At 69.6% G+C, this 99411-nt stretch carries 55 protein-coding genes and 9 pseudogenes; 22 read left to right on the forward strand and 42 right to left on the reverse strand.

Annotated features, from left to right (window positions below; all coding sequences use genetic code 11):
- Window positions 1-913 (reverse strand): annotated as a pseudogene (locus BMW88_RS43755) (IS3 family transposase); the annotation flags it as partial.
- Window positions 914-1162: 249 nt separating this feature from the next.
- Between BMW88_RS43755 and BMW88_RS37215 the strand changes: the two are divergent.
- Entirely contained in the window at window positions 1163-1561 is a 399-nt protein-coding gene (locus tag BMW88_RS37215; RefSeq protein ID WP_218148367.1) for a PPC domain-containing DNA-binding protein, read from the forward strand.
- Between the two features lie 784 nt (window positions 1562-2345).
- Here the strand turns inward: BMW88_RS37215 and BMW88_RS37220 are convergent.
- The 3 genes and pseudogenes from BMW88_RS37220 to BMW88_RS37230 all read right to left on the reverse strand — a co-directional run bounded on the left by BMW88_RS37220 (window position 2346) and on the right by BMW88_RS37230 (window position 3795).
- The gene (locus tag BMW88_RS37220; protein WP_143116434.1) at window positions 2346-2531 is read right to left on the reverse strand and encodes a hypothetical protein; all 186 of its coding nucleotides are present in this window, start codon (window positions 2529-2531) and stop codon (window positions 2346-2348) included.
- Between the two features lie 205 nt (window positions 2532-2736).
- Window positions 2737-3148: pseudogene (locus BMW88_RS43760) on the reverse strand (MFS transporter); the annotation flags it as partial.
- A gap of 44 nt (window positions 3149-3192) precedes the next feature.
- Window positions 3193-3795, reverse strand: coding sequence for an RNA polymerase sigma factor (locus BMW88_RS37230; protein ID WP_177221601.1), 603 nt, complete (start codon window positions 3793-3795; stop codon window positions 3193-3195).
- Between the two features lie 830 nt (window positions 3796-4625).
- Here BMW88_RS37230 and BMW88_RS37235 point away from each other — a divergent pair.
- Window positions 4626-6077, forward strand: coding sequence for a mannitol dehydrogenase family protein (locus BMW88_RS37235; RefSeq protein ID WP_089960827.1), 1452 nt, complete (start codon window positions 4626-4628; stop codon window positions 6075-6077).
- Window positions 6078-6372: 295 nt separating this feature from the next.
- Here the strand turns inward: BMW88_RS37235 and BMW88_RS43765 are convergent.
- The 4 genes and pseudogenes from BMW88_RS43765 to BMW88_RS43770 all read right to left on the reverse strand — a co-directional run.
- Window positions 6373-6587 (reverse strand): annotated as a pseudogene (locus BMW88_RS43765) (helix-turn-helix domain-containing protein); the annotation flags it as partial.
- A 312-nt stretch (window positions 6588-6899) separates the two neighbouring features.
- Window positions 6900-7601, reverse strand: a complete 702-nt coding sequence (locus tag BMW88_RS37245; protein WP_245778324.1) for a Scr1 family TA system antitoxin-like transcriptional regulator — start codon at window positions 7599-7601, stop codon at window positions 6900-6902.
- Window positions 7598-7906, reverse strand: a complete 309-nt coding sequence (locus tag BMW88_RS41405; RefSeq protein WP_143116435.1) for a hypothetical protein — start codon at window positions 7904-7906, stop codon at window positions 7598-7600. The genes BMW88_RS37245 and BMW88_RS41405 overlap by 4 nt, the downstream gene beginning before the upstream one ends.
- Window positions 7903-8615, reverse strand: a pseudogene (locus BMW88_RS43770) (SAM-dependent methyltransferase). The gene BMW88_RS41405 and the pseudogene BMW88_RS43770 overlap by 4 nt, the downstream one beginning before the upstream one ends.
- On the opposite strand from BMW88_RS43770, the pseudogene BMW88_RS37255 reads away from it, so the two are divergent.
- A pseudogene (locus BMW88_RS37255) lies at window positions 8592-8778 on the forward strand (lysine 2,3-aminomutase); the annotation flags it as partial. The pseudogenes BMW88_RS43770 and BMW88_RS37255 sit on opposite strands and share 24 nt — an antisense overlap.
- Window positions 8779-9077: 299 nt before the next feature.
- A pseudogene (locus tag BMW88_RS44560) lies at window positions 9078-9251 on the forward strand (transposase); the annotation flags it as partial.
- A gap of 84 nt (window positions 9252-9335) precedes the next feature.
- Here BMW88_RS44560 and BMW88_RS37265 read toward each other — a convergent pair.
- On the reverse strand, window positions 9336-9779 hold the full coding sequence (locus BMW88_RS37265; RefSeq protein WP_089960829.1) for a DUF4383 domain-containing protein: 444 nt from the start codon (window positions 9777-9779) through the stop codon (window positions 9336-9338).
- A 1390-nt stretch (window positions 9780-11169) separates the two neighbouring features.
- On the opposite strand from BMW88_RS37265, the gene BMW88_RS37270 reads away from it, so the two are divergent.
- The 8 genes and pseudogenes from BMW88_RS37270 (at window position 11170) to BMW88_RS37305 (ending at window position 21271) form a co-directional block, all read left to right on the forward strand.
- Window positions 11170-11445, forward strand: a complete 276-nt coding sequence (locus BMW88_RS37270) for a hypothetical protein (RefSeq protein ID WP_143116436.1) — start codon at window positions 11170-11172, stop codon at window positions 11443-11445.
- A gap of 312 nt (window positions 11446-11757) precedes the next feature.
- The gene (locus tag BMW88_RS37275; protein WP_089960698.1) at window positions 11758-13002 is read left to right on the forward strand and encodes a glycosyltransferase family 87 protein; all 1245 of its coding nucleotides are present in this window, start codon (window positions 11758-11760) and stop codon (window positions 13000-13002) included.
- A 341-nt stretch (window positions 13003-13343) separates the two neighbouring features.
- A protein-coding gene (locus tag BMW88_RS37280) for an IS5 family transposase (RefSeq protein WP_089960833.1) occupies window positions 13344-14173 on the forward strand; the annotation gives its coding sequence in 2 pieces (ribosomal slippage) (window positions 13344-13716 and window positions 13716-14173; 831 coding nt in all).
- A 56-nt stretch (window positions 14174-14229) separates the two neighbouring features.
- Window positions 14230-15426, forward strand: a pseudogene (locus BMW88_RS37285) (IS701 family transposase).
- Between the two features lie 247 nt (window positions 15427-15673).
- Complete coding sequence (locus BMW88_RS37290; protein ID WP_089960702.1) at window positions 15674-16810, forward strand: sigma-70 family RNA polymerase sigma factor; 1137 nt, start codon at window positions 15674-15676, stop codon at window positions 16808-16810.
- A gap of 543 nt (window positions 16811-17353) precedes the next feature.
- Window positions 17354-17941 carry a helix-turn-helix domain-containing protein gene (locus tag BMW88_RS37295; protein WP_218148369.1) on the forward strand — a complete coding sequence of 196 codons (588 nt, stop codon included), beginning with the start codon at window positions 17354-17356 and terminating at the stop codon, window positions 17939-17941.
- Window positions 17938-18339: a VOC family protein gene (locus BMW88_RS37300; RefSeq protein ID WP_218148370.1), complete on the forward strand. Its 402-nt coding sequence runs from the start codon at window positions 17938-17940 to the stop codon at window positions 18337-18339. The genes BMW88_RS37295 and BMW88_RS37300 overlap by 4 nt, the downstream gene beginning before the upstream one ends.
- A gap of 1399 nt (window positions 18340-19738) precedes the next feature.
- Complete coding sequence (locus BMW88_RS37305) at window positions 19739-21271, forward strand: ISL3 family transposase (protein ID WP_089960705.1); 1533 nt, start codon at window positions 19739-19741, stop codon at window positions 21269-21271.
- 69 nt (window positions 21272-21340) lie between these two features.
- Here the strand turns inward: BMW88_RS37305 and BMW88_RS37310 are convergent.
- Window positions 21341-22477: pseudogene (locus BMW88_RS37310) on the reverse strand (IS256 family transposase); the annotation flags it as partial.
- 123 nt (window positions 22478-22600) lie between these two features.
- Window positions 22601-23332 (reverse strand): class I SAM-dependent methyltransferase, encoded by a 732-nt coding sequence (locus tag BMW88_RS37315; RefSeq protein WP_089960709.1) that lies wholly within the window; start codon window positions 23330-23332, stop codon window positions 22601-22603.
- A 146-nt stretch (window positions 23333-23478) separates the two neighbouring features.
- On the opposite strand from BMW88_RS37315, the gene BMW88_RS37320 reads away from it, so the two are divergent.
- Complete coding sequence (locus BMW88_RS37320) at window positions 23479-24402, forward strand: endonuclease/exonuclease/phosphatase family protein (RefSeq protein WP_089960713.1); 924 nt, start codon at window positions 23479-23481, stop codon at window positions 24400-24402.
- 28 nt (window positions 24403-24430) lie between these two features.
- On the opposite strand, the gene ccrA is transcribed toward BMW88_RS37320, so the two are convergent.
- The 24 genes and pseudogenes from ccrA to BMW88_RS37440 all read right to left on the reverse strand — a co-directional run bounded on the left by ccrA (window position 24431) and on the right by BMW88_RS37440 (window position 81955).
- Window positions 24431-25786, reverse strand: a complete 1356-nt coding sequence (gene ccrA, locus BMW88_RS37325) for a crotonyl-CoA carboxylase/reductase (protein ID WP_089960716.1) — start codon at window positions 25784-25786, stop codon at window positions 24431-24433.
- Window positions 25787-25862: 76 nt separating this feature from the next.
- Window positions 25863-26741: a GNAT family N-acetyltransferase gene (locus tag BMW88_RS37330; protein WP_089960719.1), complete on the reverse strand. Its 879-nt coding sequence runs from the start codon at window positions 26739-26741 to the stop codon at window positions 25863-25865.
- Window positions 26738-28672 carry a condensation domain-containing protein gene (locus BMW88_RS37335; RefSeq protein ID WP_177221604.1) on the reverse strand — a complete coding sequence of 645 codons (1935 nt, stop codon included), beginning with the start codon at window positions 28670-28672 and terminating at the stop codon, window positions 26738-26740. The genes BMW88_RS37330 and BMW88_RS37335 overlap by 4 nt, the downstream gene beginning before the upstream one ends.
- Window positions 28673-28740: 68 nt before the next feature.
- The gene (locus tag BMW88_RS37340) at window positions 28741-29724 is read right to left on the reverse strand and encodes an aspartyl/asparaginyl beta-hydroxylase domain-containing protein (protein WP_177221605.1); all 984 of its coding nucleotides are present in this window, start codon (window positions 29722-29724) and stop codon (window positions 28741-28743) included.
- Window positions 29724-30137: a DUF5990 family protein gene (locus tag BMW88_RS37345; RefSeq protein WP_143116438.1), complete on the reverse strand. Its 414-nt coding sequence runs from the start codon at window positions 30135-30137 to the stop codon at window positions 29724-29726. Before BMW88_RS37345 ends, BMW88_RS37340 begins: the two co-directional genes overlap by 1 nt.
- On the reverse strand, window positions 30130-30729 hold the full coding sequence (locus BMW88_RS37350) for an ankyrin repeat domain-containing protein (RefSeq protein WP_089960731.1): 600 nt from the start codon (window positions 30727-30729) through the stop codon (window positions 30130-30132). The genes BMW88_RS37345 and BMW88_RS37350 overlap by 8 nt, the downstream gene beginning before the upstream one ends.
- The gene (locus BMW88_RS37355) at window positions 30719-32572 is read right to left on the reverse strand and encodes an ABC transporter ATP-binding protein (RefSeq protein WP_089960736.1); all 1854 of its coding nucleotides are present in this window, start codon (window positions 32570-32572) and stop codon (window positions 30719-30721) included. Before BMW88_RS37355 ends, BMW88_RS37350 begins: the two co-directional genes overlap by 11 nt.
- The gene (locus BMW88_RS37360; protein ID WP_089960738.1) at window positions 32569-33486 is read right to left on the reverse strand and encodes an aspartyl/asparaginyl beta-hydroxylase domain-containing protein; all 918 of its coding nucleotides are present in this window, start codon (window positions 33484-33486) and stop codon (window positions 32569-32571) included. Before BMW88_RS37360 ends, BMW88_RS37355 begins: the two co-directional genes overlap by 4 nt.
- Before the next feature lie 4 nt (window positions 33487-33490).
- A complete protein-coding gene (gene rfaE2, locus BMW88_RS37365; protein ID WP_089960741.1) occupies window positions 33491-34984 on the reverse strand; it encodes a D-glycero-beta-D-manno-heptose 1-phosphate adenylyltransferase in 1494 nt (497 codons plus the stop codon).
- Window positions 34981-36615, reverse strand: coding sequence for a carbamoyltransferase C-terminal domain-containing protein (locus BMW88_RS37370; RefSeq protein WP_089960743.1), 1635 nt, complete (start codon window positions 36613-36615; stop codon window positions 34981-34983). Before BMW88_RS37370 ends, rfaE2 begins: the two co-directional genes overlap by 4 nt.
- Complete coding sequence (locus BMW88_RS37375; RefSeq protein WP_143116439.1) at window positions 36612-37757, reverse strand: glycosyltransferase family 9 protein; 1146 nt, start codon at window positions 37755-37757, stop codon at window positions 36612-36614. Before BMW88_RS37375 ends, BMW88_RS37370 begins: the two co-directional genes overlap by 4 nt.
- A 408-nt stretch (window positions 37758-38165) precedes the next feature.
- Window positions 38166-38360 (reverse strand): annotated as a pseudogene (locus BMW88_RS43780) (MbtH family protein); the annotation flags it as partial.
- Between the two features lie 104 nt (window positions 38361-38464).
- The gene (locus tag BMW88_RS37385) at window positions 38465-39397 is read right to left on the reverse strand and encodes a TauD/TfdA family dioxygenase (RefSeq protein ID WP_245778325.1); all 933 of its coding nucleotides are present in this window, start codon (window positions 39395-39397) and stop codon (window positions 38465-38467) included.
- A gap of 107 nt (window positions 39398-39504) precedes the next feature.
- Window positions 39505-42123 (reverse strand): AMP-binding protein, encoded by a 2619-nt coding sequence (locus tag BMW88_RS37390; protein WP_089960754.1) that lies wholly within the window; start codon window positions 42121-42123, stop codon window positions 39505-39507.
- The gene (locus tag BMW88_RS37395; protein ID WP_089960757.1) at window positions 42120-49961 is read right to left on the reverse strand and encodes an amino acid adenylation domain-containing protein; all 7842 of its coding nucleotides are present in this window, start codon (window positions 49959-49961) and stop codon (window positions 42120-42122) included. The genes BMW88_RS37390 and BMW88_RS37395 overlap by 4 nt, the downstream gene beginning before the upstream one ends.
- The gene (gene asnB, locus BMW88_RS37400) at window positions 49954-51864 is read right to left on the reverse strand and encodes an asparagine synthase (glutamine-hydrolyzing) (RefSeq protein ID WP_089960841.1); all 1911 of its coding nucleotides are present in this window, start codon (window positions 51862-51864) and stop codon (window positions 49954-49956) included. Before asnB ends, BMW88_RS37395 begins: the two co-directional genes overlap by 8 nt.
- A gap of 5 nt (window positions 51865-51869) precedes the next feature.
- On the reverse strand, window positions 51870-53591 hold the full coding sequence (locus BMW88_RS37405; RefSeq protein WP_089960760.1) for an aspartyl/asparaginyl beta-hydroxylase domain-containing protein: 1722 nt from the start codon (window positions 53589-53591) through the stop codon (window positions 51870-51872).
- Complete coding sequence (locus BMW88_RS37410) at window positions 53588-54577, reverse strand: NAD-dependent epimerase/dehydratase family protein (RefSeq protein WP_089960762.1); 990 nt, start codon at window positions 54575-54577, stop codon at window positions 53588-53590. The genes BMW88_RS37405 and BMW88_RS37410 overlap by 4 nt, the downstream gene beginning before the upstream one ends.
- Window positions 54574-56373 (reverse strand): condensation domain-containing protein, encoded by a 1800-nt coding sequence (locus BMW88_RS37415; RefSeq protein ID WP_177221606.1) that lies wholly within the window; start codon window positions 56371-56373, stop codon window positions 54574-54576. Before BMW88_RS37415 ends, BMW88_RS37410 begins: the two co-directional genes overlap by 4 nt.
- Window positions 56370-64481 (reverse strand): non-ribosomal peptide synthetase, encoded by an 8112-nt coding sequence (locus BMW88_RS37420; protein WP_089960768.1) that lies wholly within the window; start codon window positions 64479-64481, stop codon window positions 56370-56372. The genes BMW88_RS37415 and BMW88_RS37420 overlap by 4 nt, the downstream gene beginning before the upstream one ends.
- A complete protein-coding gene (locus BMW88_RS37425) occupies window positions 64478-67888 on the reverse strand; it encodes a non-ribosomal peptide synthetase (RefSeq protein WP_089960772.1) in 3411 nt (1136 codons plus the stop codon). The genes BMW88_RS37420 and BMW88_RS37425 overlap by 4 nt, the downstream gene beginning before the upstream one ends.
- Entirely contained in the window at window positions 67885-72459 is a 4575-nt protein-coding gene (locus tag BMW88_RS37430) for a type I polyketide synthase (RefSeq protein WP_089960775.1), read from the reverse strand. Before BMW88_RS37430 ends, BMW88_RS37425 begins: the two co-directional genes overlap by 4 nt.
- Entirely contained in the window at window positions 72456-75638 is a 3183-nt protein-coding gene (locus BMW88_RS37435; RefSeq protein WP_089960778.1) for a non-ribosomal peptide synthetase, read from the reverse strand. Before BMW88_RS37435 ends, BMW88_RS37430 begins: the two co-directional genes overlap by 4 nt.
- On the reverse strand, window positions 75635-81955 hold the full coding sequence (locus BMW88_RS37440) for a non-ribosomal peptide synthetase (RefSeq protein WP_089960782.1): 6321 nt from the start codon (window positions 81953-81955) through the stop codon (window positions 75635-75637). Before BMW88_RS37440 ends, BMW88_RS37435 begins: the two co-directional genes overlap by 4 nt.
- Before the next feature lie 595 nt (window positions 81956-82550).
- Between BMW88_RS37440 and BMW88_RS37445 the strand changes: the two genes are divergently transcribed.
- Both BMW88_RS37445 and BMW88_RS42495 read left to right on the forward strand, forming a co-directional pair.
- Window positions 82551-83681 (forward strand): DegT/DnrJ/EryC1/StrS aminotransferase family protein, encoded by a 1131-nt coding sequence (locus BMW88_RS37445; protein WP_089960785.1) that lies wholly within the window; start codon window positions 82551-82553, stop codon window positions 83679-83681.
- Entirely contained in the window at window positions 83678-85180 is a 1503-nt protein-coding gene (locus tag BMW88_RS42495; RefSeq protein ID WP_177221607.1) for a VOC family protein, read from the forward strand. Before BMW88_RS37445 ends, BMW88_RS42495 begins: the two co-directional genes overlap by 4 nt.
- 30 nt (window positions 85181-85210) lie before the next feature.
- On the opposite strand, the gene BMW88_RS37455 is transcribed toward BMW88_RS42495, so the two are convergent.
- Window positions 85211-86659, reverse strand: coding sequence for a glycosyltransferase family 4 protein (locus BMW88_RS37455; RefSeq protein WP_089960792.1), 1449 nt, complete (start codon window positions 86657-86659; stop codon window positions 85211-85213).
- 555 nt (window positions 86660-87214) lie between these two features.
- Here BMW88_RS37455 and BMW88_RS37460 point away from each other — a divergent pair.
- From BMW88_RS37460 to BMW88_RS42500, 4 genes are all read left to right on the forward strand, one after another.
- Window positions 87215-88225 carry a glycosyltransferase gene (locus tag BMW88_RS37460; protein WP_089960796.1) on the forward strand — a complete coding sequence of 337 codons (1011 nt, stop codon included), beginning with the start codon at window positions 87215-87217 and terminating at the stop codon, window positions 88223-88225.
- A 180-nt stretch (window positions 88226-88405) separates the two neighbouring features.
- A complete protein-coding gene (locus BMW88_RS37465; RefSeq protein ID WP_089960800.1) occupies window positions 88406-89350 on the forward strand; it encodes an FkbM family methyltransferase in 945 nt (314 codons plus the stop codon).
- Between the two features lie 129 nt (window positions 89351-89479).
- Window positions 89480-91870 carry a penicillin acylase family protein gene (locus BMW88_RS37470; RefSeq protein ID WP_245778326.1) on the forward strand — a complete coding sequence of 797 codons (2391 nt, stop codon included), beginning with the start codon at window positions 89480-89482 and terminating at the stop codon, window positions 91868-91870.
- 60 nt (window positions 91871-91930) lie between these two features.
- The gene (locus BMW88_RS42500) at window positions 91931-92080 is read left to right on the forward strand and encodes a hypothetical protein (protein WP_177221608.1); all 150 of its coding nucleotides are present in this window, start codon (window positions 91931-91933) and stop codon (window positions 92078-92080) included.
- Window positions 92081-92113: 33 nt separating this feature from the next.
- On the opposite strand, the gene BMW88_RS37475 is transcribed toward BMW88_RS42500, so the two are convergent.
- The 5 genes from BMW88_RS37475 to BMW88_RS37495 all read right to left on the reverse strand — a co-directional run bounded on the left by BMW88_RS37475 (window position 92114) and on the right by BMW88_RS37495 (window position 96019).
- A complete protein-coding gene (locus tag BMW88_RS37475) occupies window positions 92114-93070 on the reverse strand; it encodes a LysR family transcriptional regulator (RefSeq protein ID WP_089960807.1) in 957 nt (318 codons plus the stop codon).
- Between the two features lie 356 nt (window positions 93071-93426).
- Window positions 93427-93624, reverse strand: a complete 198-nt coding sequence (locus BMW88_RS37480) for a hypothetical protein (RefSeq protein WP_089960809.1) — start codon at window positions 93622-93624, stop codon at window positions 93427-93429.
- Between the two features lie 18 nt (window positions 93625-93642).
- The gene (locus BMW88_RS37485; protein ID WP_089960811.1) at window positions 93643-94098 is read right to left on the reverse strand and encodes a hypothetical protein; all 456 of its coding nucleotides are present in this window, start codon (window positions 94096-94098) and stop codon (window positions 93643-93645) included.
- A 900-nt stretch (window positions 94099-94998) separates the two neighbouring features.
- Window positions 94999-95277, reverse strand: a complete 279-nt coding sequence (locus BMW88_RS37490) for an AraC family transcriptional regulator (RefSeq protein ID WP_143116440.1) — start codon at window positions 95275-95277, stop codon at window positions 94999-95001.
- Between the two features lie 73 nt (window positions 95278-95350).
- Complete coding sequence (locus BMW88_RS37495; RefSeq protein WP_089960814.1) at window positions 95351-96019, reverse strand: nitroreductase family protein; 669 nt, start codon at window positions 96017-96019, stop codon at window positions 95351-95353.
- A 71-nt stretch (window positions 96020-96090) separates the two neighbouring features.
- On the opposite strand from BMW88_RS37495, the gene BMW88_RS37500 reads away from it, so the two are divergent.
- Window positions 96091-97002, forward strand: a complete 912-nt coding sequence (locus BMW88_RS37500; RefSeq protein WP_089960817.1) for a LysR family transcriptional regulator — start codon at window positions 96091-96093, stop codon at window positions 97000-97002.
- A gap of 3 nt (window positions 97003-97005) precedes the next feature.
- Here the strand turns inward: BMW88_RS37500 and BMW88_RS43785 are convergent, their stop codons facing one another.
- Window positions 97006-97995, reverse strand: coding sequence for a hypothetical protein (locus BMW88_RS43785; protein ID WP_089960821.1), 990 nt, complete (start codon window positions 97993-97995; stop codon window positions 97006-97008).
- 242 nt (window positions 97996-98237) lie between these two features.
- On the opposite strand from BMW88_RS43785, the gene BMW88_RS37510 reads away from it, so the two are divergent.
- A complete protein-coding gene (locus tag BMW88_RS37510) occupies window positions 98238-99053 on the forward strand; it encodes an IS5 family transposase (RefSeq protein ID WP_089960824.1) in 816 nt (271 codons plus the stop codon).
- Window positions 99054-99072: 19 nt separating this feature from the next.
- Window positions 99073-99411: alpha/beta hydrolase fold domain-containing protein (locus BMW88_RS37515; protein ID WP_342715334.1), on the forward strand; the 339-nt coding region annotated here is incomplete at its 3' end.

The raw sequence follows: 99411 nt of genomic DNA on the forward strand, positions 1-99411 counted from the left end.
CGAGCGAGCGCGCGGACGAATTTCCTGGAACGAAATTGCGATCCGCGGTCGGTGTGGACCACGCAGCCGGCGACCTCGTCACGTCTCGCGACGGCGTTGGTGAGCGCGGTGACGGCGAGGCGGGACTTCATCCGGGAGTCGATGGAGTAACCCACGATCCGGTTGGAGCAGGCGTCCTTGATCGCGCAGAGATACAGCTTTCCTTCTGTGGTGCGGTGTTCGGTGATGTCGGCCAGCCACAGCCGGTTCGGCGCGGTGGCGGTGAAGTCACGCCGGACCAGGTCGTCGTGCACCGGCGGACCGGTCTTCTTGCCGTTGCGGCCGCGTTTCTTGCCGAACGCGCTCCACCAGCCCATGGCCGAGCAGATCCGCCACGCGGTCCGATCCGCCATCGCCAGGCCTGCGTCGCGGGCTTCGTCGGCCGGGAACCGGTAGCCGAACTCCGGATCATCGCGATGCGCATCGAACAACGCGTTCGCCCGATGAGCCCGCTCGAGCTCGGTGCCGGTGACCGGCCGGGCACGCCACCGGTAGTACGGCTGTCGAGCGATGCCCAAGACCCGGCACGTCACCGCGACCGGGACACCGTCCGCGGCCAGCTCCGTCACGAGCGGGTAGAGCCTTTTCCCGGCAGGTTCGCCTGCGACAAGTACGCGGTCGCGCGGCGCAGGACCTCGTTCTCCTGCTCCAGCAGCTTGATCCGCTTACGCGCCTCACGCAGCTCAGCCGACTCGACCCGGCTCGCACCCGGCTTGGCACCTTCCTCGATCTCGGCCTGGCGCAGCCACTTGAACAACGTCATCGGGTGCACCCCGAAGTCCTTCGCGATCTGCTCGACCGTCACACCGGGCTCACGGTCACGAGCGACCCGCACGACATCGTCGCGGAACTCCTGAGGGTAAGGCTTGGGCACAGCGACATCCTCCCAGCTCACCATCACGGCAAGCCAACTCAGATGTCACCTAACGGTGCAGCAGACCCTTTCGCGCACTGCAGGCGGCTTCTTCTCGTCCTTCATTCCTCGCCGCCTGACCAGAAAGCACGCGCACCCCAAGTGCGTTTGTCTCGCGCTGCAGCGGGCACGCTTCGTTCAACGTACACGAGGATGGAGGGCGTCATGGTCGCTGCCAAGTTACTGGAGTCCGGCCCACCGCGGTTGTTCGTGGTGGCGGTCGACCCCGAGGAGGAAGTGGGCGAAGCGCTTGTGGCGTTCGCCGAGGAGCACGGGATCACTGCCGCTGCGGTGACTGCGTTCGGCGGCTTTCGCAGTGCGATGCTCGGGTTCTTCGACCTGGACGAGGAACAGTACGTTCGCAACCCGGTGGACGAGCAGACCGAAGTCCTGTCCCTCATCGGCGACATCGGCCGGGACAGCGACGGTACGCTCGCCCTGCACGCCCACGTGGTGCTGGGCCTGCGCGACGGCACGACCCGCGGCGGTCACCTGCTCGGCGCCGCCGTCCGCCCCACGCTCGAGGTCATGGTGACGGAGTCGCACACCGAACTGCGCAGGCGGTACCGGCCTGACCTCGGCCTCACACTCCTCGACCTCGACGGGTAGTTTGCGCTGGTTGAACCGCAGTTGCACTCGCCGCACTGATCCGTCCGAGAGGCGTTCGTCCGGAACAGCGTCGAGAAGCGACACGCTTGAGGTCGAGGTGCACCTCCCGGTCGTGGCTTCGCTCAGCATTCGCGCCAGTGACTGGCACGTTCCACAGGCGGCGACGGATCGGTCGTTCCACCGCCGAACGGTCTCGATGCCAGTCGGCTCGCGGGGATGCACCGAAAACCGGGGTGACGCCGGCGATTGCGAGCGATGTTCTTCCGGAGATGTATTCGCTGGATGTGCACTGACAGGAGATTTCCGACAACCCCGCAGCGCCCGAGGCCTGTCCGCCCTCCGTCGCCTTGGTCGCCGGCGAGCCGATCAAGGCGGCGGTGTTGCTGCACAGCTGAAGTCCTTCGTCGATCGTCTTCGGCTGCCAGCGCCAACAACTGGGTGGACTACTTGGCACTGTCGGTCCGCCGAGGTTGGATGTGAACCGTGCGTTCACCGGTGTGCGGTTCACAGCCGTGCCAGCAACGGTAGTTGTCGAGCACGAGAATCTCCCCAAGTCGAGGCGGAACCTGGGCAACGCCGCCTGGGCGCGCTCCACCTCCGTGTCCAGGCGGGCGAGCATGGTGGTGATGTGCTCGCTGGCGGGTCGCGGTGCAGCGGGATAGCGCCGTCCGTGCGGCGGTGATGCGCCGGCCGGTGCGGGTGTACTCGATGTGCCTGCCGGCTCTGGGCGTCGCGGGGAGGCCGCGTGTGCCTGCCCAGCGGCCGTAGAGGGTCGACATCGGCGTCAGCGAAGAAGGTCCGCATCGGGTGCCAGCAAGTCGGTGAAGCCGTGTGCGTCCAGCACGAAGGACTCACCGCCAGACGGTGCCTGCTCGGCGAGCAGCACGAGGACGTGGTCCTCGTGGGGGCGCCGGCGCCGCACCGGGCTTCCCGCGATGTCGACGACGACGTCGAAGCTGTCGGCGTGCAAGGGCTCCACCGCGCCGTCGACCGAGCGGCGGGTGCGGTGGGGTAGAGCTCCCGCAGCGTGGTGCCGGACAGCATCGCGGCAGCGACGGTGAGCGAGCCGGGACGGACAGGTAGGCCTGTGAGGATCACGGCGCCGGTCTCGGTGAGGGCGCACTGGGCCTGCGGGTCGTTGGCGTGGAACCGATCGGGCACGACGGCGAAGTCGTTCATCGCTGCACCTGGAAATCACGGGACGAGGGAACCAACGCCGCTACCGCGGGCGCGGCGAAGCACACCACCGTGCACACAGCCAGAACCGTGGTCGCACCGAACTCCTGGATTGCCGGTGCGATCAGCGCGAGCCGACGGGTGCGAGGCCGTAGGACAACAGGAGGTCCAAGAGGACACCCTCGCGAGCTTGTCCGGCGCGACCTCGCGCTGGGTCGCCGTGAACCATTGCACGTTGAACAGCTCGATGCCCGCGCCGGCGAGCGCGTAGGCGGCGACGACGAAGACGGGGTGCACCGGCAGGAGCAGGCTGAGCGGGGCGAACCCGTAGAGGGCGAGTCCGGCCAGAGCGGCCCACCCCTGAGCACGTGCGCGCCAGCGCGCGATCAGCAGGGCGCCGAGGAGTGCACCACGTCAAGCCCCGCCACCAACCACGATGAAGTGGGGCAGCACGGTCAGGCAGACCGCGGTGGCGGCGGCCACGGCGACCGGTGTGGCCGCCGTGGCGGTGGCCGTGTGGCGGTGGCCGTGTGGCGGGTGATTTGCGCGACGGTCCCGAACAGGGTGACGGCGGCCCCGGCGGCGAGGTGGCGCAGCAGGCGACGGGCCCGGGTCAGGTGCGACTGCACCGAGCGGCAGGTCAGACCCAACTGGGCGGCGATGTCCTCGGTGCCCAGCCCGGCAGCCACCGACCGGCACACCGCGCGGGTGTCCTCGGGCAAATCGTCCAGCGCCTTGACCAGGTGGCAGGCCAGATCCCGGTCGGTCACCACGTCGGCGGGGTCGGGTCCGTCCGGCGCCGCGGTGCGGGGGTGAGCCAAGGCTCGCCGTTCCCGATCGGCGCCGCGAAACCGGTCCAGCAGCTTGCGGTGCGCGGCCACCGTCAACCACGCTCGCACCGCCGCCACCGGCTCCGCCTCCGGATCGGCCCGGCGGACCAGCAGCGCCAGCAGCGCCTCCTGCGCGCAGTCCTCGGCATCCGCCCGCGACAACCCCTCCCGCCGCAACCGCCGGACCACCTGTTCCACCACCGCAGCCAGATCAGCGGACTCCGTCACAACGACCTCCCTGCTGGTCAACCGGTGGTGCCCGGTTCGCCGCGATCGCACCGCCATCGCGTGAACGACGTCGCCGAGATGCTCACCGCCGTGACGTCAACACGGCACAATTGACACGATCGTGGGTAATTCGGCGAAGAAGGTTTGGCGCACGGCATGGCAACGCGAATTGCGCTCACGAATTGCCTGTGAGCCGCTGCATGTCGAATGGCAACTTGTTTCGGGATGACTCGATCGGCGATGTCCAGCACTGTCGTGTTGTCACACGCCGGAGTGGTGATCGAGGAGTGGTGCCCGACGATCTGTGGCGGTGAGTCGAACCGCTGGTGCCCACTCGTGCCGCAGCGGTACCGCAGTCCGGGCCCGTTGCCGATGGACGACCGAGCCGCGCGGGCGGGATTGTGTTCATACTCAAGACCGGCCCCACCTGACGGGAGCCGCCCCGTCGGTGTCCGGGTGCTCCGGGGTGACGTGGTGGCGGCGGTTGCGGCACCGGGCTGAGGCCGGCCGCGTGGCCCGCACTGCACGAAGCGCTACTGGATCCGCTGAGGGCGTTAAAGTGCTGGAGTTCAACACGACGGTCGTCAACGCCTCGCATGCGCGGGCGCGAACCGGGTACGTCGGCGCCAGGACCGGTACGGCCGAGGGTCGGAACTTCGTCGCCACCGCGGGCGGTCGGTCTTGGCTCCTAGCCTGTGCCGTGACGCGACCCGTCCGGAGCGCGCCGTGGGTCTCTTTCGAGTGAATCGGCCCGTTAATCGCTTACTTGGGGTGATGTGGTGGGCATCCGAGCGCGAGCGGTTCCCCTCCCCACATTCTTCGAGGACATGATGTCGAATCCCTCGGGCAGTTCCGATTCCCCCGTGCCGTTGAACGACGAGACTGTGGCCGACATCGCGGATGGGTGTGCCGCCGTACCCACCTATGACCGATCCGCGTTGGTCGCGGGGGTGGTCCACATCGGAGCTGGTTCGTTCCACCGGGCCCACCAGGCGGTCTACTTCGACGAGTTGGCGCGACGTGGTGCCACTGGTTGGGGGGTGGTCGCGGTGGGGGTGCACCGTCCGGAGATCACCGACGTGCTGGACGAGCAGGACAATCTGTTCACCGTGGTCCAGCGCGACGCCGAAGGCAGCACCGCGCGGGTGATCGGTTCGGTGGTGGAGTGCCTGTTACAAGCCGAGCAGCCCCAGGCGGTGGCTGACCGCCTGGCCGACCCTCGCATCCGCCTGGTGACCTTGACCATCACCGCCGACGGCTACGCCGTGGACGACGCGCAAGGACGGTCGGGTTCGGTGTTCGACCTGCTGGTCGACGCACTGGACCAGCGGCGGCGCTCGGGAATCGCCCCGTTCACCGTGTTGTCGTGCGACAACCTGCCCGACAACGGAGGAGCTGCACGGCGGGCCACCATGACCTCGGCTCGCAGACGCGGGCCGGAAGTGGCCGAGTGGATCGAGCAGCGGGTGACGTTCCCCGACAGCATGGTCGACCGGATCACGCCCTCGACCACACCGCAGGACCGTGTCGAGCTCGCCCACGAATTCGACGTCGCGGACCGCTGGCCGGTGATCACCGAACCGTTCACCCAGTGGGTGGTACAGGACGCGTTCTGCAACGACAGGCCACCGCTGGACCAGGTTGGCGTGCGATACGTGCAGGACGTGACGCCGTACAAGCTGATCAAGAGCAGACTGCTCAACGGAACGCACTGCGCCTTGGGCTACCTGGGCTCCCTGGCAGGCTACGACCGCCTCGACGAGGTGATGGCAGACCCGGCGTTGGCCGCCTTCGCCGAGCGCCTGATGCGCGAGGAGGTCGCACCGCTGCTGCCCACCGACGTGCCCGGCATGGAGTCGGAGCCGTACATCACCCACCTGCTCGACCGGTTCGCCAACCCGGCCATCAGCGACCGGTTGTCCCGGTTGGGGCGCCGCGGGTCGACGAAGGTGCCCGACTGCGTGCTGCCCTCGCTTCGGGAGGCGCGCGCCGCAGGTCGCCCACGGCGACTGCTCACCCTCGCCGTCGCGGCCTGGTTGCGGTACCTGCGCGGCACCGACCTCGGCGGCAGGCCGATCGAGGTCCACGACGCCCGTGCGGAGGAACTGCGCGCATTAGCCGAACGCGGTGGCTCCGACCCGCACCTGCTGCTGTCGCTGACCGACATCTTCGGCGATCTCGCCGAGGACGAGCAGATCGTGGCGCAGACTGGACAGTTCGTCGCCGCACTGGACCACAATGGCGTCCAGGACACCGTGCGTTCGCTGCTGGAAGCCCGTTGACCACCGACCGGGAGGACGCCTGGACACCCGTGCGCCACCGAACCCCGATCACATCACCTCTGCCGGTCTGGAGCTCGCGCACCTGCTCACACGCCGGAGCCAGTTCCAGACCTTCGAGTTCGTTGACGGGCAGGCAAGAGCTACCTGTCCGTTGACGTCATCACGGCCTCCACGGTGGGAGTCGTCGCCTCGCGGATGCAGAAGCCGCGCGGCACGGTCACGACCGTGCCGCGCAACCACCACCACGTCCAACCCGCCGGGCTGGTATCGCGAGCCGCTGTCGTGGGCGATCAGGCTTTGGTTTGGTGCGGATGGCGCCGCCGCGCCGGCGCAGCACCACGCCTGACTCGGACAGGACCCTGTGCACGAACCCGCACGAGCGGCCGGTGGCCTCGGCCAGTACCCGGACGCTGGCGCCCTTTCGTATCTTCTCTTCAAATAGGCGGCGACTTGGACGCCTATAGCGCCACTGATACGTGCACCCCTCTTCAGGATTTGGGTAGTGAGCATTGTTACCAAACCCTTGCGGTTGGTGATGAGGAATTACTTTGAGCGATTCGTCATCAAAGCGGGAGCCTGCCAGCCTTCACTTCTATTTGGCATGTTGGATCAAACGGTCACGACGCGTCCAGATTAGTTGTGACCCGAGCGGGCGAGGGCCCCGTGTCAGCACGCCGCGCCTGGGTAGGACGATAGTTAGCCGAGCTTGCGGTGGTCTCTCACGATCTGGTCCAGCAGGTCCTTCAGCATTTTCTCCGCGCACCGCGGCCGTTCGAACATCGCTAGGATTCACTTACATTCTGCGGGTCGATGATGGTGGCATTACCGGTCAGGACGCTCAACGTGACGACCCGTTCGTCGTATACGTGGAACCGCTGGGGCGACCGTGACCATGTTCACCGACCACGGCACTACGCCGAGAAGCACGCTCGGTCTTCGTGACAGCTCGACCAGATGGTCGATCTGCCCGCACATCAGTTCTGCAGGCCCTATCCGCCAGCGCAATACGGCCTCGGTGAGCACGAACACGAAGCGCTTGCCGAGGTCGTCCATGTGGCTGCGGCGAACCTGCAGCGCGTTGATCACAGCTTCCTGCCCCCGTGCCGGCGTGTTTCCATGGACCGCGAGCCGGTAGGCCTCGGTCTGCAGCAAGGTGGGTACGCGTGTGTGTTGGAAGAATCGACTGGTCATCGCGCGGCTCTCGATGAGGGCGACGGCCTCCTGGTGCCGATGGGCGCCCCGGTCCAGGATCACCCGCCTGATCTCTACCTCGTCGTGCAACTGGCGGGTGAGTTCCACCAGTTCCTGACGTATCTCGCGTGTACCTGACAGCTCGGAGACCAGGCGCTCCACGTCGTGCACGGAAGGCAGGAGCAGGCCGGTCTCGATCTTCGACAGTTTCGACTGGCTCATTCCGGTCGCACGCGCGGCGGCGACGCCGGTCATCTTGACCTCTGTTCGCAGCCTGCGCAGCTCACGTGAGAGTCGCTCCCTCGCCAGCCGCGATCGTTCAAGTGCCGTCATGCACAACGAACCTCTCGGCCAACCGCGCTGCCCCGGCTGCTGACGCCCGTAGACGACCGGTGGTCCGGTGCCACGTCGGCGGCCGAGAGCGCAAGGCGAGTTCGATGGTGCACAACGCGATGTGAGCGATTGGAAATCGTCGGCAGCGCGACGATGCCAGTATTCTCCGCACACTTCGTCAGGCCAGTGCCGGTCGTGCCGCGTCCGGCCTCGACGATGTGGCGGTTCTTGCCGATGGTCGTTGTGTGCATGAAGGTGACGATCCTTTCGATCGCCGGTTCGATGAGGTGCTTGCTGTTGCTCACGCCTGCTCCGCTATGCCGGGAAGACCTTCGGCCAACACGGCGTGACCGAACGAGTACTCGGGCCTGATCAGCGTCAAGCCGTTCGGTCGCCAGCAGCCGATTGGCACCACACCGTCCGGGTGCGGTTGGCACGGCCCGAGCAGGTCGGCGAAACGCCGAGCTGTGCGGTGCACGAAGGTGATCCGGGCTTCGGCGAGACAGTCCTCGACTGCGGCGGCCAACTCGGGCCCCAGCGCGGCGCCGTCGGCGTGCGAGGCGGCCAGCATCGAATCAGGTGCCAGCCGCTCGTGATACGCCGCCAACGCGGCGGCCAAGTCCTCGGTGCCGGGCAGGCAATGCAACACCGACCCGGCCACCACACCCACCGGACGCGTCAGGTCCAACAGCCGACTGGTCGCGGCGTGTTCGAGTACTTTCTCGACGTCCCGCAGGTCGGCCTCGATCACTCCAGTGCACGATCGTCCTCTTTGATGATCAGACTGAGACCGGCGACGACGACGGGATCGCAGTCGACGTAGACGACGCGGGCCCGGGGCTGCTCAGCCCGGGCGAGTTCGTGCACGGGGCGAACGCCGCCGAGCCGGCGCCCAGATCGAGGACCTGCTCGATCCCGGCCGTGAGCATGTGCGGCACCGCGCGCCGCACAAAAGCGGTAGAAGGCATCCGGAAGCCGATCACCTTTGCCTACGTCGGCAAGCGGTGGGTGCACCAGCTCGCCGAATACTACCGTGAGCTGCGCATTTCCTACTCGACCAAGAATTACCGCACCGGGATCGAGCTCGAAGACCCGGAGGCGTTGGACCGTCGCTACCCCTACTACGATCTCGACGCTCGGTGAGACCGACCAGAAGTGGTGGACCGACCAGACCTGACGGCCGCGATGGGGCCGTTCTTGGAGTAACTTCCGAAGGCGGCCCCATCGGCACGTTTGCCTGTTCAGACCGATCGCGACTCGCTGGGTCTCGACGAGAAAGGGCCCAGGGAGTCCATTATGAACAGTCGCCAGAGTCCATAATGGATGCGTCTCGTCAGTCATTGGTCTTGTACGCGGTGACGCTCGTTCCTACCGTCAAACAGGCGCCTGTCCCCCTGCGACGGCGATCCCTCCTGGGCGGAGCTAACCAAGATCCCGACGTCCGGCACATCCGCCTCGCGTTTGTCGCTGCTGTCGGTGGTCCACTTGCTGCGCAACAGTTTCCGTTACGCGGGCCGGCAACATTGGGCCGCGATCACCAAGGCGCTCAAGCCGGTCTACACCGCGCCGACCGAGGCCACCGCCCGCGAGCGGTTCGCCGAGTTCACCGAGGTCTGGGGCGGCCGCTATCGAGCGATCGTGCGCTTGTGGGATACGACGGCGGCAGGTTCGCGATGCCCGGTGAAGGGTGTTCGTGAACCTGCCGCCACGAAGTGTCAGTACGTGGTGCTGCGGTCAGGTGCGTGCGGGCAGGGTGCGCTTACCCAGAACCACGCCCAGTGCGATCATGCCAATGGCCAGAAACAGGTGCAGCCAGTTGTCGGCGGTGTTGAGTGGCACGAAGTTGGCTGCGCTGTCGTGGTCGATGACCAGGCCGTAAAGCCACAACACGAGGTAGATGACCCCGCCGCCGACCAGGTACAGATAGGCATTACGGGCGGTGCGCGCCAGGGCGATGCCTGCGACGCCGAAGGCCAGGTGCACGATGTTATGCAGGATCGACACCTGGAACAGGCCCAGCAGCAGGGCCTCGGAGTGGTGGCCTGCGAACCCCAGCGTGTCGTAGTTCGTCGTCAGGCCAGGGATGAACCCCGCTACACCGACCAGCAGGAACACCACCCCGACGACCAGTGCGGCCATCTGCACCGGTGTGCGCGCAGTGTGTTCGACCCGGGACATCGCGTCCTCCAAAACGATTGAATTCGGAACTCCTGCAATCCGCGCAGGGATAACCCGAACCGTCGATCGGCAAACCGACTGCAATAACGAATTCGACACGGTTGGAAGAAGGTTCAGGATCGCCTGGGAAACGAGCCTTCTCAGATGATACGGCGTTACGCTTCGTACCAAATATGTTCTGCTGTAACACCACCTGTTACCGCAGATGACCAATCAGGGCCTCCGGGTCGCCGCCATTCCCGGCAAGGCTGAGTGGCTGCCAGTGGTGTGGCTGGCATCAACCGCGTCGCCACTGGTGCCGGTCGAACCGGGTCACCGGAGTCGCCCGAGCTGACGTGGGTGATGCACTCGGCCAGCACGCACACCCCATAGGCCGAGTTGCCACCGGTGGACCCGGATTTGCCAAGTCACCGGAGTCCCCCACCGCGCGGTGGTGTGGCTGGTGGCGTTGCCACCGTCGCCGGAGTCTCCACCGGAACCACCGGTCGCCGAACCGCTGACGGTGTTGGTGGTCGAACCGACGAGCCCGCCCAGGCTCAACGGACCTCGGTCGGCGATGTCGGCACTCGCGACCGACTGCCCAGCAGTACGAGCCCGCCGGAGATCACCGGCCATCAGGCCGCCTTGGATGTACCTCTACACCATGCCTTCTTCTCTCTAAACCTTGTCGCGCAGTGGTCAGCTCACAACGAAAGAAGGTCAGCTCGGGTGATGTCGGCAGAACACGTAACACCATGGTCGTCGCCACCCGCTGTGCCCGGACCACCCGACCATCGTCGGACGATCGGGGACGCTGGTAGCGGGCAGTCGGCCTGCCCGGCGAGCCAGCGGCACTGCCGGAGACGCCGTTGGTGCTCCCTTGACCTGGCAGCCGGAGTACCGGGGAACCGGGTTGTCGGAAGCGGGAAGCCGTCGCAGTTGACGGTCTCGGTGGTGGCGGAGGCGGTGCCGAGACTGAGCAGGATGCCCAGCGCCAAGGGCTCTCCTCGGCGTCACCGGCGCGCGCGACCACCGCACTTCCAACCGTTATCCGGCACCGATTCGGCGGTAACGGGAAACCGCGCGGGACAGGAAAACCGTGATCAGCACGAGGGAGCACAGAACTGTGTAAAGCGCGGCGTGCTGGGCCGGCCAACCGTCCGGCTGGCCACTAAGTCGCCCGGATGCTCGTTCATCTACTCCGTACGGGTGAATCCTGCGTGTGAGGTGGAGTAGTTCTGCGTACTGGAGCCGACTGGGACGTCTGCAAGGCAAGGGCTCGAAGACAGTCAACGGCTGCCGGACAGGGAGCCCTTCGCAACCGAACACCCGTCCAACGAGAACAGCCTTCAGGGCCGCAGCGCTATCCCTGGCAGGAGGATGCGGCACCCGAAGGCGGAATGGAACTGCTATGAAGCGTACCCGTATCACCGCGGCAGTGGGGGCTGTGGCCGCCACCGCTGTGCCCGCGGTCATGCTCCTGGCCCTCACCTCGACCGGCTCCGCTGAGACGGTCAACTGCCCCAACCTCCCCGTCGCCGACTGCAAGGTCACGGTGGACCCGACCGGCATCGGCGCCACGGGCGAGGTCCAGCCCCCGGTGATCCCGGTCGAAGGCGAGTTCGAGGGTGGGGCCGGCCTGAAGGGCGTCGGCGCCGAGGCGACCGTTGTGCCCAAGGTTCCGTAAGCCGCCGCTGCCGACGGCGGGCTCGGCTGACACGCAGTTGGGCCGAGAGGTACCACGTGCTCTGCCCCGCACCAGCGACAGCCGGTGCGGGGTAGAGCACGCCCCACGGCCAACCGCGCGGTCGGACGCGTCTCGGCGTCGTTGTGCAGGTCTCGGCGGCACGCGTCTCGCGGGTCCCGCTCTGAGGTGCCGCCCTCGCCGGCCTCTGCCTTCGATGAAGCCCGAGCGCCTGCAGGTGGTCGCACTGCCGGGTCTCTGCCTCCTTGCATCATGCCGGTGGGCGCGGTGCGTACCTGCTCATAGGAGCTTTCGATGCGTACATCGGTGACGATCACCGCGGTGTGGTCGGTGGGGCGGGCGGCCGTGCTGTTCGCCATGCTGTCCAACCCGGCTTTCCCTCGGCAGTTGGTCGCTGCCGATGTCCGCCTCTATTCCGCCTGGTGGACCCGGTTTTTGAGCCATGGCGTGTTTCCAGCGCAGGACGTCGCGTGGCAGTACCCACCGGGAGCCGCTCTTCCCATGGCGGTGCCGGGGTTGGTCACCGGGAACTTCTTCTCCTATCTCTACGCCTTCGCGCTCTTGGTGCTGATCGCCGACCTGGCGGTCCACGTGCTGCTGTTGCGGCGCTGCGCCACCACGCGCGGGGTCGCGGGGGGTGCCTGGTACTGGGCATTGGTGCCGCCCCTACTGGGGACGGTCTGGTTCACCAGGATCGACGTGATGGCCACGGCCTTGGCGGTGGCCGCGGTCCTGATCAACAGGCGCCCCCTCGTCTCCGGCCTGCTGCTCGGTGCGGGAGCTGTGCTCAAGGTGTGGCCGCTGCTCGCGCTGGGTGGGTTGCGGCGCGGCCGCCCCGTGTTCTTCGCGGCGTTGGCTGCCACCGCAGTGCTGGTACAGACGCAGCTCTGGTCGACGGTGGCGATGCCGGGGGCACTGGGCTTCTTGGCGCACCAACGCGACCGCGGACTGGAGGTGGAAGCCGTGGCAGCGACGCCACTGGTGCTGTACCGCCTGTCCGGTTCCGGTCCCGAACTGGTCCTGCGCTACGGGTCCTGGGAACTGGTCGGGCCTTTCGTCGGCATCGCTCTGACGACCTGTCGGCTGACGGCCCTCACCGCGGGAGTGTTCCTGGTGATCTGGTGGCGGCGCAGCGACTGGCACCCAGCCGTGCCCTACGACGCGGCGCTGACAATCGTGCTGGTCGCGATGGTCACCAGCCCGGTGCTCAGCCCCCAGTACCTCATCTGGGCGACAGGCCTGGCCGCAGCCTGCCTCACCCGTTCCGACACCACCCAGCGACCAGCAGCGCTGCTCATCGCCATCTGTTGCCTATTGACCCAACTGCACTTCCCCGTGCTGTGGCACGGCATCCACAACCGGGACACACTGGCCGCAGTGGTCTTGGCGCTGCGCAACGCCCTCCTTCTGGGCGCCGCCGCCTGGTCCATCACGAGCCTGTGGACCTCAACCCGCCGGCACGCCGTCCAAACCGGGCAGCCACCCGTCGCTCAGCCCGTTCCTGCGGCCGCGTCGGACGCGAGTCGATCACCATCGTGAATGCCCGGCGACGGCTTCCGTCGCCTTCGGGACGGTCGCCGCAGCCACGGTTCGCATCGAGCGGCGGTCGCACAGCGCACCGTATGGCAACTGAGAGCGAGGCCTTGACGATAGCCGACGCGGACTCCGTGCGGAGTGCGGTAGTCGCATGTAGACGGTGATGGTTGCAGTAGCCGACATAAGCGAACACGTCGCGTCGGGCGTCCCAGACGGTGGTGCCGATCTCAGTTTTGAGGGCGTCGTGATTGACGCCCAACTCCCAGGCCGCGCCTGTTACTAGAGGTTAAGAGGCCCTAACAGAATGATCAACGTGCTGGCGTGCGACGTGTCGGATGTGGATCATGTTTGGCCGTGAGGAGGGGGCAGTCGCCGCCGTGGATCGTCTCGGAGATCTATGGGAGCGGATCGAGCCGTTGCTGCCGGTGGTGCCGCGCAGGCCGCGTAACCCTGGTCGCAAGCGGGTGCCGGATCGGCAGGTGCTGTGCGGGATTCTGTTCGTGCTGCACACGGGGATCCAGTGGGAGTTCCTGCCGCAGGAGTTGGGCTTCGGTTCCGGGATGACCTGCTGGCGGCGGTTGCGTGATTGGAACGAGGCGGGCGTGTGGTCGCGGCTGCACGAGGTTCTGCTCGCGGAGTTGCACGCGGCCGGCAGGCTCGACTGGGACCGGGCCGTGATCGACACCTCGCACGTCCGTGCTGCTCGACGCGGCCCAAAAGCGGGCCGAGCCCGGTCGACCGCGCCCGGCCGGGCTCCAAGCACCACGTCCTGACCGACGGCGGCGGCATCCCGCTCGCGGTCCTACTCACCGGTGGCAACCGCAATGACGTCACCGGTCTGGAACCACTACTGGATGCGGTGCCCGACGTGCGCGGCAGACGGGGCCGGCCACGTCGGCGCCCGGTGACGGTCTACGCCGACCGCGGCTACGACCACAACAAGTACCGCAGACGCCTGCGCGCCAGGGGAATCAAGCCCCAGATCGCTCGCCGTGGAGAGTCCCACGGCTCCGGCCTGGGAACAGTCCGCTGGGTCGTGGAGCGCACGATCGCCTGGTACCACGGCATGAAACGCCTGCGCATCCGCTGGGAACGCCGCGACGACATCCACGAAGCTTTCCTCGGCCTCGCCACCTGCACCATCTGCTACCGCCACGTCCAACGATTTTGTTAGGACCTCTAATACTCCAGCCGCACTTCGTGATCGATCTCGTGTAGCTTACCGATCTTGTGCTGACTGAAGAGGATCTTGCTGCCTGGACGGCGGGATTGGACGACCTGTTCGGACGGGTGGCGGGGCGGTTTCACCGGGTAGAGCCACGACGTCGTGCCCGTGCCTACGTGCGGGGCTTGTTAGCACCATTGGCGGGCAAGAACGGGTGGACCCTGGCCGAAGCTGCTGGGGATGCCACCCCGGATGGCATGCAGCGTCTGCTCAACGCGGCGAGCTGGGATGCCGACGGGGTCCGTGACGACGTACGTGACTACGCCGTCGAGCACCTGGGCGAGCGCGACGGCGTGCTGGTCGTGGACGAGACTGGTTTCCTGAAGAAGGGCACTGGATCGGCCGGAGTGCAGCGGCAGTACTCCGGTACCGCCGGTCGGACCGAAAACTGTCAGCTCGGCGTCTTTCTTGCTTACGCCACAAGCAAAGGACGCACGCTCATCGACCGCGAGTTGTACCTGCCGAAGTCCTGGACCGAGAACCGCGACCGCTGTCGTGACGCCGGGGTCCCCGAGGAGGTGGAGTTCGCGACCAAAACCGTGCAAGCACGGCAGATGCTCGCCCGCGCCCTGGACGCCGGGGTCCCCGCGGCGTGGGTGACCGCCGACGAGGCCTACGGCAAGGACTGCAAATTCCGTACCTGGCTGGAGCAACAGCGCATCGGCTACGTCGTCGCCGTGGCTTGCAACCAGACCATCCCCGCGGCCGGCGGCACGTCCCGCGCCGACGCCCTGGCCACGCACGCACCCGATGATGCCTGGAAACGCCGCAGTTGCGGCGACGGAGCCAAGGGGCCACGACTGTTCGACTGGGCGGTGGCCTCGCTGCCCGTCTACGAGGACACCGCCCCGCCGGGGTAGCGCCGCTGGCTGCTGGTCCGCCGCTCACTCACACGCAACACCAGGGACAAGCACGAATTGGCCTACTACTTATGTTGCGCGCCAAGCGGAACCACCGATGACGACCTCATCCGCGTGGCCGGCGCCCGCTGGGCGATCGAGGACTGTTTCCAGACCGCCAAGACCGAGGTCGGGCTCGACCACTACCAGGTCCGCCGCTACGACGCCTGGTACCGACACATCACACTCGCGATGCTCGCCCACACCTACCTCGCCGTCACCGCCGCAATCGCCCCAAAAGCCCTGGCAGCGGCCTCATCCCGCTCACACTCGGAGAGATCAAGCGTCTCCTGGCACACCTGATCACCACCGCCTACCACCGCAGCCACCAGTGGGCCTGGTCCCACTGGCGCAGACGCCACCAACACCGCGCAAAAACCTGCCACTACCAGCGCAGACAAGCCAAACACTACGAAGTGCGGCTGGAGTACTAAGCCTTTGACGTTCGGATTGCACACGATCGTGTCAACCACGTCGTGTCGGTGTCACAGGAGTGGGAACCGCGGCGACGTCATCCGTGTGGGGATCATGACGATCGGGGAGGTCTGCCGTGAAGGAGTCCGATGATCTGGCCGCTGTGGTGGAGCAGGTGGTCCGGCGGTTGCGGCGGGAAGGGCTGTCATGGGCGGATGCCGAGGACTGCGTGCAGGAGGCGCTGCTGGCGCTCCTGGTCAAGCAGGCCGACCCCGACGCCGAGCAGGTACTGGCGGTGCGGGCGTGGCTGACGGTAACCGCGCGCCGCAAGCTGCTGGACCAGCTGCGCCGCGCCGACCGGGAACAGCGCGCCCTGGCTCACCCCCGGACCATCGTGCCGGACGCACCCGGACCCGCCGACGTGGTGACCGACCAAGGCCTGGCTCGCTGGCTAGCCAAATCACTGGACGAACTGCCTGAGGACACCCGACGGGTGTGCCGGTTGGTAGCCGCCGGGCTCAGCACCGAGGACATCGCCGCCCAGTCGGGACTGACCTGCCGCTCGGTGCAGTCCCACCTGACCCGGGCCCGTCGCCTGCTGCGTCACCTCGCCGCCAGCGCCGCCGTCGTCCTGGCCGGGACCCTCGCGCGGTTGACCCGTCACACGGCCGCGACAGCGGTCACCACACCGGTCGCGCTGACCGCAGCTGCCGCGATCTACGTGGTCTCGCTGCCCCACCACACCCCGCTGCCCCAGCAGCCCTCCCTGCCACCCGTCGCAGCGCAGGCGCCGTCTCCCGCTGGTCCCACACTCATGCCGGTCGCGCCACAACATCCCGACCCCACCTCCGGCATGGTCTCCTCACCGGCTGGGCCCACCCCCACAGGGACCGCCGTCCCGGAACCCGCCACAACGCCGACCGCCTCATCTCAGGACACGCCCCAAGCCACCGCCCCAGCCGTCGCGACGCCTCTCGCCGCGCTGCCCGTCAACCAGCCCGGCCCGGAAGCGCCGCGCGCCACGGGGGAAACAGCGACCGCCGCGCTCGCACCCCGACACCGCACCGACACGGCGGCGGACCAGCTGCATGCAACACAGCATCGAGCGTCACACCGAGGTGCCGAGCAGGGTGACGTATCAGCCGCGCCCCTGCTGCAGGAAAGCCACGGTACCTCCGCTCCGCAGTCGGCTGGCCGGGTCGTGGTGCCCGTGCCTACGGACCACGAGGACCAGCGGTGGCTGAACCGCACCACGCCATCCCGGCCCCGCTGACAACGGAGCCGACAGGATCAATTTCGTCGACGCCGAAATCCTCGGTCACGAACCTGACCGTCACTCCCCTTCAGGCGACGGGATCTGGTGGATCGGGCGGTTGTCCATGCTCGTCCCAGTCAGCGAAGTTCCGTCGCGCGGCCAGCCCACCGTCACCGTTCGCTCAAGGCACGACCACGTCGCGGACTTCCGTTGAGCCTGTCGAAGGGGCCGCCGTCGCCTCGTTGCGCGTACGAGGGGTATTCCACGGCGGGACATGGCGACGCGCTCCTGACCCCTCCGGACCGACGAGCCACGGGCTCAAGGTCCGGAGCGTGTGACAATGCGATGGTGGAGCTGCGTCAGGCATGTCGTGCGGCGGGCGTCGGTGTGGTGGCCGCCAGTGGGCACACGGGTCGCCCGCGCCTGCACCGGGCCGTCCCTGCTCTGTCCGTGCGACTGGTCGTCAGTCTGGGCGCCCCAATCGAGATTCACTACGACGGACACACTCGGAGTGCTCAGGCGGTTGTGGCCGGATTGATGCGGCCCGGGGTGGCGAGTCCGATGGTGACCCTGCGGTCGCAGCAGCCGATGGTCTACGTCGAGTTGTCGCCCTCGGCGTTGCAACGGCTCGCCGGGGTGCCGCTGAGCGAGGTCGACGCTGGCGGCGTGGGCGCCGATGCCGTCCTGCCGTGGGTTGGCTCGTTGTGCGACGAGTTGTCCAACCACCCCGCCGGTCACCGCGAGGCGGTCATGCGTGTCCGTCTCCTTGAGCACCTGAGGCGGGCTGATCGTGTCGTGGTGTCCGAAGACGCCCTTCGATCACTGGACCTGATCGAAACCAGCGGCGGGACGACGCCGGTCGAGACCCTGGCTCGACACGCGCACCTGAGCTCTCGCCGGTTGCGATACGTGATGCAGGGTTCGCTCGGGATCACTCCCAAGTTCGCGTCCCGTGTCGCACGATTGGGGTCCGCCGTGAGCCGCGCCGTCGCCGGAGCGTACTCGTGGGCCCAGGTGGCAGCCGAGTCCGGCTACCACGACCAGAGTCACCTCGTGCGTGACTTCCGCGACCTCATGCACACAACACCGACCGCCTGGCTCGCCGAAGAGGGCCGAAATCTACAAGGCTGGCAGCGCCCTTCCCGATGATCATCGGGGGCATGATTAGTGAACTGCACCCCAAGCTCCTGGTCTCCGACGCCGACGCGGCGATCGACTTCTACACCCAGGCACTCGGAGCCAAGCTGAACATCCGAATCGCCGACGACCGTGGCGTTGTGAACCACGCCGAACTCACGCTGGGCTCAGCAGTTCTTTCCCTGGCGCAGAGCATCGCAGCTTGGGGGTGGGACGATCCCGGGTCGTTGGGCGGCTCGCCGGTCCTCATCACGGTCACCGTGGCGGACCCTGACGTGACAGCGGACCGCATGGCGCAGCACGGGGCTGAGATCGTGATCCCCGTCGAGAACCGCCCCTATGGCAAGCGACAAGGCAGGGTCAAGGACCCGTTCGGCCACCTCTGGGTCATCAGCGGGGAACCTCGATAAGTCCCGAGGCACCCGGTTACCGGGACGGCGGCAAGGATGCTGTCCCGGGGGTGCGCGCACGTGACGATGGTCGTCCAGGGTGGTCATCTGGCTCCTGCCGGCCAGTTCGGCGCGAAGTCGGGCGTTCTCGACAGTTGAGTGATCAGTTCAAAATGAGTTTGCGCAGGCAGATGATCGAGCGGGGGAGGCTGAGCATGGCTTGGTGGACGTCGGCTCGTCGCTCGGTGCGGACGCGGAGTCGTCGGAAGCCTTCGAGCAGGCGAAGGTGCGTTCGACTGGCCAGCGGACTGTGCCCAGGCCGGAGCCGTGGTCGCCTCCGGCACCGCGGCGCCGAACAACTTGAAGCTGAATCGGCACTAGACTCCGCAACTGCGCTGGTCAACAAGTGTGCTCCCCGCGCACGCGGGGATGGTCCGGTGCCGCGGACTGCTCCAACCACTCCCCTGGCGTGCTCCCCGCGCACGCGGGGATGGTCCTGCTCGTCGTGGATAACGACGTGTCGGAGTTGGTGCTCCCCGCGCACGCGGGGATGGTCCGCGATCAAGAAAGCGCCGGAAGTGGAAGGGAAAGGTGCTCCCCGCGCACGCGGGCATGGTCCAGCCGCGCCATGCGCGACCACGCCAGTTCGGTGTGCTCCCCGCGCACGCGGGGGTGGTCCCGAGAAGTCAGGGTTTCCCAGCCCACAACTGAAGTGCTCCCCGCGCACGCGGGGGTGGTCCCGCTTCACCCACAGCTTCGCCGTGACGAGAGCGTGCTCCCCGCGCACGCGGGGGGTGGTCCGTCAGCAGCCGCAGCAGCGGTACCGACCAGGACGTGCTCCCCGCGCACGCGGGGGTGGTCCCGAGGCGCGGCCGCCGAGCTCGCGGAACCGCTCGTGCTCCCCGCGCACACGGGGGTGGTCCCACCACGCCGCCCACGCGCCAGGGAACGGCGTGGTGCTCCCCGCGCACGCGGGGGTGGTCCCTCGTCGCGCGGGAACGTGTCGATCACGCGACCGTGCTCCCCGCGCACGCGGGGGTGGTCCCTGCGCTTACGCGTCTTGTGGTCCTGCAAGAAGGTGCTCCCCGCGCACGCGGGGGTGGTCCCCCGCTCGGACTGCTGGTCAGCCGCATCCGCAAGTGCTCCCCGCGCACGCGGGGGTGGTCCCCGGATCTGCCCGATGATGAAGCTGACCACCGGGTGCTCCCCGCGCACGCGGGGGTGGTCCCTGACCGAGGACGTCACGGCGTTCGTGCCTGTCGTGCTCCCCGCGCACGCGGGGGTCCCGCGACCGCGTACACCTCGCTGCCGGTGCGGCTGTGCTCGCCGCGCACGCGGAGAGGGACTGTAAAACACACGTTTGGCTCTGGCTCGTAGTCGGTGGTGACGGCCAGTAGGTGTTCGCGATCATGATCTTGTGATGGCTGTCGATTCCCTTGTGGAGACGGTGTTCTCTGGTCTGTCGGCGTTGGTTATCGAGGACGTGACGGAGAGCGGCGGCATAGTGATGATCACGGCCCGCACTCGGGATGGTGCCGTACCGTGTCCGGTCTGCGGGACTGCGACGGCGAAGGTGCACGGGTATCACCAGCGGACGGTGAAGGATGTGCCGGTCGACGGCCGCGAGGTCGTCGTCCTGCTGCGTATACGGCGGCTGGCCTGCCCGGCTCTGAACTGCCCGCGGCAGACGTTCCGGGAACAGATTCCGGGCCTGCTGGAACGCCACCAGCGTCGCACGGTGCGGCTGGTCCGGCAGATATCCCATGTGGCGCGAGAGTTATGTGGCCGGGCGGCGGCACGCCTGGCCGGCCTGCTCGCTGTGCCCATGTCCCGCAGCACTGCGGTGCGCCGTTTGCGGCGCTTGCCGCTGCCCCGGTTGATTACTCCGCGGGTGATCGGCGTGGACGACTTCGCCCTGCGCCGCCGTCAGCGCTACGCCACGATCATCATCGATGCCGAGACCGGCCGGCGGGTCGCCGTCCTGCCTGGCCGCGACGCGGCGGCCCTGGAGTCGTGGCTGCGTGAGCACCCCGGTGTCGAGGTCGTGTGCCGGGACGGCTCGGCCACCTACGCCGAAGCCGTCCGCCGGGCACTGCCCGACGCGGTGCAGGTCAGTGACCGATGGCACCTGTGGCGCAACCTCTGCGACAAGGTCCTGCTCGAGGTCCGCGCGCACGCCGGATGCTGGGCCACCGTCAACCCGCCCCGCCCCGGCGGCGTCCACGAGCAGACCATCCGCGAACGCTGGCACAAGATCCACGATCTACTCGGCCACGGGGTCGGACTGCTCGACTGCGCCCGCCGCCTCGGCGTTGCCCTGAATACGGTCAAACGCTACGCACGCATGCCCGAGCCCCAGGCCATGCGCATCACCCCGACCTACCGCCCGACCCTGGTCGACCCCTACCGGGATCATCTACGTGCCCGCCGCGCGGCCGATCCCGCGGTCCCTGTCACCCGGCTGCTCGCGGAGATCCGCGAACTGGGCTACACCGGCAGCGCCAACCTGCTGGTCCGCTACCTCAACCACGGCCGAGCCGACGGCGATCGCCCCGTCACGACCGCCCGTCACGCCAACCGCCTCCTGCTCACCAAACCTGAGAACCTGCCCCCGAACGACACCGCCCTGCTGGACAAGATCGCCGCTGCCTGTCCCGAGATGACCGCACTCGCCAGTCTGATACGCGGCTTCGCCGCGCTGATGACACCGGCCGCGGGCAACGACGTGAAACTCACCGAGTGGATCGTGCAGGCTCGCGCCGCTGACCTGCCGCATCTGCACAGTCTCACCAATGGCCTCGAGATCGACCGGTCCGCTGTGGACAGTGCCGTCACCTTGCCCTACCACAACGACCGCACCGAAGGCGTCAACACCCGCACCAAGACGATCATGAGACAGATGCACGGACGCGCCGGATTCGACCTTCTCCGCCACCGCATCCTTCTGCCCTGACCGCCACTCCATGTCACCACCGACTACGAGCCAGAGCCAAACGAACGGTGTAACTCGGGTTGAAGGAAACTACTTGCGTCCGGCGGCCAGGCGGCCGTCGAAGGCGATCTCGAAGGCGTTCAACGCGGGTTTCCAACGCAGGGTCCAGCGTTTGCGGCCGGCGCCGGTCGGGTCCAGGCTCATGATGGCCATGTAGACGCATTTGAGCGCGGCCTGCTCGTTGGGGAAGTGCCCGCGGGCTTTGACGGCGCGGCGGATGCGGGCCTTGACGCTCTCGATCGCGTTGGTCGAGCAGATCACCCGCCGGATCTCCGGGTCGAACGCCAGGAACGGCACGAACTCCGCCCAGGCGTTGTCCCACAGGCGAACGATCGCCGGATAGCGGGCGCCCCAGGCCTCGGTGAACTCGGCGAACCGCTCCTTCGCGGCGGCCTCGGTCGGCGCGGTGTAGACGGGCTTGAGCGCCTTGGCGATCGCGTCCCAATGCTGACGGCCCGCGTAGCGGAAGCTGTTGCGCAGCAGGTGAACCACGCAGGTCTGGGTGATCGTCTGCGACCAGACGGTGGTGATCGCGTCGGGCAGGCCGGTCAGCCCGTCGCAGACCACCATGAGCACGTCGGCCACGCCCCGGTTCTTGAGCTCGGTGAGCACGTGCAGCCAGTATTTGGCGCCCTCGCCGCCGTCGCCGGCCCACAACCCGAGGATGTCGCGCCGTCCTTCGCAGGTGACGGCGAGCGCGACGTAGATCGGCCGGTTGGCCACCTGCCCGTCCCGGATCTTGACGTGGATAGCGTCGATGAAGATCACCGGGTACACCGCGTCGAGAGGCCGGTTCTGCCATTCGATCATGCCCTCGATCACCTTGTCAGTGATCGTGGAGATGGTCTGCCGTGACACCTCGGCGCCATAGACCTCCGCCAGATGCGCGGAGATCTCTCCAGTGGTCAAACCCTTGGCGGCCAACGAGATCACCATCTCGTCCACGCCACCCAGACGCCTCTGCCGCTTCGCGACGATCTTCGGCTCGAAGCTCGCGTCCCGATCCCGCGGCACGTCGATCTCGACCGGCCCGACATCGGTGAGCACCGTCTTCGAACGGGTGCCGTTACGCGAGTTACCGGTCCCACGCCCGGCCGGATCGTGCTTGTCATAGCCGAGGTGATCAGTGATCTCGCCCTCGAGCGCTCGTTTTACAGTCCCGGTCGTGGACGGATCAAGCTTCGGGATGGTCGGCTCGGCTCTGTCGTGCTCGTCCGTGGCTGACACCGCCGCACCCCTCGCCAGATCACTGCATTCGTCTGATGAGCAGGAAATACGCGACACCGGCGGTCAGTACGGGTCGTATGGGTCGTCGTGGCCGAACACGCGCGCCACCGGGCGCAGCCGCAGTCGCAGCAGCACCTTGATGAACACGTTTCGCAGAAACCACGGTATCTCCGCCAGCACCCGGACCCGCTCCGCCGGATGCGGGACCGTCGCGCGGAACCGCGCCAGTGAGCCCGTGCGGTCCTGATAGGTGTACCGCGAGCCGAACAGGATCTTCGCCAGGATGCCGCTTGTGACGCCGATCGACGAGTACGAGTCGTGCACCAAGATCTCGCCGCCGGGCGTCAGGTGTGCCGACCAGCGCAGGTCGTCGGTGAACGTCCAATAGTCGTGCTTGCCGTCGATGTAGAGCAGATCAATCGGCCGGTGCCAGTCCGGCCTCAGCTCGGTGCTGTAGCCGGGGATCAGCTCGACAACGCCTTTGAGGCCCGCGGCCGCGATGTTCTGCTCGAACCTCTTGCGGGTGGGCTTGCCGCCGAACAGCCGGCCTTCGACGAACGGGTCGATCGCCACGACCGTCGCGCCGACCCTGCGCGCCGCTGTGCCGAGCACTGTCGTCGACCGGCCCTGATGGCTGCCGATCTCGAGGATCCGGTTGCCCGCGGGCAACCGGAGGGCTGCTTCCCACAGGACGCGTGCCTGCGCCTCGGTCAACCAGCCGGGTATCACCTGCGCGAGCCGCCAGGCTCCGGCGAAGTCGCGGGCCTCTGTCGGGTCGAGTGGAGTTTGGGACATGCTCACCTGCCACGGGGTCGGGGGCGTCGGGACCGCATAATCACCACAGCGATCCACTTGCCGCTTCGACACGAGCTGCACACCCGGCGTCCGAGAGGCGGAACTCGTGCTGTGCCGTCGTCGTTGGCGGGGATGTGACATCCCGCGTGTTCCTGGTCGCACTGGCCGCCGCCCTGCACGGCGATCGCCTTCGCCTCGATCACCGCTACCCGATGACGATGATCGCCGCGGCCCGCCCGCACCTCACCGTCGCCACCGCGGCGGCCGCCGTGGCGCTGGCACCGGTCAGGCGGGCGCGGCCCACCGCGACGCTGCTCGGTCTCATCGCGGGCGCCGCCGTCCCAGGTCTGCTCCGCCGCGCCCGCCGCCGCCCGATGGCCGCCGCGAGCGTCGACGACCTGACAATCCTCGCGTCGAACGTGCTGCACGGACGAGCTGACACCAGTGCTCTCGCCACGCTGATCGAACGCGCCCGTCCTGACTTCGTCGCGCTCTCCGAGGCCGGCTGGGACTTCCGCGACAAGCTCATGCCGCTGATCGACGGAATGGGTTACCGCGCCTGGGTGTCGATCCAGCCGGGTGAGGTCGACGGCGCCGGCGTCGTGTTGCTCGCCGGGCCGCGGGCGGGCGACATCGACGTGAAGTCCGGCCCGGAGCTGTACTTCCGCCACCTGCGCGCCACCGGTGGTGTCCTCGGGCGGCGCAGCCTCATCGCCGCGCACACCGCTCCCCCGGACACCGTCGCCGGAGTGCGCCTTTGGCGCTCGGACGTCGGTCATCTGGCCCGCTGGGCGCACGGGCCTGTCGCCCCGATCATCGCGGGCGACTTCAACGCCACCGCCGACCACGCCTGCCTGCAGGAGCTCGTAGGCCCCTGCCGCAGCGCCGCCGACGGGACGGGCCAGGGCCTGGTGGCCACGTTCCCCGCGAGCCTGCCCCGCTGGGCCGGCATCCACATCGACCACGTGTTCGTACCGGCCGCCACGGCGGTCACGCGCTACGAGATCGTCGACGTCGCGGGCAGCGACCACCGGGCGATCCTCACCAAGATCCGCCTGCCCGCCGCCTGAGCAGTGCCGAGGGCTCTTGCGGTGTGTTTCACGTCGTCGCACCTTCCGCGGTCGCCAGGGACATCAGCGGACTGATCCGGTTCTCGCCGATCCGGGCGCGCAGGGCCGGGTCGGTGACGCCGAGCCCACGCTCGGGAGCGAGGCACAGCACGGCGACCTTCCCGAGATGACCGTTGGTCTGCACGAGCCTGGCCGCCTCGCCGACCTCGGCCAGCGGGTACACGGCGGACATGGTCGGGGCCACCGCGCCGCTCGCGATGAGCCGGTTGGTCTCGACCTGCTCCTGGAGGTTCATCGCGTGGCTGCCGATGACCTTCTTCAGCCTCATCCACAGGTACCGGTTGTCGAACGTGTGCTGGTAACCGGTGCTGGACCCGCACGTGACGACCGTGCCGCCGCGCCGCACCACGAACACCGAGACACCGAACGTCGCCCGTCCCACGTGTTCGAAGACGATGTCGGGATCCCGGCCGATCTGACGGCGGATCTCGGCGCCGAGCCGCTTGCCGACCTCGATCACCTTGGCCGGATCGTCGCCCGTGGTGTCGTCCAAGCCGATCTCGCGGCGGTCGACCACGACGTCGCACCCCAGCCTGCGCAGGGCCTCGGCCTTGCCGGAGGAGCCGACGACGCCGATCGGGATCCCCCCGCCGTTCTTCACGAACTGGACCGCGTACGCGCCCAGACCACCGGCGGCGCCCCAGATCAGCACGACGTCGCCCTGCTTCATCCTGGCCCCGTGGTCACCGACGAGCATCCGGTAGGCGGTGCCGGCGCACAGCGGGCTGGCCGCGGCCTCCTCCCACGTCAGGTGCGCGGGTTTCGGCACCAGCTGGCTGGCCCGCACCAGCGCGTACTCCGCCAGCCCGCCGAAGTTCGTCTCGAAACCCCACGCGCGCATCTCGGCGCCGAGCATGCCGTCGTCGTGCGAGCCCGCCTCCTGGTCGTCGACGTAGGCGGGGTTGACCACCACGTGGTCACCCGCTCGCCAGCGCCGCACCCCGGAGCCCACGCGGACGACCACGCCCGCGGCGTCGGAGCCCACCACGTGGCGGGGGAGGTCGTGCCGCCGCTCCCAGTGTCCCTGGGCCGCGAACTGCCGCAGGAAGCGGAACGTGGGGATTGGCTCGAACATCGCCGACCACACGGTGTTGTAGTTGATCGAGCTGGCCATCACCGCCACGACCACCTCGTCCGGCGCCAGTTCCGGCATGGGGACGACGCCCACGTGCAACGACTTGCGCACGTCCTTGTCCGCCACTCCGCGGAACATCGCGACGTCTTCCGCGCGCAGGTGCGCGGCGACGTACTCCCGCGGCAACGGGGAACGCTCGATCTCCTCCTCCCCCGCGCCGGCGAGCACCGCCTCAGACAGCACGTTCATGGCCTCTCCTTGGGTCGCAACGGACAACGGACGCGTTCTGTCGGACGACGTGTCTTGGCGGAGCTCGACGCGAGCGTCAGCCCGGCGTGCTCACCACGATCCGGTGCCCCTCCGGCAGCCGAAACGCGAACTCGCGAGTTCCCCACGGCCTGTCGGCGGGCGGTTCGATCCCGGTGACGCTCGAGGCCACCACCGCCTGGTGGAGGTCGGCGAAGCCGGCGCTGACGTCGAGGGTGAACTCCAGCGGCGCGCACTCCTGGGCCGGACGCCGGACCAGGCGCACGCCGGGCCCAGTGCTCCACGGGCCGAAGACGAGCCCGGCCACGTCGGCCGGCTCGCCCGCGGTGAACGACACCCTGGCCTTCAGGGCGGCCCGCAACAGCTCCACCGTGGCCGGCACATCGGCGACCGGGAGCACCGGATCGAGGTGCAGCACCGAGATCGGGTCCGGCTTCTTCGCACGACCGAACACGACCGTCTCGTGCGGCTTTTCCCGGTGCTCGTACCGCTGGGGCAACCGGCCGCGTTCGATCAGTCCGGTCTTCCGGCACACCGCCGTCGAGCGGGTGTTGCTCGACTCGACCCACGCTTCCACCCGGTCGTACCCGGCGTGCTGGAAGGCGTGGTCGACGACCGCAGTGGCCGCCTCGGTGGCGAACCCGTGTCCCCAGACCTGTTCGGCCAGGATCCACGTCAGGCCTGGGATCGCGACGCCACCGAGCAGACCGGCCATGCCGATCACGAGGTCGTCCTCGGTCCGGCGCAACGCCCACAACGTCGCACCGGGCCTCGCCAGCTCGTCGGCGAGCAGCCGGCGCGTCTGCTCCACCGAGCCGGTCGGAGGGCAGGTCCACCACCGCATAACCGCCGCGTTCCCGTACACGGCGTGCAGCGCTTCGGCATGGCGGCCGGGGTCGAGCGGCAGCAGTTCCAGCCGAGCGGTCTCGAGATTCATCGACTTCCGTTCTTCGGCGCCATGGCGGCGACCGAGTCGTCGTGCGGTGTGCAGAGTTCTGCCACGGCCCGCAAGGGCCACGGTCCGAGCAGGTCGTCCGACGTCAGTCCCACGAATCCCAGCTGTGCCAAGTGCTTTACCACCGCCGGTGCCAGGACGGTGCTACCGCCCTGCTGGCAGTACGAGGAGTCCAGATCCACCAGGGCGTCGCCCAGCACGGCCGACAGAGCCGTCAGCATCGCCCGGTGGCGCGTCTGTGAGTCCGATGTGGAGATTGTCGTGGGGGGCTCCGTGGACCTCGAAGCCTCGGGCAACTCGTCGCACCACACGAACTCGTGCGGGCACATGAGGTCCGCTTCTTCGCGCAGCGCGGCCAGGACGTGTGCTCGAACCCTCTCCTGACCGCTCGGCGTCCCGACGAGGTGGGCCAGGAGGACCTGCTCCTGCGGAGAGCGTTCCACGACGCTGACCGAAGCGGCCTCGACCCCTTCGGCCGACCGGAGGACCCGTGCCAGCTTCGCCGTGTTCACCCAGCTGTGGTCGGCGTAGGCCCAGCCCTCGCCGTAGTGGGACTTCGGCAGCCCGAACCGTTCGACGACCTCCGCGACGGTGGCACCGGCCAGGTCCGGTCCGTCAGCCCAGGCGATGAGGAACTGTTCCACGCCGGTCAGCAGCGCGTCGATCTCGTCCTGGTCGATCACGGACTTGTGCGCAATGACCTCCAGGACCACGTCGCCGTCCATCGGATAGCTCTTGAACAAGAGGTCGGTGTACTCCTCGGGCATCACCCAGTCGCACCTCTTCATCCTCGGTCGCGCTTCCGCGGGCCAGATCGGGGCGTCCGGGCTCCGCAGCTTCTCCTCGAACCGGTCGCCGCAGTCGAAGATCGTGCCCATCCGGACCGAGATGCCGCGCTGTGCCTCCACCTGTGCCTTCAGGTCACGAAACCGCAGGTAGGAGTACTGCGCGTGCCGAACTCCGTCGAAGATCCGCAGGGTGGTGTCGGCCATCAGCTCCGCGACGGTGAGGTGCGGAAGCGGGTGCACGGCCACCAACGCCTCCTGGAAGAAGCATCCGACGGAGTCCCGGACCTCCCGGAACCGGTTCGAGAAGGTGGTCCTGACCACGGCCCTGGGGTTTCCGGACAGGGCGGAGAGAGCGATCACGAACGCCGTGGAGATCCGGGACGACGCGCTGAAGTCCGGCCGGGCGCACAGCCTCTTCAAGGCGGCGAAGAGCTGGGGCGAATGAAGGCTCACCCGCTGGTAGGGATCACCGGCCGCCATGAGCGGATCCGTTTCCCTGACAGAGCGGAAGCGGGGGAACTGGGCGGCCGGCGCGGCGAAGAGGATCTCTTCGCAATGCCGCAGAGCCTTGGCGTGCGAGGAGTCGTGCGTTCCCGACCGCTGCTGCCGGGCGAGCGCGAGCGGCTGGGTGCCCGCCTGCCGTCCGTCCGCGGGAGACGGGTGTTCCGCATCCGGGGAACCCAGCCATCTCCCCAAGTCAGCGCGGAGAAGAGGCAGGCTCGTCCCGTCAGCGGAGATGTGGTTCAGCGCCAGGACGAGCGTGGCGACACGTCCGTTCCGCATGGTGAAACCCAGTCGTAGTGGGAGTTCCGCGACCTGGTCCATGGGTGGCGTGACGAGGGCGTCGAAGACCGCTTCGACGTCCTCCGGCTCGTCGCCCTCCCGCCGGAACGGAGGTGGGACGTCGAACCGGTCGAGGACCAGCTGGAAGGGAACACCTGACGGATCCGTCGGGTAGAGGGTGCGGAGCGCCTCGTGCCGGAGCATCAGGTTCCGGACCGCGGCGAGGACCGCGCTCTCCGCGACCCCCGGACCCGGCATCCGGGCAACCAGCTCGACCTTCGCGCTGTGGGCAACAGGAAGCGGTACGTGGTACACGTACCAGTACAGCTCCTGGGACCACATCAGCGGTCCCCGCCGCCCGTTCACTGGTGCCGAAGTCCGTGAGTCCGCGGAACCCTGCCGCTGGACCGTCATTCCGCGGGTCCCGGCTGCGAGTCCTGCCGTTCCCACTGGACCTCTTCGCCATCGAGCTCAGCCCCGGTGATGCCGATGCCCGACAGGTAGGTTTCGACCAGCTGCCGCACCGTGTCGTCCGGGGTGAGGACGACCTCGCCGTCCTGGACGCGCACCTGCCGCAGACCGCGCTCGCGCATGAACGAGACGATCTGCTCCTCGAAGTTGTGCTGCCGCCGCAGCAGCCGCTCCTGATGGTCACCGCTCAACTCCGGGTGCAGCACGTCGAGGATCAGCACCACCCGGTCCTCGGTGCCCCGGTGCCACACCTCGTGCTCGAACGAGTCGTCGAAGACGAGGCACTTGCCCTCCTCCCACTGCAGCACCTGGTCAGCGACCCGGATGCTCACCCCGGCCGGGATCTTGATCGGGAGGTGGATGCGGAGCAACCCGTTCGTCGGCCCGCAGTGCGGCATGATGTGCGTGTCCGGGGTGACCCGCGACACCGTGATCACTCCCGGGCTGAGCACCGTGACGTCCGGGATCCTCTCCAGGATGGCGGTGGTGATCGGGAAGCGCTCGGACACCCGGTTCTGCCAACGGCCGTCGCGGAACAGGTGCGCCTGCTTCCAGGCGCCCCTGCGGATGAGGCCCGCGTCGTTGGTGCTGGGCGCCACCGGGTCGAGCGGGGTGTCGAGCACCTGCTCGATCTCCGCCCGGATCTGCGGGTAGCTCTCCTCCAGGTACGAGGTGAACCAGAACTCGGCGGGGTCGTGCAGCGGCTGCGCGCTCAGGCCGGGGATGTGCTCCCTCGCCCGTTGCAGCGGCTGGTCCCAGACACCCTGCCGCACCGCCTCGGCCGCGGACTCCATGGCCTTCTCGGTCTCGCCCGCGTAGTGCCAGGCGTCGATCAGGCCCGAGTAGTACCGGCGCACCATCTGCTCCAGGTACGCACGCGCACCGACGGTGCTGGAAGTGCTCGCAGTCTGGTTCGAGGTCATCATGGCCTTCCCTTCTCCGGCGCAGCCGCCGACCAACCGGTTCCACCAAGCACGGCACGGCTGCCGTCCGCATCGATCACCGTCACGTGGATCTCGTCGCCGACGGGCAACGCCCAGTCCCGGGGCAGAGCGATCTTCGACCTCCGCACCAACGACCCACCGGTTCCCTGAAAGCTCAGGTACAGAAAGCGGTCCCCGGCCGTGCCGAACACGAACGGGCCACCGAAGTCGGCCTCGCCACCGCCGGAGCCACGACGTTCACGCACCGTGATGTCCACGGTGTAGCGGCGGGCACCGTCCTCGGAACCGACACCCTCGACGAGCTCCCCCGTCTTGTCCTGCAAACCGACGCCCGCCGGGTGCTCGGGCGGACTAGCCCAGGTCACCACTGCACGCACGACGCCCTCAGCCATGGTTCACCCGCTCACCGGCCGGCTCGCCCGCTGACGGGATGAGGTCGAGGTCGTCGGGCGCCGAGAACCCCAGCTCCTCGCGGCAGAAGCGCTCCCACCCAGGGGTGACTTCGGCCAGAAGCACATCCTCACCTGGCCAGATCGAGGAGGTGACGGTGAAATCGTCGTGCACGTAGACGAGGGCGCCTTCCTCCGGAGAATCGTCGTCGACGCTTTCCCCTACCTGGGGCCAGGCAGGGTAGGCGCGCACTGCGGCGACTGGGTAAGCCCGGCAGTAAGGCGTCCAGTTGCCGGACGCCCGCCCGGCGCTCTGGCGCAGCACCGCCGCAGCCTCCCGGTGACCGGCGGCCACAGCGATCTCGTAGGGCGTCCGCTCATCCCCGGTCGTGGCTGCGGGGTCGGCTCCGGCCGCGAGGAGGGACGCCACCGTCGACGGGTCACCGCTTCCCGCGGCCCAGTCCAGCGCACTCCACCCGTGCTCGTCGCGCACCGCGAGCTCCGCCGCTGTCGGCGCCAGTTCTTGGATTGCCCGGCTGTCGCCGGTTCGGCATGCGTCGGCCAGCGCGTCTCGGCGTCGTTGCTCAGCTGCCATGGAAACTCCTCGAATCGATCTGCTCGCTGTCATGTCCACTCCTGCGCACCGGTGACCCCGGTTCCGGCGTCGCCGGTCCCGTGGTCGCCAACCGGCGATAGAGCGCGTCCGATCGCAGCAGCTCGGCATGCTTCCCCGCTGCCCGGACCTTGCCCTCGTCGAGCAGGATCACCAGATCGGCCTGGCTCGCCACGGACATGCGGTGGCTGACCGCGAGCACGGCGCGAACCTTGGCCTGGTCCACGAGCGTGCGCAGCAGGGTCTTCTCGCTGTCCGCGTCGAGTTGCGAGGTCGCCTCGTCGAGCAGGATCACATCGGCGTGGCGCAGCAGTGCGCGGGCCACCGCCAGCCGTTGCCGCTGGCCGCCGGAGATCGCGACCGCGCGCTCTCCGATGGCGGTGTCCAGACCGCGGGGCAAGGACTCGACCCAGTCGGCGAGCCCGACGGCTCGCAGGGCGGAGAACAGCTCCTCGTCGTCCGTGCAGTCCGTGCCGTACCGCACGGCCTCCCGGATGCTCACACCGAGCAGAGGCGCGTCCTGCTCGACGTAGGCCAGGCGGTTGCGGAGCTCGTCGCGCCGCAACGCCCTGACGTCGACGCCGTCCAGCAGCAGGCGTCCCTGGCCGACCTCCAGGAACCGCTCGATCAGGTTCAGGACGGTGGTCTTGCCGATGCCGGACGGACCGGTCAGCACGGTCAGACCGTGCGGGACGTGCAGCGAGACGCCCTTGAGCACCGGGTGGTCCTGGTATCCCGCCCAGACGTCGTCGAGCACGATCCCGGCCGGCGCCGGGACGTCGGAGGGACCGGGTGCCGGAGCGGCGGTCGCATCGAGGTCGTCCGGCTCGGCTGGGACGGTCCGGACCTGCTCCACCCTGGCCAGTGCGGCCAGGCCTGCCGTGATGGCGCTCGCGGCGTTCGTCAGCACCGCCACCGGTGTGCGCAGGACGGTGATGTAGAGCATGAACGCGACAAGCTCGCTGACCGACATCTCGCCCGAGGCGATCTTCACCGCACCCATGCCGAGCGCGGTGATGAACATGAGGTCCATGAGGAACCAGCCGGTGCCATCGACGACCGCGTTCCAGCCCGCGGCCCTGGCTCCCTGCCGATAGGCCGACTCGGCCTGCCCGATGATCCGGTCCGCCTCGCGCGCCTCGGTGCCGGAGGCCTTGACCGTGCGGAAGGCGACGAGGACCCGCTGCAGCCCGCTGAGCATCTCACCGACCTGGGCTTGGGCCGCCTCGGTCGCCCTGGACAGCCGGCGCAGGACCAGTCGCTCGACTCCGATACCCACGGCCACGATGGCCAGCAACACCAGCACCATCGACAGGTCCGTGAACGCCATCAGGACCACCGTCGCGACCAGGACGATCGGAGCGACCGCGCCGCGGACCAACGCTTCGGACAACGCGTTCTGCAGGAGCATGGTGTCACTGCCGACCCGGGAGAGCACGTCGCCGATCGGCATGCGCTGCACAGTGGTGACCCGCGCCCGCAGCAGCGCGCCGACCATGCCGGACCGCGCACCGAGCACCATCCGCAGCCCCAGCTTGCCCAGCAGGTAGCTGCTCACCGTGACCAGGATCGCGGAGCACACGGCCACCACGGCGAGCGCCAGCACGGCGGGCACGAAGCTCGCGCCGGTCGACACCGAGTCCAGCAGCCACTTCACCGCCTGCGGCTGAATGAGCACGGTGGTGTAGGACAGCAGGTCCAGCACCAGCAGGCCGGCCAGCTCGAACCGCAGGCGGGGACCGAACCGCAGCAGGGCGAACAGCTGCGACCAACCGGGCCCCGGCGGCCGGTCCGCCTCCTGGCCGGTCGGAGTGGGAGAGTTCACTCGTACCTGACCTTCCCGTCCTCGAGCACGACCGCCGACGCGTCGACCTCGCGCAGGTGCCGGGTGACCAGGCTCGCCGGCCCGCCGTCGGCGATGAGCCTCAGCACGCCGTCGACCAGTTCGGCTCGTGCGATGCCGTGCTCGTCCATGTACGCGCGGATGCGGTCGTCGAACGTGGTGCGGGCGGAGAGGATCCAGTCCCGGATGCTGTCGTCCAGTTCGCTGTGCGAGACGTCCAGCAGCAGCACGACCCTGGGCTCGACGCCCTCGTGCCACACCTCGTGCTCGAAGGAGTCGTCGAAGACCAGGCAGTCGCCTTCCCGCCACCGCAGGATCTGGTCGCCGACCCTCATCCGCGGTCCCTCCGGCACGACGAGCCCGAGGTGGACCCGTTGCCGGGCGTTGGACCCCCCGCAGTGCGGCTTGATGTGCGCTCCGGGATGCAGCCAGGACAGGGTGACCACCCCCGGCCCACCGCTGCTGGCTTCCGGGATGCCCTCGATGACGCCGGCGGTGACCGGGAACCGGTCGCAGGCGTCGGCGAACCGCTGCCCCGTCTCGTAGAAGATCACCTGGTCCCACCGGCCCTTGCCGAGCAGCGGCTCCTCCACCGGCAGGAAGCCGCGCGCCGCCGGGTCGGTGACCGAATCCAGCTCGGCGCGGATGCGCGGGTAGCTCTCACGCAGGTAGCCGGTGAACCAGAACCGCTCCGGGTCGTAGACCGGGATCGGCGGCAGGGAGGGCACGTAGTGCGTCGGGCGCTGGTCGGGGTGACGCCAGACGCCCTGGGCAACGGCCAGTTCGGCGCACGCCCGCGCGGCGGCCTCGTCTCCCTCGGCGAGCAGGTCGGCGATGAGGTCGGAGTACCGCTGCCGCGTCCGGTCCGTTCGCCGGGCTCCGGTGGTCGTTTCCATCGGTTCATACCCCTTTCCGGTCCGGAACGGTGCGGCGCCCGTCGGCGGACAGTGCGTGGATGTCTCGGATGATCTTGGTGGTGGAGCGGCCGTCGACGGTGCTGAGCAGCTCGACGCGACCGCCGAGCCGTTCGACCAGCGGCGCTTCCGGCAGGTTCGCGACGGTGTAGTCGTCACCCTTGACGTAGACCTCGGGCCGCAGCCGCTCGATCAGCTCGGTCGGGCTGTCTGCGTCGAAGGGCACCACGACGTCGACGCAGCCGAGCGCGGCCAGCACCCGCATCCGTTCCGCCAGCGGGATCACCGGCCGGGACGGCCCCTTGAGCCTGCGCACGCTCTCGTCGGCGTTCACCCCCACCACGAGCAGCTCGCCGAACGCCTTCGCCCTGCTGAGCAGGGAGACGTGCCCTCCGTGCAGGATGTCGAAGCAACCGTTGGTGAACACCACCCGGTAGCCGCGGCCCGCCACGTCGGTGAGCCAGGCGGGCAGCTCGCCGCCGGGCAGGATCGTGCCGGTGCCGGCCAGCCTCCGCCGCAGTTCCGCCGGATCGCAGATCGCCGTGCCCGGCTGGCGCACCACGGTTCCCGCCGCCGCGGAAGCGAACTCCGCCGCCGAGGCCGGGTCGGCGCCGGCGGCCAATGCCAGCGCGATCGCCGCTGTGAAGGTGTCCCCGGCACCGACTGTCGTCTCGGCTTCGCGACCGGTCGCGTAGGTCCGCACGCTCGGCCGCCCGGCCTGCAGCACCACCGCGCCGTCCCGGTCCAGAGTGACCGCGACGATGTCGGCACCGCTGCGCTCCAGCAGCAGCTCCTCGCGGTCCGCGACCTGGCGCACCCGCTCGCCGGGCGAGGCGAGCTGGGGTTCACCCAGGAGCGCGACGGCCTCGGCGTAGTTCGGCTTGACCACGGCCGGGTGCAGCGGCCGGAACGCGGCCGGCGTCCGCGAGTCCACGGCGAGCGGCGGGCGGCGGGCGGAACGGGCCAGCGACCTGGTGACCGACTCGACGAAGGTGCCGTAGCCGTAGTCGCAGGCGATCACCAGGTCGCACGAAAGGAGCTCTTCGGTCAGCCGGGCGGCCAGTTCGGCCGCGGCGGCAGTGCCGATCGGCTTCTTGCTGCCCTCGTCCAGCCGCAGCAGCATCTGCTGCTGGGCCAGCACCCGGCGCTTGACCACCGTTGCCCGACTCTCGTCTGTCACCAGGTGGTCGGTGCCGACCCCGGCGGAGGCCACCGCCGCACGCAGCTGCTGGCCGGCGGTGTCCGCGCCGACCACGGCGAGCAGCCGCGGTTCGGCGCCGAGCGAGCGGAGGTTCGCTGCCACGTTCGCCGCGCCGCCGCACTGGTCGTGCTCGCCGACCAGGTCGAGCGTCGGCACCGGAGCTTCCCTGCACATCCCGACGGGCACGCCGGTGAGATACCTGTCGAGAATCGCGTCTCCGACGACCGCCACCCGCAGCCCCCTGACGGCGGCCAGCAAGCCGAGCAGATCGCCGTTCACGACGCGGTCCCAGGCTCGCGCCGTCGCACGATCATGTGCGGCAGCACCAAGTGGTCGAGTCCCGCGTCCAGCAAGGTCCGCACGGCGTCCTGCGGGGTTTCGGCGATCGGCTCACCCTTGGTGTTCAGGCTCGTGTTCAGCACCATGGGCACCCCGGTCCGGTCCTCGAACGCGCGGATCAGGTCGTAGTAGGCGGGGTTGTCCTCGCGACGGACCGTCTGCAGGCGCGCGGTGCCGTCCACGTGCGTCACCGCGGGTACCCCCGGTTTGAGCACCGGAGCCGCGCGAAGCATGAAGGGGCTGTCGGACACGCCGAACCACTCGGTCGCCCGCTCGTTGCGCACTGACGGCGCGAACGGGCGGAAGTGTTCCCTCAGCTTGATCTCCGAGTTCAACCGGTCCCGCATCGTGGGGCTGCGCGGGTCGGCAAGGATGCTGCGGTGCCCGAGCGCGCGGGGCCCGATCTCCGCAGCCCCGTCGAACCAGCCGATGACAGCGCCCCCGGCGATCAGATCCGCCGCGCGCCCCACGTAGTTGTCGACGACCTCCACCGAGATCTCGTCGCGGTGCTCGTCCAGGGCGCTCTGAACGGCCTGTTCCGGATACTGCCGGACCGAGTACATCAGCTCGGTGTTCGGGTGCGACTGCCTCGGGTGGCCCAGGACGTGGTGCCAGTACCACAGGGCGGCGCCGATCGCGGTCCCGTCGTCGCCGCAGGCGGGGTAGAAGTGGATCCGCTCGAACGCCGACGCGGCGAACGCCGGCTCGGTGCCGACCACGTTCAGCGCGGTGCCGCCGGACAGGCACAAGTTCGGCCCGATCCCGGCGCGCGCGGCGATCGGGCCGAGCTGGGCGAACAGCTCCATCAGCTGGATGTCCAGGCCGCGCTGGATGTAGTGCGCCAGGCGAGCGTTGAGTTCCCTGTCGCCGACCTTGACGGGCACGGGGTCTTTGTCGGCCAGGGCGACCAGTTCGTCAAACCGGGTGATGCCGGTGAGGTCGACTTCGCTCGCCCCTTCGGACTCGCCGTACGGTGCCAGTCCCATGACCTTGCCGGCGCCGACGATGCTCGAACCGAACATCGCCTCGGCCACGTAGCAGTAGCCGACGTTGGCGGTGAACCAGCTGTCGAAGTCACGCCGCAACGGCATCAGCTTGGAGCCACGGCCCAGGTAGGCACGGCAGCCGAGGGGGTCGATGGCCACCGACACCGCGGTGTCGAACGGCGAGGTGTAGAAGCTCGAGGCGGCGTGCAGCAGGTGGTGTTCCGGGTTGACCGTGCACGGGATCTGCCGGCCGTGGATGCTGACCCGCGCGTTGCGCTGGTCCACCCAGAACTCGAGCCAGGTCTCCTTGAGATCGGACCCGTGCAGCAGCGCGATGTCCGGCGAGTCCATGTTGTGCAGGTTGCACAACAGCACGTGGTCCACATCGGACAGTGAAAGCCCCGCCTGGTCCAGCAGCTCGGCGAGGTCCGCCTCCCGCAGTCCCGGGTGTTTCTTGATCCGGGAGAACCGCTCGGTGGTGACGAAGCCCGCCACCCTGCCCTCGCGGAGCAGGACGGCCGCGCCGTCGTGGTTGAAGTTGACCGCCAGGATGGTGCGGACCGCGTCCGGTTGCCCGCTGCTCACGATAGGACCTCGATTCTGCGTGCGCCGGTCTCACCGAGCCGCCGGGCGACGGCGGCCCACACCCGCTCGACGGCCAGGTCGGTCAGGCACCTCGGGTAGGGCCCGTCGGGCGATGTGTAGGAAAGGGGGCAGCCGTGTGCGCAGACCCGGACGGAGACGTCCTCCGCCGGGTTGGTGGCCGCCTGGCAGGGGTAGCGCAGCGAGACGGCCGTGTGGTGCGGGTACACCCGCGTCCACAGGAACTCAGTCCCGGTCGGGCCGTAGACGACCACGGTCGGCGTGCGCACCGCCGCGGCAACGTGCGCCAGCGACGAGTCGTTGCCGACCAGCAGGTCCATCGCGGCCAGCAGGTTCGCGGTCGCGTCGAGGGAGGTGTCCGTGACCACCTCGACGCGCGCACCCTGCTGCGCTCCGGTGACGGCCGCGGCCAAGCGGAGCAGGTCGTCGCGTTCGGACCGGTCACCGAGCAGGTAGCAGGTGGCGCCGGTGTGGCGGACCACCAGCCTGCAGAGCTCGGCGTAGCTGCCGAGCGGCCACCGCCGGTTCCAGTGCCGGGCGCCACCGGGGTGCACGGCGATCCTGGGCGTGCCGGCGACCAGTCGCGGTGGTGGTGTGCCACTGCGCGGCAACGCCGGCACCACCTCGTGCGCCCGGAGCCTGCCCGGCAGGCCGAGTGCCCCGGCCAGTGCCGACGCGTGGTCGAAGAGGTCCGGCAGGCCGAACACCGGGCGAGGCAGCCGGAGCGGGTGCGTGAGGTCGCCCACGCGCACCCCCGGCCCCGGCAAGCCCAGGCGGACCGGGATCCCGGCCTGCCTGGCCTCGGCCGCGCCCAGTCCCCTGCTGTCCGGGTCGACGAAGCACACCTGAGCCCCGCCGATGGCGAGGCGCTCGGTGAACCGCGCCCAGCCGTCCGCGTCCTGCTCACCTGGATCCGGGCAGGGCAGCACGGCCGTGGCGTAGCTGTGCCGCGCGAAGAACTCGCCGAACCGGGCGGCCAGTGAACGGCCGGTCACGACGGTGATCGCCGCCTCCGGGTAGGCCCGGCGCAACAAGGCGAACGCGATGTTGCGCTGCACGAGGTCGCCGAGACCCGGCGCGGCGAGCCGCGCGAACACGTACACCTCGGACTCCACCACTGCCATGCCTCCGTAGCTTCGACCCACGTCCTTCGGTCACACCTCGCGAACGGTCAAGCTCCCTTGGCCCGTCAACGTGGCCAGATCGATCGACGCGGTGCAGGTGACCGGGACGAAGTCCAGCTCCAGGGCCCCGCTGAGGCGGATCTCCCCCGTTCCCGCGGTGAAGTCCGCGCCGGAGAGCGCGCAGTCCTCCGGAACCAGCTCCACCCCCAGTTCGGTGCCGCCGTCGGTGTCGGTGAACCGGAGGAAGACGAACCCGCGCTCGACGGCCTCGCCGAGCGCGGCCGCCGTGCGGTCGGGGCGCAGCGACGCTTCGACCGGGTGCTGCCCGGCGGAGAGCCGGTCCACCAAGGTCGGCACGCCCGCGTACGGGTCGTCGACCTCCTCGGCCAGGCCGTCCGGGTGCTCAGCCATGAACTGCCGCAGGCTCAGCGGTCGCATGTCGGTCCACACCTCGTCGATGTGGGCGAGGCACTCCTCACGGCTGCCGCTCTTGCCCGCGGCGGTCCAGCCGCCGGGCATGTCCTGGTCGGCGGGCCAGATCGAGTACTGCTCTTCTGCGTTGATGACGACGTGGTAGGTACGGTCGTCGGTGACGTCGTCCACAGGTTTGGTCACGGAACAGCTCCTGCTCGGGTTGCGGGACGGGTGTTCGGGCTCGTCAGGGGTGAAGGGCGGCCGGAGCAAAGGGGGTGGACGGGCATTCCGGGTCACCGGTTCGCCCCGTCCCGCACCGCGTCCCATGTGAGCGGGCCGCCCATGCCGACCACGACCTGGCGTTCGCCCGTGAAGGGCTCGCGGCCGTGCGCGGCCAGCAGGTTGTCCACCACCAGGACGTCGCCCCGCTCCCACGGCACCGCGACGCGCTCAGCGGCGTAGGCCGACCGGAGGTGGTCCAGGTCCTCGGCGAGAATCGGGGAGCCGTCCCCGTAGCAGGTCGTCGCGGGCAGGTCCGCCTCCGTCAGCCGACCACCGACCTCGGCGGTGACCTGCGCGGGCAGGCTTCTGGGGTGGAAGAAGACCGCGTGGTTGAACCACACCCTGTCGCCGGTATCGGGGTGCACGGCGAGCGCGGGCCGGACCTGACTGGTGCGCAGCCGGTCGCGTTCGCCCCATTCGACCTCGAGGTCCTGCTCGCGGCAGTACTCCTCGACGTCGGCGCGCTGCTGGGTTTGGAACGCCTCCTGCCACGACATGCCCAGCCCGGTGCCGTAGTTGCGCACGTAGCGCACACCGTGTTCGGCGAACCCGGCCAGCACCTCCGGCCTGATCCGGCCGAGCACCCGGCGGGTGTCCGCAAGGGTCGTCGCGCCCCCCGTCGCCGGTGGCCGCAGGCAGCAGAACACCAGCCGCCGGGGAAACGCCCGCTGGTAGGAGTTCTCGCAGTGCAGCACGATGGTCTGGTCAGCGGGGTGGTCGGTGGCGGTGTAGATCCGGTCGCCGAGCTCGGTCCGCGGGGAGGACCGCTCGAGGTAGGGGCTCGGTGCCCCGGCGAACGCCTCCAGCACCGCGGCGAAGCCGTTCAGGTCGACGTCGAAGCCCCGGAACAGCACGGCGCCGTGCGCGTCGAGCCAGGACCGCACCGTGCCGGCCGCCTCCGTCGCCCAGCGGGCGAGGTCGAGCCCGGACTCGGTGGCAACCACGCGCAACGGGAGCGTGGCACCGTCCGGTGGCCCGATCGGCCGGACCCAGTAACCGAGGTCCGCCGACACCCTCCGCCGCTGACCGGCCCGGGGTCCGCCGGGCGCTGTCACCGCTGCCCCCCGGAGGCCGGGCCCAGCCGGTCGCCGGGGTCGGGGATCCGCCGGGTTCCGTTCCGGTCCCCCTGCCTCACCGGCATCCCGCCGAGCAGGGCGTGCGCGAACCTGTCGTCGGGGTGCAGCCGCAGCGGCCCGTCCAGCTCGGCGGGGTTCAGCGTGCCCACCGGGCAGAGCCCGAGGCCGACCTCCGCCGCGACGGACATCAGCAGCTGGGTCATCGCCCCGGCCTCGAACACCGAGAACTCCCACGCCAGCTCGCCGTAGAGCGGGGTGATCGCGTCCATCCGGCTGATCAGGTAGATCGCGAACGCCGACTCCTCCAGCACGGCGCGGTTGATGTCGGCGTGCGCGGCGGCCGGGATCCCGATGCCGGGGCTGACCGGCACCAGTTCCGCGCGGTCGGGATGTACGTAGTAGGTGCCTGCGTCGAGGTCCCGCACTCGGCCCGGTGCCACGTCCAGATAGGCGCCCAGCGGGTACGCCCCGCCCGCGGAGGGGTACCAGTACTTGGTCTCGCCGCCCAGGTCGGTCGTCCGCAGTGCGCCGAGCAGCGCCGCGAGGTCGGCGAAAACGACTGGTGCGGAAGAGAAGTGCCGTTCGCTGCGGCGCGTGCGAACCCTGGCGTCGGCACTCCCGCCGAGGCTGATGCCGGCCGTCCTGTCGTGCTCGTGCCGCACCCCGGTGCGCTTGTCCTTGAAGACCTGGCGTTCCACCAAGCCGATCAGCAGATCCCCTGCCGTGGCCGAAGAAGACGGTGGCGCCTGCTCCGGCTGCCCGGAACCGGTGCTCCTGGCGAGGTGCGGGCCGATCAGCACCGCGATCGAGGGGAACCTCAGGAGGTCTTCCACCGCCACCTCGATGCCGAGCTCGTCCTCCGCCAGCGTGGCCAGCCGCACCAGCTCGACCGAGGTGGCGCCGAGGTCGAGCAGGTTCATGTCCGGCTCGATGTCGCTGACCCCCAGCACGCGACAGGCGATCGCGGTGGCCGCGGCGAGCAGTCCCGCGTCGGTGCCCGACGCAGGGGTGGTTTTCGCCGTCTCGGGCGCCGCCGCGGCCTGGCTGTGCACCGCGGCCAGTGCCTGTCGGTCCACGCATCCGTCGGGAGTGAGCGGAAAGCGGTCCACGACGTCGATCCGGCCGGGCAGCAGGTACGGCGAGACCTTGCGGCGCAGCTGGCCGAGCAGCTCGACCTCGGTCGTGCTCACCCCCGGGCGGAGACGGACGAAGCCGAGCGACTCGGTGCCCTCGCCTGTGGTGACGACCGCGGCCGCGAGAGCCTCCGGCAAGGCGGCCAGGGCCACCTCGGTGTCGTGCACGTGCAACCGCCGGCCGTGCACCAGCAACTGCGCCGACTCGTCGCCGACGACCTCCACGACACCGTCCGGGAGAACCCGCCCGTACCGGGCGGTGCGGAGCAGCCGCTCACCGGTCTCTGGATGGGTCACGCCGGAGTCGTCCCCGCCGTCGAGGGGCTCGGCCACCAGCCCGCCGCAGTGGACCAGGCCGGTCACCCAGGCCGGGCAGACGCTCCCGTTTTCGGCCAGCACGTGGAGGCGCTGGTTGCGCATCGGCCGGCCGATCGGCACCGTCGGCGTCTCCGGCGGCTCACCGGTGAGCTCGTGGCAGGCGACCCACGGGCCGTGCGGTTCGGCGGCGGACAGGTTCGCCACGGTGATCTCCGCGTGCGCCACGTCGCGCAGCCGGCGGACGAGGGCCGTCGGAAGCCGTTCGCCGCTGAGCAGGACGAGCCTCAGGTGGTCCGGCAACCCCTCGCCCCGGCGTTCGAGCTCGGTGACCAGCAGGTCCAGGACAGTTGGCGTGGAGTGCCACACGGTGACCCGCTGCCGCGTCACCAGGTCCGGCCAGGAGGTGGGATCCCGCAGGTCGACGTCCTCACCGAAGACCAGCGCGGCGCCGGTCAGCAGGCCGAGCGCGGTCTCCTGGACGCCTCGCCCTGACGTGACCGGGGTCAGCGCGGTCATCCGGTCGGCCGGGCCCACGGCGAACCGGTCCGCCAGGTCGGCCGCCAGGTTGAGCAGGTCCCGGTGCCGCAGGACGGTGCCCGCCTCACCGGCCACGCACGCGGCGTCGTGGCCGTCCGTCCGGTCCGGCGGAGCGAACGGCGTCCGCGCCTCCGGCACGTCGTCCACCGCGAGCACACCGAGGCCTTCCGGCCAGCGCAGCCGGTCGAGCAGCCGGGTCTGGGTGACGACGACGGACACGTCCGCCTGGTCAGTCATCTCCCACCGGGCAGCATGGCCCGCAGCGGGGTCGACCAGCAGCGCGAGCGCGCCGGCCCGGAAAACGCCCAGCAAGCCGACGACCTGGTCGATGCCCGGTTCCACGCACAGCGCGACCCGCTCCCCCACGGCCACCTGCCGGTCCAGCAGGGCAGCGGCCAGGCGGTCGGCGGCCGCGAGCAGCTCCGTTCGCGTCAGTTCACGGGCCGGTTCCAGTGCGGCGATCCCGGTGCCCTGACCGGCCGCCAGCGCGGCCACCGCGTCCGCCACGGTCCCCTGCGGGATGTCGCCGGTCAGCTCGTTCATGCCGCGCAGCAGTTCTCGCTGCTCGACGGGGAGCAGCGACAAGCCTTGATCGGCCATGCTCATTCCGGGTCACCTCCAGCTCGCACGGCCAGCTCGACGAGGTCGTCGAGCACCGTGTTGAACGCGTTGAACATGCTTTCCACGAGGCCGGGCGGGAACGCTTCGGCGACGAAGTCCCAGGTGCAGACCAGCTCCCCGACCTGCTCACCGGCCTGGAAGTCGAGCAGCACCTGCGGGGTCTGGCTGACCGCGTACACCGTCCTGACGCGCCAGGCGGAGACGTCTGCGGTCGGCAGTGCGTCGTCGGACAGCAGGGTGCTGGTGAACACCACCGGCATGCTCACCTCGTCCCGCCAGGCCGGGTGGCGGCGCATCATCCGGAGCACTTCGACTCCGCTGACCAGGCGGTGTTCCAGGTCCTGCCAGAGCCGTTCCTGCAACCGCTTCGCCCGCGCCGGGAACGTGGAGCCGCTCGCGCCGTCGACGGCGAGCAGCGTGGTGGTGGTGAAGTCGCCGACCAGCGCGTCGACGTCGGGGTGCAGGGGAAGCCGGTTGAACGTGGTGACGTTCAACGTGAAGCGCGCACTGTCGCTCCAGCGCGCGAGCACCTCGCTGAACGCGGCGCACAGCACCGCGGACGGCGTGAGCCCCGTCGACGCCGCCCAGTCCCGCACCGCACGCCACCGGTCCTCGGCGACCTCGGTCTGCAGCCGGTGGAACCGCGGGGTGCCGAGCTCCTCCGGCCGGCGCAGCAGGGGCAGTCCGGGAGCCGCGGGCAGCTCGGCCAGCCGGTCCGCCCAGTAGTCGTGGTCCTGGCGGTACTGGGCGCTCTCCTTGAGCTCCCCCACCGCGATGACGTAGTCGCGGAAGGTGCAACCGGGTTCGGCCAGCACGGCGGCGGGGTCGTGATAGAGCGCCAGCAGCTCCCCCGTGAGGATCCGGGAGCTGTGCGCGTCGGCGATGAGCAGGTCGATGCTCAGGTGCAGCCGGGTGATGACGCCTTCCAGCCGGTGGGCGCGCAGTTCGAAGAGCGGCCACGCGGCCGCGTCCCGGACCTGGTGCGACATCTCGGCACGCACCTCGGTGAGCCGTTCCGCCGCCGTCTCGGGCGACTCGGAACGCAGGTCCGCGGTGTCGATCCGGTAGGCGGGGACGGTGGCGAGCACCTGCTGGTTCCCGTCCCGCCGCACGATGGTCCGAAGTGCGTCGTGCCGGTCGACGAGCGTCCGCAACGCCTGCTCCAGCCGACCGAGGTCCAGGTCCTCGACGTCCATCTCCACGTAGCCGTGCGTGGCGACGCCGCCGAGCCCGAGACCGGTGCGGCGGCCCAGCCAGTAAGCGTGCTGGATGTCGGTCAGGGGGAAGGGCTCGTACCGCTCTCCCGAGTTCGGTGTCAGGGCCGCCGGGGCACCTGGTGCGGGCTGCACACCCGTCTGCGCTTCCGTCTGGGCATCGGTCACCGCTTCGGCCAGAGCGGCGAGCGTGGGCTTCTGGAACAGCTCGTTCAGCCGGATGCGCACGCCCAGGTGTTCCTGGACCTTCGCGACCAACCGGATCGCCTGCAGCGACGTGCCGCCGAGGGCGAAGAAGTCGTCCTCAGGACGCACGACTGGCACGGACAACAGCTCGGCCCAGATCGCGCCGAGACCCTCGTACAACCGGGTGCCGCGCGCGGGGTCCACAGGAGCCGGCACGGGCCGGTCTTGGCCGCCCACCCGTTCCTGCAGGGCGGACCGGTCGACTTTTCCGTTGCCGGTCAACGGGATTCGGTCCAACTGCCGGAACAGGGCGGGCACCATGTACCCCGGCAGCAGGTCACCGAGCTGCGCGCGCAAGACCGCGAGCTCGATCGCCTCTCCGTGCTCCGGCACGTAGAACGCCACGAGCCGCCGTTCTTGGCCGGGTGTCCCCGCGGCGACCACGGCGGCGGCCTGCACGCCGGGAAGCCGCTGCACCGCCGCCTCGACCTCGCCCAGCTCGACCCGGTAGCCGCTGACCTTCACCTGGCCGTCCTCACGGCCGAGGAACTCGAGGTTGCCGTCGGGCAGGTGCCGGGCCAGGTCGCCCGTGCGGTAGAGCCGCCGGCCCGTTTCCGGATCGGTCGGGAACCGGTAGGCGGTCTGCTCCTGGTCTCGCCAGTACCCCAGGGCCACCCCCTGGCCGCCGAGGAAGATCTCCCCGGCCACCCAGTCCGGGCGCGGCCGCAGACGCTCGTCGAGCACCCGAATGGACTGGCCGGGCATGGCGACGCCGTAGGGGATGCTGGGCCAGTCCCGTTCCACCGCACCGATCGGGTACCAGACCGACCAGATGGACCCCTCCGTCGCGCCGCCGAGGCTCAGCACGGTCGCACCGCCGGCGAGGGCGCGGACCCTGTCGGGCAGTGCGATGGGAATCCAGTCGCCGCTGAGCATCACCAGTCGCAGTGAGGCCAGGGCGTCCGGGGCCAGCGGCTCGGCGTAGTCGGCGAGCACGCCGACGAGCGCGGGCACCGAGTTCCAGACGGTAATCCGCTCGCGCCGGACGAGGTCGGCCCAGTGAGCCGGGTCGCGCCGTTTCCCGTGTTCCGGCAGCACCATCGTGCCGCCGGCCGCGAGCAGTCCGAACAGGTCGTAGATGGCGAGGTCGAAGCTGAGCGACGACACAGCCAGAACCCGGTCGTCCTGCCCGATCGCGAACCGCTCGTTGACCGCGTCGATGGTGTTGGCGGCGCCGCGGTGGTCGATCATGACGCCCTTGGGCGTTCCCGTGGAGCCGGACGTGAAGATGACGTAAGCCAGGTCGCCGGGATCGACGGACACCCCGGGCGGCGCGGTGCGCGGGTCGAGGTCCGCCGGGATGTCGAGGTTCACCACCCGCACTCCCGCCGGTCGCGGCAGCTGCTCCGCCGCCTCGCCCGCGGTGAGCACGGTCCGCAGCTCGCCGCGTTCCATCAGGTGCTGCAGCCGTGACGGTGGCAGGTCGGCGTCGAGTGGCAGGAACGCCATCCCGGCGTCCAGCACGCCCAGTGCGGCGACCACCTGTTGCCAGCCCTTGCGGATGGCGATCCCGACCAGGGTCTGCGGCGGGCCGTCCTGGCCGAGCAGCGTGTGCGCGACCTGGTGCGCTCGGTCGGCCAGCTCGCGGTAGGTCGTCCGGGTCCGGCCGTCGACCACCGCCACCTGGTGCGGCTGCCGCTCGGCCGTCGCGAACACGGCGTCGTGCAGGGTGCGGGCCGGAGCGACCTCGGACTCGACGGTGACGGCCGCCCGCACCGCTGCCTGCGAGACCGGGAGCGTGGCCACCGGCGGTTCCGCCCAGCCGGACCCGTCCGCGACCAGGTCGCCGAGCAGCCGCTGGTACGCCTCGAACATGCCGTCGACCACGCCAGGGCTGAACAGCTCGTCCACCGCGTCCCAGTTGAAGACCAGCGCGCCGTCCTGCTCGCCGACCTGGTGGTCCAGGTGCACCTGCGGCGTCTGCGTGACGCCGAAGCCGACCCGGCCGAAGGGGGAATCCGCGGTGTCGTCGCCTGCCGCGTCGGCCACCGGCAGGTTCGAGGTGAACACCACCGGCGTCAGCAGGCGCGGCGGCAGGCCGCGTTGGCGGGTCCACTGCCGCATCACCTCGACGCCGCTCACCTGGGCGTGGTCCAGGTCGTCCCACAGCCGTCGTTGCAGCGCGTGCGCGTGGTCGACGAACGTCGCGACGGTGCGCCGGTCGACCTCGAGCACGGACAGCGAAGTGAAATCTCCGACGAGGCTGCCGACCTCGGGGTGCAGTGGTTCGCGCTGGAACACGGTGAGCATCAGGCTGAAGTGCTCCCGCCTGCTCCACCGGGCCACGACATCGACGAAGGCGTTCAGCAGGAGCGCGGACGCGGTCAGGCCGTGGTCGGCGGCCTTGGCCTTCAGCACCGACCAGTCGCCCTGTTCCAACCGGCCGGAACGACGGGCGAACCGGGGCTGGTCGATGTCCTCCGGCGTCGTGGACATCGGCAGTTCCGGCCCGGGCGGCAGGTCGGCGAGCCGGTCCCGCCAGTACGCCTGGGCCTTCTCGTGGGCCGGCTCCCGGCGTCGGCGCTCTTCGGCCAGCACGTAGTCCCGGAACGTGAAGGTCAGCGGCGGATACGTGTCGCCGCGTCCCGCGTAGCGGTCCGCGAGCTCGGTCATCACCAGGCCGAAGCTGTAGGCGTCGCAAATCAGGGCGTCGATGCTGATGTGCACCACCGCGTCGCGGCCGGGCAGCTGCGAGACCCGGACGTCGAACAGCGGCCACCGGTCGGCGGGCAGCACCTGGTGGGACAGCTCCTCGCGCCAGCGGAGCATCCGCTCCTGCCGCGTGGAGGCGTTGTCCTGCCGCAGGTCCTGGCGCGCGACCAGGTAGCGGGGAACCGACTCCAGCACTCGTTGGGTGCCGTCGTCGGACATCACGGCCCGCAGCATCGGATGCCGTGCGACCACCTCGTTGAGCGCGGTCTCGAACCGGTCGACGTCGAGTCCGGCCGCGTCCAGCTCCAGGTAGGCGTGGGTGGCGACCTTGCCGAGGTCGAGGTCGGCGTCACGGCCGACCAGGTAGGCACGCTGGATCTCGGTGAGGGGGAACGGCTCGTGCAGCGACGCCGGATCGGGCGCGACCCCCGCAGCCGAGCCGGGCGCCGCCGCGGCACCGCGCTCCAGGCGTGCGGCCAGACCGGCGGCCGTCGGAGCCGCGAGGAGGTCGCCCAGCGAGACCTCGACGCCCAGCCGCTCACGCAGCACGGCGGCCACGTGGGCGGCGAGCAGTGAATGGCCGCCCAGCAGGAAGAAGTCGTCGGAGACCTGCGGACGGGTGGTGACGGGCAGGACGTCCTCGAACACGTCGAGCACCACGGCCTCCAGCGGCGTGCCAGGACCGGCCGGGGCACGCCTCGCCGGCTCCCGATCAGGACGGGGCAGCCGCGGGCGGTCGACCTTGCCACTCGCGTTCAGCGGCAGTTCCGGCAGCAGGACGACCGCGGCGGGCACGGCGTACGACGGGAGCCGGCGCCGCAGGAAGGCGGTGAGGTCGCCGGGCAGCTCGGTGCCGTTCGTCGTGACCACGTACGCGACGAGCGACCGGTCGCCGACCGCGTCCACCTGGGCGGTGACGGCGGCCTCCCGGACCCCTGGGTGCCGACGCAGGGCGCCCTCCACCTCACCGGGCTCGACCCGGTGGCCCCGGATCTGCACCTGCGAGTCCAGCCGGCCGAGGTGGTCCAGCGTGCCGTCCACCCGGCGGCGGACCTCGTCGCCGGTGCGGAACCAGCGCCGGCCGGCACCGCCGGCTCCGGGGACCGGCAGGAAGCGGGCCGCGGTCTCCGCCGGGCGGGCGTGGTAACCGAGAGCGAGTCCGGCTCCCCCGACGTACAACTCGCCCACGCCGAGCAGGGGTGCGGGCACACCGGACGGGGTCAGCACCTCGGTGCTCACCCCGTCGAGGGCGGTACCGATCGGGACGGTGGCCTGGTTCACGCCGGGCACCACCTCGAACGCGGTCGCGTCGGCAGCCACCTCCGCGCTGCCGTAGAGGTTGAGCAGCCGCCGCCCCGGCAGCCGGTGGTGGAACCGCTCCGCGAGCCCGGCGCTCAGGGACTCCCCGCTGCTGACCCAGGTGTGCAGGTGCGGCAGGTCGTTCTCCAGGTCCGGGCGGTCGTCGAGCAGGATCCGCAACAGCGCCGGGACGGCCACCAGCCGGGTCACCCGTCGTGAGGCGAGCACCTCGACCAGCCGTGCCGGGTCGGCGGTGTCCCTGGCGTCGACCACCACCAGCGGTACGCCGGACACCAGCGGGCCGAAGGTCTCCCACACCGCGTCGACGAAACCGGGCGACGTGCGGGCCGCCCAGACCTCGGCTTCGCCGGCCGGGTAGGCGCGCTGCGTCCACCGGATCCGGTTGACCAGGCCGCGGTGCGTGCCGAGCACGCCTTTCGGCATGCCGGTGGAGCCGGAGGTGTAGACCAGGTAGGCCACCGAGTCGCGGTGCACGGGCCGGGAGCGCCGGTGAGCAGGCCGTCCGGTGAGTTCCCCACTCACCACGTCCACCAGGATCCGGGGGGCGTTCGCCGAGGCACAGGTGTCGCCGAACTCGGTGCTGGTGAGCACGCACGTCGGCCGGGCGTCGTCGAGGATGCCGCTGATCCGCTCCGCGGGTTGCTCGGGGTCGACCGCCACGTAGGCGGCTCCGGCCTTGAGCACCGCGAGCACGGCGAGCACCGAATGCGCCGAACGAGGCAGACAGCAGGCAACGCGGTCGCCCGGCATTACGCCGTGCCCGGCGAGCAGGTCGGCGAGCTGGTTCGCGCGCCGGTCCAGTGCCCGGTAGGTGACCGTGTGCGAGCCGTCGTACAACGCGACGGCGTCAGGGGTGCGGCGTACTTGCTGTTCGAACAGGGCGCACGCGCTCTCCGCCGCCGGGGAGTCAGTCGCGGGCTCGAGCCTCTGAGGCTCGGCCAGCAGTTCGGCGCCCGTGCGGTCCGCGGCCGCGACGGCACCCGCCAGCACGGTGCGCAGGTTCTCGGCGAACTGCCGGATCGTGGCCTCATCGAACAGGTCGACGTCGTACTGGCAGGAGATCCTCACCCCGGAGGTCTCCTCGGTGACCTCCAACAGCAGGTCGAACTGCGCGGCGCCGAGCTCGAGGTCGAGCTGCTCTGCCTCCAGGTCCGGCAGGTCGAGTGACGGCTGTGCCTGCTGGGCCACGCAGAGCACCCGGATCGGGCTCCCGGCCCCTCCGGCCTCGCGGTGCAGTTCCAGGAGCTTTTCGTAGGGCATTTCCTGGTGTGCCAGGCTGTCCCGCACGGCTTCCCGCACGCCCGCCCATGTCGCCAGGAAGCTCTCGCCGTCCGCGGCCGACAGGCGCAGCAGCACGACGTTGACGAAGTAACCGACGAGGCGCTGGAACTCCGGCCGGGCGCGTCCGGACACCAGCGTCCCCACCGCCAGGTGGGTCTGCCCGGTCGTCGCGTGCAGCACAACGGTGAGTGCGGCCAGGACGAGCATGAACAGCGACCCGCCGTTGTCCTTCCGCAACCGCTCGAGGTCGGCGGTGAGATCGGGTCCGAGCATCAGGCTGTGGTTCGCACCGGCACCTCGCTCGGTGGCCGGCCGGGGGCGGTCGGGTGGCAGCTCGGTCTGCGGCAGGTCGACGAGCCGGTCCTGCCAGAAGGCGGTCAGCTCTCGCGACTCCGGCCCCTCGGTCCTGCTCCGCTGCCACGCGGCGAAGTCGCGGTAACCGAGTTCGGGCGCCGGCAGTCGCACGGGCCGGCCGGCGACCAGGGCGCGATAGCCCTCCGACAGGTCCTGCGCCAGCACGCCGTTGGACCAGCCGTCGGTGATCACGTGGTGCATGGTCAGGAGCACCACGTGATCGACCGGACCGAGCCGGAACACCACGGTCCGCAGCAGCGGGGCGTTCCCGAGGTCGAAGGGACGGCTGATCTCGGCCGTCACGAGCCGTTCGAGGAGTTCGGTGTCCCCTACCGCGGCGAGGTCCACGATCCGGAACGGCACAGCGACCCGCTCGGTGACCGAACACGTCAAGGCGCCGTTACCGGTGTGGACCAGGCTGGTGCGCAACGACTCCTGGCGGCGCGTCACGGCGTCGACCGCGGCACGCAGCGCGACCGGGTTGAGCGCGCCGCGCAGCCGTACTGCGGTGGCGTAGTTGTACGCCGTCGGTGTCAGCCGGCTGAGCACCCACATCCGTTCCTGGCCGAAGGAGGGCCTCACCGGCCCCGCGGCTGCAGCGGTGCGACCGGGTGAACCGTTCGCGGACAGCCCCGCGCTCAACGCTTCTTCGAACAGCGCCCGGCGATCCGGCGGCAGCGCGGCGATCCGCTGCCGCAGCTCGAGGTCCTCGGCCGGGTCTCCGGTGAACAGCTGGTCCTGGCTCAGATCAGTCACTGCTGCCTCCGACGGTCTGTCCGGCGTCGGCGGTCATGCCGAACTCGGTGGTGAGCAGGCTGGTTCCCGCCACCAGGTGCAGCAGGCGGTCGTTGCCTGCCGCCCGATCGGCCGACTGGTCGCCCACCTCGTCGAGCAACCTGCGCACCGCACCCGGTTCGTAGAAGGGGTTGTCCCGCATCGACGAGTCGCCGGTGAGGTCGCGCAGGAGTTCGAGCAGTCCGCTGCCGGCTGCCGCGGGCGGGGCGAAGAAGCCTCGTTTGCCGCCCGTGTAGACCTCTTCGGACAGCTCTTCGCGAACGGCCTCGCGGAGCACGTGCTTGGTGCACCCCTCGGGCGCGTACCAGGACAGGGCCGCGGTTCGGGCGGTGGTGAACAGGTGGTGGTCGAGGTAGGGCAGCCGCACCTCGACCGCGTTGGCGGCGTCCAGCCGCTCGGCCGCCAGCAGGTAGTTGGCCAGCCGGCCCTTCGCGAACAGGTACGAGGACTGGTGCAGCGGCGGCCGGCCCTCGAGCTGTGAGCGGGACTGGTCCAGGAGCGGACCGCAGGCGTCCGTGCCGTCCAGCAGGTCGGCGAACTCACGGCGGAGCAGAGGGCGGGACGGGGCCACCACGGTGAGGTACCGCTGGGTGAGCCAGTTCGGCAGAAAACCGAGCCGGTCCAGGGTGCTGCGCAGGTGCCGTGGTGCGCCGAAGCCGGACAGCTTGCGGTAGCCGGCCCTGGCCCGGTCCAGTGCGCCCGGGTCCCTGCTGAGCGCCAGATCCCGTTGGGACTGCGGGTATCCGGCGAAGAGCTCGTCTCCCCCTTCGCCCGCCAGGGCAACCTTGAACCCACCGGCGCGGATGGCGGCGCTGTGCAGGAACCGCGCCACGCCGTGCGAGTTCTCCTGCACCATCTCCCCCGCTCGCAGCGTGGCCACCAGGTGCGCGGCGACGTCTGCGGGCTCGATCCCGACCCGGTGCAGGGGCAGGCCGAGCCGGGCGGCGGTGCGCGCCGCGATCGGGCTCTCGTCCAGAGCGGTGTCCGGGAACCCGACGGTGAAACCGCTGACCGGCGCGTGCCGGGCGGCGAGTGCGGTCATCCCGGACGAGTCGACGCCGCCGCTGAGATGGCACGCCAGCGGCACGTCGGCGACCGTGCGCACCCGCACCGCCTCGTCGAGGGCGGAGCGCACCTCGGCCACGTGCTCGGCGAGCGCGTCCGGTGTCCGGTGCTCGGCCAGTTCCTCCGTGGTCGGGTAGTCCAGGTCCCAGTAGCGGTGAATCTTCACGCCGTCCCTGCCCGCCACCAGGTAGCAGCCCGGTGGCAGCTGGCGCACTCCCGCGAACAACGTCCGGTCCGGTGGCAGTGCCATCTGCAGGTGCGCGGCGTAGGCGGCCAGGTCCCACTTCGCCGGCACGCCGCAGGCCAGCAGCGCCTTGATCTCCGACGACAGGTACAGCCGTCCGTCCCGTTCGGCGTAGAAGAGCGGCTTGACGCCGAATCGGTCCCGCGCGGCGAACAGCTCGCCCCTGCGTTCGTCCCACAGCGCAAAGGCGAACTCACCGCGCAGCTCGCTCAGCGCCCGGTGCCCGTCCCTGCGGTAGAGCCGCAGGGCGATCTCCCCATCGCCGCCGGTGCGACAGGGGTGCCCCGTGCGCGCCAGGTCACGCCGGATCCGCTGGTAGTCGTAGAACTCGCCGTTGACGACGATCGTGGTGTCGCCGGACTCGTCGCTGATGGGCTGGGCGCTGCCCGCCGGGTCGACCACGGCGAGCCGGGTGTGACCGAGCACCGCCCGGCCGGAGGCGGACGTCCACACACCGGTGCCGTCCGGGCCGCGGGGACGCAGGACCTCCACAGCCGCGGTCACGTCCGACGACGCGAGGCCACCACCGGCGAGGACAACGATGATTCCGCACATGCCGGTCACCGCCTCGCCTGGACCGCGCGCCGCGGTCGCGGTCGGTCCGAAGTGGGCTCGTCGAAGCGCGGAACCCGGAAGCCCAGCACGAGGTTCGTGCCGTCACCCTCGTTCCAGCGCTCCCGCTCCAGCCCGTCGTCGAACACCAGGCAGCCGCCCTCCGGCCAGGAACGGGTGCGGTCGCCGACCCTGATCCCGCTGCCCGCCGTGACCACGGCGGCGAACTCGACCCGCAGGAACGCGTTGCTAGGACCGCACGCCGGTGCCGAGCGCGACGAAGCACGCAGGGACCACAGCTCGACCACCGCGCCGGGGAAGAGCAGGGCTTCGGGGATGTCGTCGAGAGCCGCCCTGGTGACGGGCACCTCCACGGCGGCGGCGGTCCACGCGCCGTCCCGGTAGAGCACCAGCGGCTCGGCTCCGTCGTCCAGACCCCTGGTCCCGAACACCGCGCTCAGTTCGGCGGCGATCACCCGGTGCCGGTCAACCAGATGAGCGGCGAACCACAGGTCCTCCACGTCGTGCTCGGCCACCACCGGCAGGTCCGGGTGGTACTCGGCCGGACGGTGCAGGGGCGAGGCCCACAAACCTTGGCGCACCGCCAGATCAGCACACTGAGCCGCGGCCTCGTGCTGTGCGGCGGCGTGCAGCTCGTCGATGAGCGCGCGGTAGTGCTCGCGGACCCGGTCGCCCGAGTCGTCGGTCAGCTCCACCCGCTCGCCCTGCCGTCCTCGCGCCACGCGGGCCGCGAGCTTGGCGACTTCGGCAACCCGCTCAGATTCGGTGCGCAGGAACAGCGCGTGGTCGGCGAAGGACTTCTCCCTCGTCATGCGGTGCCGCTGGTAGGTCTGGTCGAACGTGGCCTTGTAGTCCTGGTAGTGCCGGTGCTCCACGAAGATCCCGGACACCGCGAACAGCCGCTCCAGCCGCTCCGCAAGGTCGAAGACCCACTGCTCGACCTCCCACTGCTGGAAGATCGTCGGCACGAAGTAGCCGAGGGTCTCGTACCAGGCCCTGCTCACGATCGGGAAGTCCCGGCCGCCACCGGGGTACTGCGCGGCGTCGAAGTACAGGCACAGCACGGAGTCGCCGTGCAGCGCCGTCAGCTCGGCCACCCGCCGGTCGAGGGCGACGTCCCAGCCGTGGTCCACGTAGAGCTGGTCGTCGTTGGCCATCATCAGGAAGTCGCCCTCGGCCTGCTCGGCGAGGTGGTTCCACGCGGCGGCCACGCCGATCGACGGCCCGACGTGCAGGGCGCACCGGGCGAGCGCGCCGTAGCGCTGCCGGGCGTGGGCGAACAGCTCCCGGTACTCGGGCAGGGCCGGATCGTCGTCGTCGACGTAGCACAGCACCTCGACCCGGCCGGGTGCCGCGGCGGTCCGGTGCACGCTGCGCAGGAACTCGGCCAGGCCGGCCACGCGGTTCCTGGTCGGGCACAACAGGGACAGCGACTGCGTGCCGGCGGGAACGGCCGCGGAGCGCCGGGCGAAGGTGAGCTTGGTCCACAGCCGCCGGGGCTCCAGCCGCAGGGCATAGGCCAGCTCCTGCCGCACCCGGATGCTGCCGTTCAGCACGCCGAGGACCCGGCTGTGGCCTTCTCCGTTGTCGCGCAGCGCGGCGGTGACCACGTCCTGCAGCTTCGCGTTGCGATACCGGGGGAAGTGGCCCAGCAGCAACCTGCCCAGGGCGAGCGCACCGTTCATCGTCTTGTCGCGCTTGGGTTTCACTGTGTGACCCGCTCTCCGACACGGGTCTCGGCGACCTGGCCCTCGATCCAGCGGTAGGTGCGGCGAAGCCCGTCGTCGAGCGCGGTGCCCGGCTGCCAGCCGAGCAGCTCGCGGCACAACGCGTTGTCCGAAACCCGGCCCAGCGGCCCGACCGGCCTGTCCGACCGATAGCGCGGGGTGATCTCCTTGCCGGCGACGTGCGCGATCCTGGCGACCAGGTCACCGATGCTGACCCGTTCCTCGGACCCGATGTTCACCGGCTGGTCCACTGTGGACTCCGCGAGCCGGAGCAGGCCGGTGACGCAGTCGTCGACATAGCAGTAGGACCTGGTCTGGGTGCCGTCACCCCACACCTCGATCTCGCCGCGGTCCCCCGGCACCGCGGCGACCTTGCCGCAAAGCATCGACAGGGACTTCGCGCGCAGACCGGCGTAGCTGCCCATCGGCCCGTAGATGGCGTGCAGCCGGGCCACCTTGATGTCCATGCCGTAGGTCTTGCGATAGGTCTCGCACAAGATCTCGGTGGTGAGCTTCTCCCAGCCGTACTGCATGTCCGGCTCCGCGGGGAACACCGGCGTCTCGCGCAGCGGGGCGCTGTCCGGCGACCGCTGGAGGGACTCGGGGTAGACGCAGGCCGACGAGGTGTAGACGACCGTGCGCACGCCTTCCGCGCGGCACGCTTCCACGGTGTTGACCGAGATCAGCAGGTTGTCGTGCAGGATCTCGGCCGGTGCGGCGTGCGTCCACCCGATCCCGCCCATGTTGGCCGCCAGGGCGAAGACGACGTCCGCCCCGGCGACCGCCTCGGCGCAGAGTTCCCGCTCACGGAGGTCGGCCACCAGGAACTGGTCGGCTTCGCTCCGCTCGTACTCGGGGTGGCGGATGTCCACACCGCGCACCTGCGCGTTCGGGTACCGGGCGCGCACCGCCCGGACCAGATGTCCTCCCACGAACCCACCGGCACCGGTCACCACGATCAACGTCATGCGCTTTCCCCCGTGTCCGTAGCTCCGGCTCGACCGGGCGAGCCCATCGCCTGCCGCCGTGCGCTGACCAGCTGCCGGCCCGCCGTCTCCTGGCGAGCGCGGAACGACCGTTCCCTGTGCTGCTGCAACCGTTCCGCGAGCAGGGTCCGCAGCTGGGACGGCGGCTGCTCCGGTTCGGCGGTCAACGCGACCAGGCAGGCGACGAGCGCGTCGAGCAGGCCCGCCACCTCCGCGGCGTCGAGCCGGGTCGGGTCGTGACGGGCTCGTACCAGCAGTTCCGCCCCCGGCACCACTTCCAGCACCAGCGGGTAACCCTCGTCGACCACGGTGCGCACGTCGCTGATCGCCAGCGGTCCCGAGGTCTCCTCGGTCACCGTCGCGGGGAAGTTCTCGACGACCACGATCGTGTCGAACAGGGTGTCGCGGTGGTGCAGGCCGACGGCGCGGGTGATGCCGGAGAGCGGGACGTACCCGTGCTCGCGCATCTCGGCCAGGCGGTCCTGCAGCTCGCGCAGCCAGGGCAGGGCCGTCCCGTCCACCGCGGAGCGCACCCGCAGCGGCACGGTGTTGATGAGCAGGCCGATCAGCTCCGTCGCCCCGGGGAGCGTCGGAGGACGACCGGAGACCGTGACCCCGAAGACGACGTCGTCGCTGCCGCACACCTCCGACAGCAACAGCGCCCATGCGCCGTAAACCGCCGTGCTCACGGTGAGACCGTTGCCGCGGCACAGTGCGTTCAGCTCCGCCGACCGGTCCGCGGACAGGGTCACCGCGACCTCACCGCCGCGTGGCGCGATGACCTGGCCCCGCACGCATCCGGGCCCGGCGATCCTCGTCGCCCCCCGCAGCCCGAGGAACTGCCGGTTCCAGAACTCGTCGGCGGCGGTGCGGTCCTGCTCGCCCAGCCAGGTCAGGTAGTCGGACATGCCGGGACGCCGGGGCAGGTGGGGTTCGACGCCCGCGACCAGTGCCTCGTAGGTCGCCAGGACGTCCGCGAGCACCAACTGCTGGGACCAGCCGTCGAGGACGAGGTGGTGATGCGTCCACACGCACCGGTGCTCCAAGTCGGACTCGCGCACCAGGGTCAGCCGGAACAGCGGCACCTGACCGAGGTCGAAGCCTCGTTCGCGGTCCCGGTCCAGGTGGTCCACCATCGCCGCGTCCCGGTCCGGACCGCTGCGGTCCCGCCAGTCGAGGAGGTGAACGTCCGGTACGACGCCGTCAACGACCACTTGGTGCGGCCGGTCGCGGTGGGCCCAGTCGAACGACACCCTCAACGCCGGTGTCGCGGCCACCACGGCGCTCCAGGCCGCGCGGAACGCCTCGACGTCCAGTTCCCCGGTCAGCGAGCAGGCCGCCTGGACCACGTACGCGCCAGGACTGCTGCCGCCGACCGAGTGGTAGAGCATCCCCTCCTGCATCGGGCTGAGCGGGTAATCGGTCGCCTGTGGACCGATGACGGCCGCCGCCGGGGCGCCGATGCCCGCACGTTCCGCCACGGCACGCACGGTGGCCAGACCGAAGAGGTCCTGGGCGGAGATCCGCAGCCCGGCCATCTCCAGCTTCGCCACGATCACGATGGCGTGCACGGAGTCCCCGCCCAGGGCGAAGTAGTCGTCGTCGAGCCCGACCTCGTCCAGGTCGAGGACCTCTCGCCAGATCTCGGCGACGGTCCGCTCGGCATCGGTGCGCGGCGCCGGCCGGTCCGCCTCCGCGGCACCGTCGGCCAGCCACTGCGCCAGCAGCTCGCGCTTGGTCTCGGACAACCGCGCGATGCGCGGGTCGGGCTCGGTCATCGCGACCCTCCAGGCTTCTCCGGCCGCGTGCGTGCCATCCGCAGCAGCCGGGCCGCCTCCTCGTCGGTCAGCAGTTCGATCCGGTCCATCAGCCGATCCCGGCGTTCCGGTCGCGCGGTCAGCGCAGCGTGGTCGACCTTCCCGTTGGCGGTGAGAGGTAAGGCGGCCAGCCATCGCAGCTCGGCCGGGACCAGGCGGGCGGGCAGCCGTCGCCGGAGCCAGTCACGCAGCTCCGGGACCGCCGCCGTGCCGCACCAGCAGGCGATCAGCCGGGGAGTGCCCGCGAGGGTGTCCCCGAGCACGACCGCGGCGCCGGTCACGGCGGGGTGCGAGGTGAGCGCGTGCTCGATCTCACCGAGGTCCACGCGGTAGCCGCGCAGTTTGACCTGCCGGTCGGCGCGTCCGCGGAAGACGAGTGTGCCTCCTGGCAACTGGTGGACCAGGTCGCCCGTGCGGTAGCGCCGGTCACCTGACCGGTCCGGGTCGGGCACGAACACCGCGGCGGTGGCCGCCGGCTGACCGAGGTAGCCCCTGGTGACCCCGGGCCCGCCGACCGCGAGCTCGCCCCGCGGTCCGTCCGGCGCGTCCAGGATCGTCGCCGAAGTGCCCGCGATCGGCACGCCGATCGGCACCGGCCCGTCCCCCGGCACTCCCACCTCGTGCACGGAGCAGCCCACCACGGTCTCGGTCGGGCCGTATTCGTTGAACAGCAAGGCATCCGGCATGACCGACCGCGCCGCGGCGACCTGTCTGCCGTCCAGCTGCTCGCCCCCCACCACCACGGTGAGCCCGCTGAGCACGCGGCGTCGCGCGCTGAGATGGCCCGCCACCGCGACCAGGTGCGACGGGGTGATCTTCACCAGCGTGTGGTGGCCGCCTGCCAGTGCCGTGCTCAGGTTCGTGACGTCCGTACCGGGCAGCAGATGTGCCGTGCCCCCGGCGGTCAGCGGCGCGAGCAGGCTCGTGACGGTGAGGTCGAAGGCCGGTGACGAATGCACCGGGGCGAACGTCTTCTCGGTGATGCCGTAAGCGGGTGCGCACCAGCGCAGGTAGTTGACCAGGCCTTGGTGGTGGACGCCGACGAGCTTCGGCTGACCGGTGGAACCTGACGTGGCCAGGACGCAGACCAGGTTTGTTCCGCGCAGCCGCGGGCGTCGCAACCCGCTCCCGGACGTGGCGCTCGTCCTCAACACCGCTTCCGGCGCGACGCCCTCGGGTACCGACACGCCCTCGGGCAGCACCACCAGTGCCGCACCCGCTTCGGCGAGCACGGCGGCCACCCGCTCCGGCGGGGTCTCCGGGTCGATCGACAGATGAGCCGCGCCTGCGCGGAGGACCGCCAGCAGCGCGACCACGTAGTCCACGCTGCGCTCTGCCCACAGCCCGACAACGGTGTCCGGGCCGACGGAGAACGCTTGCAGCGCCTCAGCGAGCTTCGCCGACGCCGTCCACAGGCCCCGATAGCTGAGGTGCTTCCTGCCTTCCACCAACGCGGTCCGGGCCGGCCCACGGCGCACGGCGGCTTCGACCAGCTCGTGCACCGCGAGTTCTGGAGCGGGTTCCGGAGCAGCTTCGACAGGCGTGCGGGTTTTCCCTTCCCAGTCCGACGAAGCCCCGTGGGGACGCCGCGCCGCAGCCTCGAGCGCGGTCACGAACAGCTTGCCGACCTCCTGCACCTGCTCCGCCGGGACCTTGGCCGGGTCCGCTTCCAAGAGCAGTCGCAGCCGGCCGGATCCGGCGTCGATGTTGAAGTGCGCCGTCAACGGCACGTAGGTCTGGTCGGGGGCCTGCAGGTCCGAAATCCGCAGTCCGTCCACGGTGGACACTTCGCGGTAGAGGTGGAAGTGGGTGAAGACGAACAGCGTGTCGAACAACGCCCCGGCGCCGAACTCGCGGTTCAGGGCGACCAGCGGGTAGCGGCGGTGCGGCGAGATCCGGCCCTCGGCGGCGTACGCGGAACGGGCGAGGTCCGCCCAGCTCGCGTCGCTGAACACGGTGACGCGCAACGGGAGGATGTTGTTGAACACCCCGACCACGCGGTCGCCGTCCCGGCGTTCTGGCCGGCCGTTGGTCTCCAGACCGGTGATGGTGTCCTCAGCACCGGTCAACGCACGCACCACGCGCAGGTGCACGCCGAGAAGGACGTGCTTGAGCCCGACACCCAACTCGCCTCCGAGCGCGGAGAGAGCGTCCCGCACGCCGTCGTCGACCTCCAGGACGGTGCGCTGCTGCAGAGCCGGCCGCGGTGCGGGCTTGATCGACCGCTGCGGCAAGGTGGACGGTTCGGCGCTGTGCAGTTCCGCCGCCCAGAACGCGTGGTCTTCCGGCGAACGCATCGCCGCGCGCTCCAGTGCGACGAAGTCGGCGTATCCGGTCCGCAGCGGCACCGGGCGCCAGGTCTCACCGCGAACAGCCGCCCGGTACGCGTGCAACACCTCGGTGAGCACCAGCGCGGTGCACCAGCCGTCGAGCGCGAAACTGCTGACGGTGAGCCGGAATCCGGCACCGAGGTCGTGTGCTGTGAACCGCACGAGCGGGCCGTGGTCGAGGTCGAAGTGCCGTTTGCGCTCGGCGGCCATCCACGCGGAGAACCGTTCCTCACGGGCCTGGTGGACGCTCAGGTCCACCACCTCGAGGGGCAGGCGGGGCACGTCGCCCCACACGAGCTGCACCGGTTCCGCCTGACTGGTGAGGTCGAAGGACGAACGCAGGTAAGGGTGGCGGGCCAGCACCAGGCGAACGGCCTGCGCCAGCGCGGAGGAAACCAACGTAGCGGCGACCGCGACGCTGGTCACGTACACCTCGTAGGCGGGGTCGTTGTCCCCGTGCGCCAGCAACGCGCGCTGCGCCATCGAGACCGGGTACGCGTCCGTCAATCCGCTGCGCCCAGCGAGCTCCGGGCACAGCGCGAACGGGGCCAGGGTCGTGTCCTCCGCCTCGGCGGTGCCCGGTCGGTTGTCGAGATGTGCGGCCAAGGACGCGACGGTCGGGTAAGCCATCAGCTCGGCCACGGTAAAGCCCGCCCCGGCTTCTCGCGCTGTCGCCGCGATCGCGATCGCGAGGATCGAGTCGCCGCCGAGGGTGAAGAAGCCGGTGTCCACGTCGATCTCGGACCTGCCCAGGTGGGCGGACCACAGCTCGGCGAGCCTGCGCTCGGTCCGCGTTCGCGGCGGGCTCGTCCGCTGCTCCGGATCGGCTTCGGGGACAGGCAGGGCCCGGTGGTCCAGCTTGCCGCTCCGCGTGATCGGCAAGGCCTCGATCGGCACGATCCGGGCAGGCACCGACCGGGAGGGCACCAGCCGTCGCAGCCGCTCACGCAGCTCGGCCGGAGCGGGCGCGTCCGGCCCGCAGACGTAGCCGATCAGCCTGCCGTCGCGCACCACCGCCGCCGCGTCGGTCACCCCGGGCTGCGCGCGCAGCGCCTCGGCGACCTCGCCGAGCTCGACCCGCTGCCCGCCGAGCTTCACCTGCTGGTCGGTGCGGCCGAGGAACACCAGCGCACCGTCCGGCCGGCGCCGTGCCCGGTCGCCGGTGCGGTACAGCCGACCGCCCGTCCCACCGGGATCGGGCAGGAACGCCGCCGCCGTCTTGGCCAGGTCCGCCACATAGCAGGTCGCGAGCCCGGTGCCACCGAGGAACAGCTCCCCCGCGATCGGCCTCGGCACGGGACGGAGCCGCCGGTCGAGCACCTGGACCGACGTGTTGCTGATCGGCAGGCCGATCGGCACCGGCCCGTCCTCGGTCGGCGCGCAATCCCAAGCGGTGACGTCGACGGAAGCCTCGGTGGGACCGTAGAGGTTGTGCAGCTCGGCGCTGAAGAGCTCGAAGAACCGGTCCCTGGTGGCGGAGGGCAGCGTCTCGCCGCTGCACAGCACCCGGCGCAGCGGCGAGGCCACCGTGCCCAGGCGAGCTGCCTCGGCGAGGAACGGCGTGAGCATGCTCGGCACGAAGTGGGTGGTGCTGATCGCGGCACGGGTTATCAGCGCCGCCAGTCCACGCGGGTCGCGGTGCAGGCCGGGCGGTGCGAGCACCACGGTCCCGCCGGCGATCAGCGGCCAGCACAGTTCCCACCAGGAGACGTCGAAGCTGACCGGGGTCTTGTGCAACACGCGCTCGCCCGGAGCAAGCCGGAAGTGTTCCTGCATCCAGCGCAGCCGGTTGACGATGCCGCGATGCGGCACCAGCACACCCTTGGGGGCGCCGGTCGATCCTGAGGTGTAAAGCAGGTACGCGGGCTGTTCCGGGTGAACCGGTGCCGAGTACCCGCCGCCGGACCGCCGCGCTAGCGCCGTGGTGTCCAGGCGCCGGACGGGCAGAGCGACGCCTTCTTCGCCCGGCACGTCGTTCCCGGTGAGCAGGAACCGAGTCCCGCTGTCCTCCAGCATCACGGCATGACGTCGTGCCGGGTCGTCCGGGTCGAGCGGCAGCACGGCGCACCCGGCGTGCAGCACCGCGAGATAGGCGATCGGCAACGCGACACCACGCTCGTGCAACACCGCGACGGGTTCACCCGGCAACGCGCCGAGCGCGCGCAGTTCGGCGGCAATCCCGGTCGCGGCCCGGTGCAACGCGGAGTGGCTGAGCGTGCCGTCCGCCGCGACCACGGCTGTCACGTCGGGGTGGGTGCGTGCGGCTTCCGCCGTCAGGCGGTGAAGTCCGCCGAGGTCCTGCCAGTCCCGCGAAGGTCCGGCCTCGGCAACCGTGCCGTTGTCCCGCAACGGGATCGCGTCCACCGGTTGTGCCGGATCCGTCACCAGCGCGCGCAGCAGCTCGGTGAGATGTGCGGACATCCCGGCCACCGTGGTCCGGTCGAACAAAGCTGTGCGGTACTCCCAGCACCCGGTCAGCTCGTCGCCCAGCTGCGCCATGCTCAGGCTCAGGTCGAGCTGCGACCACCGGCGGGCGACGCCGACCGGCGTGGCGGTCGCCGCGCCGAACCCGACGCGGTCCGCAGATCCCTGTGCCAGCGCGAAGGTTCCGCCACGGCGTTCGCCGTACTCCTGCTGCAGCACGAACTGGCTCTGCACCAGGGTGGCGCGGTCGGCGTCCCGTTCCGGCGCCAGTTCGGCGATCATGCGCCGGAACGGGTACCGGCCGTGGCCGGTGGTGTCGCGCAGCAGTTCCCCGGAGTCGGCGAGCAGGGCGTCGAACGACGTCTCCCCCGAACACCGGGAGCGGAGCGGGACCGCCCGGACGAAGTAGCCGACGGCATCGGCCAGTGCGGCGGAGTCCCGCCCGGCCAGCAGCGTGCCCAGCACCAGGTCAGTCTGGCCGGTGTAGCGGTGGAGCAGCGCCCGGTAGGCGGTGAGCAGGACGGTGAACAGCGTGCAGGACCGTTGCCTCGCGAACGCCCGGAGATCACGCACCAGCTCGGCGGGCAGCCGGAACTCCTCGGTCGCGCCGCGGAAGTCGCGGTGCTGGGGCCGGGGGCGATCAGTGGGGAGCTCGAGGTCCGGCGGTGCCTCCGCGAGCGTGCGGTGCCAGAAGTCCCGATCCCAGGCGTGGGACGGGGACTGCAAGTAGGCCGTCGCCTCTGCCAGCACGACGGCGTGCGGGTTGCTGACGGGCTTGCGCGGAGTGGTGCCCGCTTCGTAGGAAGCGCGCAGCTCGTCGAGCACCACCAAGAACGACCACAGGTCCATCACGAGGTGGTGCGCGGCCAGCACGAGCAGATGCGTGCGTTCGTCCCGGCGCACCAGTGTCGCCGCGAACGGCGGTGCCTCGGTCAGGTCGAACGGTCGCTCCGCGAGTTCGAGCAGGCGAGCGGCCAGTTCGTCGTCCGTGTCCGCGGTCGCGTCAACGACCCGCAGGCCGGGTCCGGTCCGGTCCACTCGGCACCACGGGCGGCCCTGCTCCACCGGGAAGCTGGTCCGCAATGCGGGGTGCCGCGCGACGAGGGCGTCCAATGCCCGGCCCAGAACCGCGACGTCCAGAGGCCCGTCGATCCGAAGAACCCGGGAAAGGACGTAGGCCGCGCCGTGAGGATCGAGCTCGTGCTCGAACCACAAGGCTTGCTGTCCCTCGCTGAGCGGCAGCAGGCCGTGCTCCGGCGAGACGTCGTGAGGCTCGAAGACGGTCCCGGTCTCCTCAGCGGCCAGGATCATCGCGGCGATGTCGTCCGGGCTCGCCTGGTCGGCGAGCGTGGTGGCACCGAGGTCCACCCCGTAGCGCCGCTGCACCAGGTGCCGCAGCTCGACGGCGCTCAACGAGTCCAGACCAAGCCGCATCAGGGGTTCGCCCAGACGCGGTGACTCCTCAGCGGCTCCGGCCAAGGCCGCGGCGGTCCGCCCGATCGCGGACGCCAGTGCCGGCCCGCGCGCCCCTGGCTCGAGTGCTGCGATCTCCGCCCGGTCGGGCAGGTCCGGAACGGTGGCCCGGCTGGTGCTGACCACGCCGAGCACGCGGAGCTCGCCGTTCAGGTACAGCTCGCGGCACCGTTGCCTGCGCACCTTCCCGCTGGTCGTCTTCGGGATGCCGCCCTTGGCGACGAACACCACGTGCCGGGTCTCGACGCCGTGCCGGTCAGCAATCGCCTGCCTCACCCGCGCGGCGATCGCGTCGAGGTCGTGCTCAGTCTTCGGCGAGGCGAGCTCGTAGCACAGCACCACGCTTTCGACGCTGTCGACGTCCACCGAGATGGCTGCGCCGCAGGACGGTCGCAGCGCCGGTTCCGCCCGTTCCGCGGTGTGCTCCAGGTCCTGCGGGAGGTGGTTCTCGCCGCGGATGACGATGACGTCCTTGCTACGCCCGGTGATGTAGAGCCCGCCGTCGAGGAGGACGCCGAGATCACCGGTCCGCAGATGGGACCGGCCGGGCATGTTCGCGAGGCGCGCGCCGAAGGTCTTCGCGGTCTCCTCCGGCCGGTTCCAGTACCCGGCCGCGATGCTCGCTCCCCGCAGCCAGACCTCACCGATGCGGCCGGCGGGAACCGGGGTGAGGGTCGCCGGGTCGACGATCTCCACCTCGGTCCCGGGAACCGCGTCTCCGCAACTGACCAGCGTGGTGCCCGGCTCGTTCGCTGCGACCGGGGTGAGTTCTCCTCGGCGGAGTGCGGCCGGGTCGGCGCGGACCGTGGTGGGCGCTTCGGTCGCCGGCGTCGACGCCACGATCAGGGTGGCCTCGGCCAGGCCGTAGCAGGGGAAGTGGGCGGTCGGGGCGAACCCCGCAGAACGAAAGCCCTCGGTGAAACGGCGGAGCGTCTCGTGCCGGACCGGTTCCGCGCCGTTGTAGGCCACGGCCCAGCCGGACAGGTCCAGCTCGGCGCGGTCCCGCTCGCTGATCCGCGCCAGGCACAGCTCGTAGGCGAAGTTGGGACCACCGCTGACGCGCGCGCTGTAGCGTTCGACAGCCCGCAGCCAGGCGAGCGGCGAGCGGAGGAACGCCTCCGGTGGCATCAACACGGACCGCGATCCCAGGTACAGCGGCTGGAGGACGTTCGCGATCAGCCCCATGTCGTGGAACAGGGGCAGCCAGCCTACGAAGTTGGCGTCCCGGTCGTTGCCGCAGGCGACCTGGATCGCGTGCTCGTTGGCGAGGATGTTGGCGTGCGTGACCAGCACTCCACTCGGTGTCCTGGTGGAGCCCGAGGTGTACTGGAGGAACGCGACAGCGTCCTGCCCGGCACCGGGGTGCTCCCACTCCCCAGCCGCGCTGTCCGGCACGTCCCGGACGTGAAGCCGGGGCAGCCCGGCCAACGACTCGGCGCTGTTGGCCGGGTCGCACAACACCAGCACGGGCGTGGCGTCCGTGCGGATGGCGGCGAGCCGTTCCGCGCCGGCGCCGCCCCGTCCAGAGTCGCAGGGCACCGCGACGGCACCCGCGTACAGGCAGCCGAGAAATGATTCGACGTACTCCATGCTCGACGGGTAGGCGATCAACACCCGCTCGCCGCGGCACCCCCTGGCCGCCAGCTCCGCGGCGACCGCCCTGGCCCGTCGATCAATGCCATTGAAGTCGTGGCTTGTCGACTCGGTCACGCCGTCGGCGAGGAAGAGGTAGGCGGGGCGTCCGGGATTCGTTCCCGCGTGCCGCCTGGCAATGTCGACGATGGTGTCGTGGCGGTGGTCGGCGTGACCGCTCGCGCGGCTCGCCCCGGTCTGCGTGCTCATGCAGGCTCCTCCCGCGGCGAGGTCGCGTTCTCGGCCAGTTCGAGGGCCTCCCGGACCAGGTCGCGGTGGCGCACTGCGCGCATCCGGTCCACGGTCGCGGCCAGTGCCGCGATGTCCGGCGCCTGGTAGACGGTCCGCACCGGCAGGTCGATGCCGAACGTGGTGACCAACTGGAAGTGGAACTGGGTGACCAGGAGGGAGTCCCCGCCGAGGTCGAAGAAGTTGTCGTGGGCGCCGATGCCGGTGGCGCTGGACCAGCCGAGCACCTCGGCGATCAGGTCGCCGATGGTCACCTCGGTCCGCGACGCGACCGGCCGGCCGGATGACCGGTCCGGCGGCGGCACCGGCAACGCCCGCAAGTCGTACTTCCCGTTCCTGGTCAACGGAAGCTCGTCCACCACCAGCGTGCGGGCCGGTACCAGATGACGCGGCAGCGTGGTGGACAGGAACGCCCGTACCGCTGTGGTGGACAGATCTGTCGTCGCAGTTTCGGGTTCGGCCACCAGGTAGGCGACCAGTTGCTGCCGATCGCCGATGCCGTGCGGGACCACCAAGCAGTCCCGCACGCCGGGGTGAGTCAGAACGGCGGCTTCCACCTCACCGGGTTCGACGCGGTAGCCGCGCAGCGAGATCTGCTTGTCCCTGCGGCCCAGGTAGTCCAGGTCGCCGGGCAGCAACCTGGCGAGGTCCCCGGAGTGGTACCTGCGGGCGCCCGGGTGGTGTGGTGCGGGCCGGAACCGGTCAGCGGTCAACCCCGGGCGGCCCAGATAGCCCCGCGTCAGACCGGCCCCGCTCACGACGAGTTCACCCTGTCCCCCGGCAGCCCGCGGGTTCCCGTCTTCGTCCACCACGTCGATCCGCTGGCCGGGGACCGCCTGGCCCAGCGGGCTCGCCACAGGGCCGGTCACGTCAGCCGGGCTCAGGTGGCGCGCGGTGACGTGAACCGTGGTCTCGGTGATTCCGAACATGTTCACCAGCGCCGGCGCACGCCCGCCGTAACTGCCGAACCACGGCGCGAGCTTCCCCACCTCGCAGGACTCCCCGCCCAGAACAACCGCCTCCAGAGGTGTCCTGTCCGGATGGGACCGCACCGCGGTGGGCAACAGGGCACGGAAGGCGCCCGGTGTCTGGCTCAACACGCTGACCTGCTCGGTCATCACGGTCTGCCACAGTTCGTCCGGAGCGCGGACCACCCCCGGCGGCACGATCACCAGTCGCGCGCCGTTCGTGAGAGCTCCCCAGATCTCCCAGGCGGAGAAGTCGAACGCCGGGGAGTGGAGCACGGCCCAGGTGTGTCGTCCCCCTGCTGCCTCCGGCACCGCTGCCCGGCACCCCGACAGGACCGACACGATGTTGCGGTGGCTGACCAGCACCCCCTTCTGACCGCCGGTCGACCCCGACGTGAAGATCACGTAGGCCAGGTTGTCCTGGTGCACCCGCCTCGTGGCCGGGCGAGCCGCCCCGCGGCGTCGGAGATGGTCGAGGAAGAGGAACTCGGCGCGAGATTCCGGACTGTTGAGCACGGCCCGCTTGGTCACCACCAGCTTCAGGCCCGCTTCTGCCGTGAGTTCGGCCCGCCGCAGCGGTGGGTCTGCCGGGTCCATCGGAACGTACGCCGCTCCGGTCTTGAGAATCGCCAGCATGCCCACGACCAGGTCGATCGAGGGTTCGACGCACAGCCCGACCAGCGTGTCCCGGCCAACGCCCCGATCGGCCAGTGCCGACGCGAGCACGTTCGCGCGGGTGTCGAGCTGCCGGTAGGTGATCTGGGCGCGATCGTCAGTGATCGCGACCGCGTCCGGCTGGTCGGCCGCAACCCGTTCGAACTCGAGGTGGAGCAGACCGGTTCCGACCGGGACCTCACCGGGAGCGTCCGTCGGAACCGGAGTGGTCCACCCGATCCGCGACAACGGCAGGTCCGGCGCCGTCCCCGCCGTCTCCAGCGCGACCACCGTCCTCGCCAGGACCTCGGCCGCGGTCGCGGGATGGACCCTGGCCTGGTCGAACTCCAGTTCCAGCGCCAGGCCGAGATCGTCGGCGCCGGGTGTCATGGTCATGGCGAGGGGGAACTTCGCCGCGACCGGCGGAGAAGCCAGCACGGTCGCGGTCAGCCCCGGCAGCGTGATCCGGGACGCTGGAGTGTTCTGGTAGGCGAGGACGGCTTGCACCAGAGGGGTGTCCACGAACGAGCGATCAGGGCGCAGCGCGTCGACGATCCGCTCGAAGGGGACCTCCTGGTCCTCCAGCCCTTGACGGACGACCGCGGCCACCCGCTCGAGCAGGTGCGCGAAGTCGGTGGCGCCGGACAGGTCGACGCGCAGCGGCAGGAGGTTCACGAAACAACCGATCAGGTGGTCGAGCTCGCGCCGGGTACGCCCCGCGACGGGAGCGCCGACCACCACGTCGTGCTGCCCGGACAAGCTGCTCAGCGCCAGCACGAACGCGCTGAGCAGGACCGGGAACAGCGTCGTCCGCTGACGGACGGCCAACCGGCGGAGCTGTCCGGTCAGCGCTTCACCGATCCGGGCGCTCGTCGAGCCCGCGAGGCCATCCGGCTCCGTGCCCTGCGGGCGGCCCAACAGGTTCAGCTGTGCGGGCGCGCCGTCGAGTGCGGAGGTCCACCGGGCGAGCCGCTCACCGAAGTCGGGCGCTGTGGCCCGCTGTCGTTGCCAGGCGGCGAAGTCGCCGTACTGGACCGGAAGGGGGGCCAGGTCCGCGCGGCTCCCGGCGGCGTGTGCGCGGTACAGCTCGACGAGGTCGGACAGCAGCACTCCCAACGACCACCCGTCACTGGCGATGTGGTGCCGCACCAGGACCAGGTCGTGGTCCTCGGGTCCCCGCCGGACGAGTACCGACCTCATCACCGGCCCGGTCTCGAGGTCGAACGGGCGAGCGGTCAGCGCCGCCGCGATCCGACCACTCGCCACCGTCGCCTCGGGGACAGGCCGACCCGAGAGATCCACCAGAGGCAGGACCGGTGCTGCGGTTGGCCACACCTCGGCGGTCGGTGCACCGTCCACAACGGGGTACCGGGTGCGCAGGACGGCGTGCCTGCGCACGAGATCGCGCAACGCCGTGCGCAAGGCGGGAACCACGAGTGCGCCGCTCAACCGCAGGTGCAACGTGGCGTGGTACGCACTGGAACCGGGGTGGAAGCGGTGCACCAGCCACAACCGCTCCTGGGCGAACGACAGCGGCGGTGTGCTGTCGGACATCGGAACGACTCCCGCGGCAGCACGCAGCTCTCGCAGGATCTCGGGCTTGCGCGCCACGATCTCCGCGCGCAGTTCGGCGGTGAGCACCGTGCGGGGCGCGGTGCACCGGAGATCGTCGGCGTCCGCCGTCACGGTGATGCCCCTACGGCGCAGGTCCGCCAGAAACTCCACGGTGCTCGCGGGGGTGTTCACAGGAGCACCTCCTCCTCGTCGATTCGTTCGTCGCCTCCGCGCCCACCCGTGCCGTGCTCGATCGCCGCGGCCAGACTCGAGATGGTCGGCGTCTCGAACAACTGGGCCATGGACAGTTCGAACCCGTACCGTTCCCGGACGGCGGACAGCAGCCGGAGCGCGACCAGCGAGTCGCCACCGAGTTCGAAGAAGTTGTCGTCCGCGCCGATCGGGTCGTCGCCGAGCACCGCCGCCCAGCAGACGGCCACACCCCGTTCGACCGCCGTGGCGGGCTCCCGGTACGCGGAGGACAGCGCGGCCCTGTCCCGCCGGGATCGGGCGATCCGCAGTCCTGCGACCGCGGCGCGATGATCGTCGGTGCTGAACGCCTCGTGCCGGGCCAGCAGCGCTCCAAGATCCAGGGTGCAGACCAGCACCCTGGGCGACCGGTTGCCCGCGAGGATCCGGGCGAACAGCTCGGTCCCCTCGGACCGGCTGATCGCACCGAGGAGGTCGTCGTCGGGCGCTAGGTGCTCGGGCGCGTCGGAGGCCGCGACGTACCGCTCGACCATTTTCGGGTGGACCGTGCCCCACATGCCGGCTTCGTCGTGCCAGTCGGTCCAGGCGATCGACACGGTCAGGCCGGGCCGCCGGGTCGCACGGTGAGCGGCGAACGCGTCCAGGAAGTCGTTGCCGGCGACGTAGCCCACCTCGCCGAACTTCAGCTTGTGCAGGACGCTGCCGATCGAGGAGCACAGCACGAAGAAGTCGAGCTGCCGGTCGGCGAGGATCGTGTCCAGCACGACCGGGCCGAGCACCTTCGACGCCATTGCCTCGTCGGTGGCGTGGCGGTTCCGCCGCTGGATGAGGCCTGCGGTGTCCGGAGCGCCTGCGGCGTGCACCACCCCGGTGATCGGACCGAACCTGCTCTCCGCCTCGGCGACCACCTCCCGCATCCGGGTCTCGTCGGCCACGTCGGCTCGCCGGACGAGCAGTTCGGCGCCGCTCGCGGTGAGCGCGGCCAGCCGTTCAGCCAGCCGCTCGGCGTGCTCGTCCGCAGGGCGCGCCACGTGATCCCCCGGTTCGGGGAACGGTGTGCGCCGGGTCAGCACCAGCGCACGCGCGGTGGGTGCGAGATATTCGGCGACGCTCAGCCCGATGCCGCCGAGCCCGCCGCAGATCAGGTAGACGCCACCGGGTTCCGGTGTGCGTGCCGCGGGACCGAACGGCAGCGGGTGGTAGTCGCGCTCGAACCGCTGCTGTCCGCGGTAGGCGACCTCAGTGGGCGACGCGGGGTCCAGCAGTTCGGCCACGATCCGGTCCGCCAGGCCGGCGCCCGCAGCGTCGACGTCGATCGCCGTGGCCGACACGCGGGGCAGTTCTCGGGGGATCACCTTGATCGCAGAGGCCACGGTCGCGTGTTCCGGGTGCGCCAGGTCGCCCAGCACGGCTTGCGCACCCCTGGTGACCGACACCAGCCGCACCGGCTCGGTGCCCGTGCCGGCACCGATGGCCTGGGCCAGGTGCAGCAGGCTGTGCAGCCCGGTGAGCTGGCCCTCGCGAACCGTCTCGAGATCGAGGGGGCGGTCCATCCCTGTGGCTTCGAACGGCCACAAATGCACGATCAGTTGCGGTGCCCGGTCCTGTGCGGCCAGGTCGGCGAGCAGTTCGCGGTACCGCTGTTGATCAGTGCCCCAGGCCGGGTCCGCCTGGGCGAACACCGTGCGGACGCCCAGCGCGTCCAGCCGCGAAGCCACCTCCTGGCCGAGTGCTCCGTCCGACAACAGCAGGCAGGTCGCACCGTCCCGGCGACGTGTGGCCGGGGCCGGGGCTGCGTGACGCCAGCCGGGCTGATGAGTCCAGTCGGCGGGGTCCGTGCGGCGCTCCGGCTGCTGCTCGGCGTCAGCGGTGGTGACGACGGAGGCACCGGGCACAGGACCTGCGACCGCCGGCTCCGGCAGCAGTGCCGCCAGCCGTCCCCGCTCGGCTTCGCCAGGAGCCTCGATCCAGTAGCTCACGTGCTGGAAGGGATATCCCGGCACGGGCGTGCGCAGCGGGCGCTGCGGGCGGTGGAACTCGGTCCAGTCCACCGGGCAACCGCGAGCCCACAAGGCCCCCACGGCCCGCACCACGTGCTCGGTCTCCTGCTCGGGACGCGGGTTCTGCTCGGCCGAAGGCAGGCAGCTACCGGCGAACACCGTGCGCGGGCCGAGCCTGCGCGCGGCCAGCCTGCCCAGCCCGGTTCCCGGACCGAGTTCGACGAGTGCGGCCGGCGCCACCTCGGCAAGCCGCTGCACCGCGGCGTCGAAGAGCACCGGACGGCGCATCTGGGCGAGCCAGTACTCGGGGCCGGCCACATCGGCCGGATCGGCCCAGTCACCGGTCACGGTGGACAGGAACGGCAAGTGCGGGGTGTGGAACTCCGCCTCGGACAGCGCGGGCCGGAACAGGTCCAGGACCTGGTCGACAGCTTCGGAGTGGCCGGCTCCCCGCATCGGCAGCATCGTGGTCCGCAGGCCGTCGGCGGTCAGCCGGGCGGCGAACTCCTCCACCGCGTGGACGGCGCCGGAGACCACGCACCGGTCGTGGGCGTTGATCGCGGCCAGCGCAAGACCGTCGTCCAGGATCGGCCGCAGCTCGTCCGCCCCGAGGGGTACGGCCAGCATCCGGCCTTCCGGGAGCGCGCACTGCGCCTTGGAGCGAGCTACGACCAGGCGGAGCGCGGTGGGTAGTGAGAACACCCCGGCCACCGTGGCGGCGACGTACTCACCGAGGCTGTGCCCGACCATGCCGACCGGCTCGACACCCCACTCGATCAGCGTCTGAGCCAGCGCGTAGCTCACCGCGAACCCGGCGGTCTGGTCCGCAGGAGTCCCGGTCGGAACGTGGAGCAGCGCGTGCAGGTCCACCGCGTCCTCGGCCAGCAGCCGCGCGCACTCGTCGAGGTGACGCCGGAACGCCGGTTCGCCGGTGGACAGGCCGGTTGCCATCCCCAGGTAACCGCTGCCCTGTCCGGAGAACAGGAACGCGGCTCGCGCGTCGCCGACGATCGGCGTGGGTGCCGCCGGTGTGCGCAGCGCAGATGCGGCGGCCGCACCGGAGGAGGCCACCACGACACGTCGATGACGGTGTGCCCGCCTGCTCACGAGCGTCGCCGAGACGTCGGCGAGGTCGAGATCGGGCTCGTGCAACAACCAGTCGGCCAGCTCGGTCCCCGCCTGGTCGAGTGCCTCCGCCGACCGCGCCGACAGCAGCAGCGGCTGGACCTGGCGCCGTTCAGCGTCTGCGGCTCGTGCGGCGGGCGGCTGTTCGAGCACCACGTGTGCGTTCGTGCCGCCGACGCCGAACGAGCTCACCCCGGCCCGCCGGGGTGAGCCCCCCACCGGCCATGGGGACGTTGTCGCGCTGACGTAGAACGGCGACCGCGCGAAGTCGATGGCCGGATTGGGTTCCTCGAAGTGCAGGCTGGCCGGAAGCACACCGTCGCGCACCGCTCCGACGGCTTTGATCAAGCCCGCGATGCCCGCTGCCGCGTCGAGGTGCCCGACGTTGGTCTTCACGGAGCCGAGTGCGCAGAAGCCGGTGCGGTCCGTGGTGGTGCGGAACGCGGCGGTCAGCGCCTCCACCTCGATCGGGTCCCCGATCGTCGTGCCCGTGCCGTGGGCTTCGACGTACCCGATGCTGTCGGCCGTGATCCCGGCGGCGGCGTGCGCCTCGACGATCGCGTCGCGCTGCCCGCGGACGCTCGGTGCGGTGTAGCCCGTCTTGTGCCCGCCGTCGTTGTTCACCGCGGACCCGAGCAGCACCGCGTGCACCCGGTCACCGTCCCGCTGCGCGTCCGCCAGTCGCTTGAGCAGGACCAGACCGACGCCGCTGGCGCCGACCGTGCCCGAGGAAGATCGGTCGAACGCCGCACACCGGCCGTCCGCCGAGTAGTAGCTGCCCTCTGTACGCACATACCCCTGGGCCTGCGGCACCTGGATGGAGACGCCGCCCGCCACGGCCATATCGCACTCGAAGGACTGCAGGCTGCGCGCGGCGAGGTGCACGGCGACCAGGGAGGAGGAGCACGCCGAACCGACGGAGACGCTGGGGCCGGTCAGGCCCAGCTTGTAGGAGATCGTGGTGGCCGCGAAGTCCTTGTCGTTGTGCATGAGCAGCGGGAATCCTCCGAGATCCCGCACCAGGCCGTCGTTCGGAAGCAGGTTGCGCACCAGGTACGAGCTGAGCGCGGAGGAGAAGAACACCCCGATCGGGTCGTCCAGTGCCGCCGGGTCGTATCCCGCGGTGTCGAACAGGGTCCACGCCGCTTCGAGGCTGATCCGGTGCTGGGGGTCCATCACCTCGGCTTCCTTCGGCGAGTAGCCGAAGAACTCCGCGTCGAACCCGGCGATGTCCCCGAGCACCCCCTCGGCGCCGACGAACTGCGAACGGGGCTCCGGAGCGGGGTCGGGGAACCGGGCGATGCTCTCGGTTCCCGAGCGGATGTCGGCCCAGAACCGCTCGACGGTGTCCGCGCCGGGGAACCGGCCGCTCATCGAGATCACGGCGACCGCATCCGGCGCCGCGGGATCGAGGGGTGAACTGGTCATGTCTGGCGCTCCCGTCCGAGTCCTGCCATGTGCCTGCGGCGTCTGCCCCTGGCCAGCGCCGGGTCGGCCGCGGGCGGGCCAGCGCCGTCGGCTGAGCGGTTGAGGCGGTCGACGTGATCGGCGAGGCTCGCTATGTCGGGGAACTGGAACAGGTCGACCAACCGAAGTCCGGCGTGGACGGAGCCGACCAGCGCGTGGTGCAGTCGCAGCAGGCCCAGGGAGTTCCCGCCGAGGTCGAAGAACCCGTCGTGGACACCGATCCGCTCTACGCCGAGCACCCGCTGCCACTCCTGTGCGATGGTGCGCTCCAGCGCGTTCCGGGGAGCGACCCCCGGTCGGCTTTCCCGGACCGCGGTGGCGGCGCGACCGGCGAGTGCGGCCCGGTCGACCTTGCCGTTGTCGTTGTGCGGCAGGTCTGCCAAGACGACCAGTGCCGAGGGGATCATCACCGGCGGCAGCGCGGATCGCAGTGCCGCCAGCACGGTTTCCGAGGACAACTGCTCTCCTGGCGTCGCGCTGGCGAACGCCACCAGCCGTCGGTCGGCTGACGTGTCTCCCACCGGCAGGACGACCACGTCGCGGATCGGCGCCACAGTCCGGAGCACCTGTTCGACCTCGCCGAGCTCGATGCGCACCCCGCGCAGCTTGATCTGCGTGTCGCGGCGGCCGACGAAGACCAGCTGTCCGTCCGTACGCCGGCGCACGAGGTCGCCGGTGCGGTAAACCCGGCTGCCCGGACCGCCGAACGGATCGGGAACGAACGCGTCGGCCGTCTTGGCGGGGAGGCCGCAATAGCCGCGGGCGAGTGCCGGCCCGCCGATGAGCAGCTCCCCGGTGACCAGAGCGGGCACCGGACGACCGTGGTCATCCGCCACCCATGCACGCGCCGTGCCGATCGGAGACCCGATGGTCGGCGGAGCACCATCGCGAGCGACCACTCCTGCCGTCGCGTAAGTGGTCGCTTCGGAAGGACCGTAGAGATTGCGCACCACGGTGTGCGCCGGTCGGTGCTGGAGCCGGTCGGCGAGCTCACGCGGCAGCGGCTCACCAGCGAGGTTGACCGCGTGGACCGACTCGGGCACGCCGTCGACGTCCAGCAGGGCTGCCACCGCCGACGGCACGGAGTTCAGCAGAGTCGCTCCTGTCGCCGCGGGTGTCCCGGGGACGTGGAGTGCGTCCTCGGCCAGCACGACGGTCCCGCCGTGGGCGAGCGGCGCGAACAACTCGAAGAACGCGAGGTCGAAGCCGACGGACGTGGTGGCGAGGACGCTGCGCAGCCCGTGCGCGCCGAACTCGGTCCCCGCCCAGCGCAGGAAGGCCGCGGCACTGCGGTGCTCGATCGCGACGCCCTTCGGCCGTCCGGTGGACCCGGAGGTGTACAGCACGTACGCCAGTGCCCGCGGCGACACGCTTACCCGCGGCGACCGGCCGGGCCGGGACACCGGGACCAAGGCTGGCAGGAGCACGTCCCCAGCGCCGCGCCGGCTGAGGAGCTCCTCGTCGCCGATCAGCAACCGGGAGCCGGTTTCAGCGAGCATCAGCCGGACTCGTTGCGCGGGTTGCTCAACGCCGACCGGCAGAAAGGCGGCACCTGCTTTCAGCACACCGAGCAGAGCGGCGAGCAACGCCGGTGTCCTGGGCAGCCAGACGGCGACCACCTCGTCCGGGCCGCAGCCCCGAGCGCGCAGATCCGCGGCGATACCGTCCGACCAGGCGTCCAGCTGCCGGTACGTCACCTGGCTCCGGCCGTGCACCACTGCCACCGCGTCGGGGTGGTTCGCGGCGGCCGCCGCGACGAGTTCGTGGACCAGCTCGCCCATACCGGGGTCGATCGCCGCGGGAGCGCGCAGGGCCTTCAGCTCCTGCACGGTGGTCAGTGACAGCCGGTGCACAGACCGCTCCGGATCGGCCACGGCGGCGCTGAGCAACGCCCTGAACTGGCGGCACCGGCTGATGAGCTCCGGTTCCGAGCAGCGCGTGCCGTCCGCCTCGAAGATCAGTTCGATCCCGTCGGCGGTGTCCGCCGCGGTGACGGTGAGGTCGTACTTCGCCGCCGCGGCGGGTACGTCCACCAGCCGTGCCTCGACCTCTGGCAGGCGTGGCGGCTCTGGAGGCTGCTGGTAGGCGAACAACACCTGGAACAGCGGAGTGGTGTCGAGGTTTCGATGCACATCCAGTTCATCGACGATCCGCTCGAACGGCAGCCATCGGTGCTCGAGCGCGTCGAGCATCGTGTTCCTGGTCTGACGCAAGACTTCGCGGAAGTTCGGTTCACCGTGCAACCGCAGGCGCAGCGGCAGCATGTTGATCAATGGGCCGACCGCGTTCCGCGACAGCTCGCCCTCACGCAGGGCGACAGGTGAGCCTAGGACGACGTCCCGTTGTCCGCTGTAGCGGCCGACCCAACAGCCGAGCACGGCCAGCAACGCCATGAACCTGGTGCCGCCCGTGCTCCGGCACAGCCGGTTCAGCGCGCCGATCTCCTCGCGTCCCAGCCGTTCGACGTGCCGGACCGGCCTGGCCTGCCCGGTCTGGGACCCTCTGAGGGGCGTGCTGCGCAGCGGCGCCCCGGCGAGTTCGGCCCGCCAGAACGCCAGAGAGCCGGTGTGCTGCTCCACCAGCTCCCGCTGCTCGGCGACGATCTGCCAGAAGCCGGAGCCCGGTGCGGGCATGGCGGCCGGTGTACCGGTGACCGCGGCCTCGTACAGCGCCTCGAGCTCGTCGCGAACCACCTGGGCCGAACCTCCGTCGAACACCAGGTGGTGCACCGCGAGCACGAGCAGGTGCCGGTGCGCCGCGAGCCTCAGCAGCAACCAGACCACGGGTGGACCCGCGGCCAGCGCGAACGGGCGGGCCACCGTCTCCGCGAGCAGCCTGCGCGTCTCCCGCTCGCCGCCCGCACCCGAGACGTCGACCAGTTGCAGGCCGGGCGCCTCCGGCGTCACCCGTTGGCCGGGGCCTTCGCCGTTGTCGACGAAGGCCGTCCGCAACATCTCGTGCCTGCGGCCGATCCGGCCGACCGCATGGCGCAGTGCGAGCGGGTTGAGCGGTCCCGTCAGCTCGATCGCGGTGCAGATCGTGTAGGCCGGATTGCTCTCGTCCAGCTGCTGGAGGAACCACAACCGCTGCTGGGCGGCGGCGAGCGGTGCCGGAGGGTCGAGGCTGGTCACCAAGCTCATCCGCGGCTGCTTCCAGCGGCCACGGGAGAACGGGCCCCGTCCACCTCGAGCGCGAACTCGGCGATGGTCGGCGCGTCCAGCAGCTTGCGCACCGACAGCGAGGTCCCGAACAGCTTGTTGGTCGCGGCGATCACCTGCATGGCGCGCAGCGACTCCCCGCCGACGTCCAGGAAGTGGTGGTGCACACCGATCCGGTCGAGCTTGAGCACCGTGGACCAGATGTCGGTCAGCAACTGCTCGGTCTCCGTTCTCGGCTCGGTGTGCGGCAGCTCGGCCGCGGGCTGCGGCTCCGGCAACCGGGCGCGGTCGACCTTTCCCGTGCTGGTCAACGGAACCGCGTCGAGGACCACACAGGCGCTAGGCACCATGTACCGCGGGAGCCGGTCCCGTACGTACTGCTGCAAGTCCGCCTGTTCGGGCCGCTCGCCTTCCTCTGGCAACACGTAGGCCACGAGTTGCTTCTCACCGTCCGCGCCGCGAGCGATCACGATCGAACGCTGCAACGCCGGGTGGGTGTCCAGGACGGCTTCGACCTCCGCCGGTTCCACCCGGAAGCCGCGGATCTTGACCTGGTGGTCGATTCGGCCGAGGAACTCGAGGTCGCCGTCGGACAGGAAGCGGCCGAGGTCACCGGTCGCGTACCGCCGGGCACCGGGCTCCGCGCCGTACGGGTCCGGCTGGAACACCGCGGCCGTGTCGGCCGGGCGGCCCAGGTAGCCGCGGGCCACGCCGGCGCCTCCGATGTGCAGTTCGCCCGACACCGCCACCGGCGTCGGCCTGCCGTGCTGGTCCAGCACCCGGATCCGGGTATTCGCCACCGGTCGTCCGATCGGCAGCTGCGGCTGCCGGGCGTCGGGAGTGCCGGTCCACACCGTGCTCCACACGGTCGCCTCGGTGGGGCCGTACTCGTTGGACAGCAGGCAACCGGGCGCCTTCTCCTGACATTCCTGGTGCAACGCCACCGGTGCCGCTTCCCCGGCGGTGATCACCCGCACCAGCGAGGCGAGCTCCCCCGGCTTCGCCTGGTCCAGCAGCGGACCGAGCAGAGACGGGATCCCGAGGGTGTGGGTGGGCCGCGATCGGGCGACCGCGCCGACGGTGCTCACCGGATCAAGCTGCGTGCCCTCCGCCGGCAGGACCAGGGTCCCGCCGGTGGTCAACGTCCAGAAGATGCCGACGACGGAGCTGTCGAAGGCGAAGGAGGACAACAGCAGGAAGCGCTCGGGCGACTCGGGATAAGCAACACTCCTGGCCTGGATCGAGGCCATCACGTTGCGGTGCTCGACCACGACGCCCTTGGGCTCGCCGGTCGAACCCGACGTGTAGATGACGTAGGCGGCGCTGTCGGCTCGGGCACCGGCGAACGGGCCGGGCTCCTCCGCGTCCGCGGCGTCGCGGTCCGGCACGAACAGCTCGGCTCCAGCCGGTGCCCGGGACTCGAGGTGACGTTCGACGAGCACCACCGCCGCTCCGCTGCTCGCCAGCAGCGCCGCAGTGCGTTCGTTCGGCTGGGCCGGGTCGAGCGGCAGGTAGGCGGCGCCCGCCTTGAGCACTCCCAGCAGGAAGGCGATCTGTTCCGGCGAGCGTTCGGCGAAGACCCCGACCACCTGGTCGCAGCCGACTCCCCGGCGCCGCAGCCCGTGCGCGATCCGATCGGCCCACCGGTCGAGCGCCCGGTAGCTGACCGAGGTGCCGTCCGCCTCCACCGCGACGCGGTCCGGCGTCGCCGCGGCCTGTGCGGCCACCGCCTCGTGCAGGCACAGCTCCGCTACCGGGGTGACCTCGCCGCGGTCGAACCCGTCGAGCAGCTCACGGTCTCGGGCCGGCAGGTGGTCGAGGGCGTCGAACCGGGCAGTGGGGTCGGCCGCGATCGCTTCCATGACCAGCACGTAGCAGTCCCGGACGCTCTCCATCACCTCGGCGGAGAACTGCAGGCTGTCGTACTCGATCCGCACCTCCAGCTCGCCCGTCTCCCGGTGCAACCGGAAGATCCCGCAGAACGGGAAGGTCGACTCGCCGTAGAGCTCGTTCTCCACGTGCGCGACCCCGCGCTCGGTCCACCGGTCCAGCACGCTGAACACGTGGTAGTTGGTGAAGAAAAACAGCGTCTCCGCCAGCGGCTCGTTGCCCTGGTGTCGCTTCAACTCGGCCATCGGCAACCGCCGGAAGGGCATCGACACCTGCTCGGACCTGAGCGTGTCCTCGATCAGCTTCCGCCAGCTGCCACCGGCCATCCGGACCCGCAGCGCCAGGCTGTTGACGAACAGCCCGATCGCGGTGCTTCCATCGACCACCTCGGGCCTGCCATTGGTCACCGTGTACGTCAGCGTGTCGATGTGGCCGCCATACGCGGACATCACCGCGAGGTGCGCCGCCAGCAGGACGCTCTTCAGCGGCACCGCGAGGCCGGTGGCCACCCGCTTGAGGCCGTCGGAGAGCTCGGGTCCGACCGGCACCACGATCCGGACGATGTCCCGGTCGCCCTTGTCCGCCTTCGGCCCTGCCTCCGTCCTGGGTAGCCGCATGAGCGTCGCGTCGGCCAGGTAGTCGTCCCAGAACTCGTAGTTCTCCTTCTTGTCCAGCGCCTCCAGCTCGAGGGCGACGGCGTCGCGCATCCCGGACGTCGGCGGCTTGATCGAGATGGGTTCGTCGTACACCAGCGAGAAGTAGTGGCTGAACAGCTCGGTGATCATCAAGGCCTCGCTCCAGCCGTCGACGATCTCGTGGTGGAACCCGTAGGTGAACTGGAAGTCGCCGTCACCGCGCAGGTGCACCATGAACCGGATCAGCGGGTGGTCGTGCAGCTCGAAGCCGACCGACCGCTCCCGGTCGACCCACGCGGTGACCCGTTCCTCCTGCGCGTCTTCCGGCAGGGCGGACAGGTCCTCGAAGAACAGCGGGGTCTGGAAGTCGCCGTGCACCAGTTGCAGGGGGCGGGAGTAGGTGGTCATGTCGAACGAGGTGCGCAGCATCGGATGGCGTTCGACCAGCTGGCGCACCACGGTGCGCATCACGTCCAGGTCGAACGGCGCACGCAGGCGGACCGAGGCGATGGCGTGGTACACGGCGGACTTCGCGGCGAAGTCCCGGTGGAAGATCATCCCCTCCTGCAGCAGGCTGAGCGGGAAGGCGTCGGCCACCTCGGCGGGCAGCCGTTCCCTGTCCTCCTGCGAGATGAGCGCGAACGGCGCGGTGGTCGGCGGACCGGCCTCCGGCTGCCTGCCGTCCAGCGCGGCCGCGCAGTCGGCGATGACCGGGTTCTCGTGCAGGGCGGCGACCGTGACGTCCAGCCCGCTCGCCTGCGCCCGACTGGCCACCATCACGCTGCGGATGGAGTCACCGCCGAGCAGGAAGTAGTTGTCGGCCACGCCGACCCGGTCCACGCCGAGCACCGTGGCCACCGCGCCGGCCAGGATCTCCTCGGTCTCCGTGCGCGGCGCCACGTACTCGGCCGCCCGCCTGCTCTCCTTCGCCGGCTTGGGCAGCGCAGTCCGGTCGAGCTTGCCGTTGGCCGTCATGGGCAGCGCGTCGAGGAGCACGACCGCTGCCGGGACCATCGGTTCCGGCAGCCGCTCGCGGCAGTACCGGACCAAGGCGGTCGGGGACAGCGCGGGGCCGCCGTTCTGCTTGCCGGGCACCACATAGCCCACCAGTTGGAGCTCACCCGCGAGCGGCGACGATCCGCCGGGGTCCTCGTCGTGGCGGGCGACGACCACAACCTGGCCGACCCCCGGATGCGCGCGGAGCAGCTCCTCGATCTCCCGTGGTTCGACGCGCACACCGCGGACCTTGACCTGATCGTCGAGTCGGCCGAGGTACTCGAGGGTGCCGTCGGCGCGACGGCGGCCCAGGTCACCGGTCCGGTAGAGCCGTGAGCCCGGTGCGCCGAAGGGGTCCGGCACGAAGCGCTGATCGGTGAGTTCCGGCTGTCCGAGGTAGCCGTGGGCCACCCCGGCACCGCCGAGGAAGATCTCACCGACCGCCCCGTCCGGCACCACCTGGTTACGCGGGTCCAGCAGGTGCACCCGCGTGTTGGCGACGGGTGTACCGATGGGCGCCATGCCGTGCCGGGGTGCCGTGGGGGCGATCTGGTGAGCGATGCTGCCCACCGTCGTCTCGGTAGGCCCGTATTCGTTGACCACCACCGATCCGGCGTCGAGGAACGGGACCGCGCTTTGTGCGCGCAGGGCCTCACCGCCCACGACGACGGTGCGCACGCTGCCGGCAATCTCCTCCGCGGTGACCAGCTGGCCGACGATCTCCAGGTGCGTCGGCGTCAGCTTGACCATGCTGAGGTCCCGGCGCGTGCGCAGCATTCCGGCCAGTCCGGTGACCCCCGCGCTCTCCGGCAGCAGGACGACCCGCTGCCCGACGGCCAACGGGGCGAGCAGGCCGGTCAGCGTGAGGTCGAAGCTGATCGAGGTGTGCACCAGCGCGCCGGTGCCCTGACCGAGCCGGTAGGCGGTGGCTGCCCAGGACAGGTAGTTCGCCAGCGCCCGGTGCGGTACGACCACGCCGTTGGGCCGGCCGGTGGTGCCGGAGGTGTAGAGCACGTAAGCGGTGTCGTCGCCGACGACTGAAACTTCGAGAGGTCCGGTCGTCTGCCCGGCGAGCTCGGCGGGGGTTCCTTCGAGCGCGAGCGCGGGAAGAGTCGGCTGGTCGAGGCGGTCGAGCACCCTGGCGGTGGCCAGGACCATCTTCGGCGCCGTCTGCTCGATCGTCAGCGCGAGCCTGGCCGGCGGATAGCCGACGTCGACCGGGACGAACGCGGCCCCTGCCTTCAGAACGGCGAGCAACGCCACGAGCAGTTCCGGCGATCGCCCGAGTGACACCACCACCCTGTCACCGCGCCCGACCCCGCGCTGCCACAGGTAGTGGGCGAGCTGGTTGGCCCTGCCGTCGAGTTCGGCGTAGGTGAGCTCCGCGCCGTCGAACTCGACGGCGACCCGATCCGGGCCCAGTTCGGCCTGGTGTGCGAAGAGTTCGTGCACGGCCCGATCCGGTACCTCGGCCGCCGGACCGGCCGCCGCGCCGAGCACGGACTTGCGCTGCTCCGGCGACATCAGGTCGAACGCGCCGATCGGCGTCGTGCCGTCCGCCAGAGCCGCGCCGAGCACGGTCACGAACGCATCGCCCACGGCGTGCGCCGTGGCCTGGTTGACCAAGGCGCCGTTGTACCGCACGCTGACTTCGAGCGTCTCGTCCCACCGCACACACGTGAGCGAAAATGCGCTCGAGTCGGCATGTTCCAGTCCATCAACCGTCCACTTCGGACCGTTTCCCTCTGCCAACGCGACTGCGACACGGAAGTCGAACCGCGGCAGCACGTACCCGGCCGCCCTGTCTGCCAGCAGTTCCGGGTCCAGGTGGTCGACGCGTTGCCCGGCCCAGCGGTACCACTCCGCCGTGTCCCGCGTGACCGTCAGGAAGTCCTGCTCCGCGGTCAGGTCGCCGCGCAGCGGCGCCTCACGTTCGTAGGCTCCGACCGCGTGCTCGAGCCCTGGGAAGCCGCGGCCTGACAGCGTCATCAGCAGCAGGCCACCACGCTCCCCGCCCACCCGCCACACCACGGCGCGGAACACCGCGGCCAGCACCGCCTCCACGGCGACCGCGTGTTCGGCGGCGAACTCGTCGAGGGCTCGGCAAGACACGGGAGCAGCTCGGTACGACCGGAAATGAACCTCCTCATCACCAGTGGTGGCCGGTGGCATCGCACCACCGCCGTCACTGGCCAGGAGAGCGGCCCACGCGGCGCGATCGGCGGCACCGTCCTGAGCAATGAGCAGTTCGTTGTGCCATGTGGAGAAGTCCGCGTATTGGACGAAGTCGGCGGAGGCCTTCTCGTCGCCCTGGTAAGCCGCGACGATCTCCACCGCCACCCGTTGCAGCGAGCCGAGATCCGCGTTCAGCGGGTGCGCGGTCAGCAGGAGCGTCGCCTGGTCGCCGCCGGACTCGACCAGCAACGCCCGGAAGCCTTCGCCGGAACCGGTGCCGACCGCCGCCCGCTCCGCCGCGGCCAGGTCCCGACTGGGCTCCGGCGCGTGCACCTCGACGGCGCGGAGCTCGACGACCGTGCGTTCGCAGATGGTCTGCGTGGGCACCCGCCTGCCGGCATGGGAGACGAAGCTGGTGCGCAGCGATTCGTGCTCGTGCACCACCTCGCGCAGCGCGGCTTCCAACCGATCGCGCTCCAGCTCGCCGACCAGGCGCAGACTTACCTGTGCGGCGTTGACGGCATCGCCAGTGGCGCGCTGCGACCACAACGCGCGCTGCCGGGGCGAAACGGCGAACTCAGGACTTTCTTCCTGCTCTGTCACCAACAACCTCCGCTAGGGCGTGTACGGCAGGACGGTTCAGCCCCCGCTGGAGGCACCTCGGTCCGAAGCACAGCGTGCGAATGCGCGCACAGGTTCAGGGAGAGCAGAAAAGATTCGATACCGCAATTCTCCGGTATCGCCCGAATTGAGCCAGGAGCGCTTGGGGCGGACTCGAGCACGTTCGTGACACTCCCATGGATTCCGACGAATTCCAGCAGGCGTGGCCAAGACCTAGCTGACCGTAACACCGACACGGACACCACAAAAGCAAAACCCAACCATCACGGAGAACAATATGACTCATAATCGGGAGCTATGTGTCGACAGAAGGAAAGCGCGAGACCGAGCCCTTGCCGCCTGCGGTCGACTCGTGCTAAACAGGATTGATCTAGTGCGCGTTGTCCCTGATTCCTCACCCAGGGGACCAACTGATCATTCGAACAACATCGGACTCGGAGAGCGAGTCCGCATGATCGAGTTCCTTCTTCGCCCAACTCGACAATGGCGCGCACGTCCTCTCAAAGGCCTTCGCCTTCGAACAGCCGACGGCCGCCCGGTGTCCATTCCGATTTCTCCCGACACGGAAAGCGACGTCATGATCAATGTCTTCCAGCCGAGCCTCGGCGAGGAGGAGCTGGCGGCTGTCGGCGAGGTGTTCGAGAGCGGCTGGCTCGGCCGTGGCAGTCGAACCTCCACCTTCGAGGCCGAGTTCGCCGCTCACATCGGGGTCGGCGGGCAGCACGTCACCGCCGTGAACTCCTGCACAGAGGGCCTCTTCATGGCCATGGAGCTGTTGGAGATCAAGCCCGGCGACGAGGTGGTGATGCCGTCCGTCAGCTTCGTGGGGGCGGCGAACGCCGTGGCGAGCCGTGGTGCGGACCTCGCGTTCTGCGATGTCGATGAGCGAACGCTCAACCCTCGTCTGGAGCACGTGACCGAAGCTGTGACCGACCGGACGAAGGCTGTTGTCGTGCTGCACTACGGCGGCAGGCCGGGATGGGTCGGCGACATCGCCCTGTGGTGCCGGGAGCGTGGGATAGCGCTCGTCGAGGACGCGGCGTGCGCAGTGGCATCGACGGTCGACGGCGTCGCTTGCGGCACCTTCGGCGACATCGGGGTGTGGAGCTTCGACGCGATGAAGATCCTCGTCACCGGCGACGGCGGCATGCTCTACGCCCGTGACCCCGAGCTGGCGGCTCGCGCGGCCACGATGGCCAACCTCGGCCTCCTCCAGTCCAGCGGGCTGGCCGCGGCGTCGGCTGGCGTCGCCGACCGGTGGTGGGAGTTCGAGGTGTCGTCGTTCTCCCGCAGATCCGTGACGAACGACCTGGCGTCGGCCATCGGATCGGTGCAGCTGCGCCGGTTGCCCGCCTTCGTCCGGCGGCGCAGGGCGATCGCGGCCGCCTACCGGCTCGGTCTGGCCGGTCTCGGCACGCTCCGCCTGCCTCCTGAGCTGCCAGAAGGGCACCTGTCGTCCGAGTACCTGTTCTGGGTCCAGCTGGAGCCTCAGCTCCGCGACGAACTCGCGAGGCACCTCCGGAAGCGCGGCATCTACACCACTTTCCGGTACTTCCCCCTCGACGGGGTCAGCGCGTACGGCGCACGTCACTCGCCTGCGGGGGCGGCCAGGGCAGCCTCGACGACTCTCCTCCTGCCGCTGCACCAAGCTCTGGACGACGCCACGGTGCAACAGATCATCGACGAGGTCCGAGAGGTGGCGTCATGAACATCGGGCAAGCTCTCCTTGGTACCGGCAGCATGCCGTGTCTGCGCGTTCCGGACCTGGACACCGCCGTCGAGCACTACCGCGCCACCCTCGGCTTCGAGGACGTGGAGCTGCTGACGGATCCGCACCGGGTGGCGGTGGTCCGCCGGGCCGGTGCGGGGCTGTTGCTGCAGGAGTCGGATCATCCGGATCGTCCGGGTGGCTGGGACGCGGTCTTCTTCGTCCAGCGGGTCGACCAGGCCATGGCCGACCTGCGCCGCAGGGGTGCGACCATCCAGTTCGGCACGGGCATCTCCGCCCTCTCGGCACGGACGATGGAGGCTCGCGACCCGTGGGGCAACGTGCTGGCGTTCTGCGAGCTGGAGTCCGGGCTGGCGCATTCCGCACGACAGCTCGCTCGGCGGGCCCTTCCAACTCGAGCCAGGATCGCCCTGCGAGACGCTCGCCACGCCCGCGAGGAACGACCGCATCTGCGCGAGTTCGCCCAGTTCTACCGCGGTCTGGCCGACCACCGCGATGTCTTCTACATGTTCTTCACGGGCGGGCTCCTGCACTGGGTGGTCAGTGCGATCAGGCACGTGCCGGCCGACGTGAACCTGGTCCTGCTCGGCTCGGACTTGCCGGAGGAAGACGAGACGTGGCTTCGGCGCAACGTCAACCGCCCGTTGCACGTCGTCCGGCTCGGCATCGACGACAACACCATGTGGGAGTTCCTGTTCGAGGTCAACGAGCACAACTTCGGCTGGATCGACATCGACTGCTTCGTGCTGAAGCCCAAGTTGTTCGCGGACATGACCCGGCTCGAGGACGGGGTGGCCGTCAACGGCGTCTGGACCTACGAGGCGGCGCCCTCGGTGCCCATCTCCTGCACGCACTTCGCTTTCCTGGACGTCGGGGTGATCCGGGAACTGCGCCGCGCACAGCAGCCGATCAGTCCGACGAACTACGACTACCGCGGCATGAACGTGTTCCTCCACCCCCGGACGAACTGCCGCATCCTCACCGGCCCGCAGCAGAGCCGGTTGCTCCGCGTGCTGCCCCCGGACGAACACGGCCGGCCGCTACCTCCTGGTGACGGTCCGTTCTTCGACACCCTCGTCGCTTACCAGATCGACGCCGCGGCAGCCGGCTACCGGACGCACGCCGTACGCCCGCTTGCCCATCGGTCGGAGGCGTCGCTGCAGGTAGAAGAGGGTGCAGACAGGCTGTGGCAGCAGGACATGACCGATGAGGTGGTGCACGTCGGCGGCGTGAGCTACTACCAGCGGTACTTCCACGGAGTCGATCTTCGCGCGATGTACGCCGCCGCCGAGCACATGCTCTTGTCCCGGCTGGTCGACCGGCTACCGCGCACCTACTCGATGATGCTGGCCGGTCGGCGCGCGGATCTCGAACACCTCGGGGTGCGGAGCGAAGACGCCGAGAACCTCATCCTGCGTCATCTCGTCGTCGACCGGGGAATCTCGCCGGAGAGCGCCGCGCGGGTGATCGGCGGATAGGTAGCAGGACCTCCGTTCCCGGGAACGCGTTCACGCGCACGTCCCGGGAATGGAGGCCCTGCTGCCCGGCGCCGACCTCGCCGCAACGTCCGGACCGGCGAGCACTTCGTGCCGCCCCGCCGTGCGCACCCGTACCTCGGACGCGCCGAGCTCCTCCAGCAGCGCCAGCGCGGCGAGGTCGTCGCAGCCCCGCAGGACCACCGCCATCCGATTGCCCGCGACGGCCACTTCGTCGGTCAGGCGCAGCCGGGCGAGCACAGCCGGCGGGTCGTCGTGGATGAACCAGGCCAGAGTGGTCATGTCCGGCCGCACCTTGCGCCGATTCCGGGACATGTCGCACCGGGCCGCCAGCACGGATGCGGCCAGCAGCTCAGCCGACCGGTCCCACGTGAAGCGGCGTGCCCAGCGTCGGCACTCCCCCGCCACTGCGGCTGCCCGATCCGGATTGGCCAGCTCCGTCAGCGCGGTGACCAGCGCCGCCGCGAAAGCCGCTGGGCCCCGCTCGGCAACCAGCCAGCCGGTGCGGCCGTCGAGCACGGAGTCGCGGATGCCCGGCACCTCCAGCGCCACACACGGCACACCCGCCGCGGCAGCCTCCAGCACCGAGCAACCCCAGCCCTCGCCGTCGGACGTGCTGGTGGTCACCCAGGCGCGGCCCAGCAACGCGTCGCGGACATCGTCGGACACCCGGCCGTGCAGGGTGACGACGCCGGTGAGGCCCAGTCGCCCGGACAGCTCTCTCAGCGAGCCCAGCTCAGAGCCGCCACCGATGATCTCGACACGCACCTGCGGCAGCACGGCGCGGACTTGGGCGACGGCGTGCAGCAGCACGTCGACCCGCTTGTGCGGCACGAGTCGCGCAACGAGCACGACAGTGGGCACCTCGGCCCGTGTGCGATTGGCCTGCGGAAACGGCACGCCGCCGTTGGGCACGATGTCGATCACTCCGTCGACTCGCAGCCGCGCGCGCATCTCCTGCCTCGTGGAGACGGACACCGCGACGCTGCGCTTGCCGCGGTAGACCCACCGTGCGCAGTCGGCCTCAAGTCGTCGTCCTACGGCGGCAACGACGGGCGGGAACCGCGTGGCGAACTGGTCCTGGTGCACGTGATGCACCACCTGCACGACCGGAATCCGGAGGAACAGGGGCGCGAAGAAGGGAATGCCGTTCTGGCAGTCGAGGACGACGTCGTAGCGGCGCCCTGTGCGCAGCATCCGCCAGGCCGCGCACAGGTAAACGGTGAGCGTGCCACCGGCGCGGTGGACGTCGACGCCGTCGATCTGCTCCCGCGCCGACTGCCCTGGTGGCCGCGCGGTGAGCAACGTGACGTGCGCACCGGCAGCGACGAACCGCCAGGTGGTCTCGTGGATGTAGGTCTCCGCGCCACCGGACTCCGGATGGCGCACATCGCGCCAATTCAGCACGAGGATCCGCACACCCGCCAACCGCGGCAGGGCCCGTTGGGACAAGGCGCTCATCAGCGACCGGACCCGTCTGCATGGTACTCGCATCCCATACGTAACCGCCCGCGCTCGGATTGGCCCAGGAAACCATACCGAGTGACAAATGCCCGCATCAAGAGGCTCGATCATCACCGAAAAGACGGTGCGTCCGAGGATTCTTCTCGACAGACCTCCGGAATGGCGCACCCACCTGCTGGGCTCAACCGCACCCCCTGAAACATAACCACTGTTTATGAGTCACATCGGTCTCCGTGATGGTTGAGTTTTTCTTTTCCGGAGTCCGTGTCGGTGATACGGTCACAAGAGTCCTGGCCACGCCTGCTGGAATCCGCCGGAATCTTGGCGTCGAACGTTCTCCGCCCTCCCGGAATCGCGCCGCGCATTTGCACGCTGTGCTTCGACCCGAGGAGCATCCGGCGGGAGCCGAACCGTCCTGCCGTACACGCCCTAGCGGAGGTTGTTGGTGACAGAGCAGGAAAGTCCTGACTTCAACGTTTCGCCCCGGCAGCACGTGCGGCGTCTCCGGTGACGGGCGTTCAGCGGTTCGAGTCAAGAATTCCTCGTTCAGCGATGCGCGGCCCCGTCGAGGTCGAAGTGGTGATTCCCGCGTTCAACGAGGCGGCACGGCTGCCCGACACGCTCGACTGCATGGTCGGATTCCTCGATACCCGCCCGTGGTCCGCGCGAATCGTGGTGGTCGACAACGGCAGCTACGACGACACGTCGGCAGTGGCGGGTTCTGTGCACGGCCGCACCGAAGTCGTGACGATCGGCTGTGCACAGGCCGGCAAGGGCGCTGCCGTGTTGCGCGGGATGCGCACCAGCAGCGCGCGCTACGTCGGGTTCACCGATGCCGACCTCTCGACGCCAGTAACCACCTTGGTCGACGTGCTCGCCGAACTGCGCAACGGTGCCGCGGCGGCGATCGCCTCACGCCACGCCCCCGGCGGCGCTGTCGTCACGCCACGGTCGTTGATGCGCCGGATCGGGAGCCAGGTGTTCCGCGCCGTCGCGCGGCCGCTCGTACCCGGCGTGCACGACACCCAGTGCGGCTTCAAGTTCTTCGACCGCCACGCGGTCACCACGGCGCTGGCTCGCTGCAGGAACGCCGGGTTTGCATTCGACGTGGAGCTGCTGCGGCACATCCACGCCGACGGGCTGCGGATAGCCGAGGTCCCGGTGACCTGGACGGACTCGCCCGGCTCGACCTTCCACTCGGTGCGCGACGGGATCGCCGCGGTCGCTGCGGTCTGTCGCATGCACGGCACGTCGTGCTCCGACCGCACGACGTGGTCGCACCCGGCACCGACCGCAAGCACGGATGCCGGGTCGAGATCACCATCGGTACCGCCTGCGGGACGTCCCGTACCGGACAGTCTGCTTGTCGTCGAGTCCAGCTGCGGATGGGCGGGGCGACCACGTGGGTCGTGCTCATCCGGGCACCCTGCTGATTCCCATGCCGAACTGATGCGAAGTGCAGATTCCGCGCGACGCAAAGCTCAGCCGCACAACGATGGCGGGACGCGCAATGGCATGGCCTACGGGTGCCGATCGCCGGGTTCCTCGTCGCCGGTTCCCTGACCCTCGCCCGGCCGGAGTTCGGTGGAGCAAGGCGACACCGAGCACGCCGGCCGACTCGTGTCGAGCAGCCGAGGAGGGACTTCGTTGCGAGGTGCCGTTGCCCCTCCCGTTGAGGCAACTGATCGGACGGAGTCGACCGGGCAGGCGGCATGCAGACTGTCGACGGAGAGGATTGCACAGATGGTCGTCTCGAACACCTATACCGTGCCGGTCACGCTCTCGTGGCGGCAGCGCCTGACCTTCGTTACCCGCTATGTGCTGAACAAGACCTTGCTGCTGCACCGCGACGTCCGGTCGCCTCGCCTGCGCATGTTGGTCTACGAAGCTGTGTACTCGATCTGCCGGCTGCTGGGCCTCCGGCCGTTGCGGATGGCGTTCCTCGACATCACGCGGATCGACTCGGTCTTCGGTACGTTCCACCTGCGCCCGGGTACCATTGACGCCGCGTGCGCATCGCCCGCGTTCGAGCGGCCTGACATCGATGCGCTGCTGGCCGAGTTCGACCGCGCCGTCCGCACGCGCAGCGCCGTGGTGTTCGTCGACATCGGCGCCGGCCTTGGCACCTACTCCGTGACCGTCGGCAATCATCTGCGCGACCGCCCGGCGCGGATCCTCGCATTCGAGCCGTCGTCCTCGTCGGCGGCGCTCCTGCGTCGCAACATCTCGACCAACGGGCTTGACGATGTGGTCGACGTGCGACAGCGCGCGCTCGCGGACGGCTCGGTGACCACCGCGATCCTGAACTTCGACGTGGACGAGCCCGGCAGCAGCGGGTTGGACTCATCGGCCGTCGCCGTGCGGAACGGGCACGTCGTCAAGGAGCGGGTGCCGGTCTCCACCCTCGACGCCGAACTGGCCGATGTGGCGGAGCTGGACCTGCTCGTGCTCAAGATCGACGTCGAGGGCCTCGAGTGCGTTGTGTTGCGCGGAGCCCGTGACTCGGTGGCGCGGGCCGCTGAGACGATGCTGCTCGTGGAGGATTTCGTCGATCCCCGCGTCATTGATCACCTGCACGCCGACGGGTGGTTGCCGATGATGAAGGTGACGCCCTACAACAGCTTCTGGCGTCGGCTCCGCACCACCGGCGACACAAAGACCGCAGAAGTCGGCACCGCCATTGGGTGAGCACCTCGTGCCCGTCGTTCGACGAGGCCTCGGGTGCCTCTCCAGGTTCCGCATTCACCCACGCAGTAGAACTGGACGATCATGTTGACGGTTCGGTTGCCGCGTCAGGCATCATTTGTATTGCCAGCCTTGGTCATCGTCGTCGCGTCGCTGTTGCCGGCGGCCTCTCCTGCTGGAGCGGATGACGAGTTCACACCCACCGCTCACCAGCGGTCCACAGTCGTCGGGCCCGGCTACCGTGCCGAGATCCGGCGGACGAGCTACGGGATTCCGCACGTCCTGGCGGCGAGTCTCGGCAGCGCGGCGTTCGGGCAGGGTTGGGCCTACGCCGAGGATCGACTCTGCGATCTCGCAGACCAGGTGGTCAAGGTGCGGGGTGAGCGCTCGCGGTGGCTCGGTGCGGGCCCCGGAGACCAGAACCTGGCATCTGACGTCGGTTACCGAGCGCTCGGTCTGGTGGACAAGGCCAGGCAAGCGTTGCCAGCGATCTCCCGCGATGCGCGGTCGATGATCGAGGGTTATGCCGCCGGCTACAACCACTACCTGGCCTCCGTTGGACCGGGCGGTGTCCGCGGCTGGTGTGCGGGTCAGCCTTGGATAGGACGAATCTCGGCGGTCGACCTCTTGGCCTACCAACAGGATCTCGCCATCGTCTCAAGTGGACGCTTCGTGCTCCCGGCAGTCGCCGTCGCACACCCGCCGAGCGATCAGGTTGTGTGGGGACCGCACGTTCCGGCGGCCGCGGTGGCAGACGCGGTGCGGCCCTTGTTGTCCGGCGGGAGGAACACCGCGGCGCTGGGCAGCAATGGCTGGGCCGTCGGCGGCCGGCTCTCCGACTCAGGTCGGGGAGAGCTGCTGGCCAATCCACACTTCCCGTGGCAGGGCGAGCTCCAGTTGTGGGAGAGCCAGCTCACGGTCCCCGGCGTGCTTGACGTCTACGGCGCAGGGGTGGGCGGCCTGCCAGGCGTGCAGATCGGTTTCAACAAGCGAGTGGCATGGACCCACACGGTCTCTCCAGGTGCCAGGTTCACGTTCGACAGGCTCCAGCTGGTGCCAGGACGACCGACGAGCTTCCACTTCGGCGACCGCATCCTGCAGATGCAGCCCAAAGTGGTGACCGTGCCGGTCAAGGAGGCTGACGGCCGACTGAAGACGGTGACCAGGACGCTGTGGTCCGGCAAGCACGGTCCGATCGTGGACCTGTCGTCCATCGATCCGAGCTTCGGCTGGACCAGCACGAGTGCGATCGAGTTCCGCGACGCCAACGCGGGGAACACCCGACTGGTCGACTTCTGGCTGGCCATGGCCAGGTCCGGCAGCACCGCCCAGGTCGCCGCGCGGAACGCCGAGTTCGGCACGCCGTGGCTGAACACGCTGGCGGCAGACAGTTCCGGAACGGCCTGGTTCGGTGATGCCCCGAGCACCCCCAACCTCACCCCCAAGGCGACCCGCGCGTGGCTCGAAAGCCCGATCGGGCTCCTGGACGGAAGCGATCCGGAACAGGAATGGCGGGAAGAGCCGGGAGCCCCCGCAGCAGGCCTGCTGCCAGCTTCGCGGTGGCCACAGCTCACCCGCCGGGACTACGTCTTCAACGCCAACAACTCCCCGTGGATAGCGAACCCTCAGAGTCCGATCGAGGGATTTCCGGCGCAGCTGGGGGAAGAACGGACGGCGTTGTCGGCTCGGGCCAGGTTCAACGCCATGCTGCTCGCAGACCCCAGGTCGGCCCACCGGTTCACCCTTGATGAGCTGGTGTCCGCGGTCCTGTCCAACGAGACTCTGAGTTCGCGGTTGTTGCTGGACCCGGTGCGCCAGCTGTGCCGCGTGCACGCCGGATCCACCGAAGCCGGCTGGCGCGACGTGAGCAAGGCATGCGCGGTGCTGGACGGCTGGGACGGACGCTTCCAGGTGCACAGCCGCGGCGCCGTGCTGTGGCGCGAGATGCTGTCGGAGGTGCTGACCGCGCACCCCGACGCATTGAACGCCGCAGGCCCGTTGTTCTCATCCGCGTTCGATCAGCGCGATCCGGTGCATACTCCCGGCTCTCCACGTCCCGACCCTGCCGTGTTGGGACCGGCACTGGACAGCGCCCGGCAGACGCTGGAAGCGGCAGGATTCCCGCTGGACGTCCCGCTCGGCGTGGTGCAGTACAGCACCAAGGGCGGACATGAGCTGCCCGCGCCGGGTGCGCCTGACGTGCTCGGGGCCATCAACGTCGTCGAGTACACCGCGGCTCCCGCGACAACACTGGAGCCAGTTGTACCCGGAGGCGACAAACTGTCCAAGGACGGCTATCAGGTGAACACTGGTACGAGCATGCTCCTTGCCGTGCGGTTCACCGGAAGCGGGCCACAGGCGAAGTGTCTGCTCACCTTTTCTCAGTCAATTGATCCGGCATCGCCACATTTCGCGGACCAACAGGAGCTGTTTGCGCAAGGAAAAGCACGAGACTGCCTGTATGCACAGTCGGAAATTCGAGCTGACCCCCACCTGCGGACCACCGTCGTCACAGGAAGCTAGATCGTTCGATATTTTTTGCAACATCGCCGATTCGGCAGTGTGGTGTTCGATCACCGTGCCGTGCACGTCGCCGTCGGCAGCCGGTCTTTCATCATCAGTCGTGCCGCATCCCTTGGAATTTGGGCGAAGCTACACTACTGCCTGAACGTCGAGCCAGAAAACCCGGGCGAGGAAAACGATCCGCTGCTCGGCACCGAGCAGCGGATCTGAGCTTCGAGACGAAATCCTGCAGCAAAAGCAGGATCAGAGAGACCGCGCGATGTCGCTCAGCTTGTCACGGAGCCAGATGTGTTCCGGGTCGGCGGCGTGTCTGCGGTGCCAGTACATGGTTTGATACAAGGAAGTTTCGCTCTTGAGCGGGATGGCACGCAAGCCGATTTCCCGTCCGAACAGCTCATAAAGTCGCGACTGGACGAGCGCCATCATCGGCGTGCCCGCTACCAAGTGCATCCGCGCACTGAAACTACCTGCGATGGCAGCCAGAGCTGAACCCAGTTCGATGCCCGGCATTTCCGCCCCTCGCAGACTGTCGACGTGGAGCAACTTGGTGATGTCATTGAATGCGGTGCTCTCGTCGAGAATTTCGTTGTCCTCATCTACGACCGCCACAAACCTGTCGGTGAACAGGTGGCGACTGTGGTAATTCATCCTGTCTTCCGACAATAGCGCCCTCGGCGCTATGAGGAGGTCACACTCGTCACCTTCCAGCGGCGAGAGCATGTCGTCACCGATCGGAATGATCTTGACTGACACGTTCTGACCAGAGTTCCAGAGCGATTGCAGGAATGGTTTGATGAGCACTATCGAGATATAGTCACTGGCCACGATGGTGAATGTGCGGCTGACCAGTCCGGACTTCAACGTGTTACGACTGCTCAACACCGAACGCATGGAGTCAACGGCGCGGTCAACCGGCTCCGCCAAAGCGGCGCCGAATGGTGTAAGTTTCATGCCGCGTCCGTTTCGCGTCAGCAACGGATCGCCGAAGTGGCGTCGTAGCCTGGCCAAAGACCCGCTCATGGCCGGCTGGGTGACCCCGGTCCGCTCCGCCGCGCGCGTGACGTTCGCCTCGACAAGGAGGGCTTGCAACGGAATGAGCAAGTTGAGGTCGATCGTGAGCAGCGGATCGTGGGCGACGCTTGTCGCTTCTGGCGAGCGGGTGACGCCAGGACTGCGGGCGTCGGCGAGATCATATGACAATTCCTTGACCGATCCCTGCTCTTCCTGTCACGTTTTTGGCAGATACCGTATTCACGGTTCGCTTTACCAGATCTACCAGCGACAACAAGCCTGAAAGTTTCTATTCTCGACTCCGTGGCGACCCGCTTGAGGTAACTCGCCAACTCTCTCTGACTGAACATGGAGGATCTCTCCTTCAACGGAACGACAGCCGAGTGGGTGCGAAAGGAGATTTCGCCGACCCACAGCCAGGCAAGCTCGGCGATCTGGCGTGCCCAGGGGTTGCCTACAGCCACGCCACCCCGCAACGAGAGAAAGCCCTGCCTTCGACAAAGGGACGCGAAGGCAACTTCGTCAGACTCTGCGGCGGACGACGATCATGCGTCCTTTGCCAAGCGGGCAGCGATGCCGCGGGTGACTCGACGTTGAGGTTTGCAGCGCCGGACGTTGCCGCCGAACACGATACATTGGTACGTGTCCGGCTTGACACCGACGGATCTGTCGGGATTGAACGTGGACGGGTCGCTGAACAGGTCGGGATCGCCGTGCAGCAGGTCGATCAGGATGCTGACCACTGGGCCGCGCGGTAGCCGTCATCGCGCGACCTCCAAGCTCTCGGCCCACCCCTCCCTGTTGACCAGGTTCACCAACCGACGCACCCGCCACACCTCGATCAGTGTGAGCGACGGAAGCGCCGACCTGTCCTCGTCGGATTCGACAGTAAGCCGGTCGGGGGCCCGAACTGGCGTCGGATCCCATCGCAGGTGTCGAGGACCGGCGTCGCCTAGTCGATCGACCGGCCCGCAAGCGTGCAGCGGCGGGTCGATGATCCTTTGAGCGGCCTGCATGTTCTGCTTCCCCTCGACTAGGTCGGTCAGCACCATCATCCGGTCGAAGCTGAACACGTCGATGCCGAAAGAGGACGCGTAGCGAACCTGGTAACGATGCGGTGCCCGGTTCGTGTTAAGGCTGAAGATCGGGCCGTTCTGGAGACCCTGCACGGAAGGGCCGACGGGCGGGATCGCATGGAGCGCTGCCGAAGTGGTCACCGATCACCTCTCACTCGAGATCACCCTGGGTCCATTTCGAAACCGATGTGGCGGACAGGACGCTCACGTGACAGAAAACCGACATTTCCTGTAATTCGATCTTCGGGTAGCTCGACCCCAATAGATCAAGCCCACTTCTTCCTACCGGGTGACGAGAAGTTTGTCCACCAGAAGGACGAGGTCGTTCCTGACCTTCACCTCGACCGACCCCTTCCCTCTTCGCCACGGGCCTACCTGCGGTTTCGGCTTTCGATGACGGCAAGTTACACCCGTTTGCCGCCTTGATATTCCGGAATTCGGCGCACGAGCTTCACTGCAACCAACGGGTGATGTAGTTCTTCTGGGTGACACGCGAGTCTCATCTCAATTGGCCTGTCATCTCATTTGGAGCGCTTTCACGTCCCAGCAAGCCCACCCAAACGAAAGCCTCTAGAACACCCATTTGAGCTGGTGTTTTACCTCTGGATGCGCGTCTGATCGAATCGCCCCACAAGCCTCATGACGGGCGTCACAGCCAAGGCTCTGCCTATGACCGACTCTTCAACCGGCTCAACCCTCTCCCGCAGCCTGCGCGAGATCGCTATAGTCGGAACTTGGGTCTCAGCCGGAGACACCGCCTTGAGTCGTCATGCAACCCCCGCGCGTCTACACCGCTTCCTGACGTACGGGGTTTTCGCACACCTGCCCACAATAGAATTTCTGTGCTCACGAGAGCTTGATTCCACAAGATCTGAGAGTGGATCAGCACGTCCCGATGCGTCCCGCATCGAAACCTCAAACAAGGATCAAGGAAACCAACGCTAGAAGACTCCGAGCTGCGCAACTATCTCGACAAGGTCGCGCGTCCGGTGGCCACACCGTCGCGTTCGGCATCTCACCGGGCGATATCCACCATTGGCCTCAGGTGACGGCGTCGGCCCCGGCAATCGCTAGCACCGACCACACCGCGCAATCGTACGGTAGCGCGGATCGAAGCCACCTGGTCCGCCCTGAGGTGATCGGCATGTCGATCGACGCCACCAGGTACTGGCCCGCCCGGTAGTCGTAGACGCGCTCGCCCAGCACGATGCGTTTGCGGCCTTGGGCGACGAACGCGAGGATCGTGCCGGACATCGACGGCGCGGGCGGGCCTCCGGCCGTCGTCCTCGACACCAGGACGTCGTCGATGATCGTGGTCATGTCCGGCCGGGCATGACCACGATCAGCGCGCGTAGCTCGTCCACGTCCCCGATGGTCCACGGCGGTGGGACGATCAGGCAAGTCCGCCGGCGAACGTCAGTGCGTCTCCGAGCGGTTTGCGGCGCAGGTCCGGCACTTCACAGTCGTCCGCTGGGTAGCCGATCGGGAAGAGGATGTACGGCCGCTCGCCTTCCCGCCCGAGGAGGTCGGCCAGGAACGTCATCGGGTTCGGCGTGTGCGTCAGCGTCGCCAGGCCCATCGAGTGCAGCGCCGCGATGAAGAAGCCGCACGCGATGCCGACGCTTTCGTTGGTGTAGTAAGTCTTCTTGCCGTCCTGCTGCTTCTGGGCGAACGCGACCACCAGCCACGGCGCGACCTCCAGGAACTCCTTGTTCGCGTCGGTCTCCAGATGTGCCAGCGCCGCATGCCATTCCGGCAGCTCGCGCTCGTGGTAGAAGCGGCGTTCCTCTTCTTCGGCCGCCGCACGGATGCGGCGCTTGAGGTCCGGGTTCCGGGTGGCGACGAACCGCCACGGCTGCTGGTGCGCGCCGCTCGGGGCGGTGTTCGCGGCCAGGACCGCGAGCTCGATCGCCTCGGCCGGCACGGGATCGGGGGAGAACCAGCGCACGGACCGGCGCGCGTCGAGCAACCGGTGGAAGGCCCTGCCGCGGTCGAGTCCTTCCTCGATCGGCAGCCGGGGCGGGGTGAACGGGATGAACGGGTGGGTGTGCGGTCGGGTCACCGTCCGGACGATGCCCGTGCCGCACTCTTTTGACCAGTTCGCGTTTCTCCGGTCAGTTATAAGCTCAGCTCATGAATCTGCCCAACGTGACGCTGCGGCAGCTCGAATACCTGATCGCGGTGGCCGAGACGGGCTCGCTGACCGCGGCCGCCGCGCGGTGTCACGTGTCGCAGGGCGCGATCTCCTTGGCGTTGAGCGAACTGGAACGGGTGCTGGACCTGCGGCTGGTCGTCCGGTCGCCGCGCAGGGGAGCGGCACTGACGGCGGCGGGCGTGCGGGTGCTCGCGGACGCCCGCCGCGTGGTCGGGGCGATGGGCGACCTGGGTGCCGAGGCGCGCGGCCTGAGCCGCCAGGTCAGCGGTGTGCTGACGGTCGGCTGCTACGCGCCCATCGCGCCGTTCCACCTGCCCGCGGCGATCGCGACGTTCGAACGCGCGCACCCGGAGGTGTCCGTGCGGTTCGTGGAGGGGAGCCTGCCGGAGATCGGCGAGGACCTGATCACGGGGCGGTGCGAGATCGCGTTCCTCTACGACCAGGACCTGGTGCCCGGCATCGCGACCCGGACGTTGTACGACCAGGCGCCCAAGGTGCTGCTGCCCGCCGGGCATCGGCTGCGCCGGCGGCGTGCGGTGGCTCTTCGTGAACTCGCGGACGATCCGTTCGTGCTGCTGGACGTCCCGCCGAGCGAGCGCTACTTCCGTTCGGTGTTCACGGCGGCCGGGGCCGAGATGGTCGTGACGCACCGGGCGCGCAGCTTCGAACTGGCGCGCTCCCTGGTGGCCCGTGGCATCGGCTACTCGATCGCCGTCCAGCAGCCCGCGCTGACCACGTCCTACGAAGGGCTGGAGGTGGTCGCGGTGGCGTTGCGCGACGACGTTCCCACGACACCCGTGGTGCTCGGCTGGGCGGCCGGCGGACCGCTCACGCGTCGCGCGCAGGCGTTCGCCGGCCACTGTGCCGCGCTGTTCGCCCAGAACCGGTGACCGTCAGATCGCCTGCGCGATGGCGATGTTGCCCGACAGCCGGTCCCCGGCCTCGTAGATCATGTACTCCCGGCCCTGGTACGTGCCGAAGGAGGGCGCGGCCGACCTGCCGTTGTCCGGTGCGCCGGACAACGAGTCGTGGAAGACGCCGAGGTGGTTGCGCTTGCTGAAGTCGAGGCCCACCTCGGTGATCAGGATGTTGCCGCCGCTGCCGATGTCGGTGTTGTAGACGACGTAGACGCTGTTGTTGCGGAACAACAGGTGCGGGCCGCCGACGTTGACCGCGCCCACGTCCTGGTGCCGGATCAGCGGCGTCTGCGAGAACGTCCAGTCGCGGGCGTTCGCGGAGCATCCCCAGCCGATGTCCCGCCGGTTCGTGGTGTTGTTGAGCATGAACACCATCACGTACCGGGCGTTGCGCGACGGCAGGTCGTGCCGGAACACCCTGGCGTAGGAGGTCTCCGTGGTCCCCGCGGGCAACAGGCGCGTGGACAGGACCTCCTTCTCGTAGGAGAAGTGGATGCCGTCCGCGGAGCTGGCCAGCCGCGTCACGGTGTTCTCGCCGTGGAAGTACAGGTACATGCGCTTGACGTCGTCGTTCCACATCGCGTGCGGCGACGACACGTGCGAGACGGTGTACTCGCCGGGCCAGCTCCGCGTGATGATCGGGTTGCCGGCGTACTCGGTGAACTCCTCGTCCAGCGTGTTCGCGTACGCCAGGCAGATGCCGCCGGGGGCGTCGTGCGGTGCGTAGTAGAGGTAATACGCGGCGAGCGCGCCGGGAATCCGGTCCCTCGTGCCGCGGATGGTGGGGAAGATCAGTTCGCCGGTGGGGTTGTAGCGGAGCTTGCTCTTGACCAGGGCGAGCCTGCGGTACCGGTAGTCCGGGAACCCCGCGGGTGCGGCGACGGCCTGGGGCGCTGCCCCCGCGCTCGCTGCCAGCACGGCCGCGCCCGCTGTCCCGAGCAGCAGTTGTCGGCGGTTCGGTGCCATGGGAACGCTCCTTTGCGTCGAGGACTCCGAGGTTCCGGACGGTAGGGGGTGACCTTGCGGCGAACAAGGCTGTAATACGAATTATCATCCGGGACCGCGTGATCGCCGGGTTCGGCCAGTAATTCCGTGATGTGCCCGGCCGTGGTAGTCGAAGACGTGATGGAGTCTTTAAGAGGGCATCTGATCTTGATCTGTGATCATTTGTCCGGATTAGAGTCGCGGCTGTATTTGTTGATCAAGGTGTGAGTCCTCGGCGTGCGTATCGCAGTGACCTGTCCGATGCCCGGTGGGCGTTGATCGAGCCGACGTTGACAGCGTGGCGAGCGGCCCGGCGTGGACCGGGAACGGCGGCGCGGGTGCATGACTTACGCAAGATCGTGAACGCGATCCTGTACGTGTGCCGGACCGGGATCGCTTGGGAGCACTTGCCGCACGGCTTCCCGCCGTGCAAGACGGTCTACGACTATTACGCCAACTGGGAAGTCGACGGCACGACGGAGAAGCTACATGGCTTGCTGCGTCAGCAGGTTCGCATCGCCAAGGGACGCGCTGCCGCTCCGACGGCGGCGATCATCGACTCGCAGAGCGTGAAAACTTCCTGCAACGTAAGTGAATCCAGCCAGGGGATCGATGCAGGTAAGAAGATCAAGGGCCGGAAACGGCATATCGCCACCGACGTACTCGGCTTGTTGCTTGTGGTGATCGTGACCGCGGCGTCGGTGCAAGATTCCGCTGCGGGGCAACAGGTTCTGGATCGTATCGCCGTCGAGCATCCGACTGTGTCGATGGCCTGGGCCGATGGTGGTTACAACCACGGCGTGGTCAATCACGGTGCCCGCCTGGGAGTCCAAGTCGAGGTCGTCAAACGTCCTACTACCAAAGGATTTCAGGTGTTGCCCCGCCGTTGGGTGGTCGAGCGCACACTGGGGTGGCTGATGCAGCACCGGCGGCTCGCGCGCGACTACGAGGCGCTTCCCGAACGTTCCCGCTCGATGGTCCACTGGGCGATGACTAACATAATGAGCCGCGTTTTGACGGGCGAACCCACCCAAACGTGATCTGGGTGGGCCGAGGCTGGTGGCGCAGCTGTTGCGCAGCCCGATGCTCGACGATCGCGACGTCACCGTGTCGAGTGCGCAGTACTCGCAGACGGGGTCGTGGAGCCGGGAGAGCAACAACACCGGCTGGGACGCGCTGCTGGGTGATCGGCGCAAGAGCGACGCGGTGAGCGTCTACGCGGCTCCGGCACGGGCAGGGGACCTGTCGGGGTTGCCGCCGGCGTTCGTCGACGTCGGTTCGGCGGAGGTGTTCCGTGACGAGGCGGTGGCCTACGCGAGCAGGTTGTGGGCGGCCGGAGTGCAGGCGGAGCTGCACGTGTGGCCCGGCGGGTTCCACATCTTCGACGGCGCCGTGCCC

Source organism: Lentzea xinjiangensis (genome assembly GCF_900110955.1).
Lineage (GTDB): Bacteria > Actinomycetota > Actinomycetes > Mycobacteriales > Pseudonocardiaceae > Lentzea > Lentzea xinjiangensis.

Excerpts from the sequence above, each read along its gene's own strand:
- BMW88_RS37235 (WP_089960827.1), top strand. The coding sequence starts at position 4,626 with ATGTCGAATCCCTCGGGCAGTTCCGATTCCCCCGTGCCGTTGAACGAC.
- BMW88_RS37245 (WP_245778324.1), bottom strand. The coding sequence starts at position 7,601 with ATGACGGCACTTGAACGATCGCGGCTGGCGAGGGAGCGACTCTCACGT.
- BMW88_RS37265 (WP_089960829.1), bottom strand. The coding sequence starts at position 9,779 with ATGTCCCGGGTCGAACACACTGCGCGCACACCGGTGCAGATGGCCGCA.
- BMW88_RS37270 (WP_143116436.1), top strand. The coding sequence starts at position 11,170 with ATGAAGCGTACCCGTATCACCGCGGCAGTGGGGGCTGTGGCCGCCACC.
- BMW88_RS37275 (WP_089960698.1), top strand. The coding sequence starts at position 11,758 with ATGCGTACATCGGTGACGATCACCGCGGTGTGGTCGGTGGGGCGGGCG.
- BMW88_RS37295 (WP_218148369.1), top strand. The coding sequence starts at position 17,354 with ATGGTGACCCTGCGGTCGCAGCAGCCGATGGTCTACGTCGAGTTGTCG.
- BMW88_RS37300 (WP_218148370.1), top strand. The coding sequence starts at position 17,938 with ATGATCATCGGGGGCATGATTAGTGAACTGCACCCCAAGCTCCTGGTC.
- BMW88_RS37305 (WP_089960705.1), top strand. The coding sequence starts at position 19,739 with ATGGCTGTCGATTCCCTTGTGGAGACGGTGTTCTCTGGTCTGTCGGCG.
- BMW88_RS37315 (WP_089960709.1), bottom strand. The coding sequence starts at position 23,332 with ATGTCCCAAACTCCACTCGACCCGACAGAGGCCCGCGACTTCGCCGGA.
- ccrA (WP_089960716.1), bottom strand. The coding sequence starts at position 25,786 with ATGAACGTGCTGTCTGAGGCGGTGCTCGCCGGCGCGGGGGAGGAGGAG.
- BMW88_RS37330 (WP_089960719.1), bottom strand. The coding sequence starts at position 26,741 with ATGAATCTCGAGACCGCTCGGCTGGAACTGCTGCCGCTCGACCCCGGC.
- BMW88_RS37335 (WP_177221604.1), bottom strand. The coding sequence starts at position 28,672 with ATGTGGTCCCAGGAGCTGTACTGGTACGTGTACCACGTACCGCTTCCT.
- BMW88_RS37340 (WP_177221605.1), bottom strand. The coding sequence starts at position 29,724 with ATGACCTCGAACCAGACTGCGAGCACTTCCAGCACCGTCGGTGCGCGT.
- BMW88_RS37345 (WP_143116438.1), bottom strand. The coding sequence starts at position 30,137 with ATGGCTGAGGGCGTCGTGCGTGCAGTGGTGACCTGGGCTAGTCCGCCC.
- BMW88_RS37350 (WP_089960731.1), bottom strand. The coding sequence starts at position 30,729 with ATGGCAGCTGAGCAACGACGCCGAGACGCGCTGGCCGACGCATGCCGA.
- BMW88_RS37360 (WP_089960738.1), bottom strand. The coding sequence starts at position 33,486 with ATGGAAACGACCACCGGAGCCCGGCGAACGGACCGGACGCGGCAGCGG.
- BMW88_RS37375 (WP_143116439.1), bottom strand. The coding sequence starts at position 37,757 with ATGGCAGTGGTGGAGTCCGAGGTGTACGTGTTCGCGCGGCTCGCCGCG.
- BMW88_RS37390 (WP_089960754.1), bottom strand. The coding sequence starts at position 42,123 with ATGAGCATGGCCGATCAAGGCTTGTCGCTGCTCCCCGTCGAGCAGCGA.
- asnB (WP_089960841.1), bottom strand. The coding sequence starts at position 51,864 with ATGTGCGGAATCATCGTTGTCCTCGCCGGTGGTGGCCTCGCGTCGTCG.
- BMW88_RS37410 (WP_089960762.1), bottom strand. The coding sequence starts at position 54,577 with ATGACGTTGATCGTGGTGACCGGTGCCGGTGGGTTCGTGGGAGGACAT.
- BMW88_RS37415 (WP_177221606.1), bottom strand. The coding sequence starts at position 56,373 with ATGACCGAGCCCGACCCGCGCATCGCGCGGTTGTCCGAGACCAAGCGC.
- BMW88_RS37420 (WP_089960768.1), bottom strand. The coding sequence starts at position 64,481 with ATGAGCACGCAGACCGGGGCGAGCCGCGCGAGCGGTCACGCCGACCAC.
- BMW88_RS37430 (WP_089960775.1), bottom strand. The coding sequence starts at position 72,459 with ATGACCAGTTCACCCCTCGATCCCGCGGCGCCGGATGCGGTCGCCGTG.
- BMW88_RS37435 (WP_089960778.1), bottom strand. The coding sequence starts at position 75,638 with ATGAGCTTGGTGACCAGCCTCGACCCTCCGGCACCGCTCGCCGCCGCC.
- BMW88_RS37445 (WP_089960785.1), top strand. The coding sequence starts at position 82,551 with ATGATCAATGTCTTCCAGCCGAGCCTCGGCGAGGAGGAGCTGGCGGCT.
- BMW88_RS42495 (WP_177221607.1), top strand. The coding sequence starts at position 83,678 with ATGAACATCGGGCAAGCTCTCCTTGGTACCGGCAGCATGCCGTGTCTG.
- BMW88_RS37455 (WP_089960792.1), bottom strand. The coding sequence starts at position 86,659 with ATGAGCGCCTTGTCCCAACGGGCCCTGCCGCGGTTGGCGGGTGTGCGG.
- BMW88_RS37460 (WP_089960796.1), top strand. The coding sequence starts at position 87,215 with ATGCGCGGCCCCGTCGAGGTCGAAGTGGTGATTCCCGCGTTCAACGAG.
- BMW88_RS37465 (WP_089960800.1), top strand. The coding sequence starts at position 88,406 with ATGGTCGTCTCGAACACCTATACCGTGCCGGTCACGCTCTCGTGGCGG.
- BMW88_RS37490 (WP_143116440.1), bottom strand. The coding sequence starts at position 95,277 with ATGACCACGATCATCGACGACGTCCTGGTGTCGAGGACGACGGCCGGA.
- BMW88_RS37500 (WP_089960817.1), top strand. The coding sequence starts at position 96,091 with ATGAATCTGCCCAACGTGACGCTGCGGCAGCTCGAATACCTGATCGCG.
- BMW88_RS43785 (WP_089960821.1), bottom strand. The coding sequence starts at position 97,995 with ATGGCACCGAACCGCCGACAACTGCTGCTCGGGACAGCGGGCGCGGCC.